The following is a 115,343-nucleotide window of genomic DNA, read 5'->3' as shown; positions in this document are numbered from 1 at the left end:
GCCAGTCGGGATCTGGGGGAATGTTTTGGCGATCGCCTTCAATGACTTGATTTAAACAATCAACCCCAGAGAGCAACAAGCCTTCCAGGGCTGCGTCAATTTCAATGGTTTGGCGCTGAATTTTCAAGACCTTAAACGAGTCTTCCAACCGATGCGCCAGATGACTCAAAATGTCGTAACCCATCATACCTGCGCCGCCCTTAATAGAGTGCGCTGCTCGTAATGCCGCATTGATGCGATCGACATCAACACCGCTGTTCGACAAACCCATCACCGCAGACTCCAACGTGGCTAGGTATTCCTGAGCCTCATCGAGAAACTGAAGCCTAATTTCGAGTTCCCTATCCTGTGACATGGCTCTTGTGAATAAAGGATATATTGGCTGTGTAAAGGCTGTCTAGCTTCAGACTAGCAGGCTAAAGTCTGGCGATAGAAAAGTCATCTTTCTTCTCCAACCTCAAATGTCCCTACCGAGTCTTGTAAACCCTGGGCAATTTTTACGGTTTGACGAAGGGCAGCAGAAACCTGACGGGAAGAGTCAGAAGTGCGCTCAGAAACTTGCGCCACTTCTTTCATGAGCTTAGAAACCGAGGCAGAGGTTTGAACCTGCGAGACTGTCGCCTCAGAGATGGATTGCACCAGCACATCAATTTGGCGGGACACTTCCACAATTTGCGTCAGGCTCTTTTTCGCATCCTCAACGCGGTGAGTTCCTTCGACGACTTGAGCGGTGCTTTGTTCCATCGCTTCTACCACTTGGTTGGTTTCCCGTTGGATGATATCGACGATTTTCTCAATTTCTTGAGTAGCGGCTGCCGATCGCGCGGCTAGCTCTCCAACTTCTTCTGCCACCACTGCAAAACCTTGCCCCTCTTCTCCCGCCCGAGCCGCCTCAATCCCTGCATTAATTGCCAGGAGGTTCGTTTGCATTGCAATTTGGTTGATGAGCGAAACCACTTTAGAAATTTGCTGAGACGATTCGCCCAAACGCTTCACCTTCTTCGCCGTTTCGCCGACTGTTTCTCGTAAACCCAGAATATTCTGCACAGTCAAATCCATGGCATCGCCGCCCAACTCCGCCGTTTCTGAGGCAGTACGGGCAACTTTCGCTGCTTGTTGGGCGCTGTCTGCAACCCGCTGGATCGATTGAGTCATTTGTTCAACAGTATCCAGGGTTCGGGTCGTTTCTTCGGCTTGTTGCAAAGCGTCTTCAGAAAGACGACGGACAGCATCTTCGTTTTCACCAAGCGACGCGCTTACCTGAACTGCCGACTGCTTCACCTGGGTAACAATTTGCCGCAAGCTTTCAATAATGGAGTTGAAAAAGTCGGCAACAGTTCCAATTTCGCCAGCGGTAACTTCTGCCCGAACAGTCAAGTCGCCGTGCGATGCGCCTTCTACTTCACTCAGCAGGTCAATTAGCTGAAGCTGAAGTTCTTCTTTCTGCGATCGCCGATCCTCAGACAATAACTCTGTTTCCCGACGCGCTGTTTCCCGCTGGTTAAACAAGTCTGCTTGTTCTAGGGCAAAACCAAGCTGTACCGAAACTTGACGGCAGAAGTTGATGTCTGACTCTTCCCAAACGCGGGGCGCTGAGCATTGATGAGTAACCAGTAATCCTACTAACTCCTCTCGCATCAGAATGGGGACGACCAAGTTGGCTTTGACCAAAAAGGGTTCGAGTTGGCGCAGATGGCATTCGGTTAAGCCAGCGTTGCTAATGTCTTCTGTGGCTTTAACGCGACCTTTGCGGTATTTGTCGAGGTAGCTTTCTAGGAAGCAGGGATCGGTAATTTTGGCGTTCAGAGCGATCGGGTAGCCTGGTTCCACCGATTCTGCAACCACTGTTCCAGAGCCATTGGCATCAAGAAGATAAACAATCACACGATCGGCAGCCAAGGTTTGTCGCACTTCTGGCGCAACGACTGCAAAAATTTCATCCCGATCGCTGTGCTGCCGCATTCGACCTGTCAGATCAGCCAGTAGTGTCGCTCGTTCAGCTTCTTGTTGCTGATCGGAGGCTTGGTTTTGCAGCCGCTTTTCCGAGATGCTTACGTTCTCTGCCAGATTGTTGAAGGATACAGCGAGTTCACCGACTTCATCATGGGCAAATACTTCGGCACGGGCATGGCGATCGCCGCCACTAAATCTTTGAGTCACCCGTCGCAAATTTTCGATTGGGTTAGCAATGGAGCGACCCAGCAACCCTGCCAGCAAAATGTCGCCCAATAGTGCCAAAGATGCGATGCCGAACTGCAATGCTAAGCTATTCTGCAACATATTGTTTAATGCAACTTCGGGCGTACCCCGCACTAAGATAGCGATCGGTTGTCCTTTAGCATCAGCAATGGCTTCAGCCGCTACTGTGTAGGTTTGTCCATTAATATCGACTCGCTGCACCACAGAGTCTCCAACCTCTTGCTGGGGCTTTAATGCTGCTGCTGCTTGCTGTAAAATGCGATTGTCCGAAAGCTTAACGTTGGTTCGGGCTTGCTCTATATTGCTCAAGCTACCTAAATCTAGGCTAGTGGCTAAGGCAAAGTCACCTGAAGGAGTACGTTGGTAAACAGCGCTGTACCCATCCCTCAAGGCTTCTAGAGTATCTTTCACCACGGGCTGTTTAACGACATCGCCTGCTACCAACACACCCACAACCGTCTGGGTTTCTGGGTTGCGAACAGGAGTAATGACATAGCGAATCAAGGCATCTTGATTGGCTAAACCTGCTGCTGATGGCGGAGATTCCTTTTGCAATTCTGCCAAGCTAACAATGGTGCTGACCTTAATGGGGTTAGAGTTGGTCAGGACGGCAGAAACTAAGCCATTGGGGTCAAAGCGTTCTCCGGTGCGATCGGCATTAGCGTTAGCAATAATTTTTAGATCGGTTCCGACTAGCGTTGCATATTCAATGTTGCGAGCGGTAACCTCGTTTGCCAAAGTACTTCTGACCTGTTGACGCGACTCCGGAGAAACTCCCCGACCTGCGGCGGCTTCCTTGGCAGCATTTAATATAATAGGGTTTTCTGCTTGTCCTCGGAAGCCAAAGCCCATCTGATCAATACGAGTATTGTAAGTAATTCTAGAAACATTCACCTCAGCTTTCGCTTGGTTTGCCAGTTGAGTACGTCCGCCCACAATAATCAGCCACGAGCCAACGCCGACGAGTCCCAAAACCGACAGAGCCTCGGAAGTCAGCAGCGCTAAGAGTTGCTTGCGGCGGATGGGCAATTGATAGAACCACTTCAGCCCGGAGGACTGGGTTTTAGAAGAATCTGAACCTTCTTGATATTGCAAGTTTGGCGGATTTTTGCCGTTGGATTGGACGGTATCATCGGCAGAAATGGCTAGAGACTCTTCTGAGTTCCGCTCATATTTTTTGGCTTGACGGGGTTGAATGGTCATTGAAAACGCCTCGTAGCGCAAAGGTGGATTAAGGGTAGACGGGACTTAGGGAGAGTAGAGGAGCGGATGAGTCGAAGAAGCAACCAACGAATGAGAGGATTAACTGACAGGAGTGTTCCCTTGTAGAAGCGCAGATTGAGCGATCGCCTCTGGGTCTAGAATCAGTAAAACTTCTTGCTTGTGTCCTTGCTGCTGCAAAATACACCCTCGCAAGTAGGGCACCAGACCTAAAGTGACTTGCCCCTGAGGAGACTGAATATCTTCGGGTTGAAGCCGCGTAATGCCCTCTACTTGCTGAACTGCAAAACTAATAGAGATTACGCCAACCTGCACCAGAATTAAAGTATGTTGCTGGGTATTAGAATCAAGGGCAGGTAAGCCCAAAAGCTGCGGCAAATCAACCACCCAAGAGATACGGCTACGGCGATTAGTCAGCCCTAGGATGGGGGCAGGCATATTTGGCATGGGGGTGAGTCGCCGAGTCGGCAAAATCAGCGCTTCTTGCACATGACGCATAGAAAATACCGCTGGCGTTTGGCGACCCAACTGAAACTTAAGATAAGGGTCGCCCGAAGATTTAGTTGAGCGGGTGGGCAGAGCCAGGGCGGAGGAGTTCATAGAGTTTAGCCTGTAACAGATTTGACGGCACGCACCAACTGTTCACGGGTGAAGGGTTTAGTGATGTAAGCATCTGCACCTTGTTTCATACCCCAGAGGCGATCGATTTCTAAATTTTTAGAAGAGCAAATCACAATAGGAACTTTCTCAGTCATGGGATGTTTTTTTAAGCTGCGGCATAGCTCAAATCCGCTCATTCCAGGCATGACGACATCGGTGACAACAGCATCAGGACGTTGTTCGACGGCTTTGGCAAGCGCCTCTTTGGCAGTCTGGGCTGAAATAACGCTGTAGCCACTCTCTCGGAGGTAGTGGCTAATGAGCTCCATTTCAGAAGGTGTGTCTTCAACTAGTAAAATCGTACCCATGAAATTTCGTTTGTCCTCGTTCACGGTAATCAGCCTGGAGTTGGTTTAACTGCGATTGATAATGACCGATCGCTAGCTCAAGTGTTTGAACACCATCTTGACTAAATCAGGCTGGGTAAAGGGCTTGGTCAAATAGCCCGATGCGCCGACTAGTCTTGCCTTGGCTCGATCGATAAAGCCCGAGTTGCTGGTGACCATGACCACAGGCGTATTTTTGAATGCCGGATGTTTACGCACCAGAGAACATAGCTCATAGCCATCTAAGTTAGGCATTGTGACATCTAACAAAATTAAGTCAGGTTTGCTCCGAATAATCTGCATCAAGGCTTTCACAGGATCATTGATCATGATTACGCCAATGCCCTTGTCATTCAGGAAAGAATGGATAGCATTAAGCACGGTCGGGCTGTCATCAATGCAAGCAATGGTATGAGTAACTTGCTCAGGAGAGGCGATCGGAGTCACCTCTGCGCCGAAGGGGCTAAAGGTTCGCTCACGGGCGGAAGGCTCAGTTTTGAAGCGATCGCCATTGTGCAAGTAGGCGCTCTGCCGAGGGATGCTCACTCGTTCTGAGGCTGCAAACCCTTGCCCTAACGCCTGATGACGACGGGCTTGGTTCTGACACTGCTCCACCAGGCTTACTAAGTTCAATCGACAGAAGTGCGGAAACTCACTGAGTTGATCCCGCTCGATAAATTCGTAGCTGCCTTCCTGCACTTGCAAAAATGCCTCTAGGGTTTCCTTCGAGAGTTCTTCGACTAGCACAGCGGCTTGATCAGGGCTGAGGTGATGTTGCTCAACTAACCAACAAATGGCGCGGTAGTCGTTATTTTGAGTCTTTTCGTCAGCAGGATTCTCAAAGAGAAGCCGCACTTGCACTCGCACAGCACTGACCAAGTTAGGAATGCGAATACTCAACCGTCTAAGCTGGCGATCGAGCCGCCCAAATGGCTCAAGGGAACTAGATGCGTAGATGAGATTGCCTTGGTTCAGATAAACTGTCCAAGATACCTTTTCACTTGCCACTCGAAAGCATCCAGTTAATTGCCGGGTTGCTAACTGTTCCAGCAGGCTAGACGGCTGCAACTTTTGGGAGGACTCGTAGCTGCTCGTAATATTCATGGGATTGATTTGCAATTTATGATGAGATGTGCAGAGAGTACCTAGCCTAATAAGCAGCATGATATCGCTGTCTATCAAAGGATTTGGAAAAACCCTACCCCCTGAAATGGGCACAGAGATAGCGAAACGGCAGACTTTTGCTCTCCACAATAGAAATATTCTAAAACAGAGGAGCGATCGCTTCCTAACTCACTTGGCTCTCCAAGACTCGAACGTAAATGCACCCCAATCAAATCGCAGACTTTATACCTGGCGATGAAAGTCTTTGTTATAAAACAACTGCACCTGAGACAAGTAAAATTACTGACACCCTTTTCTACTTCTGGTAGTAACCCTAGCCCCTGGTAGATTTTGCGATCGTTTCAGTTACTTTAACCGTAAAGTCAAAGTAACCAATGTAACATCAATCTTGATAGACTTCACAGTACCAGATTTCCTGTAGATGACCGTTGTGGGTTCGTGTAGATTTGCTGAAAGAGCATAAGGGAAGCTTAACTGTCCTCTCAATCTTAAGTACGGCTCCTGACAGATGTAAAGATGTCTTTCTAAACTTTTTCTAATTCTTGAGTGTATATAAGTACATATCAAGAGTTTAAGTAACGCCACTTAGTAAAGAAACACACTTTGCGCATGTGGATATTGACTACCTAGTGCTCAAGAACTAATTAACATGAATCATAGGGTAGCCATAGATAAAAAGTTTTATTCTTGTAAGAAAAACTCAGGCAAGAAACCAACCTAGGTGCTGTTTCCACAGTTCGATAATTTTCAAAGTTTTTTCTAATCTCTTTAGAACTTTTGCCTTTAGATGTTGGTTTTGTGGGCTGGCTCAACATTAACCACCACGATAATTAATCGCGATAAGATGAGAAGACTCGTGAGAGCTATTTGTGGCAGAGCATCAGTAAGGAAATGGTGGAGCTAACCTTGAAGCCCGAAATAAACTTCTAGATCTGACGTGGCTCCTTTATTCCTCGCTACGGGGGCAATCGGTCTTTTATCAACTCGTTAGGGGAAATACATTGTGAACCAGTCGAATGTTCAAGAATTAGCGAAACAACTTGCTGCCCAAACTAAAGCTGAACAACTGAACCGTTTGATTAAAGAGCCTCATAGCTGGAATGAGTGGAGAAGGTTAAATCAAAATATCGGGATCGACTTGGTGGGTGTCAAACTTGTGGGGGCCAAGCTAATAGGACTTGATTTTGTAGAGGCAGATTTGCGGCAAGCCGACCTCAGCAAAGCCAATCTCAATGGTGCCAGCCTCGTCAACAGTTATTTAGTAGGCACTCAGTTAATGGGTGCCGATTTGACCGGAACAGACTTGCGGGGTGCCGATCTCAGCCTTGCCCATTTACGGAGAGTAGATTTGCGGGGCGCAGACTTACGGGGCGCTAACCTCAGAGGCGTTGACTTGCGTGACGCAGACTTGCGAGGTGCTGATTTGAGTATGGCAGACCTCAGTATGGCAGACCTCAGTATGGCAGATTTGCGCGGTGCAGACCTGGGAGAAACTTGCCTCAGCGAAACAAACCTCAGTCGGGTCAATGCTGCCCAGACTATCTTTTGCGATAATCCAGGATTATCAAATGAAGTGAAAGTGAGCTTGGTGGAAGAAGGGGCAATTTTTACAGATTCTTTAGAAAAAAGATAGCGATCGCCAAATCAATCGATACTCTCTAACCTCTAACGTTTGAGCAAAATAATGCAAATAACAAAGCCTGTGTCTTAGATCTGGGTCTTAGTCCCAAAATCTTCATCCACAGGCTTTGCCGCCACAGAATACTGACTTAAAATCAGTCAAAAGCCAGTGAGCAAAAAGCAAACAACTAAAAACAATGACCGGAAAAATCCTAAGTCGATTCTACCGAGTCTGAGTCATGAATTCAATCACTGCATTGCTGACATACTCTGCTTCTAAGTGAGTCATTCCCGAACCTAAGGGCAACCTGACCAAGCATTCGCTGATCCGATTTGTCACGTCTAAGTTGTCTACTGCGCGACCGTACTTCAGTCCTGCTGGAGAACTATGAAGCGGCACATAGTGGAAGGTCGATTGAATGCCTTTGCTCTTGAGGTCAGACATCAGGGCAGTGCGTGTTGCAAGGTCTTTGACCAACAAGGAATAGATGTGACCGTTATGTTGGCAATGATCTGGAACCCTCGGACGGCGAACGAGTCCTAGTGCTTCTAAGTCTATAAACTTTTCGTGGTAATAGTTCCAGACTTCGATGCGACGCTGCAAGATGTAGTCAGATTGCTCCAACTGCGCCCACAGAAATGCTGCAATGATATCGCTGGGTAGGTAAGATGAACCTACATCAACCCAGGTGTACTTATCGACTTCACCCCGGAAAAATTTGCTGCGATTAGTGCCTTTTTCACGGATGACTTCGGCTCGTTCTAAAAGCCGAGGATCATTAATCAACAGCGCGCCGCCCTCGCCAGAAACAATGTTTTTCGTTTCGTGGAAACTGAGGGCAGACATGTGACCCATGCTGCCTACAGGCTTGCCTTTGTACTGGGTGGAAATGGCTTGGGCTGCGTCTTCGATAATTAGGAGATTGTGAGCATCGGCGATCGCTTTAATAGTATCCATCTCACAACTCACCCCAGCATAGTGAACTGGGGCGATCGCTTTGGTCTTTGCGGTAATCGCGGCTGCAATTTTCGACTCATCTATATTGAAAGTATCTGGACGAATATCGACGAAGACAGGAACAGCACCCCGCAACACAAAAGCATTGGCAGTCGAAACGAAAGTGTAAGAGGGCATAATCACCTCATCTCCGGGCTGAATATCTGCCAGGATCGCTGCCATCTCTAGAGCAGCAGTGCAAGAGTGAGTAATCAGTGCGCTTTCACAGCTAGTTTTCTGCTCTAACCAAGTTTTGCACAACTTAGTGAATTGACCATCCCCAGAAGTTCGCCCACTGGTAATTGCTTCACGGATATATTCCAACTCTAAATTGCTGGTTAGAACCTTATTGAAGGGAATAGTCAATTGGCTTTCACCAGAAACCTGAGGTAATGGCATCGTTGCTAAGTTGGAACCCAACACTCTGCCGTTACTGTGAGATACGTTTTTAGGAGGAATGAATACCATGATTTTGTGCGTCCTTCTTAAGGGGTAAACTCCGAGCGGTGCTGAACTGTCGAACTCGGTAAAACTTTAAAAGATAAAGAGTATTCATAAATGCAGGCTCGCAATCCCTGCCAAAAAAGTCAAAGTCGCCGCCTGTAGCCTCTCGTCACTTAATTTCGTTGAAAACACGTTAAGTATCAGATTACACAATCCGAAATTGCTGCGCTAGAACCTTCACTAAGTCTTTGTCAAACCTGATTTCAATCGTGAGCTTTGCGTAAAGATACTGAGAACGCTCTTATCAAGGTGGACCGTATACGCTTAAGATTCCCTAGCCAATATTTTCTAATATAGAGCTCTAATGTAGAGGATCAGCGCGTGTTCCGCGCAACAGGTTAAGAACTATCTGCCTTAAGGAGTACGACAGATAGGAATTATGTTGAAAATCGTTCTTAAGTAAGTTGCTCAATGCGTTCACTGCCTAACTCGATTCGCTCAATACTCAATTAACGAAATACGTTAGTAGTATTGTTCTCTTAAGTGTCTTACAGTCGTAGCTTTAGTCGTAATTCTTTGAGCCTTTTTAGCTAAAAATTGCTAACACAAGGGCTATCTTGAATTTTTACAGTTCATTCATATGCAAGAACCTTCAGAACCTTCTATCCTGACAGAGAGGTTGTTGGAGTAGATTAAACCTATGGCTGACCTGATATTACATTGGCATCGTCGGGATCTGCGTATTGCAGATAACATCGCCCTAAACTCTGCTCGTAGCAGAAGTTCTAAGGTAGCTGGAGTCTTTTGTCTTGATCCCGGCATTTTGCAACGAGATGTTGCGCCTGCTAGAGCAACTTATCTGATTGGCAGCCTACGTGAACTGCAAGAGAACTATTTGCAAGCAGGCACTCAGCTTTTGATCTTTCAAGGGTTGCCAACTGAAGTTTTGCCTGCAATAGCAACAGCGCTAGGTGCAAAGGCAGTGGTGTGGAATAAAGATGTAGAGCCTTACTCACGCGATCGCGATCGCACGGTTGCGGCTGCCCTGCGCGAGGCGGGCATTGAAGTTGAGACGTATTGGGATCAGCTACTGCACGCGCCCAAAGAGGTCATGACGGGGACAGGACAGGCTTACACGGTCTATACGCCCTTTTGGCGGAACTGGATAGCTCGACCCAAAGCGCAACCCGTTGAATCGTTGCAAAATGCTGAAGGGTTAAGTGATGCCGAACAACAGGTCGCTAAAACAGTAGGCGCGATCGCCCTTCCTTCTGCCCATGATTTAGGGCTTGGATGGGACAATGAACTCCCCTTACATCCGGGTGCACAAGCTGCACAAGAATGCTTGGATAGATTTTGCGATCGCGCAATTTACGAGTACCGCGAACAGCGTGACTTTCCTGCCATTGCTGGCACATCACGGCTCAGTGCTGCCCTCAAGTTTGGCACCATCGGCATCCGCACCGTCTGGGCAACTTCCAGGGCAATCTATGAAGAGGCTCGGAGTGACGAAACTCGCGCCAATGTTCAAATCTGGCATCAAGAATTGGCTTGGCGCGAGTTCTATCAGCACGTCATGTACTTTTTCCCAGAACTGGCAGAGGGCGCTTATCGGTTGCCTCTCAAAACGTTTCCCTGGGAAGGAAATCCTGACCATTTTCAAGCATGGTGCGATGGTATGACGGGCTACCCAATTGTGGATGCAGCTATGCGCCAAATGAATGAAATTGGCTGGATGCACAATCGTTGTCGGATGATTGTGGCTAGCTTTATGACCAAAGATTTAATCTTAGATTTTCGTCTAGGTGAGAAATACTTTATGCAAAAGCTAGTGGATTGGGACTTATCTGCTAATAACGGCGGCTGGCAATGGAGTGCTTCTAGCGGTATGGATCCAAAGCCTTTGCGAATTTTTAATCCGGCTAGCCAAGCTCAAAAGTTTGATGCTGAGGCTGAATATATTCGGCAGTGGTTGCCAGAATTACGAAGTCTGGACACGGAGATGCTGGTAACAGGCATGATTCCACAGAGCGATCGCGATCGGTGCAACTACCCTGCCCCCATTGTCGATCATAAAATTCAACAAGCCCGCTTCAAAGTTCTTTACCAAAATCAAAAGGTTCCATCTTAAAAACAACTCATTCTCGTTTTTTGTCTTTAGGATAGGTAACAGGAATGAGCCGAGCCGTTGATCAAATCACTGAAATGTCCATTGCGCCGACGACTTCCTGCAATACTCCAAAGTCTGCTAAAAAGCCTCGGTCTTCGCTGATGTGCGGAAACTTAAGCTGCGAATCAAACATGCCGCGATCGACCTGTCGCTGTCGCACTCGGGCAAAACTACCGGGAGCCAAAATCCTGAGGGAGGCGGGAGGCACCTGCCCTTGCCGCGCCATCGTGTAAAGATGATTGAACTCGCCCATCCAATATTCAAACCGCTCCAAAAATTTAGCAGGATGATCTAAGGTTTGTCCGAATGCCAGTTCCACGTTGACTATGTACCGCGCTGGACATTCAGCCTCAGACAACGTAATGCAAAAATCTTCCAACCTCACGTTAAATTCTTGCTGGAGTGCTTGCATGGCTTGCGTCGCATGAAACTCTGTGGTCTTTTCGGTGGTTGAAGACAATAATCCTCCCTGACGATGGCGAAAAACAATCAAGGGAGCTTGCTCAAAGAACCCCACAACCTCAACCACATCACCAATGTTATACCGATAAAAGCCGCTGTAGCTGGTGAGTAAAATTCGGTAGCGCTGTCCAATCTTAACTTCGCAGGGCAGCAGCGTTTGGGGATGCTCGACTTGCCATTGATCGGGCGGTACAAATTCGTAAAAGCCACTCTCGATCGCCAAAATAGAGCCATCTTGGTCAAAATCTGGATAGATGCCAAACGTGGCTTCGGCTGACCCATAAACGCCGCCAAAGCTAGGAGTGTCGCCCAAATATTCTGGAAACCGATCGAAGTAGAAGTTAGACGTGCCGCCTCTAGCCGTGACAGTGTAAGACAGTTCAGCCCATGCCAATTGGGGCGTTAGTTTGCCTTCGGTTTGTAAGACAGCGCGAAGTTCTGCTGCCCGCTGGGGCGCAGGTGTCCAATGTCGCTCTAACTGAGCCCGAAGTTGAGGTTCTAGGAGAAGCCAGGGAGCGATCGTTCCGCGCCGCAAGTCTTCAAGCAATGCTTCTGCATACTGTTCTAGATAGCAACAGGTTCGCAGGAGCAACATTGGAAAATTTGCAGTAATGCCCCGCATTTGAGGATCGCGTAGAGCAAATAGCAAACACACATAGTGCCGCGCTAGGGTGTCAGCAATTTTCAGGGCAGCATAGGGCGGTGCCAAAAACTTTTCAAACAGTAACCTGCCCTGGCGAAGGCTACCTACGCTGACTGGACCGTACTCAATGCCGCCACTCGTGTGCCCTTGCGAAATAATGGAGTTTGTTAAAAGAGATTTGCCCAACTTCAGTTGGCGACGCTGCAATCCTTCAAACATAAATCCCATGGCTGCTATATCTGCCCGCCGCAGGGTGCGCTGAAACTGCTGAGTTACGGGAACTTGCTTTTTCTTGCCTGTAGAGCCGCTAGTGAGATTAATATAGTTCACTCGATCGGCGGTGAGAACATTGGCTTCGCCTTGGGCAATGCGGTCGGTATACGGTTCATAGCTGCTGTAGGGCAAAACGGGGATGCGATCGCGGAACTGCTCGACCGTTCTAATTTCTTTTAATTGCCACTGATTCCCTAATGCCGTCGCCTGATGCGCTTGTAAAAGCCCTTGCAGAAAATGTTCTTGAACAGCTTCTACGTGCAGAGTTTTTTTGACAAACCGCGCCTTAGCTTGTGCCGCATAGGCAGCAATCAGAGAAATCAATAAATTCGCCATTGATATTCTTTTCTTTTCAGCACCCAGGATTATGGGTGATTCAGTTCCCTTCTCATCCTGGCGCTCAGACACTTTGTAAAGTGGTCAACCTTGCTAACGTTCCATGACCATCTCTTCTTCCATTCTAATTTCTTGCTCAACCCTGAGTCCTGCCAAAAGCTGCCGATCCTCGCTAATATGCGGAAACTTAAGCTGAGACTCGGGAATACCACGTTGAATCATTTGCTGCCGAATCATGGCAAAACTGCCTGGAGCAAAAATTCGTAGACGCGGTGGGGGTACCTGGTCACGACGTTTAACTTCGTAGGAAGTATGAATGGCTTTTAACTGGCGATCGAACTGGGTTAAGAATGCTGTGGGGTCTTGCAAGTGATGCCCTGGGATGAGTTCGATATTGACCCAATAATGGGCAGGAACTTCTCGTTCAGAGAGAGTCACACAAAAATTTTCTAGCGGTAAATTAAAGTCTTGTTGTAATTGCTGCATCACCTGAGTGACATGAAATTCGGTCGTTTTTTCGGTCGTTGAAGAGAGTAAGCCCCCAACCCGATGACGAAACACAATCAGCGGTGTCTGCTCATAAAAACCGACGACCTCTACCACATCGCCAATATCGTAACGATACAGCCCGTTGTAGTTAGTCACTAAGGCACGATAGTGTTTGCCAGGTATTAGTTGGTGAGGCAGTAGCGTTTGAGGCTGATCTACTGTCCATTGGTCTTCGGCAATGAACTCAAAGAAGCCACTTTCGATCGCCAATATCGCTCCATCCTGGTTCAAATCATGGTAAACGCCAAATGTGGCTTCGGCTGAAGCATAGATTCCGCCAAAAATAGGGGTATCACCAAAATATTCTGGAAAGCGCTCAAAGTAAAAGTCGGAGGTACCTCCTCTTGCCGTAATCACAAGGGAGAGATTTTTCCAAACCGTTTTGGGCATTAAGCGTCCCTCGGTTTTGAGGATTTGCCGCAGTTCTGCTGCTCGACGGGGAGCCGCCGACCACAGCCGTTCTAGCCTGATGCGAAGCTGAGGCTCAAGTTTTAGCCAAGGGGCGATCGTCCCGGTTTCTAAGTCGTGGATCAGATCTTCGGCATTACTCTCTAAGTAGTCACATAGGCGCAATGCCAAAATAGGAAAATTTGCACCAATCACCCCCATCTGACGATTTCGCAGAGAAAATAAAAGACAGACATAGTGCCGAGTTAAACTGTCTGCCGGCAAGAACGCTTCATAGGGGTGGGCAAACACCTGGCGCTGAAACCCGCTACTCATGCGCAAACTACCCACACTGACTGGGCCGTACTCAATGCCTGATTTGGTTCGTCCTAGTAACTGCACAGAACTAGTTAACAGCATCTTGCCGATCGGTAAATTTCTGTGTCGTAACGCTTCCATGACAAAGCCAATACTGGCTTGATTGGCTAGCCCTAGTGAACGGCGCGATCGCTTCGTGACCGGAATCAGCTTTTGCTTACCCGTCGAGCCACTGGTTAGGTTCAAGTAAATAACTGGGTCAGGAGTCAGAACATTCGCTTCCCCCTGCACAATCCGCTCAATGTAAGGCTCATAGCTGCTATAAGGCACAATTGGGACACGTTGACGAAATTGCTCCACCGTTTTAATTTCTGCCAATCCATATTCTTGCCCCAGCGCCGTATGTTGATGCGCCTTCAAAAGCGTCAACAAAAACTTCTCCTGAACTGCCTCTACCTGGCGCGTCTTGCGAACAAAACTCATTCTGACTTGTCCGGTAAGGCCTGCCAAAAGAGACATAATTAAATTTGTCATTCCGTACCCCACACCAATCCCTAAATCATCCTTTAGACCCTCGCTAAAAAAGGTTACTAAAGGACAGAACCCTACTCGATTTTGAGTAGACACTTCTCGAACTGTTTATAAGGTTGGCAACTGTGCTTCCTCTGTTTTCACTTCAACGATTAAGATAAATAAAGATACCGCTGGTCGAACCATAACCATAGATAAATAATGACTTTAACCCTGCTCGAATCTACTTCTCCTTCCCTTAACGCTCCTACGATCCATCGCTTGCCCAACGGTCTTACCATTGTGGCTGAACAAGTGCCCGTCGATGCTGTGAATCTCAATATCTGGCTAGGAGTGGGTTCGGCGGTTGAGTCTGATGATATTAATGGGATGGCTCACTTTTTAGAGCACATGATTTTTAAGGGCACCGATCGCTTGCAGAGTGGTGAGTTTGAGCGGATCATCGAGCAGCGCGGAGCAGTCACAAACGCCGCTACCAGCCAGGATTATACGCACTACTACATCACTACAGCGCCGCAAGATTTTGCAGCCTTAGCGCCCTATCAAATCGAAGTTCTGCTTAATGCTGCCATTCCAGATGAAGCCTTCGAGCGGGAACGCTTGGTTGTATTAGAAGAAATTCGGCGGTCTGAAGATAATCCTCGGCGGCGTACCTTTTACCGTTCTATGGAAGCTGGGTTTGAACGCTTGCCTTACCGTCGCCCCGTTTTAGGTCCAGCAGCAGTCGTAGAAAATCTTAAGCCTCAGCAAATGAGAGATTTTCACGCAACTTGGTATCGTCCTCAATCTATGACTGCGGTTGCTGTGGGCAACTTGCCAGTGAATCAGCTCATTGATATTGTGGCTGAAAGCTTTTCTGCCTCTCAAGCCCCCCAGCCTAAGAAGATAGCAGCTTACATTCCTGAAGTTCCTGACTCTAGCCCCGAAGCGCCTTTCACAACTATTACTCGCGACGAATATACTGACCCAACTTTGCAGCAAGCGCGCTTGGTCATGATGTGGCGCGTTCCTGGGATGACCGATCTGCCTCAAACCTACGCGCTGGACGTTCTGTCTTCTGTTTTGGCAAGGGGAAGAACCGCACGCTTGATTAAGGATTTACGGGAAGAGCGGCGCTTAGTAACTAGCGTTTCGGTCAGCAATATGACTTACATTAGCCAAGGCTTATTTTATATTTCTGCCCAGTTGCCTACAGAAAACCTGGCGGCGGTAGAAGCTGCGATCGCCCAACAGATGCGGACTTTGCAGACCGAGCTAGTAACCGCCAACGAAATTCATCGGGTAGGGACTTTAGTTGCCAACCGCTTTGTGTTTGGTAACGAAACGCCGAGCGATCGGGCGGGGCTGTATGGCTACTACCAAGCCATTATGGGCGACTTGGTGCCTGCTTTTAACTATCCGGCATTAATCCAGTCGGTTACTGCCGAAGATGTTCAAGCAGCCGTTCAGCAGTATCTTTCGTCAGAAGCTTATCGGGTTGTCATCATGAAGCCTTAGTGCCCAAGTCTTGACCTAGTTCTAAAACTTTGAGTTGAGAAGGTTTGAAGCTGAAATGTGGGATCAAATTACAGCCAATATTCGGCAGGTCACTGGGCAAAACTTTCAAGGCAACCATCGTCGCCCCGTGGGTGGCGGCAGCATCAACCAGGCTTATGCACTGTCTGACTCTGCTCCGAACCGCGATCGCTCAGATGCTTCTACTTTGGCTTATTTCGTCAAGATTAATCAGGCAAGCCGCGTTGCTATGTTTGAAGCCGAGGCATTAGCCCTGAGCCAAATAGCAGCTGCGAAATCGATTCGCGTGCCACATCCCATTTGCTGGGGCACTGTTGATGGGACTGCTTACATTGTGTTGGAATGGCTTGACCTGGGTTATGGCGATCATCAAGCCTGGGAGGAAATGGGGCAAAATTTGGCAGCCTTACATCGGGTGACTCATTCTCAAGGCTTTGGCTGGGAGCAGTCCAACACTATTGGTTCCACGCCACAGATTAATTCGTGGAAGACAAGCTGGCTAGAGTTTTTTACTGAGCATCGTTTGGGCTATCAGTTCCACCTGTCTCGCCGCAAAGGGGGACGGTTTCCGCAGGCGGAAAAGTTGCTAGCGGCACTGCCCGAAATTTTGGCTGGGCATGAACCCCAGCCTTCATTAGTGCATGGTGATTTATGGTCGGGTAATGCTGCTGTGACTCGGCAGGGAGAAGCCGTAATTTTTGACCCGGCGGCTTATTTTGGCGATCGCGAGGTTGATATTGCTATGACCCAGCTTTTTGGCAGTTTTCCTGCCAACTTCTACAGCGCCTACAATGAAGCCTTTCCTCTCCTGGCGGGCTATCCGCAGCGGCGAATTCTCTACAATCTTTACCATGTCCTCAATCACTTCAACCTTTTTGGTGGCAGCTATGAATCTCAAGCCAACCAGATGATTGAGTCGTTGTTGTGATCTAGCCCGATAATTTGGCTACAGAAATTTGGCTACGGATGCAACTCTGCCCAGCGGATTTGCAAATCTTTAATTGAGAAAACGGTTTGAAAAGCTAGTCCTTCCTGGTGATAAAGCTCTGCGCCTCCTTGGTGGCGATCGACCAGTGCAAGAATCTGAGTGACTTCATAGCCTGCTTGCCGGAGCCTTTCCACCGCCTTTAGAGCAGATTGCCCTGTGGTCACTACGTCTTCTAAAACTGCAACATTCGTTTTGGGGGGCAGCGTTGGACCCTCAATATATGCTTGCGTGCCGTGCCCTTTTGCTTCTTTACGAACAATCAGCGGCGTGAGCGATCGCCCCTCATAGGCTGCAACAACGCTAGCTGCTGTCACCATGGGATCGGCTCCTAACGTTAGCCCTGCGACGGCGGTTGTATCGACTGGCAATAAAGATAATAAAATCCGTCCTACGCCCGCCCCACCCCAGGAATGCAGAGTCACTTGCTTGCTGTTGATGTAGTATGTGCTGGGTTGCCCCGAAGACAAAACAAAATCGCCTTCTTGATAAGCGACTTCGCAAAACAAATCCAGCAAATGCTGGCGCAGTGTGGGCAAGTCAGCAGTGATAGCCAGGGGAACAGAGGTTGAATGATGCATAAACAGAAAGATTATTAAGTCACTAATTGGCAGGCGTTAGGCTTGAGAGCAGAAAAGTCAATGCTTGAGCAAATTTTTATAGCTTTTGTGCCACTCCCAATCATAGACTTTATGATGGATTGAAGCTGATTCATCAGAACTCTAAAAACAAAGGCTTGGGAAAGAAGTCGAAGATTTTGGGCACTCTGGAATGAAGCTTAGAACCGATATTAAGCCTAAAACGGTTGAAACAATTGCGTGAGGAGAAGTATTTATGGGCGTTAGGTTTATGGGCGTATTGAGCTTAATGGCGATCGCCACCCCCATTGTTTTGATTGGCAGTGCCACTATTGCCAATGCTCAGCCAGCCGTGCAACCTTCTGCTGAAGCAGTCCGAACTCTTCCTCAGGCAGTTGAAGATGCCTATTTCCGCAATAGCGAAAACTTTTACCGTAATCGTCAAGTGCCAAACAACTTGACCTGGTTTCTCGGCCCTTTCCCCGAAAATGAAATTGCTGCTGATGGTAGAGCCGTAAATCGTCTTTATGAAGATGCTTTGGCTCAGCAAGTGAGTAACGATCCGCTCATTCGTACTCCTGATCTAGAAAATCCTTATCAAAGTTCGGTGCTAACGGCTCCCATTGTGCCTACTGAAGAACCTATTCCTCCCGCATTCTCTTCACCTTTCAGCCGATCGCCTGTCAACAGTGATAGCGGCAGTCGCAACAATGGCAACAGCAATGGCGGCGGCAGAAGTGCTCCTGTTCCTGCGCTCTGGTAGGTCACGAGCAGCAGCCTGACCTCCATCAGCCTGACTCATAATTGGCTCATAATATAGATTGGCAAAGGCGACCTGAACAGGTCGCCTTTGCTTTTGCTTGCACCTAGAAAACCCTATAGACAGCTAGGGAACTGGCGGCGAAGCAGTAGAGAATTGGTGACTACACTGACCGAACTAAACGCCATTAGTGCGCCAGCAGTAGCAGGGCTGAGGGAGATGCCGAAAGCAGGCAACAGAACGCCTGCCGCGATCGGAATGCCACAAGCGTTATAGGCAAATGCCCAAAAGAGATTTTGGCGGACTTTGTTAAAGGTTGCGCGGCTCAGCCGAATCGACTCTACTACATCGCTGAGGCGATCGCGCATCAATACAATTCCTGCCGTTTCTGTCGCTACATCTGTTCCAGAGTGCATGGCAATCCCCACTTCTGCTTGTGCCAATGCCGGAGCATCATTAATACCATCGCCAATCATGGCTACCTGTCGCCCCTTTGCCTGAAGCTGAGCGATCGCAGCGGCTTTGCCAGCAGGTTGAACGTTTGCCAAAACATCGGCAGCGGTAAAACCTAAAGGCAAGGCGATCGCCTCAGCCGCAGCCTGCTGATCACCCGTCAGCAGCATAACCCGCAATCCCATTTTTCGCAGTTCTGTAACAGTCTGCTGAGCATCGGTTCGCAGCGTATCTTGCACAGCAATTAATCCAGCTAACTGTCCATTTACACCCACATAAATGACTGTTTTCCCGATCGCTCCTGCTGCCTCTACTTGAGTTTTTAACAAATCAACCTGAATGTCGTGTTGTCGCAACCAGTCCTGAGTGCCCAAAACCACCAAACGCCCCTCGATCATTGCCGAAACGCCTAATCCGGGTTCGGTCAGAAAGTTTTGAGCAGACAGTAGCGCCAAACCTTCTGCCTGTTTTTGAATAGCTCTGGCTAGAGGATGCTGGGTGCCGCTCTCAACTGTAGCTGCTAGTTGAAGCAGGTCTGTTGGCGAAAGTTCGGGGTTAAAGGACAGACAATCTGTAACCTTTGGGTTTCCCATTGTCAACGTCCCCGTCTTGTCAAAAACCAATGTATCAATCTGATGAACTTTCTCAAGAATATCTCCACCCCGAATTAGTAATCCTCGCTCTGCACCAATGCTAGAGCCGACTAGAATGGCGGTCGGAGTTGCCAATCCGAGGGCGCAAGGGCAAGCAATGACGAGGGTGGCGATCGCTAATTTAAGACTAAGAAGAAGGGGCGACGGCACTAGATTGACCGGAATAAGCGGGTTGGAATGCATTACCATGTGCCCATTCATATGCCCACTCATCAGCCCACTTTGCCCTGCAAAAATTTGGTCTGCCCAAAGGGGTGCGCCAACAAAGTACCAGAACAGAAATGTGAGCACAGCGATCGCCATGACACCATAGGTAAAGTATCCGGCGATCGTATCTGCCAACTTTTGAATGGGCGCTTTGCGGGTCTGAGCCGCCTCAACTAAAGCAATAATTTTTGCCAACGTTGTATTTCGTCCAATTCGCGTGGCTTTTAATACGACTGCCCCAGATAAATTCAAACTACCAGCCGTCACAGCCTCTCCTGCTTGCTTCAGCACAGGCAATGCCTCACCCGTCAGCATAGACTCATCCACGGTAGTCTGTCCGGTCACGACTTCCCCATCTACCGGAATCTTTTCTCCTGGCAACACTTGCAACCATTCTCCCAGCTTGACCCGTGCTGCTGGAATTTCTACAGAGGTGGTGGCTCCCTTCGTATCTTTCACCAATCGAGCAACCGTAGGCTGCAATGCCATGAGGGACTGAAACGCTGCTGCTGCCCTACCGCGCGCTTGTTGCTCTAAGGTGCGTCCTAGTAAAATAAAGCCGACCAGCATGACAGGTTCGTCAAAAAAACACTCCCAGCCCAGAGCCGGAACGAACAAGGCGATCGTGCTAGCGCTGTAGGCAGTGAGAGTGCCCAATCCGACTAAGGTATTCATATTGGGAATATTGTGGCGCAGACCGTTCCAACCATCTATCAGGAGCGATCGCCCTGGAAATAAGAGCGCTACAGTCGCTAGCCCAAAGTGAAACCAAATATTGCTGAGTCCCGGAATCAGAATGCCAAAATGCTCTAAGTGACCCAGGGCAGAAAGAACGAGGAGCAAGATGGCGATCGCGGCTTGGCTCACTTGCCGCCGAGTTTCTAGCCGTTGTCGTTCAGCAGGACTAATGCCCGTGTTAGTCTCTATTTCCTGATGCCGTGATTGAGTCGGGAAGCCGACTTCCGTCAGCTTTTGCGCCAATATTTCAGGGTCAACGGCTCCTGGCAGACATTCCACCATTGCAACTTCTGTAACCAAATTTACAGTGGCAGTCATCACTCCCGGCTGCTGGGTAAGTTGGTTTTCTACAGCTCGCACACATCCACCACACTTCATGCCGCCCACCTCTAACGTGTAGGTTTCGAGCAGAGTTGGCAAAGATAAATCAGCAGGGGTAGGCTTTTGAGGGATGACTGGCATACAAAATTCTTGAAAACGGTTCCACTTTCCTAAAGCGTAGGTGAAGTAAGACTCGGTTGACCAGAATTTGCAGATTGTTTTAGCGATATCTCAGCTTCCTTAGACCGCGAATCAATGGAGGAAACAAAATGTTCGTGATTTTTCTGGCTTTAACCTGTAAATTATCCCAGATCTTTCGGCTAGAGAGAACATCGAGGACTTCTCTAAATGTCTCCCTCAGCGTTTTAGCCCAGTTCTGCTTCGGAAAATCAATTTCTGAGCAAAAGTTATTATTTAATCGAGCGATCGGTTGCCAGGCAGCGCTCACATCAAACTGAGTTCTGAGATTCTCACCATGAACCGTCATCAACCACATCGGGCAGGTAATGACCTGGCGAGTTTTGTTGCTGGCAACTTCGTGGTGAGGATAGGTTAATGCCGTTTGAAAATTCTGCCGCTGTTCAATGAGAGTATGGCAAGGAGAGGTCAGCCATTCTCGCAAATAAAGCCTTTGTTCCTGAAAGCGGTAGAGGTATCCAAAGGGGAAATTGATAAATTCAAAGTCTTGCTCTCTAAATTGCTGCTGTGTTGCTGCAACAAAATTGTTAGACAGGATATCATCGCTGTCAATGTTGGTGGTAATTAAATGATTGGTGCTAGGTAAAAGATGAGCAGTAATTGCACTTCTGAGCATCATTAAGAACGTCTCTTTGCTGTCAATGTAGACCGGAGTAATTTTAAGAGTAGGCTCATACTTCGCTACGCGCTCTCTAAATTCTTCTGGCAAACCGACATCAAACAGAATGAGCCAAATAAAGTTTGGGTTCGTTTGAGCCTTAATAGCGGGATAGCAAGTTTTTTCAAAAATATTGAATCGATGGTTCAAGAACTCGAGACTGTTGCGCTCTTGGGGCGATCGCAGTTTCAACACATCCCAATCAACATTCATCCGAGTAATGAGGAAATGCTGAAAATAACTCATGACAAATCAAACCTAAGATTAAGGACGGCTGATTTTCCGGCTGATCTTGTTGGTCAAGGTGCGAGACGCTCGGTAGACTTGAGTCCAAAAGCTAGGAGAGCTAAGAATAGGAGTTTGATGAGGATTTTTTAGAAAACGGTAAAGCAGAAACATCTCCTGATATCGCATTCCGACATTTTCTCCCTGTGCCAAACGCGCAAATTTCTCTGCTCCATAATTCATATAGTGAATACGGTGAATCGGCTTTAAGCCATCGGCATTATAGAGAATTTGATCTTTTTCAACAAAGCGGTCAGCGTCGGCACAGTTGCCTGTTCGGTCTTGGCTGTCGGGGCTGAGGGTAAAGTTAAACAGAGAGTATTCTCCTCGCAGGGTCAGGTAGCTAAATAGAAATGCCTCAGCAATCCCATTGATCCAATTGACTTCCTGTTGCTCGACCAGCTTTTGCTTAAGTTCTGATAATTTGTGTGAATCAAACAAGCCGCGCTTGGAGCCAAAAAAGCTAGAGCAATGAATTTGAGTCTGAATCTCTGCGGCTGTTAGCTGCATTGCTTGTTCAATTGGCGGAAACATAAGTGCCGCTGCTGATTCGGGCTTTGCATGTTCCCAATCGTCAAAGACAAAATCGTGATGATCCAGTTTTGCAAAAACCTTGTCTAAAGGCTTCATTGCCAGACAGTCTGCATCGTAGACAACAAACTTTTCAAATTCACCGTCGAACGCAGCATATCGGCGCTGGGCATGTTTTCTCACTTTTACAAGTGAGGCTGAGCTTTTTCGGCTGCCCTGGGGATGGGCTGCCCAGACTTCTTGGGCAAAGGTTTCCCAGCGATGAATGGCAGCGGAATTATTAAACAAGCTAACGTGAGGACGCTCGGCAATTTCTTGTCTAACTTGGGTGAGGCGATCGTCGTAAGGAATGATGCAAACTGGAATCTGGGCGCCAACATTTACTTCAATGCTGTTGAGAAGTGCAATGAGCTGATCGAGGACAGGATCGTTCGCCAGAGTATAAATGCCAAAGGATTGCATCCTTACCTCTTAGGATATGAAGCTAATTTTGTAATTTGAGTGTAGAGAATGAGTATTTTGCGGTCAGCTTGTTAAGTGGCAACAGGGTGGACAGAACCTTCTAGAGCCTCTGCTTCAGTTTCAAAGATTTTAAATACTGAGTCCATCATGGTAACTTCAAAAACAAGTTTGGCTTCTGGATGCACATCACAAAGGCTAAAGCTACCGTTTACTTTGTCTGCATCTCGCATTCCGGCAACAAGTGACGTTAAACCAGAACTGTCAATAAAATTGACTTGCCCCAGATTCACAACAATGTGAGAGCTCACTTTGTTAATGCATTCTTGTAATTTGAGGCGGAACTGCCAAGCGGTGGTGATGTCAAGCCGTCCGCTGGGAGTGAGGACGATGACGGTTTTGCCGCCTGGCGCTGCGTGAATTGTTTGCTCCATTTGGAATATTACCTCTCTTTACGACCGAATAAATAGGCGCACTTCATTCTCAGCGCTGCCGCAAAAATAAAGCCAATTGAACATACTTAGATTGCCCAAGGTAGGGTTTGTTCTCTCTACAGGTAGAGTTTTAACTTTTAACATTAAAAAGAGTTAAGAGAGTAAATTTTAGTTCACCCTCCCAACTCTTTTGTAGATTTTTCGGATTTGATTAAGTAATCGCTGGCTCGCCTAGCCAATTTTGCGGCTTCAGAAAGGTTTCATAAAGCTGTGCTTCGGGCGTATTGGGCTGGGGCTGGTAGCAATATTCCCACCGAACTAAGGGTGGCAGAGACATCAGAATAGACTCAGTGCGCCCGTTAGTCTGGAGTCCAAAAATGGTGCCCCGGTCATAGATGAGGTTGAACTCGACGTAGCGCCCCCGACGGTAGAGTTGGAAGTCGCGCTGACGATCGCCCCATTCTTGACCTTGCCGACGTTCTGCAATTGGCACGTAGGCTGGCAAGAACGATCGCCCGCAGTCTTTAACAAAGGCAAATATTTCCTCCCAGGTGCGCGGCGGTTGCTCACCGATCGCATCACTATAGGCGGCAGAACCTGTAGCATCGGGACCCCGATAAAGCTTGGAGGGAGCACCATCTTGATAGTCGAAGAAAATACCGCCAACGCCACGGGTTTCTTGGCGATGCTTGAGGTAGAAATATTCATCGCACCAGGGCTTGAAGGTGTTGTAGTAATTGGGATTGTGGCGATCGCAAGCATCCTTCAAGGTTTGGTGAAAATGTACTACATCTTCTGTAAAGGGATAGTAGGGCGTGAGGTCAATGCCGCCACCAAACCACCAAACAGGCCCAGCCTCAAAGTAGCGATAATTAAGGTGAACTGTGGGAATGTAGGGATTTTGAGGATGAAGCACCATTGATGTGCCAGTAGCGTAGAACCCATGACCCGCAGCCTCGGGGCGTTGTACCAAAATGGAGGGAGGTAAATCTTTGCCCCAAACTTCGGAAAAGTTTACTCCACCTTGTTCAAAAACTTTGCCTGCTTTAAGAACGCGCGATCGCCCACCGCCCCCATCTTCTCGAGTCCAGCTTTCTTCTTGAAAAGTTTTTTGCCCGTCAAGGCGCTCTAACCCCTGACAAATCTCATCTTGTAAACCCTTCAAAAATTCACTAACACGCTCACGCGAATCGGTCGGAGGAACAGCATTGAAGGGCTTGGTTTCGCGAATGGGTGACTTCACCATAATCTAAATAAATTAATCAAGAAGGGATTAAAAAATGACTGCAAAGTGAGGTCGTATTAGGTAGACTGCCTCAACCTGAATCTAGCCTATAACGGATTGGAACCGATTCAGCAAAATGTAACAAAAGCGAAGGCAAAGTGTTAGCAAAAACTTCTCTAACGGTTAAGAGTTTTTTACTAGCTACTTTGCCCCTGTGGGTGCCTGACGCTCTGACTACTTTTCAAGCTACTTTAATTCAGTCATTGATGCGTTTTTCTAAATATTGCCCAATCATCTGTTGTTCTCCAGCGCGGGAAATGATGGTTTGGCGGGTGCGATAGTTCTGCCCCACTAGCCTGACTTCTTCTTCAAACACTGAGCCTTTGTATTCAGTACGGAGAGCAAGCGTTTCAGGATTTGCCATGGTGTACTTTGCTGTGATGGGCTTGGTGGTGGCAAAGCCGCGATCGCGATATAGCAAGTCACTTGAGACACCAAATAGCGTTGATCCCTGAGATTGCTTTTGCCCCGAAACCGAATCTTTGCTGTCCCAGGTAACTTCTGTGCCACAAGTCATGATGCTTTCGTCGGCTAACTCGTGGAGTTGCGCCAAGTGGCGGAGTGAGTCACAGCCTTGATGCAGAAAACGAATAGTAATGAAGCTGACCATTTCCTTGGTGTCTCCATCTGGCAAGGTGTAGTAGCGGCGATCGGAGTGCCACTGACCGACAGAACGTTCAAAGAATTGGGCAATGACTTGTTCCAGAGTTGAAGCTTGCAGGGATGGGGTCACAGAAATTTCCTCACTCGAAAGGATCGAAGCCCACTCTATAAAGGAAGGCTTGTTGAACAGTTGTAATATAACTTAATCTACACAACCTAGTTGCTTGACGGAAGTATCTTTAGATGCATTTCTTGTTGGACTGAAGCACTTGCATCACCGAGCTTCTGAGAATAGTTTCAAAACGAATGATTTTTACAGAAGCTCGATCGCCAGTCTCAGGATGAAATATAAAGTTTTGATGAGGATTAACCAGAGCTATAAGGGATGAGCCTGCAAATAGTCTTGAACACGTTGCAAGATGCGCCTAGCTTGATCGAAAGTAATGGTTGTTAGCGCAGTATCAAAGTTAACCCAGGTGTAATCTTGGATTTCTTGTTCTTGGCAAGTGACGGCTTTAGATTGAACGATGCCCAAAAAGTAGGTCACTGTTTTCTTTATCAGTTGATCATCTTTTTTAAACCTGTACTGCTCAATAAAAGAAGTATCATTTAGCACTTCACATGACTGAATGCCTGTTTCTTCTGCCAACTCACGGCAAGCAGTGGCGATCGCCGTTTCTCCCGGTTCGGCGTGCCCCTTCGGAAAGCCCCAATGCCCTGCCCAATGGCGAATCAGCAAAAATTGTATCTCAGTTGATTCACTCGTTTTTTCTACAAAAATTGGCACAATGCCAAACGCTTCGTCTTTCATCACAGAATCTTTATCCCAATGTTGCATAAATCGATAGATTCCCTCTAGCCTAGGGCAACATGATCAGATAAGCGATAGATAAATTTTGGGGTTTCGGTCATAATCGCCTTATCGCTACGAGTTTTTACGGGTTTCTAGTTCTTGCGGATTTCTCTATGGCTTCATCTCAATTTGGTTACACCTTGCCGATTCAATACTCTCCTAAAACGATTAAACGGGCAGAGCGGGCAGTGCGGTGTGCTCCTTTTCAATTGGCATTGTTTAATACGATGCGGTGGAAGAGTGTGGAGTTGAGGGCGATCGCTGGAAAAGTAGGCTGGGGGAATGGCTATACTCGCCGTGCTGTTGCAGAACTTGTGGTAGAAACCGAGTTGCTTTGGTTGATTCAGGTGGGTTTATTGCGGCGGGAAGTTGATGGGCAAGGGCTGACCGATAGTTTTAGGTTGACTCCTTTAGGACATCAAATAGTCGAAAAATGGCAAAATCTGGGAAAATCCTTGCCTGCCCCATCTTTGGGCGATCGCTTATATAATGCCTTGAGTCGTTGGCTCCGCGTCCCTAGCTGGATTTAGCTGAGTTGGATTAAGTAATGTTCCTGGAGGTCTTGAATGAAAGCCATCATGGTTGTCGGAACTACATCCCATGCTGGGAAGTCGCTTCTGACTGCGGCATTATGCCGAATCTTAAGTCGGCAGGGATGGCGAGTCACCCCTTTTAAGGGACAAAACATGGCGCTTAATTCCTACGTCACCTCTACTGGAGGCGAAATTGGTCATGCTCAAGCGGTGCAAGCATGGGCGGCTGGAGTGACACCCCGTGTAGAAATGAATCCAATTTTGCTAAAGCCTCAAGGCGACATGACCTCTCAGGTGATTTTAAAGGGTCGGGTTGCTGGGCGAGTTGGGGCAGCAGAATACTATGAACAGTTTTTTGATGTGGGTTGGCAGGCGATCGAAGAATCTCTCCAGCGGTTAAGTGAAGAGTTCGATCTGGTGATTTGTGAAGGTGCAGGCAGCCCTGCTGAAATTAATCTGAAGCACCGTGACCTGACCAATATGCGCATTGCCCGGTATCTTAATGCACCCACGATACTGGTGGTAGATATTGAGCGGGGCGGGGCGTTTGCCCACGTGGTCGGTACCCTAGAACTGCTAGATCCGGAGGAGCGATCGCTTGTGAAGGGGATCATTATTAATAAGTTTCGGGGGCAACAGTCGATTTTGCAATCGGGCATTGATTGGCTCCAAGAGCGGACGGGCATTCCGGTTGTGGGTGTTATTCCTTGGATGGATCAGGCTTTTCCGGCTGAAGATTCGCTGTCATTGGTCGATCGCAATGCTTCTCATTCCAACAGCGAAATCTCGATCTCGGTGGTGCGGTTTCCTCGCATCTCTAACTTCACCGATTTTGACCCCCTAGAGTCTGAACCCAGTGTCACCGTGAAGTACATCAGCCTCAAAGATTCGCTGGGCTATCCCGATGCTGTAATTTTGCCTGGCTCAAAAACCACGATCGCCGACCTGATTGCCATGCAGCGCACTGGAATGGCAGAAGCTATCCAAAATTATGCGGCGGCGGGTGGCACTGTTCTGGGGATTTGCGGCGGCTTCCAAATGATGGGCAGAATGTTGGCTGACCCAGAAGGCGTGGAGGGACAGGAAGGACGCTACAAAGGTCTGGGCTTAGTCCCTCTTAAAACAATTATTACTGGGCAAAAAGTCGCGCGGCAGCGAGTGGTGACTTCTAATTACCCGCAGGCAGGTTTACCCGTCACAGGCTACGAGATTCACCAGGGTCGGAGTCATCTGATAGATACCGAATCTGAGGTAGGAGGAGTCGCTTACAAGCCGTTATTTGATGACCCTAACTTAGGCGTAGTTGATATCACTCAATCGGTTTGGGGCACCTATTTACACGGCATTTTTGATAATGGCCCTTGGCGGCGGGCGTGGCTTAACCGTCTGCGTCAGCAACGGGGCTTAAAGTCATTACCCACGGGTATTTCTAACTATCGTGAGCAGCGGGAGGCAATGCTGGATTCTTTGGCAGATGAAGTCAAGCAACACCTTGATTTAACTCCAATTTTGACGCACCTCGATCGCCAATAGAGGACTTTACTTTATTAAACTGTGGAATATGAACCCCTTCAAAGCCTCTTTCCTTTAGGAGAGGGGTATGGGGAGAGGTTTCTCTGGCTGCGCAGTTAACTAAGCCTAATCCCTAGCCCTTTCCCTAAGAAAGTAGAAGAGCTAAATTCGGTGTCGCTGAGTTCAAGTATGATTTGCTCTCATTTCTTGTTTAGCAACGCCTAATGCTTACAAGGAACTGCCCCGCGATCGCATTGTATCCAGTCACATTCGCGTTGTATCGAGTCACATTCGCATTGTATCCAGTCACATTCGCGTTGTATCGAGTCACATTTGCATTGCATCGGTTGACAATTGTAATCGTCAGCAGGACAAAGGCAATGCCTGGAGTCGCAATCCGATTGTCTTAGGTTCCAATGGCAGTGTAGGACGCGCAATTAGCAGGTTAAGCACTCACAATGGCAGGGTAGAGTGCGTAATCGCTTTTGCAAGAGCGACGACATAGAATGCGATCGCTCCTGAAACGCTGTCCTATCGTACTAAAACACTCATGTACTTGCCGCTGGCAAACGGTGCATGATGGACATGAAGTGGAGGCGCGCTGCTTCGCAGACACCGCAAGGGTCGCTGGCGATCTTTTTGACGTAAAACTCGTTCGTTAAATGCATCACCTGCTCCCGTGTCCCGACGATTCATACCTGCGCTTTGTCGCCATGCGAAACGGGCAGCAGTGCGTTGAACTCCGTAGTTATGCTATTTCCCTATTCAGCAAAGTTCTAATTTCTATCGTAATTTAACTGCTAAGGCGTTAATCAAGACTGCTCGATCAGCAATCGAGCTAGTTCACAAAAACCTTCTGCTTCGGCTGCTTGAGTCACAAATCTAGGCTTGTATTTAATTTGATCAATGTAGTGCCGAATGTTCGCCACTCCCACTGAAACAGGAAAGCGATCGCCATTGAATAAGCTCTCATCATTGGGACTATCGCCAATTGTGACGACTTCCTCCTTTGTCAATTCAGGAAAATATCGCTGCAAAACCTGCTCTAACCCATTTGCTTTGTCTTGTTGCATTAACCGAATATGACACTGTACAGTGCTGTAGGTAAAACCCCAACCTTGGTCATGAGCGCGATCGCTTAATTCCTTCAACTCTGCAACGCTTAACCCTTTGACATCAAATGTCCAGTCGGTCATCCGAAAACGATTGTCTGAGGACTCGTGAATTTGAGGAAAGGCGGCTTGCAAACTTGCAAAGGTTTTAGCGAGGGCTTGTCGATGGGCAACAAGATCCGTGATAGGCACCAGAAGCTCACTATGTTGACCCTTGTAGAATATGGCTCCGTTTTCGGCGATCGCTCCCACAACAGGCAAATACTCTGCTAATCCATTCACCCAACCTGCCGATCGCCCGGTTGTCAGCAACACAGGTATTCCTGCGGCTGCCAAATCATTGAGTGCGATAAGGAGCGCCGACGTAAACTTACTGTTCTGGGTCAATGTGCCGTCTACGTCAGTAGCAACAAGGCGGACTTGTGGAAATGTTAAGGGCAGAGGAAGGAGCATGGGGAATTCGTTGATAATTTTCACAAACTTGACCGCCAAACTGATAAATTCACTTACCATTTATCAGCATCTTAGAAATTTAGCAAGATTCAGCCATGACGGGATTGAATGCAGACCAACGCAATTACTTCTACCTCGGTGAATCAGAGCGGGCAGGTATCCATAAGTCCGTTCTAGCAGCACTTTATGCAGTTCATCGCCATCCTTTACTCAGCGATGGTGAGGTGGGTTTAGGAATTGCGCCTGCCAATCGTATTACGCCTGACCAAGTGAACACTTTCCCTGGACAGGTGCAATTTGCCGCTAATACCGTTCGCAGTATGACTGATAAACTGACGGCGCAGGGCTGGAAGGGTGAAGATCTCTGGAGTCCTGAGCAAGGACGCTATACCGATCGCTTTATTCAAACAATAGCTAAGGGGTTTAACCCAGCTGCCAGCGACCCGGCGGCGGCGCAGTTAGAATCGGTGGATGGGCAGATGCTTGTGCAGGCGTATATCAGTGATATCAATGCCGATTTTAAGGCAGACCAATTGCCTCAAAATTTAGCGTTTCTCGATAAGGCATTAATCACATTTGCAGAGCGAATTCCTCAATATTTTATTAACCTTGCCTATCAACGGGATGCTCTTTTAGAGGCAGTGCGGCTTTGGCGCAAGTTAGAGACTCGGACGGCAGCGATCGCTTCTATCCTCCAGCTAAGCGAAACCGACTCAAGCCTTGCCAATCTAGATGAATCAGGGCTCGATCGCTCTTTGGTACAATTCATCATTCAAATTTCACCGTTCTACGCAGGCTATCCGCACCAGCGAGAAGCATTGTTACGGCTGACCCAGCTTTGGCGACGACTCGATTCGCGGGCAGAGGCGATCGCCTCCCTAGGCGATAACACTTCTGCTGAAACCAATATCAAAATCATCGACTCAGCCCTGATTGCATTTATTCAGCGCATTCCCCAGTACTTTCAAGGCAAAGGCGACCAGCGCAACGCCATCACTGAGGGGTTCCGGCTCTGGCGCGGTTTCGACTCCCGCAGCACTGCTCTAAAAGAACTAGGAATTGATCCTCAAGTCCTGTCTTCTAGCAACCCTAATCCTGGCTCACTTGCCAATGCTGCTGCCCAGCTTGATCGAGAATTGCTCAACTTTCTGAAGCGGTTGCCGACCCAGTACCGTGAAACCGAACCGCAGCGCGAAGCCCTGATCCGATTAGTTCAGCTTTGGCGTGGTTTAGAGACTCGCGACAAATGCATTCAGTCTCTCCTCGACGATTTGCGCCGCATGGAAGGCGCTCGCCGCGACTCTCCCGATGCCTCGCCTCGCCCCGAACCTTTGTCCTTGCCGCCTCGCCCTAGCCGCTGGACACCCGACAATTTGCAAATGCACGCCTCAATCGTTGTCAATGGCAGTTTTACTTGGGCAGAAGCAACCCATGGCGGTACCCGTATGCCGCCCAATTTAGAAACGGTGGATGCGATCGTCCGGATTGCAAAATTGGCGCAGCAAGGGCGCGATCGCATTAATCGTCCGTTCCGCGTCACCAGTTGGTATCGTCCACCCGACATTAACCGCGAAGTAGGAGGCGTATCTCTCAGTCGCCATATTGCCGGCGATGCGATCGACTTTTACTGTGATGGGCTTTCAGGTGACCAACTTTATCGGGCTTTAGATCCTTGGTGGACAGGGGGATTAGGTCGCTATGTTGAATATCCCGAACTTTGCCACATTGATGCCAGAGGATATCGGGCAAGGTGGACTAGGTAAATTGCAGAAGCATGGAATTGTAAAAGCATGGTGTGATTGAAGAGTTGCTGGGCATCTTAAAACTAATTGAATAATCAGACTGATTAACATAGTCAAATTCTTGGCATGAGATGCGTATGTCAGCCCCACTCCTTCTAGCCCAAACCAAGTTAGCTCAAACCGCAGCGTCCCCTCAATCTGCCCATCCTCCAGTTTGGATGTTTACTTCAGGTGCCTTGGCTGTAGGGCTTGTTGGATTAGCCCTATTTACTAAGGTTAAAATTAGCCAACTGAAAAAGCAAAAAAGGTTTGAAGAATTTAAAAATCAAGAGTTTCAGAAAAAGCTAAAGCTGGCGCTTGATACCATTAGCAAGATGGAGAAAAACCCCGATCTCATTCACTCGCGGGATTTTAACTTAGACTACTTGCGAATGCGAATGGAAGAAGAACAGTTTCACTTTGCCATGGTGAACCAGATCAAGATTCGTATTAAAGAGAAAATCTCGGTGGCGCTGCGACCCTCCCAAGCTGAACAGGGCTTAGTAGGAGTGAGTAGCGCTCCTCGTCCTGTGGATGAAATTTTTGATGTTGTGTATGAGCCGCCAAATTCACCTAAAGGCTCTAAAAGAGTATTGTTCAGAATCCAAATTAAGCTGACCAAAATCCCAACACAGCCAACTTCTGCAACCATCAGCCAAATTTTAGAATGTATGCAAAAGTACATGAGCCAGAACGCCGATGCGAACTGGCAGCCTACGATTCAAGGACGAATTGCTTCTATGCACTGGGATCAGAAGGCAAAGCCAACGCCACTATTGGTTCTAGAACAATCTAACGAAGGAACGAACGTCACTTTCCGTACTAGCCACATCTAAAGAACCAACCTTTGTCTGATTTCAACCGTTGCGCATTTCATCATCTTTAAGTAAAACCAAAGGCTCAATATAATTCAATAGCTGGGTTAGATTTGCATTGACGATCCACACTTCATCAAGATCAACTTCCAAGCTCAACTTCGTTGTATTCATGGGTGATGACATTACGCATTCCAGAAGTTTTTCTCTACAGAATATTAGGGTGCTAATTTCTAAAATCCTGTGAGAGGCTTTTGGTCGCTTCGCCAATGTTTAGTCGCTTCGCCAATAATAGTGACACGGCGCAAAATGGCATATTGCTACCGGAATGAGGGGGTTTCTCGGTATGCAGCCTCTGCATTGGGGATACGAGTCTCTGTTGGCTGGGTTTGAGCAAGCGGTAGATTTCCCTCAGTTCTTTCTGTAGGCTGCTGAGCGGTGGCATGTTGAGGGGTTGTCCAAACAATTTGGTGTTGCCCTGGCTCAATCCGGGTGCTTTCTTGCTGCATTACCGATCGCGCTTGCTTGGGGTCAAAGTGATGATTAAAATTTGCCTGGAGGCGATCGACTCGGCTCTCTGTCTCAGCTATCTTTGCCTGAAGCTCTTTGAAGCTGTTTTGTTGCGACAGGTTATAGGGCAGAAGCTTAACTAACGCAGTCACGGCAATCAATGATAGTAAGAGATTAACTCCGAGCTTTGTCGTTACCTCCGTGGCGATCGCGCGATGGGGGAGGTGAGATTTTTGACGACGGATGCGCTTAGAGACTCGACGGCGAGGCAGTTGTGCGGGGGGAGAGGGATGTCTATGGGGTTGGAGTGCATTCATGATGGTGAAGATTTTGGCTGACAAAGCCTGCTGCGAAATCCGTGAAAATACTTAACTGACCCGACACCCTGACCTTACTGAGTCCTTGAGGATATCAACCAAATGATGCCCTTTTTTGAAAGAGCCTAGCTAGATTTAACCTTACCTCTAGTCTTATGAAGTAGAGGTAAGGTTAAAAAATCATCCTACTTATAAAGTTCGGTTGATAACCGGAACGCTAAAACAGCAGGAATAAGGGCAACCACCAACGCAACGTAGATTTGAGTGTCTGATAAAGTCATTGTTGAAAGCTCCTGATCTCGTAGACAATAATATGCTCAATTGCCCTGTAAGAGGAAAAATTGGCAATAGTTTTCATTAATGTCGACTAAATTGGTACAGCCTGGACTTGTTTGTCACATGATGTAACAGAGAAAGTCAGAGATTCGTTACATTCCATACTTTCAAACATTGTTTCTGTCGATAAGGTATTAGCTGGCATTTCAGGCTTTAACGTTACCTTTACCCCTCCTATGTATAGTGAAATGTATAAAAATGATGAATATATTACAAAATTCTATCGGAAGGACGTTTCTGAAAGTTTTTAGATAATGAGACTATTTAGGCAAATTAGTCAAACTATTAACTAAATTCGTCTGACTTATTGATTTTTCTAAGGGCTACTACCCCTTCTTCTTGATTATGTGGGAGCTTGAACCATTGGACAGTGCTAGACCCACTCGTGTTCAGTTTGAACGTCAGCTAAGACGAGTACAAAAAGATGTACTGCGGATGGGCGCGTTAGTAGAAAATTCTTGCTGGTTGTCTCGCAAGGCATTATTTGAACGTGATCTGGCGGCAGCTCAGCAGATTTATCTGCAAGACAAACAAATCGATCGCATGTATCGTCAAATCGAACTGGACTGTATTAATTTATTAGCGCTCCAGTCTCCGGTTACCCAAGACTTACGGCTCTTAAGTGCGCTCATGCAACTGGTTCGAGATTTGGAGCGCATTGGCGACTATGCGGAAGACTTAGGAGAAATAGCCATTAAGCTTTTCCCCTATCCAGTTCCAGCCTGTATGGAGCAGGTGCAGACGATGCTCGATCGCTGTCGGGCAATGCTGGCGATGGGTCTAGTGTCTCTTTCTAACCTGGATGCTGAGTCCGGTCTTGATCTTAAAATTAAGGATGATGCGGTTGATTCGGACTATGAAACGCTTTATAACCATTTGGCAGGACAAACTGATGTTAAAGGCACCATCGAACCCATCGTGTTGCTGGTGCTAGTGATCCGTCATTTAGAGCGAATGGCAGACCATGCCACCAATATTGGTAAGCGTGTTGCCTACATTGTGACTGGACATCGGTAGAGTAACTGGGCATCGGTAGAGAAGTACTCTAGCCAGGTTTAAAACACGCCCTAGGCTGCGGCTTCTTTAGCTAGTTTTCTTGCCTTCAACAGTCCTAGAGATTGCTTCACTTGCTCGTACCCGGCTGCATTGCCTTGTTCTAAATAGCGCTCTCCTGCCAGCAGCAAATGTTGGGCGGCATGGTTGTCTTGGCGAAGGTTGGCAGTCACTAAACCCAGATTGTGAAATGCTTCGGCAAAGGTTTTGTCAAGTTGGGCAGCTTGGCTAAAGCGATCGCTTGCCTGTTGATACTTTCCTTGCCTATAAGCTTCGCAGCCTTGCTGAAACTGGGCAGCAGCATCAGTATTAAGGGTAGGCAAAGGATTGGGCACGATCGGTTCAGTAAATAAAACGGCAAGGCTACCAGAGCCAGAGTAGGCTTGGATCATGCTGCCTAAACCAATGACCGTCACGATTCCAATGACAATGAACCAAATCAAAAAGCTGCTGGTTTCCATGGGTTATGTATTTCTAGGGCGATCGGCTTTGCCGCCACCGCGAGAGTCGCGCGGTTCTTGAGGAATATCGTCGTCATCAAAGCCCCAATCTTCATCCTCTGGTGAAATCGCTGGAGCAGGCTCGGATGAAAGAGGGGGTACGATGACTCGGTAGTCAGCATCATAAACCTCATTTGGACGCTGAGGATCAGTCTCCGCCCTTTCATAACTCACAGAGTAGAGAGAACCTGACTGCTTTTGGGCAACAGGCGCTTGCCTCACTTCAAAGTCTGTGCGGACAGGGGGACGAGGAGTACCGCTAACGCGATCGGCTTCGGTGTAACCCTCCCAGTTATCCCAGTCTTCGTCTGAGCGATCGTGGACATCAGGGGGCACACCTGCTGAACTAAACGATGCGCTAGAGGCTGGTGCAGGTGAGTCTTCCTCCCAGTCGTCCCATTCTTCGCGGGTTTGTCGATTCTCCCAGTCGTCTTGAATACGAGTTTTTGCAGTGCTAGGCGGATTGGCTCGGGCTTCATTCCGTTTTGTCCAAGCGGCAACCCAAGGGCGGCTTTCTGTCTCGGGGCGGCTGGGTGACGCGGACGGACGCTGCTTGTTGGAACGACGAACAGCAGTAAACCGGGACAAGCTAAATAGGCTAGAAACAGCAATAGTGGTAGTGGCTCCAGCCGCGATCGCGGTCAGCATCCAGAGGGCTAGAGGTAAAGCCTGAGTATTCAGCCCTGCGACTACGATTGGCAAGACGGGCGACCAATTTTGTAAGGCAAAGAGCGCCAACCCAGCTAAGATCAAGAGCGGTAAAAATAACCGTGCGATCGCCATTAGCAAACCTCCCTTGGAATACAACGCGATACGACCCTATTTTACAAATGTCCTTCCCAGCGCTTCAACGGCACACAATCAAGGTCTACCTGGTCAAGCGCTCGCGCCACCACAAAATCAACCAAGTCTTCGATCGTCTGAGGATTATGATACCAGGCTGGGATCGCCGGAACGATCCTCGCGCCAGCTTCTGCCAAAGTTGTAAGATTTCGCAGATGAATCAAGCTGAATGGCGTTTCGCGGGGGACAATAACTAACTTTCGTCCTTCTTTAAGCTGAACATCGGCTGCCCGTTCTAGCAGGTCAGAACTTAAGCCCGCTGCTAGTTTCCCCACCGTACTCATGCTGCAAGGCATGATAACCATGCCCTGTGTCCGGAAAGAGCCACTGGCAATATTTGCACCCACGTCTCCCCAAGGATGGCAACGCAGCTTACCCCCTGTTTCTACTCCGGCTTGCTGCCGCCAAAATTGTTCTTGCTGTGCCGCCTCCAAAGGCATTCGGATATCTTTTTCGGCTTGCCAAACCATGTAGGTAGATTTGGAAGCGACAAGTTCGATCGTCTGATCAGCGGCTAGCAGAAACTTAAGGGCACGAACAGCATAGATTAAGCCAGAGGCTCCAGTGATGCCGAGAATGAGAGGACGAGACGCAGTTGAAGACACGAAGAGATTAAGAAAGAATACTTCTTAATCATAAGGTTCTCCATCTCGACCGTTCGTGTCTGCTAAGGCTTCTTCAGGGGTGCTAGGTTCGTAAGGTTCTTCATCCTCCAGCGCTTCACTGCCGCCGCCAACTGCCACTAAGTCAATTTGCTGACGGTAGTAATCAACGCTCTTAACTTGAACTTCAACCCGATCGCCCAGTTTGTACTGCTTGCGGTTCTTCCGCCCAACTAGCTTTTGCTGCCGCGATCGATATTCATACCAGTCGTCTTTCAACGAGCTAACATGCACTAGTCCTTCTACCAGCAGTTCCTCAATTTCGACGAAAAAACCGTAGGACTGAACGCCCGTAATCAATCCATGAAAAGTATTGCCTGTGTGCTGCTGCATGAAATCGGCTTTTTTTAGACCTTCTAGGTCAGATTCGGCTTCTTGCGCTAGTTTCTCGCGTTCGGTCAGGTGAACGACAATGGGCAAAATTTGTTCCTCCAACTCGTTGTAAATTTCGGTGGGAAGAACGTTCCAGCCAATTTGCCCATGACAACTACTGCTGCGCAAATCGACGGCTTCCTTAGAGCGAGTGGTGCGGCGATCGCGTCCAAACTCAAAGATGGCATGAAGCGATCGGTGAATCAGGAGATCGGGATAGCGGCGGAGGGGAGAAGTGAAATGAGTATAGCCATCGTTCAGCGCCAAGCCAAAGTGGGCACCGGGTGTAGTGCTGTAAACGGCGGGCTTGAAGGTGGAGAGGAGCAGATAGGTCAACACTTTCTCGGTTTTTGACTCGGCAAAATGCCCCACCAGCCTTTGATAGTCGCGGGGATGAACTTCGTCTTCTTGCTCCAAGTGCGAATCGATTTCCATATTGCTGATCAGCTTCAGCAGTTCTTGCACATCGCTAGGATCGGGGCTGCGGTGAACTCGGTAGATGGCAGGAACTTGTAGATCGACCAAGTGAGAAGCGATCGCCTGGTTTGCCAGCAACAATAGCTCGGTCACAATGGAGCGGGCAGGGAGGAAGACTGATACCACCATTGCGCCCAGCGCGCCCTCATCGTCATATTGAAACTTGGTAGAAAGGAACTTGCTGAGTTCAGGGTTTGCCTCATCAGGAAACACTTTTTCAGGCAGGTTCAAGTCAAAAGCTCCCCGCTCTAGACGCTGTGCCCGAACTGACTGGCTGAGAGTAAACAGTTGATCTAACGTTTCAAAAATAGGTTCAAACTCTTGAAGCTGATCAAGGGTAGGCAAGGGATATGCTGGAGCAATCATCGATTCGGCTTCGGAGGACGCATGGCGCTGCAAGATGGCTTGCGCCTGCTGATAATCCAACCGATGATCGACCTGAATCACCGTGGGTTCAATCCGAAACTCAGTGACGTTGCCATCCGTATCTAAGTCAAACAGGACTGATACCGCTAGTCGATCTTGTCCTACCGCTAAAGAACAGGAACGATGCACGGCATCGGGCAGCATGGGCAAGACGGTTTCGCCCAGGTAAATGGAATTACCTCGCTTGCGGGCTTCGAGATCCAGAGCTGAGTTAGTCGGAATGAAGGAGGAAACATCAGCGATATGCACGCCGAGTCGCCATCCGGTTGGGGTTTTTTCTAAGGTAAGGGCATCGTCGATCGCGGGACCTGTGGGCGTAGCGGGACCATCAATGGTGATGGTCGGAATCTTGCGCAAGTCCAGGCGATTCTTTAAATCACCTCGACGCATTTTGACAGGTAGGGCTTCGGCTTCGGCTAGAACTTCTTCGGAAAAATGTCGGGGCAAGTCGTGTTTGCAACAGACAATATCAAACTCGGAGGCGGCTCTGGCATCGCTGCCTAAAAGCTGCGCGACTCGACCAATGGGCAGATAAGACCCTAGCGGGTAGCGGAGAATTTCGACATGGGCAAGCTGGTCTACAGCTTCTTGCAAATCGACCCCGTTGGCTTGCAGTTCGACTTCAAAAAGCAGGCGATCGTCTAAGGGTGTGGCGCGGTAGCTGTCTTCGATTTGTTTGACTCTGGCAAGGACGGAGGCATTGGAGCGATCTAAAATTAGCCGCACTTCTCCTTCGGGGCTGCGGCGACGGGTGCCTTCTTTGGTGACTTTAACGAGGACGCGATCGCTATTCCATGCCGTATTCAAATGACTTTCGCGGATGTAGATATCTTCTGAACCTTCCACATCTTGAATGGCAAAGCAAAAGCCTTTACTCGAACAGCGAAGTTTTCCTTCGACCACATCTTCTTCGGCAATGCGGCGATATTTGCCTCGTTCTTTCACTAAAATGCCAATTCGTTCCAGTGCATCTAGGGCAATTTGCAACTTGCGAAGGGCTTCATCATCTTTGCAATTCAGCTTTTTTTCAAGGGCTTTAGGCGCAACTAACTTGTCATCTGTGAAGTTAGTTAGTAAGGCTGCGATCGTAAATTCCATGTAGCGACTGATCCTTAATAATTGGGTATGACTCCTTGTCAATGTCGCCTATCCTCAAGCTACCATTCAGCTTATGCAAGGACATTCTCTGAGATTGATTCTGCTCTAACTTAACGGAGCGAAACGATCCGCGAAACCTAGCCCGTTGCTTATTTGAGCCGCCTTTACCCTTGGTATTCAAGGTGTACAGACAGGACAAATTTTAAATCGTTCATGCCTCAGAATGCTCAGTCTAAAAGTTCTCTTGTGAAACTTAAGAAAATCGCTTCCGGGGTATTAACAACAGGTTTAGTTGTAACCAGAGATCATCCTCAACGAGTCGGTGCTTCGCTTTACATTCAAGGAGAGTGACTTCAGGATTGTATAGAAATCCATCACATCTCTGACAAAGCACCGGCGCAGACAAGGAATTGTATCGACAAACATTGAGCTAACTCGATCTGAGTTGACTGGCAACGCTTAAAATGGGCATAAGAATCTCGTCTATTCCCATACTCATTTCTTATTCTATTGACAATTGCTGCATCCAACATAGATTAGTACAGGAATTTTTGAGAATTTCTCAAAACTCGGTGTCTATCGCTACAGGCAAAGTCCAGAAATAAAAGATATTAACGCCTATGACTTCTTACGACTTGCTGCTCCGTAATGGTCGCTTGCTGGGTAGTGATGGCACGATCGCCCCTGTTGATATTGCAATTCAGGGCGGGGCGATCGCCGAAATATCGCCTCACATTCCTGTTCTGGCTCAACAAGAGATAGACCTGCAAGAGCAACTCGTCAGTCCTCCCTTTGTGGAGTCCCATATTCATCTTGACTCTGCTCTAACTGCTGGACAGCCCCGATGGAATCAAAGTGGCACACTGTTTGAGGGCATTGAAATTTGGCGAGAACGCAAGCAAAATCTTTCCCTCGAAGATGTTAAGAGTCGCGCGATCGAAACTCTGAAGCAACAAGCTATTCAAGGCGTTTTATTTGTCCGTAGCCATGTTGATGTTAGTGAAGCCAATTTAGTTGCGCTTGAGGCATTGCTGGAAGTTCGGGAAGCGGTTAAGGATTGGATGACGCTGCAAATTGTCGCCTTTCCGCAAGATGGAATTTATGGCGGAGATAAAAATGGTGGTGGCAAGAACGAAAGCTTAATGGAAGAGGCGATCGCCCGTGGTGTGGATGTAATTGGCGGTATTCCTCACTATGAGCTAACTCGTGAAGATGGTGTTAAATCTGTTCATCGCATCTTTGATTGGGCAGAAAGATACGATCGCCTGATCGACATTCACTGCGACGAAATTGACGATGACAACTCTCGCTTTCTAGAAGTCATGACTGCCTGTGCCATTCGTACCGATATGGGTTCACGAGTGACTGCCAGCCACACTACCGCTTTTGGCTCTTACAACAATGCGTACGCCTACAAGCTTCTGGGCTTTTTGCAACGCACGCAAATCAACTTCGTCTGCAATCCTCTCATCAACATCACGCTGCAAGGACGCACCGACACCTATCCTAAGCGGCGAGGCTTAACCCGTGTTAAAGAACTTTGTCAGCAAGGCATGAACGTTAGCCTGGGGAATGATTGCATCCTCGACCCCTGGTACTCACTGGGCACTGGAAATATGCTGGATGTTGCCTCAATGCTGGTACATGTCGGACAAATGACGGGCAGCGCCGAGATTGATGCTTGCTACAACATGGTGACCTGGCAGGGTGCAAAAACTCTGCATTTAGAAGACCAGTATGGCATTGCTGTGGGGAAACCCGCGAATTTAATTGTGCTAGAGGCGAGCGATCGCTTTGATGCTATTCGTCGTCGCGCCCCCGTTCGTTACGTAATTTCTCGTGGTAAGCTGCTTGCCTCCACAGAAGTTCCTCAAACCCGTTGGTATGGTGAACAAACATAATAAATTCATGAACCTATCCGCAAAATTCCAGTAGGTTCAAAAAGACTTGACACAAAAAAACGACTGTTAAGGTTAACATTTGAAAAGTTTGTGCCCGAATATAAAGATTTTCTGCCTTTAGAGGATTGCCTCCTAAACAGAATGGATGGAATCAAGGGTAACTTAAAGCTTCTGATAAGCTGAACGAATGGGCTTCGCAATAAAACTTTCATAGGATATTTCATGACAACAGCAACTCAGGTTAAACACGACGTAAAAGACTTATCCCTAGCTCCGTTAGGAAAACAGCGGATTGAGTGGGCAGGCAGAGAAATGCCCGTTTTAGATCAAATTCGCGATCGCTTTGCCACTGAGAAACCTTTGGCAGGTATTCGCTTAGTCGCTTGTTGCCACGTCACCACCGAAACGGCTCATTTGGCGATCGCTCTCAAAGCTGCTGGTGCCGATGCAGTCCTGATTGCCAGCAACCCCCTCTCTACTCAAGATGATGTGGCTGCAAGCTTAGTGGTTGATTATGGCATCTCTGTCTACGCCCAAAAAGGTGAAGATAATGAGATGTATCAGCGCCACGTTCGCATTGCCCTCGATCATAGACCCAACATCATCGTTGACGACGGTAGCGACGTAGTGGCAACTCTAATTCAAGAACGCCCTGAACAAGTGGCTGACCTGATTGGCTCTACCGAAGAAACCACCACAGGCATCGTCCGTCTCAACGCTATGTTGCGCGACGGTGTGCTGACTTTCCCTGCTATGAATGTCAATGACGCAGACACTAAGCACTTCTTCGACAATCGCTACGGCACAGGTCAATCGACTCTAGATGGCATCATCCGCGCTACCAACATTTTGTTGGCGGGTAAAACCATCGTAGTTGCAGGCTACGGTTGGTGCGGTAAAGGCACGGCGCTACGCTCACGCGGCATGGGCGCAAACGTTATCGTCACTGAAATTAACCCTGTCAGTGCGATCGAAGCAGCAATGGATGGTTTCCGAGTGTTGCCTATGGATTTGGCAGCGGCTCAAGGCGATATCTTCATCACCGTAACGGGCAATAAGCACGTCATCCGGTCTGAGCATTTTGATGTGATGAAAGATGGGGCGATCGTTTGTAACTCTGGTCACTTCGATATTGAGATTGATCTTCAATCCCTCAAAGACAAAGCCAAAGAAGTCAGAATTGTTCGCAACTTCACCGAAGAATATCGCCTTAACAGCGGTAAATCGATCATTGTGATTGGCGAAGGTCGCTTAGTGAACTTGGCTGCGGCTGAAGGTCACCCTAGCGCTGTTATGGACATGAGCTTTGCTAACCAAGCCATGGCTTGTGAATATTTGGTGAAGAACAAGGGACAACTCAAGCCCGGTTTGTACTCCATCCCTACCGATATCGATCAGGAAATTGCTCGTCTCAAGCTGCAAGCAATGGGTCTGGCGATCGACACGCTGACCGCCGAGCAAAACGAGTACATTAACTCTTGGACTTCTGGAACTTAGAGCAATTTTTGGGTTCTAGATTGATTAAGGATTAATTGAAAGTTCAAAATCTAAAATCAGCAGCGGGCAATGGAAAATCTGTTGCCCGTTCGCCTGATAGATTCAGTTTCTCCTAACACTTGCTTTTGCACAACGAGGAACAAATCGATGTCTGAATGGATGGCAAAATGGGTCATTGAGACCATGAACTCTCTGGGCTACGTGGGAATTGCCTTTTTGATGTTTATGGAAAATCTGTTTCCGCCGATTCCTTCGGAGTTAATTATGCCTTTAGCCGGGTATACCGCAGCGCAGCCTGATGGCGTGTTGGCGATCGCCCCTGCCATCATCGCTGGAGTTCTCGGCACCGTCTTGGGTGCGTTCCCCTGGTACTACTTGGGCAAGGTAATGGGTGAAACTCGCCTGAAATGCTGGATTGCTAAGCATGGCAGATGGATCGGCATTTCCATTGAAGAACTTGACAAAACTCAGCGCTGGTTTCACAGGCACGGCAAAAAAGCTGTCCTCTTCGGTCGCCTTGTGCCAGTAATTCGTACCTTAGTGTCGTTGCCTGCGGGTTTTAGCAATATGCCGATGGCGCAGTTTTTGATTTATTCCACCATTGGCACGTTGGGCTGGGTGAGCTTGTTGACGGGCATTGGCTATTGGTTAGGGATTCAAAAGCTGGACTATCATCTGGTCGATCAATACCTAAGTCCTGTTTCTAAGGCGATCGCGGTTTTCTTAGTACTTGCCTTTGGGGTTTGGGTTGTGCGGCATTGGAACAAGCGTAAAAAGTCTTTGTAAATTAGGCGGCGTTGCTGAATTCAAGTTGACAGAGCAGCCTTGCGGAAGACTTGATCCACAGGTCTTGTATCTTCAGAGTTAAGGGAAGTAGACCGATGTGCGAACTGTAGTATTTGGCGGGAATCAGGGCAAGGCTACAGTTTTAAATGATTCAAATGTTGCCTGCATTTCAACCAAAGGTAGGCGATCGCTTACCGCTTCAGCTTGACCTGAATCATCTTTATATTTTTGACCCAGCCACGGGCAAAAACTTATCAGTCGTATAGGGGCAGTAATAGAGCAGATGGGGGAGTAACCCTGTTACCATTGCCTCGTATCTTTGCTAAGAGCGGGTTGAGGCATGAAGTATCTTTGGGTTGGGTTTTTAGGGACTAGCTTAGTTTGTGGCATGGCGATCGCAGCTTCTGCACAGTCTAACTCTCCTGCACAGTCTAACTCTCCTGCACAGCCTCATCTGACTAACTCGTTTCGCCCTACTGCTGACCAACTTGAATTAGATCCCCAAATTCTCGAAAATAGCCCTCTCCTTCAACGTTGGACTGAAGAAATTCCCAATGTTCTCTCCGAAATTCGTAACGATCCCAGTTTCCGAACTAGGATACGAGTTGGCTATTCTTCTTTTCCCTCTAGCAATGAAGCAGGCATCTACTTAGGCATTGAAGATATATTTGTACCTAAATCTCATCTCACGCTAAGCGCCGATTACCAAGCTGCATTTAATGAACCAAGAGAATCTTACGGCTCTGAACTACGGTATTATGCCTTGCCTTTAGGAAGCTCGGTGAACGTGGCTCCTGTTATAGGATATCGATCGTTAGAGAGCGAACACTATAGTGTTGATGGCGTTAACTTAGGCTTGCGTATCCAACTACAACTCTCTCGGACTGGCGCAGCCGACATTGCCTTGACCCAAAGCTGGCTCAACCCTGCTTCTAAGACTGAAGAAGTTGGATTAACGACTCTAACCTTCGGTTATGCCCTGACTCATAATTTGCGCCTCTCTACTGATCTTCAGCGACAAAACGCTCTTCAGCATAAAGGTAGCCGAGTCAGCATTGGTTTAGACTGGATGCTTTAGCCTTTTGACTGGGCTTTATAAAAAGTTTCTGCAAAAGTTATATCTTCTAATTTATGTTGCAATTTCAACCCCCAGGATTTGGGCAGAAAGTGATTAAGACTTCACTGGGCGCGATGGCTTACTATACGCCGATCGCCTCTCCATGGCGCACTCTCAATTCATCAAGCCCATTTAATCATGACGAATTCCCTCCTCTCGTTTTCCTCCATAGTCTAGGCGGCGGTTCCTCTGCTTACGAATGGTCAAAGGTTTATCCGGCGTTTGCTCCGCGCTATTGTGTTATTGCTCCTGATCTAATTGGTTGGGGACAATCTGCCCATCCTGTTAGAACGTATCGGGTTGAAGATTACTTCACCATTCTGACCGAAATGCTTGAAGCAATTGGCAGCCCTGTGCCTGTTGTTGCCTCGTCCCTTACGGCAGGGATTACAATCCGTTTAGCGATCCAACGTCCTGATTTGTTCAAAATGCTCTTCCTGGTTTCTCCGGCTGGATATGCTGACTTTGGAGCGGATTATGGGCGTAACGTGGCGGCACAGATTGCCGGGATTCCGGGAGTTGACCAAGTGATTTATGCTTTGGGTGCAGCGAATGAGATCGCGGTACGGAATTTTTTGGAGCAGTTTTTGTTTGCTGATCGATCGCGCCTGACGCAGGAAACGGTTGAGGCTTACTTGGCTTCTGCCCAACAGCCAAACGCTGCATATGCGGCATTAGCTTCGCTCCGGGGCGATCTTTGCTTCGATTTATCGCTTTATATGTCTCAGTTAACAGTGCCAACCGCAATAGTTTGGAGTGAGGCATCGCGCTTTGGAACGGTAGAAACTGGGGAACGATTGGCGAAACTTTCGGAGGCAGTGAAGTGGGTTTGGACGATCGCCAATGCTGGAGTTTTGCCTCAACTGGAAACCCCGGCGACTGTGACTGGTTTACTCCTTAAAGCCCTGAAGATGCAGTCGGTCTGAGGGTAGCGATCGGTAGGCTGCTGCTAGTTTTACTTTGCCGTATCATCTTCGTCATACTGACTATGAGAGGACATGCACGGAGAAGGAGTATTTTCTTCAAAATTGGGTTCAGTTGCTGCTTTATCCCATTCTTCTGGGAAGCTGTCTTCAAAATCTTCTGTTAATGGATAAACTGCTGACCACGATCGCTTGATATCGTCCTGGCGATTAAGTTTTTTGATACGGACTTTTTTCTCCATAAAGAAGATTTCCTTTTACTGGATATCAGTTAGTCTTAATACCTTTAACTACCCCAAACTAATTACCCAAACCACGTGTCTAAAAAAGTAAAGGATTGCTGATTGCACTCTGAATAATAATTTTGAATTCTATCAAAAGATTTATTGTTCATCCCTCGCATTTTTTCTCTCCAGACGAGTTAGTTTAAGTCTGTATAAATTTGTAAACAAGTGTTACAAAAAATGAGCAATCCTTGGAAAAAAAGATGAACCTAATAGTATGAAAATAGTCAAGTTTGACTTCAAGTTTAACTTGATTAATACATCTGCTTCGAGTCATTCTCTTCGTAATAAAGAGCAATTATTATGACAACTACTTTCCAAAAGCAGCAAGACTCTGGGTTATGGGATCGTTTTTGCAACTGGGTTACCTCCACTGATAACCGCATTTATGTTGGTTGGTTCGGTGTGTTGATGATTCCCTGCCTTCTTAGCGCTACCATCTGTTTCATCATCGCTTTTATTGGAGCTCCACCTGTAGATATTGATGGAATTCGGGAGCCTGTGGCTGGCTCGTTGCTGTATGGCAACAATATCATAACGGGGGCGGTGATTCCTTCTTCTAATGCGATCGGGTTGCACTTTTATCCCATCTGGGAAGCCGCTTCCTTAGATGAGTGGTTGTATAACGGTGGTACTTATCAATTGGTCGTTTTTCACTTCCTCATTGGGATTTTTGCTTACATGGGTCGGCAGTGGGAATTGTCCTACCGTCTAGGGATGCGTCCTTGGATTTGCGTTGCCTATTCTGCCCCGGTGGCGGCAGCAACCTCCGTGTTGTTGATCTATCCCATTGGTCAAGGTTCATTCTCTGATGGGATGCCTTTGGGGATCTCTGGAACCTTTAACTTCATGTTTGTGTTCCAAGCCGAGCACAATATTTTGATGCACCCCTTTCATATGTTGGGCGTGGCTGGTGTATTTGGTGGCGCTTTATTCTCCGCCATGCATGGCTCGTTGGTAACTTCGAGCTTGGTTCGCGAGACGACTGAAACCGAATCTTTGAACTATGGTTACAAGTTTGGGCAAGAAGAGGAGACCTACAACATCGTTGCGGCTCATGGCTACTTCGGTCGGTTGATTTTTCAATATGCCTCCTTCAACAACTCGCGGAGCTTGCACTTCTTGTTAGGTGCCTGGCCCGTCGTGGGGATTTGGTTTACAGCATTGGGCATTAGCACGATGGCATTTAACTTGAACGGATTCAATTTCAACCAGTCTATTCTGGACTCACAAGGTCGTGTCGTGAATACTTGGGCAGATGTGCTGAACCGGGCAAACTTGGGAATGGAAGTGATGCACGAGCGGAATGCTCATAACTTCCCGCTTGATTTAGCAGCAGGTGCTGCTACTCCTGTGGCTTTGACTGCTCCAGTTATTGGGGGTTAGTTTCTTAAGAACTTAAGGTTTTAGAAAAACGCTCTCCAAATGGAGAGCGTTTTTTTGCTTTGGAATAAACGAGGAAATGTAAAAAAAGTAATGCAGTCTGCACTGAGAAGAATGAGGTGACACTTTAGCTGAAAGACTTCATTGAGCGACGATCGCGCTATTCCTGTCTCCGTACTCATAACTTTAGAGTCTTCAAAGACACGAAAAAGCCTTCAAACCTCTCCATGGCGATCGGTGCATACAATGTGCCACATTAAACTGAAAACTTACATCACTCAGCAGGACAACAAGATGTTTGGGCGAAAGAAAACCAGTTCATCGTTGACGTACCTCAATGCGACGAGTGAAATTCAGGGAAACTTGAACGTAGAAGGAGATCTGCGGGTAGATGGCGTTGTGCATGGCACAGTTCATGTCAAAGGAGATATGGAACTCTCGCAAACTGGATTAATTGAAGGCGCAGAACTGAAAGCCCATAACTTAATTATTCATGGAGTCGTAAAAGCAAGAGTAGTCGCAGAGGGACGACTGACCCTCAGCAAAACCGCTCGCTTAGAAGGTGATGTAACGGCTCAATCTCTAGATATTCAAATAGGTGCTTGCTACTCAGGACATATTGACACTGCCTTAGACGAAATGCGAGCCTTGCCTACAGCAAGCACACGTTTTCCTGAACTGATGGGACAGGAAGATAGCGTTCGCAACTAGGATATGTTTGTCGTTTTAGAAGAGTCTTGGGAACTGCTGCCACCTGCTAAAATCAAAATCTTGCAAGATATGTAGCAGGCAGCACTATGGGCAATACTTTTGGTCATCTTTTTCGCATTACCACCTTTGGTGAATCCCATGGTGGCGGGGTTGGGGTTGTCATTGATGGTTGCCCACCACTACTAGAAATCTCATCTGAAGAAATTCAGTTTGAACTCGATCGCCGTCGTCCAGGTCAGAGCAAAATCACGACACCTCGCAACGAAAGTGATACCTGCGAGATACTTTCGGGTGTGTTTGCTGGAAAAACAACTGGAACACCGATCGCCATCTTAGTGCGTAACAAAGACGCACGATCCCAGGACTACGATGAAATGGCGCAGAAGTATCGTCCTTCCCATGCTGATGCAACCTATGATGCCAAGTATGGTATTCGTAACTGGCAAGGCGGCGGCAGGTCGTCGGCAAGGGAAACGATTGGACGGGTCGCAGCAGGGGCGATCGCCAAGAAAATTCTTCGCCAAGTTGCTGCGATCGAAATTGTTGGCTACGTTAAACGCATTAAAGATCTAGAAGGCGTGATTGATCCCAATACGGTAACTCTAGAGCAAGTTGAGCGCAACATTGTGCGTTGTCCTGACTTGGAATGTGGCGATCGCATGATTGAATTAATTGAACAAACTGGACGACAGGGCGACTCCATTGGAGGCGTTGTAGAATGCGTTGCTCGGGGTTTGCCTAAAGGGTTAGGGATGCCTGTTTTTGACAAACTAGAGGCAGACTTAGCTAAAGGCGTGATGTCGCTGCCTGCCTCCAAAGGCTTTGAGATTGGCTCCGGTTTTGCTGGCACTCTGATGACGGGCAGCGAACATAATGACGAGTTTTACACCGACGCAGCAGGAGCGATCCGGACTGTCACCAATCGATCGGGCGGTACGCAAGGCGGCATTACCAATGGCGAGAATATAATCATCCGCGTAGCGTTTAAGCCGACTGCTACGATTCGCAAAGAGCAACGCACAGTTACCCAATCTGGGGAAGAGACGATGCTTGCTGCTAAAGGTAGACATGATCCCTGCGTGTTACCCCGCGCCGTGCCGATGGTCGAAGCCATGGTGGCGCTTGTGCTGTGCGATCACCTGATGCGGCAGCAAGGACAATGCGGGGTGTTGTAAAGATCAATCTTCTAATGCTGCCAACACTGATTTTGGTAATAACTTGTCTTTGAACCAGATGATTTTTGCAGGAGTATCTGCCACTTTCACTCCGGCTTTCTCCAGGTTCAACCGTTCCGAAATTGCCAAAATCAAATTGTCACAGCCCGACTGTCGCACCTGCGAAAACTTTTTACGCAGATATTCGGGTCGCCAATAGCCCACAATTTCTAGTAACACCGATCGCCCGTCCGGATGCACCAACCGAAAGTCAGGAATCATAACGCTGCCTGGAATCGGAATCAGATCGACTTCTCGCTCTAGTACCCAGTCTGTTTTAAGGGCTGCCCACCGATCGGCAAAGGCACTTTCTAGCATACTGTCGTAGGGCTTTCCGGGTGGATAATGGCTGACTAATCCACAGCCCGAGTCGAGGCTAAATCGTCGTGTTTTTTGCTCTTTGGTATAGGGATCTTTAATCTGCAAATCAGCACTGAGGCTCCATTTGGTCACATGCAATAATGCTGGAATCATTTTGGCAATGTCCAACCCATAGCGAGTACTAGGTTTGAACAAACTGCTGGGTCCATCAATGGCGATCGCAAAGCCATGCTCGGCATCGCCCTCAATATATGCCATTAGCCCAAATAGCTTCAGATAGCGAAATAGCAGCTTGTATTCCCCCGGATCATTACGATGGGCATTAATCCGGATTTGACTCGCTTTATAAAAAATGCCCTGCACTTGAGAAAGATTGTAGCGATGCAGGAGTGCTTCTGGAGTGGGCAGATTGAACTGGGTCAGGATGCGGTTCTCAGCAAGATCGGCATAGAGTCCGGTGCGAATTTGATCGGGTGAAACTTCATGGTCAAGTTCTTCACTGAGTTGAAGCGCTAGGCTGGTCAGTGTGGCTGAAGCAGCCTGAGGGATGGGTGGCGAGTGGGCAGACAGGGCAAAAACCCGTTGTCGTAAAATCTGGGGATCAAGGGGGCTAATGATTTCAAAGGTGCTGAAGGTTTCGCTTTTAAGTAGATGTGCTAGCCCGCGTTTAATGCGGTAGTCGGTGCTTTCGCCTTCTAGTTCTTGCAAGAGGCGATCGAGTTCTTTTTGAGGGTTGCCTTGAGATTGCTGAAATAGGTTAATGAGATGAGTGGCGATCGCCAAATTCTTACTATCTAAGCTCAACCGCTTCGGCACCAGTTCCTCGCCATTCGGGCGTGACATTAATAGCTCAGTTGGCAGCACTGGATTTCCCTTGCTCGTGCAGTACCCGACCGTAAATTGCCTCAGTTTGTTGCGCTAGCTTATTCCAACTAAAGCGTGCCTCCAAATCTTTGTAAGCATCTTCAGACCATTGTTTGGCTCGCTCTGGATTTTTCAACATTTCTAAAATGCCCCAGGCGATCGAGTCTGGATTGCCTGTTTGAGTCACGATTCCCGTCTTGCCGTGGCGCACCACTTCAGGCAAACCGCCTGTATCTGAAACCACAACGGGGACACCTACCGCAAAACTTTCCAGTGCCACAATGCCAAAAGGTTCATACAGGCTAGGGAAAACAGAACAGTCGGCGATCGTGCGGAAACGCATCAGGTCATGTTCAGACATAAAGCCTGTGAAATAGCACTTGTGCCAAATGCCTAAATCCCAGGCTTGGCGCTTGAGATGATCGGTGTTGCCTCCCCCAATAATGACAAATTTAACGCGACCCTGCATTTCCCGAAGTACCTGAGGGGCAGCACTCAACAGTAAATCAACGCCTTTCTCATAGGTCATGCGCCCAACGTAGTAAACAATTTTTTCTTGGTCAGCGGCAAAACGACGACGGAATGAAGTGGCATCAAAGTTGAGCAGCGGCGGCTGATCTCGCCGCACGCCGTTGTAAACCACATCAATTTTGTCCCAGGGGCACTGGAAGACTCGCTCTATTTCTAGGCGCATGTAGTTGGTACAAACAATTACCCGCCAGGCTTCATGGGCAAGTGTGGCTTCTTTTTGACTAATGTAGCGGTGAGTGTCAGTGTATAAGCCGTTATAACGACCATATTCTGTCGCGTGAATTGTGGCGACTAGAGGCACGTTAAAGAGATTTTTAAGAGCGATCGCGGCATCAGCTACCAGCCAGTCATGAGCATGAATAATGTCAAAAGGAGCTTCTTCTTGCATAAGCTTGCCCCCATGTTGCCCCATACTGGCATTCATGTTAACGACCCAATGGAAAAAGTCTTGGCTCTCTGCCACAGGCACCCGATGCACATGAATTCCTTCAACTACCTCGTAGTGCGGAGCTAATCCAAACTCCACCGTTAGCAAGTGCACCTCGTTTCCAGTCTGCACTATTTCCGGATATAGCTCTGCCACATGACGAGAAATTCCCCCGACAATTCGGGGTGGAAACTCCCACGCCAGCACCAGAATCTTCATTGCTTTTCCCCTGCCACCTTAATAAATAAGTTTCAACAATATTACATAGCTTGTTGAGCACATCACATCGGCAATGCTTGCTATGGCTCAGAAATGAACTCTTTCTTGCCATTACAAAGTGGGCTTAGTGAGTTTGTCGCATCAGTCTCAGCAAAATCTGTCAAAATAATTAAGAAATTGAGTTTTCTTAAGGGTCTTCCAAACTCTACATAACTCCTTGCCGCTTACAGTAGGTTCAAATGGAGGCACAGTTCCCTCAATTCAAGCGCTCTGAAGCTCCTCTCCAGCTCTTGCTCTTTATTGACAAGCGCCCAAGTTCCAGTGAGAAAATCCGACAGATTCGACAGTTTTTAAAGGAGGCGGCAGCCGATGATACTTATTATGATCTGCAAATCGTTGATGTTGGTGAACAGCCTCACCTAGCAGAGTACTTTAAGTTAATGGCAACGCCCTCTTTAATTCGGATTTATCCAGAGCCTCGCCAAGTTTTGGCAGGCAGCGATTTGGTGGCTCAGCTGGGCAGTTGGTGGGGACGCTGGCAGCGAGTGGTCGATGAGCACTGGTTGGCGCAGGGCGCTCCTAATGCCTACGAAAATACATCTAGCTCTAATATATCTAGCTCTAACAGAGTCCCTTCGATCGCCCATTCTGCTGAACTTCTTCAACTCTCTGACGAAATTTTTCGACTCCATCGAGAAAAAGAAGAGCTTCAGGCACAAGTCCGCTTTAAGGATCAGCTTATTTCCATGCTAGCTCATGATTTGCGCAATCCTCTCACAGCAGTGTCGATCGCCATTGAGACTTTAGAAATAGGCAACAACTCCCGCGACGAAGCAGGCGGCACTCGTCTCAACCCAGCTTTGATGGCCCAAATCATGAAACATGCCCGCACCCAAACCAAAGCCATCGATCGGATGATTACCGATGTTTTGCAAGCGGCAAGGGAAAAAGGTGCAGGCATTAAAATTCAGCCTGAAGAGGTCAACCTGACGGTGCTTTGCTTGGAGGTACTGAATCAATTGAGCGAACAATTCAAAATTAAAGCTCATCACGTGGCGATCGATATTCCTTCAGACTTGCCTAGTGTTTATGCAGACCCTGAGCGCATCAAACAGGTCATGATTAATCTTCTAGACAATGCTGTTAAATACACGCCCGAAAACGGCACCATTCAGATCAGCATTCTGCACCGCACGAGCCAAAAAGTTCAGGTTAGTATTGGCGACGATGGGCCCGGCATTCCTGAAGAAAACCAGCAAAGTATTTTTGAAGACTGCTTTCGCTTGAAGCGAGACGAAGCTAAGGAGGGCTACGGAATTGGGTTAGGACTCTGTAAGCGAGTGGTGCAAGCTCACTATGGTCAAATTTGGGTAGACTCTAGTCCTAATCACGGTAGTTGCTTCCACTTTACTCTCCCTGTTTACTGCGGCGTTCCAATCCCTTAAAGCTGCTGCTTGCGGCTCTTTTGCATAACCCACCTGCAAGGAACTAAACTAAAATAGTCTGAATTTTACAAAGAACTACGCCCAAGCTTTTCAAGACTTCTGACCGTGAAACGTAAACTGCCGAAACCTCCTTCTAGATCTCGCTACTCAGACGATCGCTATTCGGACGATGACTCAGACCACTCCGATCCCTACTCAGACGATCGCGAAGAGCAGCCCAAACCCTGTCCACGTTTCCCAACCTAGAACGCAGCCCGGATGCGTGATTCGGAGTAGCAACTGGAGCATTCTTCAAAGTCGCAATCTGGTGACTTCTGAAGATGTCAATCAATGCAATAACCGCGTGAATACGTTTGGCTTTACGGGCGATATTGAAAAGCGCGATGCAGCCAGCCATCAAATTGATTGCCTTTATCAAAACGACGCTGCTAGTAACTTGTTCTTGCCCCAAACTGGCAATGACAGCATGGCTCCTGAGGTGAATCGGTTTTAGGTTTTGAGTTGGGAGATCTTAAAAGTCGCAAATCTAAAATTCCCCCATCCCCCTAAGATAGAAACGTTAGGCATGGGGGCTTTTCTTGAGTAGCGTCTCTTTTGGTAAATACTGGAACGAAACTTTGGCAGTGGCAGGACGAATTTTAACGGAACTGCTGCGAAGACGGCGATCGTTGATTTCTTGGGCAATTTTCCCTGTCTCAGTCCTTGTTTTGAATGGGCTGATTGTGGCAGAGAAGACGAAGCTGGCGATCGGTGACGCTTTTGAAACAGCAGCTCCAGCAACCTTAATCGGGGCAGCTTTGTTTTTTAGCTGCTTGGGTGGAAGCGTTGCCACCGTCGTTTCTGAACGAGAACAACGAACGCTCAAACGTCTGTTTCTCTCGCCCCTCAGCGGCACGTCTTACTTCTTGGGCATCTTTGTGGCGCATACTTGGATTGGCATTGGTCAAACCTTGATTGTGTATCTAGTTGCTGCGTTAGTTGGGGCGCAATTTAATGGAAGCTTTTGGCTAGGCGCACTAATTATTTTGTTGAGCATTGCCTCCTATGTGGGAGTCGGTTTCATTTTAGGAACTCAGTTTGCTCGCCGCACCGAGGATGTCAATGCTTTAGTCGCTGCGTTTGGTGTACCTCTCCTGATTTTAGGTGGCGTATTTTTACCCGCTTCATTATTTCCAGAAAGCCTGTTGCGTTGGGCAGAATATAACCCGATTTATCATATGAACGAAGCCCTTACAGGCGTATGGGCATCCGGTGAGAGTTTATCTGGAATTGCTCGACATTTTTGGTTTTTGGTGGGCTTTGCGACATTGACGGTTTTGGGTGGATGGCTGTCGTATCGTCGGATGTTGGTTTCAGAAAGGAGGCTATAGCGCTTGCTGCGAATTGAAAAGCTAAACAAGAGGTATGGCGATCGCCTGGTTCTACAAGACCTAGATTTCTCTATTGCAGAAGGTGAAGTGTACGGGTTGTTAGGGCCAAATGGAGCAGGCAAAACAACAACGATTAACATTATTTGCGATTTGCTCAGAGCCGATAGCGGAGCTATTTATATTGAAGGTAAATCTGTTTGCCAAGCCACCAAGAAGCTAATTGGCATTGCTCCTCAAGAGAATCTGCTCTATCAATCTTTGACCTGCCGAGAAAACTTAGACTTTTTTGCCCGGCTCTACGGTCTATCTAAATCTGAAAGAGTCGAGCAAGTTAACAATTGTCTAGAGGCTGTGAATTTAGTTGATCGGGCAAATAGCCCCGTTGAAACCCTTAGCGGTGGAATGCAGCGACGACTGAGTGTGGCGATCGCGCTGGTTCATCAACCCAAGCTTGTGATTCTGGATGAACCCACCACCGGACTCGATATCGAAGCCCGCTATGAACTTTGGGAACTGATTCGCCAACTCAAAAACCAGGGGATCACAACACTGTTAACGACTCATTTGCTAGAAGAAGCCGAGCGATTATGTCAGCGGATAGGCATCCTTAAAGAAGGAAAGCTTTTGGCAGAAGGAACTTTGACCGAGTTGCAGCAACTGATTCCGGCTCAAGAAATCGTCATGGTGCAAACTGAAGATGAAGCAGAGGCGATCGCCCGTGCTCAGCAGCAAGGCTTTACCCCTCGCTACTATGGTCGTGACCTTGCCTTCTGGATACCCAAACACTTAGAGCTAAAAGACATCATTGAGCGATTCGATGGCATTACCCTTAGCTCTATTTCCCGCCAGCCCATTCGCTTAGAACACATCTATGTCGAGGTGACGGGGAGCCAGAGTGATTTTCTAAGGTGCTAGAAAACAATAGGTCGTCAGTACTTTGAGACAGTAAAAAACGCAACTCTACGTTAGAGGATGTCTGAGAAGTCTAGGTTGCTATCCAATCCGCCCCCCAAATCCCCCATTTTGGGGGACTTTGAAGAAGGAGTGGCTCGGAAGTCCCCCAAAATGGGGGGTTGGGGGGCGAGTGTAAGAATCTTTGATACTTCTCAGACATCCTCTTATGGAGAATTGCGTCCTACAGAATAATAGAAATTATCGAACCAGGGCTAAGTCAGCTGCTAGAATGCTGTTTAAAATTGATGCCGGATGCTGTTGATGTTTCCAGGCGAAAGCGTGCCGGAAAGCAGCGTCCTGACAAGCTTGCAACTGCTCAAAGCTAATGATGTCATAAGTGAGCAGGTTCTCATACTCAAAGGGCAGCCGCACATTGTGAAGTCCAGCGTTGTCAGTGCAAATGGCGATATCAACTCCGGCTTCAAAGCAGCGATCGAACACTACTTTAAGCTGCTGGATATCCTTGAGCGTTCCGGTTTTGAGGTAGGTCGTGGGGCAAACTTCCAAACACTGTCCCCGAGATGCCAAGTCGCTCAGCAGTTCGGGGTGCAAGATTGGAATTTGAATGCCATGCCCAATTCTCATTAGGTACGGCAACAGTTCGGGGTAGCAGCCAGCGGTGGTTTCGTAGACGTGTCCTGTGGTATTGACGTTCAGCGATCGCGCGTAAGCATATAGCTCAACAAATTCATCAAGGCGATCGCGGTAATGTCCGTCACCTCCGGCTAGATCGATCGCACAGACGTAATGCTTCATCTGCGCTGCCAAGTCTACAATGGCGCGGTTCACCTCGTAGGGTAAGCGCGAGTGCATACAAAGAATTTGGCTGGTCACAATGGGGTATTCGCCCACTTGACTGGCCTTACCGACCACATCGACAATATCTGCCATGCGATCGATGCGCTCGGTTTGGGTGAGATCGCTGGAAGTTCGTAAATAAGGCGTGTACCGAAGTTCGAGATATGCCAGGTTCTCAAAGACGTATGCGCCTCGCATTAAGCGATAGATAAAGTAGGGAAGAGAGGCTTCGGTTTGCACTTTTTCTACAAGGGTATGTAGCTCTAAATATTCGTCTAAGGTGTTACGAGGGCGGGTGAAAAAGGTTTCAAACTGGTCGTAGGTTGCAAAAGGTTCAGCTAAATCGCTGCGGTTGCGCTCAAAGTAGCGCCACAGGACGCGCGGCACAACCGAACCTCCAAGATGGCGATGAAGTTCTGCGTATAAAGCCACAGGAAAATCTCCTATAAATTAGTAAAGTATGAGTCGTTGAGGGGCTGACTACAGTAGACGCTTTTGGGTTAGAGGTTGTCTGAAAAGTGAGAAGCGTGACTCGAGCCGCCCCCTAAATTCCCCAAAATTGGGGGACTTTGAACAGAAAGTGGCTCAAAAGTCTCCCAAAATTGGGGATTTGAGGGGCGAATGCAGAACATTTGATACTTTTCAACCATCCTCTTAAAGGATTCGTAGCAATATTCAATGATTAGCAATCGTACTAATGCTCAGAATTTAGTTTATTTAATATAACTTAACTAACCGAGAGATGTGTGTTAGCAAAAAGGAGCGATCGCCCTCCAGAGCGATCACTCCTCTTTAAATCATTGGTTAACTAAATCAATTTCATTACTTAATGAACAACATTTCCTGATACTTAGGCAAGGGCCATAGATCATCTGCCACATCGTCTTCCAGAGTGTCTGCGTGCTCCCGAACTTGATCCATTAAAGGACGAAGCGTCTTTGCACAGTGCTGCATGTGGTCTTCAACGGTAGCAAAGTCGTGCTTGCTCATTGCATCACTCAGCTTGCTCACACTATCCATCATGAGCTTGGTTGTCGAAGCGACATGTTCGACGACTTCCGCCTCAAATGAAACGCCAATCTCCTTTAAGTTGGCGATCGTGCTGGCGAGTTCAGAGAGATAGCGAGCAGCAACGGGGTAGATAGAAGTTTTTGCCATGGTGACCACTAGCTTGGCTTCCATCTCAATTACCTGAATGTACTGCTCCGCATAGACCTCAAAGCGGCTTTCCAGTTCAGTTGCAGACAGCACACCTGTTTTTTCAAACAGTTCCTCAATGTACTTCTCTTTCAAAATTGGCAAAGCATCGGCTGTCGTTGGCAAGTTTAACAAGCCCCGTTCCTCAACCGCCATTTTGTGCCACGCATCAGAGTAGCCATTGCCGCCAAAAACGACTGCGCTATGGTCATTCATGACCTCTTTCAGCACGATGTAGGTCGCAGCTTCTAGGGAAGTCCCCTTCGCCAACTCAGCTTCTAATGCGTCTGCAATCCAGGTGAGAGAGTCGGTGAGAATGGTGTTCATTGCCACAAGCGGCCCAGAGACAGACTGGTTGGAACCGACTGCCCGGAACTCAAAGCGGTTGCCTGTGAACGCAAAAGGTGAGGTGCGGTTGCGATCGCCCGGATCTTTAGGAAACTCAGGTAGGGTCAGCACACCCAAATCCATGACTCCCGCATGGGCAGAGCTTTGCACATCTCCTTTTTTAATCTGCTCAAACACATCCTCCAACTGTGTGCCCAGATAAACCGAAATGATTGCTGGGGGCGCTTCGTTGGCACCCAATCGGTGATCATTGCTAGCAGTTGCAACGACTGCTCGAAGGAGAGGCCCATACTTGTGAACACCCCGGATAACAGCACCGCAGAAGAGCAAAAATTGTAGGTTGCTGTGAGGCGTATCACCCGGATCAAGGAGATTACCTTGGGTCGCATTGCCTACCGACCAGTTAACGTGCTTACCTGAACCGTTGATGCCAGCGAAAGGTTTTTCATGCAGTAAACACACAAATCCATGCTTCTTCGCCATGCTTCTGAGAATGGTCATGGTCATTTGTTGGTGATCACTGGCAACGTTTGCGGCTTCAAAGAAGGGAGCAAGTTCAAACTGACCGGGAGCCACTTCGTTATGGCGAGTTTTCGCTGGAATGCCCAGCCGATACATTTTTTCCTCTACATCTTGCATGAAGACCTGAACACGCTCTGGAATGGCTCCAAAGTAGTGATCGTCAAACTGTTGACCTTTTGCCGCAGGTCGTCCAAACAATGTTCTGCCTGTCAGCATTAAGTCGGGGCGGCTGTGAGCAAAGTGAGCATCGACTAAGAAATATTCTTGCTCTGCGCCACAGCTAGAGTTAACTGGTGCCACGTCAGAATGTCCCAATAGCTTGAGTAAGCGCGTCGCGGCTTTGCTCATTGCTGCGTTGGAACGGAGTAACGGCGTTTTTTTGTCCAGCGCTTCCCCTGTCCAGGAAATGAATACGGTAGGAATGCAAAGGGTCACGCCGTTATCTGTTTCCATCACGTAAGCAGGACTAGTGACATCCCAAGCCGTGTAGCCTCGTGCTTCAAAAGTGGAACGAATGCCGCCGTTGGGGAAGGATGAGCCATCGGGTTCACCTTGCACCAAAACCTTGCCTGTAAACTCGGTTAAGACTGAGCCATCGCTTTGCACCGAGATAAAGCCGTCGTGCTTTTCTGCGGTGATGTTGGTCATGGGATAAAAAACGTGGGCGTAATATAGTGCGCCTTTGGAAATTGCCCAATCTTTCATTGCTGCGGCAACAGTACCCGCTACAGACACGTCGAGTTTACCGCCTATCTGAATGGTTTTTCTAACAGATTTGAACACATCTTTAGGCAGACAAGTCTGCATTTTGTTCAACGTAAAAACGTCGGCTGCCCAAAGTTCTTCCAGGCGGCTGGGGGTTTTGGGCGGTAGCTTTTCGCGATCGGTGATTTGACAAATAGCTTGGAAGCGGAGTTCATTACCACTCATGGTTGTTTTTCCTTTGAAAGTTTGTTTTGAGTCGGGGTGGAAGGTGAAACTGCTGGAGCAATTCCTGTGATTAGTAGACCTGGGGAACAAAGAACTGTTCATTGCGCGGTGGGCGCACGTAGTCGTGGGCGTGCTTGCGGGGTGGTAATTCTAGCGGGTCTGGGGTCATGTCGATGTAGGGAACCTTGCTAATAAAGTGACTGATGCAGTTGAGACGGGCGCGTTTTTTGTCGTCTGCCTCGACTGTAAACCAGGGCGCTTCGGGGATGTTGGTGTGTGAGAACATAACATCTTTTGCTTGAGAATATTCCACCCAGCGATCGCGCGATTCTAAATCCATGGGACTTAGCTTCCAGCGTCGTGCCGGATCGGTGGTGCGAGACTGGAAGCGCCGCTCTTGCTCTTCGTCGCTAACCGAGAACCAATACTTGAGAAGAATGATGCCTGACCTGACGAGCATTCGCTCAAATTCTGGACAGGTTTGCATGAATTCTTGGTATTGTTCGTCGGTGCAAAAGCCCATCACGCGCTCTACTCCAGCACGGTTATACCAACTGCGATCGAAGCAAACGATCTCGCCCGCTGCGGGGAGATGAGGGACATAGCGCTGAAAATACCATTCAGTCTTTTCCCGATCGCTTGGTGTACCTAGTGCCACGACTCGACAGCCGCGCGGATTTAGGGGTTCAGTAATGCGCTTAATTGTGCCGCCTTTGCCTGCGGCATCACGCCCTTCAAATAAAATGACAATTCGAGTGCCCGTATGCTTTGCCCAATACTGCATTTTCACCAGTTCTACTTGCAGGCGAGCAAGTTCTTTTTCGTACTCTTTACTAGAGAGCTTAGACTTGCTTTCCCGCTCAGAGGCAAGTAGATAGGTCTTCTGCTGCGAGGCAGCAACAGGCTTAACCTTTTTCAGCTTCTTGTCTTTTTTTGCCTTCTTCTTGCTCTTCTTGGTGGGGGTAACTAGTTCCAAATCAGGATGCTCTGTGACGACCGTTGCCGAGCGCCCGTTGAAAGTTTCCTGGTTGACAATTTCTTCGGTTTCCATCGTGTTTCTCCCATGAATGAGAAAGTTAGAGGCAAAATAGCGGCAGATAATACAAACAAATACTGAGCAAAAAATAATAAAAATAATAATTTTAAGGAGTCATTATTTTAAAGAGTCATTAAGTGGAGAACTTATGCTGACATGAACGACAGCAATTAAGGATCGCCCTAACCATTGGCAATATTCTCAGAACATTGGGCTTAAGGACATTGAGCTTAAGAGATAAATGCAACGCTGAAACTATCTAGAACGCTTGTTACAAGCAATTTTTACTTTTTTAAAGGTCTTTTGCGATCGCTTTAATAGTATGGATTGAAAACCCAAGCGTTTGTATTCAAAAATACTAAATCCAACAAGAGCAGGATATATCTTCTACCCTTCAGTACTTCAGACAACAATCTAGAGATAGATTTGCGTGTGTAGTACAGGCTAAAAAACACAGGCTGAAAATAATTTACCTTGAAAGATGTGTGGTTATAGTGTAGAAAAATGCAATGAAAAAGTCGAGTAATTCTTAAAAGAAATAATGATTCAATCTCTTTTGCTTTTTGTATTGTCTGGACTGTGCGAAATTGGTGGCGGCTACTTGTTTTGGTTATGGCTACGCGAGGGAAAAAGCGTTTGGCTTGCCGTTATTGGAGTCATCATTTTAGCGATTTACGGCGTTGTGCCAACGCTACAACCTGTTAGTTTTGGGCGAGCTTATGCAGCTTATGGCGGCGTTTTTGTCGTTCTGTCGATTTTTTGGGGTTGGCTAGTCGATCGCGTTGCTCCAGATAAATACGACTGGCTGGGAGGATGGATTGCGCTATTAGGCGTTTTGGTGATTATGTACGCGCCTCGAACTTAAAGTTTGAAAGATAAAATAACCTCTAAACTGGTAGAAGAGTCTTAATCAATTGAGGGAGCGGCGAGTGGTAACATCTATTTCTTTACAAGATCGGCTACTCGATGCGATCGCTCCTTACCGCGATCGCGTTGACTATTTAGAAATTCGCTTAGAGCAAAGTGAATCCACTACCATTGCTTACCGAGGCGCACAGCTTGATGCAGTCGATCGCAGCTTGTCTTTAGTGGGCGGTGTGCGGGCTTGTCACAGAGGGGGCTGGAGCTTTGTCACGTTTAATGGCTTGGCAGATTTGAAAGGGCGAATTGAAGAGGCGATCGCCCAAGCCCAATTAATTGGCAAAGAAATAACCCAGTTGGCAGACGTGGCAGCTATTCAAGATTACGTGTCGGTAAACTTGGGCAAAGATCCGAGAGGCGTTTCGTTAGACGCTAAACGCAAGCTCATGGAAGAGTACAATCAACTGCTGTTAGAGTTTGATCCTCGTATTCAAACCACCATTGCCAGCTACCGCGATCGCTTTGGCACCACCTATTTTGTTAATTCATTAGGAGCCTGCATCGCCCAAGAACGACTAGATATCAATGGCGGCTTTAGTGTAGTAGCAAGGGGCGAAGGTAACGTTGTGCGTCAGGGCTTTGAGTCCATCCATTCTCGCTCAGATTATGATGTACTAGAAGGCATTGAAGACCGAGTCAAAAGTGCCGCCCAGCGAGCAGTCGGGCAACTCGAAGCTATTCCGGTCAAAGGCGGACAGCACACAGTTGTTCTGGATCCTTACCTCGCAGGCGTGTTCATTCATGAGGCATTTGGGCATCTTTCTGAAGCCGATTTTGTCTACGAAAACCCACGAATGCAAGAGCTACTAGTATTGGGCAAGCAAATTGCGATTCCTCAGCTTAATGTGGTGGATGATGGCACGTTGCCGGGTCTGCCGGGTTCTTTAACCTATGACGATGAAGGCGTTCCGGCGCAGCGCAAGTATTTAATTAAAGACGGTATTCTAAACCAACGCCTTCACAACCGCGAAACGGCAGGTAAGCTGGGTGAGGCTCCGACAGGCAACGCTCGTGCCCTGAGCGCCATGTATCCGCCGATTGTACGCATGACGAATACGGGAATTGAGAGCGGCGATCGCACCTTTGAAGAAATGATTAGCGATATCGAAGAAGGCGTTTACGCAGTGCGAATGCTGGGCGGACAAACCAATGGTGAAATGTTTACTTTTGCTGCTGCCGAAGGCTACATGATTCGCAATGGAAAAATTGCTGAACCTGTTAGCGATGTAACCTTGAGTGGCAATGTTTTTCAGACCTTGAAGGATGTTGAGGCGATCGGCAATGACTCTGTTTACAAAAATGGCGGTTGTGGCAAGGGCGGACAGTCTCCCCTACCTGTTAGCGTTGGTGGTCCTCACGTCCGCATCAAAAACGTTGTAGTCGGTGGGCGTTAGGCTTTAAGAGGATGTCTGAGAAGTATCAAGGATTCTTACACTCGCCCCCCAACCCTCCATTCTGGGGGACTTCCGCACGAGTCTTCCTTCAAAGTCCCCCAGAATGGGGGATTTAGGGGGCGGATCGGATAACAATCTAGACTTCTCAGAAATCCTCTAAGAAGCGCGATGCGGAAAGAGAGTCTATTCAGGAGGTCGATGTTGATGGTCAATACATTACCAGCCCCACGAAATCTGGTGACTGATGACTGACAGAACAAAAGGCGGCACCCAGATTCGAACTGGGGGATGGAGGTTTTGCAGACCTCTGCCTTACCACTTGGCTATGCCGCCACTCCCCAGAATTTTATCACAAATAGCGATCGCCACACATTACATCACGGGCTGAGCCTCGCCATGCTGCGGATGAATTGGAGTTTTTCCCTGCTGAATCGTTGCATAGAGGCGATTGAGCGCATTGATATAAGCTTGAGCCGAGGCAACAATAATATCGGTATTAGCGCCGTGTCCTGAAAAGAATCGGTCTTCATGGCGAATCCGAATGGTGACTTCGCCTAGGGCATCAATGCCTTCGGTAACCGACTGGACTGAAAATTCAATCAATTGATTCGGGATGTCAATGACACGATTGATGGCGCGGTAGATGGCATCGACAGGGCCCGTCCCGATCGCTGCATCCGTTAATTCTTCGCCATTGGGGGTGCGAATGGTAACGGTTGCAGTGGGGCGGGCATGGTCGCCGCAGGAAACCTGAATATGTTCTAGGCGGAAGATTTCGGGGGCTTGCTGGGTTTCGTCGTTGACGATCGCTTCTAGATCCCAATCGGTCAGATCCTTCTTCTTATCTGCCATGTCTTTGAACCGCAGAAACGCCCGATTTAGCTCTTGATCTGCCAAGTCGAAGCCTAGCTCTTTCAGGCGAGTTCGGAAGGCGTTGCGTCCGGAGTGCTTGCCTAACACGATTTGGTTGTCGGTCAACCCAATGGACTGGGCATCCATGATTTCGTAGGTGAGCTTGTGTTTGAGCACGCCGTCTTGGTGAATGCCAGATTCGTGAGCAAAGGCGTTTGCCCCGACGATCGCCTTATTGGGCTGTACAAGCATTCCGGTGAGGTTTGACACGAGCCGTGAGGTTTTGTAAAGCTGACGGGTATCAATGCGTGTTAAAGGCTCTTCGGACTCTGTAGAGCGACCGAGGAAAGGGTTGAAATACTGCCGCCGCACGTGGAGCGCCATGACTAACTCTTCTAATGCGGCATTGCCAGCGCGTTCGCCAATACCGTTAATGGTGCATTCTAGCTGGCGAGCACCATGCTTGACGGCTTCTAGGAAGTTGGCGACTGCTAAGCCCAAATCGTTGTGACCATGAACAGAGAGAATGGCTTGGTTGATATTGGGGACGTTCTCTTTGATGCCTTTAATAATGGCTCCAAACTCGGCAGGAGTGGTATAGCCGACGGTATCAGGAATATTGATGGTGGTGGCTCCAGCAGCGATCGCCCGTTCTAGCACTTGGTACAAAAACTCAGGCTCAGAGCGTCCGGCATCTTCGGGGGAAAACTCGACATCCTCTACAAAAGTTTTGGCATACGCCACCATTTCAGGGGCAATTTCTAGAACTTCTGCTCGCGTTTTTCTGAGCTTGTATTCTAAGTGAATATCGGAGGTAGCGAGGAAAGTGTGGATGCGAGGATGCGTAGCGGGTTTGAGGGCTTCGGCAGCGGTTTTGATGTCTTGCTGGGTGGCTCTAGCCAAGCCGCAGATGATCGGGCTCTCGTCGTTGCCGCCGACGGTTTGGGCAATTTTACTAACGGCTTCAAAGTCGCCGGGGCTGGCGAAGGGGAAGCCTGCTTCGATTACGTCTACACCCAGCCGAGTCAGTTGACGGGCGATCGTTAGTTTTTCTTCCACATTTAGGGTTGCCCCGGGAGACTGTTCGCCATCGCGGAGAGTGGTGTCAAAAATAATGACGCGATCGGGCTGAGATTGAATATCCATAGGGTGTAGGGTGCAGTTGAGTAAAAGGCGATTGCCAGTCGGAATCTTGTCTATTTGCCATTGTAAAGCTTGAGACGGGTGTTTGTTCGACCGTTAAAGATTTTGGCGATCGTTCAGATGGAGATAGTGGCGCGATCGATCGTGCTGCTTAAGTTCTTGCAATTAACGAATGAGCATAAATTGCTAACTGCGATCGGTTTCGTAGATTCAAGCGGTTTAGCAAATGGGTCACATGGGTTTTCACGGTTCCCTCTGAAATGAAAAGCTGCTGGGCAATTTCTCGGTTTGTCGCCCCGGCACTAATTAATTGCAAGACCTGCTGTTCACGAGGCGTAAGTTGGGTCAATACGGCTGATTCTGTTTTTGGGGCGATCGGGGCAGATGAGAATCCTGAAATTAGCTTTTCCATTAAACCAGGAGCCAGTTGAGTGTAGCCTAAATGCACAAATCGAATTGCCTGGGCTAGCTCCTCCGATGGCATGTCTTTGAGCAGGTATCCCTTCGCGCCTGCTCGCATTGCGTCTGCAATATACTGATCATCATCAAACGTGCTTAACACTAAAACTTTTACCTGATGATATTGCTGTGTAATCGTGCGCGTTGCCTCTCGTCCATCCATGATTGGCATTCGCACATCCATCAACACTACATCCGGCTGCAATGCTGCCACTTGCTCGATCGCCACTGCCCCATTGTTGGCAATGCCAACCACTTCCAGGTCAGGTTCTAGCGATAACATTGCCTTTAATCCTTGACAGATTAAGTTTTGATCATCTACCAGCAGCAGACGAATCATCGTAATGCCTCTTGCAGGGGTAATTCCACCACAATACAACAACCTGTCTGCGGTTCTGTCTCTACTCGGAAGCTGCCATGCAGGGCAACGATTCGTTCTTGCATACTGTGTAGCCCAAACCCACCTAATTTTGCCTGTGGCTGGAAACCACATCCATTATCACGGATGCTCAAGTAGATGCGATCGGTCGCTTGCCGCAAATTAAGCTGTACAGAAGTTGCTTCAGCATGTTTACAAATATTTGTAAGCGCCTCTTGCACGACTCGATAAATTGTCTTTGCCATGGGAGCAGGAAGAACCGTTTGCAGATCTATTTTGGTTAAAACCTCAATTCCTGTACTTTGACTAAATTCTCTGACTAGAGCCGCGATCGCCTGTTCTAATGGTTCCTCTGCTACAGCATCTGCCCTCAACGCATGTACCGACTGCCGCACCTCCTGCATAGCAACTTTACCCAGTCGTTGCGCTTGTTCCAAAAACGGTTTCGCTTTGATTGGGTCATGCTGCCAAAGCTTCAGAGCCGTTTGCACCTGCACATTCAAAGTTGTCAGAGCGTGACCTAGCGAATCATGAATTTCTCGCGCAATGCGGTTACGTTCTTGAACAGCCGCCAAATCTTCAATTTGCAAAGCATATTCCCGCAACTGTTCATGTGCCAATGACAATTGTTCCTGTGCTTTCCGCTCTGCTAACAGCGTACTGACTAACTGCGACACGAAAAACAGACCTAGCCCAAACATCAACACTTCCGCGACCTGATGCATCCAAATTTGCTGCTGTTGAGCATTGGATAATAAAAGCGGCATAATTGTCTGAAGATACTGAGCCTGATGCACCAGAAACAGCGTGAGTGACAGACCTGCCACAACCCACCGACCTGGTGGTTCAAATAAGAAACAGCTACGAATTAGCACAATCAGATACAGCGTGGGCAAGATATGCAGATAACCCAAGGTTGTGCCGTAGAAAATCAGACCCATTTCGATCGCGGTATACAGATAGCGAAATGGTGTTTTACCGTTGGGCAACATCCATCCCATCAGTCCTAGAGACACCAAAATGAGAATGTGCTGCACAGGAATGCTCCGAAGCTCCCAGCCTTCAAATGCCGCCATAGCGCCGCAGCTAGCGAGCATTAGCCATTCAGTGTAAAGCAGAAAGCGAAAGGGTTGAGGTTGCGTTTTTAGGGAAAGCATCATAGTACAAAAGTTAGCAAGCTCTATTCTTAATAAGTACAGCGAATTGAGCCAGAATTCTCACAATCGACGCAATTTTATAACTTTCGTTGAGGCTCACCCGTTAGAGGTACGACTAAAGTTAGAGGCAAAAGGCTGAGTCAGTGTACGATCGCTGAGTTCAGGTCAAGACGTTCTTCAGATGGTTTTAGCAGGGCAATTGCGTACGATGCGAGTATAGAAACCAGCAAGAGCAGGCGGAAACAGCAAATGAGAGCGGCAAATAGGAAGGAGTCTAGCAATCAAAAGCAGTTAATGGGACGGCATCGCGGTAGCTCAAGGTGAGAACTGAACCACAGTAGCAAAGTCGTAAGTTATCTCAAAAACAAAATAAATGCTGTTCTTAGGTAAAAAAACCGACTGAGCAGAGGTAAATACTGTGTGTAAAAATATTTTAGGTTAACTGAAACTAATGTCATAAAGACTAAGAGATTTGCACAAAGTATTTGATTTCCTCTTGATTTTATGGCGATCGCTAACAGATAAAATTTTTATAAATGATTGATTTTAATTAACTTGCTTTACTTAAATTTTAACATCCAGTTCAAACAAATTAAGGATCATCTTTCTGCATAAATTTTACTACGAATAACTCTCGCTATCTTCTCTATAAAAGAATTACAGACTCTATTCTCTTAATTTTTTAATCTGAGAATAGAGTTTTTTGCTTAAATAATTAACTAATTAATAGAATCAACTTTCATATAAAATATGACGTTTATTTCGATTCTAATCATACTTTATTCAAGACTTTTTCTGACTTTTTAAGACCGACACATTTACTCAAGAATTCTAAATTGAATACAAGGTTGAATCAATCGATCGCTCAGCAAAAAGATAATAATTCTTCTTCTAAAAAGCGATTTTTTGGTAACTCAATCCCTGGCAAAATTTAAATCAATATTTGCCATTTCACTCAAACACTTTACTTCTTAAAAAAGGACAAACGACCATGGCACTAATTAACGGAACTAACGGCAACGATCAACTGTTTGGTGGTGTTACAGATGACCAGATCAACGGTTTAGCAGGTAATGATCTGCTGTTTGGCGATGCGGGTAACGATATCCTTTCGGGTGGAACTGGCATTGATATTATGCGAGGTGGCAGCGGCAACGATTTTTATGTGGTCGATGTCGAGCAAGATCAGGTGATTGAAGAGGTTAATGCTGGAATCGACACTGTTCAATCAAGTTCTCGTATCACTACTCTTTCAGCTAATGTGGAAAATCTGGAAATCATTGGTAATGCAGAGGTGGTAGGTCGAGGTAACGAACTTAACAACATCATTAACGGTAGCGTTACCGCCCGAAATAGCCTGTTTGGTGGCGGAGGTGATGATGTTTTGAACGGTGCTGACCTGGCTGATCGATTATTTGGCGAATCTGGGAGGAATATTCTCAATGGCAACGGTGGAAACGACGAACTCACGGGTAGCACTGGCGATGTGATGAACGGCGGCAACGGCGACGATCTTTATATCGTGAATGGGAATCCAACCATTAACGAAGCAATCAATGCCGGAGTTGATACGGTTCGATCGAATAGTGATTTTACTTTGGGAGCAAATCTTGAGAATCTTATCCTGGCTGGTGGGATTAACGGTACCGGAAATGAATTAAATAACGTCATTTCTGGAAATTTTCAAAACAATATTCTCAAAGGAAACGCCGGAGATGATGTGCTTGGATTGCGAGGCAACGTTATTAATAACTTTGAGCTAGGTCTGGTTGATCTGGGCGACCCTGGGGATGATACGCTAGATGGCGGGACTGGCAATGACAACATGGCTGGCGGAATTGGCAATGATACCTACATTGTCGATAGCATTGGAGATGTGGTGATTGAAACCGTAAGTTCGGTTGCTGATCCTGAAAATGGATTTATCTTTCAGGGTGGTATTGATACGGTGCAATCTTCGGTAAACTTTACCTTGGGCAATCTGGTTGAAAACCTTACTTTGACCGGAGCAGCAGCGATCGATGGCACTGGCAACAGTCTCAATAACACTCTCATCGGTAATGATAAAGCTAATGTATTAGATGGTCAGGCAGGGAATGATATTCTCTTGGGTCAAGGAGGGGCAGATGTGCTTCGGGGTGGTTTGGGTAACGATACGCTAGTTGGCGGCAAAGGCAAAGATGTCTTGACTGGCGGGGCTGGCGCAGATGCTTTTGTCTTTGATATCGGTTCCCCTTACAAGCAGGCGGCGATCGGTAAAGATGTAATCAAAGATTTTGCGATCGACCTGGACAAAATCGTGCTCGATCGAACCACTTTTGGCAACATTAGTAAATCTGACTTTGCGATCGTGGCTGACAATATTGATGCGGCTACCAGTTCTAAACTAATTGTTTACAGCGAAGCAACAGGCAAGTTGTTCTTTAATCAGAATGGTAGCAGTGGCGGCTTCGGGCAGGGTGGATATTTCGCGACTCTGCAAGGTGCCCCCAGCATCACTGTCAATGATATTGCCATTCAGGCGTGAACTTAATCTGCACCTAGTTTAGATACTATTAGTGACAAACTGTTGGTATGAATAGCTTGCTAGCGATGTGATTGGAAGGAGCCTAAATAGTTCTAGTCCCCTGTTCCAACTCCTGATCATTTTGAATCCTAGCAGCAAAAAATACCCTCTCTCACGTTCTAATTAGAGCGTGAGTTTTTTCCTTTTTTATAAATGAAACGATGAAACGTCTTCTGCCAAAGAAGTGTGGGTTTACTAAGGAGTTGCGTGAAAAAAACACCCCAATGGGATGCATTGACTTATCAGCCCCCTAAATCCCCCATTCTGGGGGACTTTGACAGGTTCGGAAGTCCTGCCCCAGAATGGGGGATTTAGGGGGCGGTTCGGGGCGTTATTTAATTGCAACTCCCTAACTGTCGTAGAAATTGCTAGCTTGAGCAGAATCAATCTTAATCCTGAAATTATTCAAGCCTGCAAAGCTTTAATGATATGCTTACAGACTAAGCTAGGGGTGCCTGAGCAATCAGGCTGAGATTACACCCTTGGAACCTGAGCCTGGATCATACCAGCGGAGGGAAGCGTTGATTAGGACTGTTATCCAAAATCCAAAATTCTCTAAAGTTCCGCCTCTAGCGCCACTGTTTTATCGCGTGAGGTTTATATGTCTGTTGGAGCGATCGCACTATTAGTCATGCTAGTGACTGCTGGATTATTTGCCCTTTTAGGAATTCTCCATGCCAGTAAAACGGCTTTGAATTTAGAAGATTACATGGTGAGCCGCAACCGCTTTGGCACCTGGATGGCGCTGGCAACCATTGTGACTTCGGCAATGGGAGTCTGGATTCTGTTTAGTCCGCCTCAAGTGGGTGCGACTAGCGGCATTGCAGGGATTATTGGCTATTGTATTGGATCGGCTGCACCGATTATTGCGTTTGCTAAAGTTGGGACTCGTATTCGTCAGTTAATGCCAAACGGACATTCGCTCAATGAGTTTGTTTTGTATCGTTTTGGGAATGCAATGTACCTGCTGACACTGGTCATTATTGTGTTCTATATGTTTATCTATTTGGCGGCAGAGTTAACGGCGATCGCTAAAGCGACAGAGCTTATTGCAGGCGTTCCTCTCTACGTCACAGCACTTGTTGTGATTACTGCAACTTTCATTTACACAACCTATGGTGGGTTAGGAGCAGCAGTATTTACCGATGCGATTCAATTTGTCGTAATTATCCCTTTGTTGATTGTTAGCTTAATCGTCGCTATTGTTGCATTAGGCGGCTGGGAAGCTGCACTACAGCCCGTGCAGGCCAAAGCGCCTGAACTTTTCAACTTGGCAAACATAGATGCTATTAAATTTGGTGCATCTTTGGTGATTGCAATTTTAGCAGCTGAATTTTTTAACCAGAGCAACTGGCAACGAGTTTATGCCTGTCGGGATGACCGAACAGTGCAACAAGCATTTTTAGGGTCGGCGATCGCCATTATTCCCATGATTTTTCTGGGTGGAATCTTGGGGATTTTGGCAATGCATTTTGGGTTTAACGACGATCGCGCCTTTTTCTCACTGCTGCAAAAGCTGGAATTACCGCTATGGTTCACTATGAGCGTTTTGGTGCTGGCGTTGGCGCTGGTGATGAGTACGCTCTCGGCATTGCTCAATGGAATTGCTAGCGTTTTTACCATTGATTTGATTCGTTTGTTTCCGCAAATGCAGTCTAGCGGATTGCTGCGAACCTCACGGGCACTGACGATCGCAGCAGGCGTTCCAGCGATCGCCATTGCGGCGCAAGGGTATGACGTGCTTTATCTATTCTTGTTAGCAGATTTAATTTGTGCGGGGGCGGTTGTTCCGGTCGTTTATGGCATGTATTCTCGTAAATTAACAGGGGCGATCGCAGTCATGAGTTCGGTTGCTGGAATTGCTGCTGGGGCATTATTTTTTCCTAAATCCGACTTTACAGCCTGGTTAAATATTCCCTATGGCGGCGATTTGTTAGTCAGCTTTGCGGCGGCGGTATTCGTGTCAGCAAGTATTGTCTTAGTATGGACGGCAATGATGGGGAGCGATCGGCTCTTTGACTTTGCCCAACTCAGCGATCGAGCAAAGACTTATACAGAGCCAACAGAAGGCGCGGCATTTACGGAAAACATCCCCTAAAGAAGTGAAGCGATCGTATCTAGATCTCCAAAACCTTTAAGATCTGGGAATCTGAATGGAAGGCGACAATATAATCTTGGCGGCTCAATCCATTGACTTCAGGCAACTTTAGGGAGCTTTAGAAGACACCCATGTTCATGCTTCAACTCAAACATGGATGTTCCTCCAGGGCACCGTGTGCTTTTGCACAATGTGAGTTGGCAAGAATTTGAACTGATTCTTGAAGACTTCGGAGAACGTCGGACGACTCGTCTAGCCTATCATCAAGGAACGCTAGAAATCGTGGCTCCACTTCCCAAGCATGAACACACAAAAGTTGTCGTTTCCAACCTTTTAGTTGTTTTGCTCGACGAACTTGACATGGACTGGGAACCCCTAGGATCAACCACCCTCCGGCGCAAAGAAATGGCAGCAGGCATTGAACCTGATGATTGCTTCTATATCAAAAATCATGCCTTGATGATTGGGAAGGAACGAATTGATCTAAACGTTGATCCGCCGCCTGATTGAGCCATTGAAATTGATGTAACTTCTAAAACCCAACTGAGTGCCTATGAAGCGTTGGGTGTTCCAGAAACTTGGCGTTACGAGAGCCATAAACTACAAATTAGTCTCTTGCAAAACGGTGTGAATACGTCGAATCTGAGAGCAGTCTGGCGTTCCCTAACTTTCCAGTTGTTGAAGGCATTTCTCGGTTTTTGGACTTCAGCCGCACAGCCGGAACCCGTCCGGCACTAAAGGCTTTTCGTCAGTGGGTGAAAGAGCATCTCGGTAACTTCGCCTAACTAAGCCTCCTTTCTCGGCACTAAAGGCTTTTCGTCAGTGGGTGAAAGAGCATCTCGGTAACTTCGCCTAACTAAGCCTCCTTTCTGAAATCTGATTGCTCTGTGACCTCTGGGGTGATAGGATTTGCTCAAGCTAGGGGTGTCTGAATCTTCAGGCTGAGAACATACCCTGAGAACCTGATATCGGGTCATACCGACGGAGGGAAGCTGTCACTTAGGAGAAAATTAAATGCGTACAGAGTGGATCGCGAAACGGCGTGGACAGAGTAATGTGTCTCAAATGCACTATGCTCGACAGGGAATGGTGACTGAGGAAATGGAGTTTGTGGCGCGGCGGGAAAGTTTGTCTGTGGCGCTCATTCAGGCAGAAGTGGCGCGGGGTAGGATGATTATTCCCGCAAATATTAACCACACAAATTTAGAACCGATGGCGATCGGGATTGCTTCTAAATGCAAAGTGAATGCCAACATTGGCGCATCACCTAATTCTTCTGGGTTGACTGAAGAAATTGACAAGCTAAATTTAGCGGTTAAATATGGGGCAGATACCGTCATGGATCTGTCTACGGGCGGCGGCAATTTAGACGAAATTCGGACGGCGATTATTCAGGCTTCACCCGTGCCGATCGGGACAGTTCCGGTGTATCAAACCCTAGAAAGCGTCCATGGCAATATTGAAAATCTGACTGCCGATGACTTTTTGCAGGTGATTGAAAAGCACGCGCAGCAAGGGGTTGATTATCAAACCATTCATGCTGGAATTTTGATTGAGCATTTGCCCTTGGTGAGAGAGCGCTTAACAGGAATTGTGTCGCGTGGGGGCGGCATTTTAGCGCGGTGGATGTTACATCATCATAAACAGAATCCGCTTTACACACACTTCGATGACATCATTGAGATCTTCAAAAAATACGATGTGTCGTTCAGCCTAGGCGATTCCCTACGACCCGGATGCACGCACGATGCGTCGGATGCGGCACAACTAGCAGAGCTAAAGACTTTGGGACAACTAACGCGACGCGCCTGGGAACACGATGTGCAAGTCATGGTGGAAGGTCCTGGGCACGTGCCAATGGATCAAATTGAATTTAATGTGCGCAAGCAAATGGAAGAATGTTCGGAAGCGCCCTTCTATGTGCTGGGCCCTTTGGTGACTGATATTGCCCCAGGTTATGACCACATTACTTCGGCGATCGGGGCGGCAATGGCAGGTTGGTATGGTACGGCAATGCTATGCTACGTTACGCCCAAAGAACATTTGGGTTTACCGAATGCGGAAGATGTTCGCAATGGCTTAATTGCCTACAAAATTGCGGCTCATGCAGCAGATATCGCTCGGCACAGACCTGGAGCACGCGATCGCGATGATGAACTTTCCCGCGCTCGCTATAACTTCGACTGGAATCGCCAGTTTGAGCTATCTCTAGATCCTGAACGCGCTAAGGAATACCACGACGAAACTTTGCCTGCTGACATTTATAAAACGGCTGAGTTTTGCTCAATGTGTGGCCCTAAGTTTTGCCCAATGCAAACCAAGGTCGATGCAGATGCCTTGACCGAGTTAGAAAAGTTCCTCGCAAAAGAGCCCGTAGGTCGCGCTTAGCTATTTAATCTCCTGATTCAGATTCTCAAATTTGTAAATAAGCTGAGAATCTGAATCAGAAATTACGCGATGATACCGAAGTAATAGATTTGGGATTAATGAAGGGGAAAATCTCGCATTCATTAATTTTATGCTGCAATATCCACTCAACTTAACCTTCAAAATTTGGACTTGGTCACCTAATAAAGTTTCGGTCACAGACAACCAAGGCAAATTGTTATTTATGGTTCGTCAAAAAGCGTTTCGCCTCAAGGAGGCTATTACGGTTTATGGCGATGAGCAAGAAACAACATCGCTCTATCATTTGAAAGCCGATCGCATCATCGATTTTTCTGCTCGCTACAATTTTACCGACAATACGGGTACTGTCATTGGCGGGGTTAAGCGCAAAGGAATGCAGTCGCTTTGGAGCGCCCGTTACAACATTTTTGATGGCGGCACCAATGAAAACGCTGTTCTCACCATTCAAGAAGATAACCCTTGGGTCAAGGTGGGTGATGCATTATTGTCAGAACTGCCCTTCGTTGGACTCTTTAGCGGCTACTTTCTCAACCCTACCTACTCCGTCAAGCGCCCTGATGGCAGCGTAGTCATGCGATTGGCAAAAACTCCAGGATTCCTTTCTCGACTCTTTACCATCAAGAAAGTGGATCAGTTGAGCGATCGCGAAGAAACTCAAGCAATTCTAAGTTTGCTCATGATGATTTTGCTAGAGCGTCGTCGAGGCTAAGCTGAACCTCCAAAAAATACGATCGCCCCCGGAGCGAAAGTCATAGCCTATGTCAAAATGTATGGGTTAATCGAGCCGAGAATCGGAAACCTGCTATGACTAAATTTGTATTCGTGACGGGTGGCGTTGTTTCGAGCATCGGCAAGGGCATCGTGGCATCTAGCCTGGGGCGATTGCTCAAGTCGCGCAACTACTCGGTGTCCATCCTCAAGCTCGATCCCTACATCAACGTTGACCCCGGCACCATGAGTCCATTTCAGCATGGCGAGGTGTTTGTCACTTGCGACGGCGCAGAGACAGATCTAGATTTGGGGCACTACGAGCGCTTCACTGACACTTCCATGTCTCGGTTAAACAACGTTACCACAGGCTCTATCTATCAGTCGGTGCTTAATAAAGAGCGACGAGGTGACTATAACGGGGGCACTGTGCAGGTAATTCCTCACATTACCAACGAAATCAAAGAGCGAATTCTGCGCGTTGCTAAAGATACCAATCCAGATGTCGTCATCACCGAGATTGGCGGCACAGTCGGCGATATTGAGTCATTGCCGTTTTTGGAGGCTATTCGTCAGTTTCGCAAAGATGTGGGGCGTAGGAACGTTTTGTATCTTCATGTAACGTTGGTACCCTGGATTCCTGCGGCGGGTGAGATGAAGACGAAGCCGACGCAGCACTCGGTCAAAGAATTGCGATCGATTGGGATTCAGCCCGATATCTTGGTGTGCCGCTGCGATCGCCCCATCCCAACGACACTCAAGGAAAAAATGGCTGAGTTTTGCGATGTTGATGCTGAGTGCGTCATCACTGCCCCCGATGTCAGTAGCATCTACGAAGTCCCTCTGGTAATGGAGCGGGAAGGCTTGGCGAACCAGGTGCTCTCTCTATTGCAGCTTGAGCAACGTCAGCCCGACTTGCGCGACTGGCAAACCCTAGTTAATCGTCTCCATAATCCGCAGCACCCCCTTGAAATCGCGATCGTCGGCAAATACGTTAGTCTGGGAGATGCCTATCTGTCTGTTGTAGAAGCTCTGCGCCATGCTGCCCTGGAAATTAGCGGCGACTTACGGCTGCGTTGGGTTAGTTCTGAAGATATTACGTCTGAAAATGTCGATGAAATGCTGGCAGGAGCACACGGAATTTTGGTTCCGGGTGGTTTTGGGGCACGCGGCATTGATGGCAAAATTAGTGCAATTCATTATGCCCGCGATCGCCAGATTCCTTTCCTAGGGTTATGTCTGGGAATGCAATGCTCGGTGATTGAGTGGGCGCGCAACGTGGCAAAGTTGGAAGATGCTAACAGTTCAGAGTTTGACACAGACTGCCAAAATCCAGTCATTGACCTCCTACCCGAACAGCAAGACGTAGTGGACTTGGGCGGCACAATGCGCGTAGGGCTTTATCCTTGCCGTACGTTGCCTAACAGCCTTGCCAACCGTCTTTACGGTCAAGAAGTGATCTACGAGCGGCATCGCCATCGCTGGGAATTTAATAACGCTTACCGCAATCTCTTTTTGGAGCTAGGCTACCAGGTCAGCGGCACCTCACCCGATGGGCGATTAGTCGAAATGATTGAGCTTCCCAGCCATCCCTTCTTTCTAGCCACTCAGTTCCATCCAGAGTTCCAATCTCGCCCTAGTAAGCCTCATCCCTTATTTCAAGGGTTTGTGCAAGCCGCGATCGCTCTCACAAATCCTTCGCTTCAATCTGCCGCCGCATCTTCAGACCAACCTCCTGAGCAACCTCCTGCACCAGAGCTAAGTGCTAATTTGGGGAGCAGTTAAGGCGATCGATGCATCTTATTCCCAGCAAGCAATCAAAGTTTTAGTTAAACAAGTTTGCCGCTGGGATAGATGTTGTGCTATTGTCATAGACGGTTCATTATGGACGCATAGCTCAGTTGGTTAGAGCACCACGTTGACATCGTGGGGGTCACTGGTTCGAGTCCAGTTGTGTCCATTGGGTTTGTACAATATCTAATTTAGATGTCATTAGTGACAGATTAGTGTCGTTGGGGATACTTTAATGTCGTCAGGAAATGTCGTCAGGACAAATTAGTGTCATCAAACTGCTAGTGACAAATTGGTGTCATCTAAAATGTCAAAGTAGTGCTCTCTTTCAACTTCATAACGTAATCCTACAATTAATTTTCAGACTACAATTAATTTTCAGAATGCAATCCTAAAAACATAGGACAGAGCCTCAATGAAACTCTGTCCTAATAGATTAGAGATAGCGATCGCTGCTTACTTTACATATCGCTAGGGTTCAACCCTACACAGCCACCAATTGAGGCACAGCCCCGGCGAAATAAGCGGTTTGCTCAGCCCGCAGCTTGTCGCATAGCCGACCTTCTGGCACTTCCACATCATCGTAAGTTAGCACTTGATCTTTCGGAATATCGCGCTTCAGGCGGCAGCCCTCGGCTAAGCCCATGGGCAACAGGTTTTCAGCTTGAGTCACGTCAGAGTTTTCGCATTGCCCGTAGGTCATGTAATAGCCAATCGGGTCGATCGTCTCACCTGCTTTCAGGTCAATTTTTGCGGTAGCAACTACATCGACTAAAGGTGCACCCAGCGGCGACAGAACGCGATCGTGGAACAACACTGCCCGCGCTACCGACAACGGCACTTCAAAGTGGCAAAGGTGATAAGGAGTATAGAAGCTGTAGAGCGGCCCTTCACCCAGTTTGTACAGGTTCAGATAATGCTTTTGCTTCGGATCATCATGCGTCCCCAGAACAAAAACGCCAGGGCCGGGTTGGGAACCCACGACATAATCGACAATGCCGCCCCACTCTTTGAGCATATCGATGTCGTACTTCTTGGTCAGGTCGTCAACGTGTCCTCTGTAGTCGTAGCCCAACATCCCGCGCTTGCAAACTCTCATGCCAGTGCCATTAGCCACGATCGCCTGTTCAAAAGAAATCTTGGTGCCATCGGCGAAGCTGGTGACCATGTGAGCTTTTTGTCCCCACTGTTTCGCAAAGCTTTCTTGCGTGGTGGGATTGCGGTAAGGATCTTGCAAACCCTTGATGTTGCCGCACAGCAGCGGCGTTAAGCCAATGCTTTTGACAAACCGATAGAGGTTCATCTCTACCCCAGGCTGATCGCCATCGCAAGCGCTTAAAATCACGCCAGCTTTGTCAGCGTAGACTTTCAAGATTGGCCCAATCGTTCCGTCTAGCTCGGCATCCATCATGATGACGTGTTTGCGGTGGGCGATCGCCTCCATAATCACCATTGCGCCAAATTCGATCGCTCCAGTCACTTCAATCAGCGCATCAATGCCTTCAGCCTGGCACAGCAGCATCGGATCATCGGTGATAGCGTATTGGTTTTGGGCGATCGCCGCTTCCAGTTGAGCCACAGTCGAGACGGTTTTTATATCAGTTACGCCTGCTTCGGTGTAAGCCCGCTGCGCCGCTTCCGCATTCCGGTTAGAGATAGCAACCAACTCCATTCCCGGCACAGAATTCATAATTTGGTTGGCAATGCCTCTCCCCATGAAGCCAGCCCCAACCATCCCAACTTTAATGGGGTTACCCGCTTCAGCACGGGCTTTAAGTGCAGTATCAACGATAAACATCATGGCGTTACGAAACTCCTACAGAAACGGTTTCAAACAATGCCCAGGCAGCATCTTTTTCGGAAATCACGGTGACAGGTACAGGCCACTCAATCCCAAAAGTGGGGTCATCGTAGCGCAAGCCGCGCTCGTAGCCAGGCGTGTAAAATTCTCCTACCTGATAAACAACCTCAGCCCCATCAGTAAGCGCCTGATATCCATGGGCAAACAGTTCTGGAATATAGAGCGATCGATGATTATCTGCTGTTAACTCAACCCCAATATGCTCCATGTAGGTCGGGGAATCGGGGCGCATGTCGATAATGACATCGTAAATTGCTCCTTTTGTGCATCTCACTAGCTTTGTTTCGCAGGCGGGCGCAATTTGATAATGCATTCCCCTCAGGGTTCCAGCGAGGTAGTTGTATGACAAATTGCACTGCGCCACGGTGGGCTTCAGTCCATGCTCTGCAAATTCTTGGGCACAGAACGTTCGAGCAAACGCGCCCCGATTATCTGCCCGTAGATCTAGATCGAGGATAAATGCGCCTTTGAGCTTGGTTTCTGTAAAAATCATTATTTATGGCTCCAGAAGAAGTCTTTGTCAATTTGTTGGGTACGAATCAAATACTCAAGCTGTTTCAAGCGCGTAAACCCACGGGACTGAAAGACTTCTTGAGTCATATCAATTTGAGAGAAGATATCAAATAACTGCTGTGCGCCGCGTTCTGCATTCCACTCGCACTTAAAACCAGGAAGTTGAGTGTTGATTTTTTCAAAAGAAACGCGGTAGCTGCGGTTATCAGAGCCGCTGTCGCCAAAGCTGAGTTCGCAACCCTTGAAAACGCCTGCTACAATTTCGGCAATTTGCTTGACCTGATAGTTGTTAGCCGTGTCACCCACGTTAAACACCTGGTTGTGGATAATATCGCGGGGTGCTTCCAGTACACAAACTAGCGCTTTAGCAATGTCCAGCGCATGAACTAAGGGTCGCCAGGGAGTGCCGTCGCTGGTCATTTTAATTTTTTTCTCAGTCCAAGCGAGTCCTGATAGATTATTCAACACAATGTCAAACCGCATTCGAGGCGAAGCGCCAAAGGCAGTGGCATTACGCATAAAGGTCGGCGAGAAATTGTCGTCTGCCATGGGCTTCAGGTCGCGCTCGACGAATGCTTTGCATTCAGCGTAAGCCGTTTGAGGATTAACTCCTGTTTCTTCAGTAACATCGCTGTCAGAGGCAACGCCATAGACGCTGCAAGAGGACATATAGACAAAGCGCCGAACGCCTGCTTGCTTTGCTAGTTCGGCTAAACGAACTGAACCTTTGTGGTTAATGTCGTAGGTAATGGTGGGTGAAAGTTGTCCAGTAGGATCGTTGGAAAGCTCCGCCATGTGGACGATCGCCTCAATTCCTGCCAGATCCTCAACGGTAATGTGGCGAATATCTTTGTTAAGGGTTTTTGCCGTTAACTCGGTGCCGTTATACAGCCAACCGACCTTGTAATATCCAGTATCTACTGCTGTGACTTCATGTCCCCGCTCCATTAAAATCGGCGCGAACAATGATCCTAAATAACCTTCTGTACCTGTAACGAGAACTTTCATAGGAAATCCTGCTGAATTGAATTGTTGATATTGCCTTGAACTAGGCATTAATGGCAGCACGTAAATGCTGCTGTTCAGGAATGCGATCGACGATCGCTTTGCCAATTTCTAAAGAAGAGGTTGCCGCCGGAGAAGGCGCATTACAGACGTGCATTGAGTTTTCACCGTCAATGATTAAAAAGTCATCAACTAGCTTGCCGTCATTCATCAGCGCTTGTGCCCTGACTCCCGCATGGGTAGGAACTACGTCTTCCATCTGCACTTCTGGAATCAGTCGTTGCAGACTGCGCACAAATGCCGCCTTACTGAAAGAACGAATAATTTCTTGGATGCCTTCGTCGGCATGTTTTGCCGCCAGCTTCCAGAAACCAGGGAAGGTCATAACTTCAGCAAAATCTCGCAGGTCAAAATCAGTCTTTTTGTACCCTTCTCGCTTCAAGCTCAAGACGGCGTTAGGGCCTGCATGGACGCTGCCATCAATCATGCGGGTAAAGTGAACGCCTAGAAAGGGGAAGTCAGGGTTGGGCACTGGATAAATTAGCCCTTTGACTAAATGCCGTTTGGCAGGAGTCAGTTCGTAGTATTCGCCCCGGAACGGCACAATTTTGGCTTGCGGATCAACATTGCCCATTTTGGCAACGCGATCGCTTTGTAACCCCGCGCAGTTGATTACATACCGCGCTTCAAAACTGCCCTGATTAGTTTCTAACACCCGTCCTGAACCAGTTTCTACCATCCGGTTAACCCGCGTGTTGAGTCGCAATTCAGCCCCTTGTGCTCCAGCCAACTCCGCGTATTTTTGACAAACTTGCTTGTAGTCAGCAATACCCGTTGAAACAACTCTCACCCCAGCAATGCAGTCTACGTGGGGTTCGTATTCTAAAACTTCTTCCTTTGTTAACCGGAAAACTTCTAAGCCGTTTTCTAAACCTCGTTGGTAAAGGGTTTCTAACTGAGGTAGCTCTTTTTCCTGAGTGGCAATAATTACCTTGCCGCAAACTTCGTGAGGGATATTGTGCGATCGGCAAAAGTCCACCATCGACTGAGCGCCATTCCGACAAAACTTAGCCTTGTAGCTACCCGGCTTGTAATAGATTCCAGAATGAATGACACCACTATTGTTTCCTGTTTGATGAAATGCCCAACGGCTCTCTTTCTCCAGCACTAGGATCTTGGCGCTGGGATATTGCCGCCCCAACGTCATTGCTGTGGAAAGACCCACGATACCTCCACCAATTACCGCAAAATCATACATAGACTCCATTTGCCCTTGTTATTTGAATAACAACTAACTGAACTTGTAAAGATATAGACACAACTTATTAATGGCGACTTAACAAACTGACTAAGCTTTTCTAATTACCAAACTTTCCAGGGAGCCTTGTCATCTTTCCAAAGCTTTTCGAGATAATTTTTATCCTTGAGTGTGTCCATCGGTTGCCAGAAACCGCTGTGCTTGTAAGCAGAGAGTTGCCCGTCATGAGCTAGCTTTTTCAGCGGGTCATGTTCCCACATCACTGCATCATCGGCAATATAGTCAATCACGTGTGGCTCCAGCACAAAGTAGCCGCCGTTGATCCACGCGCCATCTCCTTCTGGCTTTTCATGGAACTGAGAGATTCTGGTTTGTTCTTGTCCTAAAGAAATTGCTCCGAATCGTCCTTCGGGCTGCACAGCAGTTAAGGTTGCCAAGCTCTCTTGATCTTTGTGAAACTCAATCAGTTCGGTAATGTTAACGTTGCTTACCCCGTCTCCGTAAGTGAAGCAAAAAGTTTCGTTCCCAACGTGCTCTCGCACGCGCTTTAAGCGTCCACCCGTCATAGTGTTTTCGCCAGTATCTACCAAGGTGACTCGCCAAGGCTCGGCGTATCCAGAATGGACATTCATTTGGTTAGAGCACATGTCAAATGTGACATCTGACATCCGTAGAAAGTAATTGGCAAAATACTCTTTAATGACATAGCCTTTGTAGCCGCAACAAATCACGAAATCGTTGATTCCATGATGGGAGTAGCTTTTCATAATGTGCCAAAGGATAGGCTGCCCGCCTATTTCAACCATGGGCTTGGGCTTGATGGCGGTTTCTTCGCTCAGTCTTGTACCCAGTCCACCCGCCAATATCACTGCTTTCATGCCATTACCTCTTAGCTCGCAATTCAGTGTTTACCGTTGAATTAGCTCTGTCATCAACTCAACCAGGAACTTATTTTATTTGTCTTGGAAGGTGCAGTTGCACGTCACCGTTAGGCAAGCAGTCGCTATGAAATCCTATGACAAAAACTTAGAAAGTAGCTGAACGCTTCGGTGATCAAAATTTACACCCTTATTCTTGTCTGTTTCTGTTTTTTGGATACACCTGAATTTGATGCCCTATAGCGAGAGTAACAAGAAGTATGAAGAGAGGCTGTAAAGGCAGAGTAAATAAACGATCGCCTCTGTAAAAACCCCATGAAAGCTCCGTAAGTTTATTTGCGTACTGAGTTAAGAACATGAGTTTGAAGCTAAGCCGACCTAGTAGCAGCGAAGACCACTGAAGGCTTTTGAACTGGGTGATAGTGGGCAATCAAGTTCGCCATTAGTTTAATAACGGCATTCTCTATCAACAGAATCGAACAGATGATGGGAGTGCTTACAGGCTTGGCTAGATACCAGACGGTGATGTGCTTTATATTTCCGGGAACTCTAACAGAAACCTAATTCTAGGAGTTTTTGATGGCAAGTAACGGGTTGAACAAGTGGATTGTCAGTGGTAACCTGGCGGCGGATGCTGAGATTAAGACGATCGCGTTAAAAAGCGGAGAACCAGCGACCGTGGCGGAGGCGACGTTGTACGTGCAGAAACCACGCAACCGGGAGGAGTCGTTTACGGTTGCATTGACGATTTGGGAAAAGTCGGCAGCTTGGCGGACGCTGCCTTATTTGAAGAAGGGGTCTTTGATTATTTGTACGGGGAAGGTGGAGCCAGATCCTTATATTTCAGCAAATGGGAATGTGCCAAGAGCGGGATTGAAGATGACAGTTTTGGATGTAGATTTGGATATTGTGAAGGATGGAGCAGAGGATGAGGGGATGGAAGTCGCAGAGAAGGAACAGGTTGTGGCGATCGCCTAAAATCAGCATTGACTAAAATTATTCATTAAAATTATTCATTAAAAAAAGAGGGGAAGTTTTTAGGCTTCTCCTCTTTTTTTATTACTAGATTACTGAATCAATGAATTAGCGTCGCCGTCTGGGTGCAGAGCGACGAACTCCGCTACTTCCAAAGCTTGGCTTTCTTTGTTGATACTGGGGATTAGAGTTTCTTTGACGCAATGTGTTAGAGCCAAAGCCTGAACCACTAGAGCGGGGTTGAGTGGTGGGAGTGCGAGGACGAGTCGTTGTTTGGGGCGATCGTACTCTTCCAGTTGAACGAAAGACCTGGCGATTTTTAACTTCAGCCGGAGGAGCTTGGTAGCGCGTTCTGTAGTTAGAGGCAGCCTGATCGTAAGTTCTGCCATAGCCACCATGACCCCTCAAGATCCCACCGGGTTGGTAAACAGGTGGGAAATAATATTGAGGTCTAAACAAAAGACTGCCTACAGCCTGCCCCGCCACAGCGCCAGCAAAAGGAGCCCAGAAGTTTGATTCTTGACGAACGACGACAGTTTGAGGTTGCCCAGTTTGAGGATCTGCAACGGTTTCGGTGACGTTGTGGACATATTCAATTTTGAAGTCTTCGGCGATATGAAGGGAAGGTTGACCGTTCTCTACTTTGAGATAGTTGCCTGTCTTTTGCATTACTTCTTCATCCGTTAGGCGCGCCATCTGAAGATTATCGGTTTTGAAAATAGCAGGTTGACCAGGGACAGTGTTCAGCAGGGCTAGTTGATACTCACCTGTACCATCGTCATAATTTGCTTGCTGAATCGGATATTTCCCATCGGTGATGCGGGTGTTTTGAGAAGCAGTCTGTTGTTGAGTTGCAGGTGTATTATTGGCTGAAGCATCCACTGATGGAGAACCACAGGAAGTAGTTACTACTCCTAAGAGAATGACCATTGAGAAGGCAATTGCCCGGCGTAAAGTAGCCATGATGTGGCACAGAGATGAGGGGATGACATTTTCCATTATTTGATATCGGGAAGGGTTAAACAAGGGGAAAGAACCGATGGATAAGGGTAGGAAACCGATGCGAGTTAGGTGAAAGCTATAGGGGAATCAGTTCAGGGAAATTGAGGATAAGCTGTTCGGAGGTGAGTTCGTCGCCAAATTGGGCAGGCGAGAAGTGAACTTGAATCGCGCGAAGACGATTTTGATAGTGCAAGTTAATTAAGGCTTTGAGAGCAGATTTGAGGGCGCTGAGGTCGGCAAGGTCGGTTTCAAGTTCGGGAGCTTCGCCTTCGCAGGCGATCGCCACCATAACGACGATATTCTCAGTCGCGGGTAAAGTTAATGGCTCTTCGGATAGATTTGTTGCGCCTAGGGTGCCGCTGTTGTATCGCTGGGCAGAGTCGGTGAAGAGTTCGTTGACGTAATCTCCAGCTTCTCCTTCATCAAAAAAAACATCGCCTTCGTTGGCTGCCGATCGCCAGTAGACATCATTTTGTAATAACGTTTGACAGATCTCGATGAGCCCTTCTCCTAAAATTTCTAAATCACCGTCACTATCAACAGCTTGTTGGGCAACGAGGTTAAATGCGCCCAGTAGAGGGGCAACTTCTTGTCCAGAGAGATGGAGCATGATGCGGCAAACGACAAACCGAGTTTTGCCAAGCATAGGATTGAAGCGATCGCGCCATGAAGTCATGTGTTTCCCTCAATTTCTTTCTTCACTTTAGAAGGGTGTGGCGGATTGGGGAAGGGGTTTGTAGAGGCGACAGATGAAACTGCCGATGCTATTAGGCTCAAATTGGATGCGGGTTCCGTCTTGCTGAAGAATATTGCGATCGCGACAGTTGTAAAATTCTGGGGGTTTTGTGATGCCATCAATACTAATAGAGGCGCGATATTGCCAGTAGTTTTTGGCGCTGCGTTGAATGTCTAAGATACAGACGGTGTGCTGGTTGACAGTGTGCTGATTAAAAGTCCGACAAGAAGCGGCAGCCGTGGGTAGGGAAAGCAGGATGGAGAGGACAAGGGGTAGGAAGAGGGCAGCAGTTCTCAACATAATTCTCTCTGAATTAGCAGCGGTTTCTTAAAGCAAGGAAACTGCATGACATCGGCAGCGGTTTGTTCTGAAGGGTTGAGGGTTTCGTCGATCGCTCCTGCCATTTGGAGGGCGCGGGTAACGAGTTCTGAGCAAAATAGAGCAGAAAAGTCGGGATTATTGTTTAATTTTATCAATTCGACCTGAGCCAGACCTGCGCCGATCGCTTGAATAAAGTCGTAGGGAGTTTCTTGGCTTTCAATGGTTTGGAGCCAAACTTGCAGCCTAGCGATGCCTCCGAGGGTCAGGGGAGTTTTGAGGGGTACCCACCAAGCCTGCCCCGGGTATTGGGCAAGACGGTTAAATAACCATTGAAATTGCACACTCAAGGCTTGCTTTCCTGTACCGACGCTCGGTAAGCTGCGATCGATATGAGATTCGGCAATGAGAATGGTATTTTCAGATGGGGCTTGGGTATCTACTGAATGAACGATCGCCACATGGACATAAATGGACTGAGTGGCAATTTTAACGATTTCTGAAGGGAAATCAGTGCCTGAGAAGGTAATGACATCCCCAATTTTTGCATGATTGCACACTGTTTGATAAGGAACCCATAGCAGCGGATCTGAAGCGTGGGACGGTTTGGGCACGGTCAATGAATCAATTTCTTCCAGGGGATTTAAATGGGATTTTACCCTCTCTGCGCAACTTTCTGTCTTAGTCAGTCTTAGTCAGTTCTTGTAAAACAAATTGGTTGCCAGGAGAGTGATATTAATAGGGCTAAGAATTAGAGGAAGAAGCATGGAAAATTTGAAGGCGATCGTCATCGGGGCTGGAATTGGCGGATTGACGGCTGGGGTGGCGCTTCACCGGGCAGGGTATCAGGTAGAAATTTACGATCGCGTCAGTGAGCTACGTCCGGCAGGGGCGGGGATTTCACTGTGGTCGAATGGGGTGAAAGTCTTGAACAGCCTGGGATTAGGGAAAGCGATCGCTAAAATTGGCGGACAAATGAATCGGATGCAATATCGATCGTTGAGTGGAGAACTGCTTAATAATATTCCTATTCAGCCGTTAATTGATGAAGTCGGACAGCGACCTTATCCAGTAGCGCGCACGGATTTGCAGCAGATGTTGCTGAATGCATTTCCAGGTAAAGTGCGGCTGAATGCTCGGTGCGTGGGGGTAGAAGAATCTGAAGAGAGCGTGACGGCAATTTTTGAGGATGGACATCGGACGACGGGAGATGTTTTGATTGCGGCGGATGGATTGCGATCGCGGTTGCGGCAATATGTGGTGGGGCAAGAGGTGCAGCCCCGATATGCAGGATATGTCAACTGGAATGGACTGGTGACTGCTAGCGAGGATTTAGCACCACCAAATTATGAATCTCTAGACAGTAGGTCTTCAGATACCTGGACGATCTACGTCGGGGAGGGAAAAAGAGTTTCGATGATGCCTGTATCGGAGGGTCGCTTTTATTTCTTTCTAGATGTTCCCTTACCGCTAGGAGAGCCTGTTACGGCGGATCAATTTGTGGCAGAATTAACGCAGTTTTTTCTGGGCTGGTGCGACCCCGTTCAAGCATTGATTCAGCAATTAAATCCTTGGCAAACGAACCGCATTCCAATTCACGACATTGAGCCGCTTCAGGGCTTAGTACGAGGAAAGGTGGCACTATTAGGAGACTCTGGACATGGGACAACGCCTGACTTGGGACAAGGAGGCTGTCAGGCAATGGAAGATGTGAATGTGCTGGTTCGGTACTTAATAACCACAAATTTGAGCGTGGAAGATGCATTGAAGCGGTATGAACTAGAACGTAAGCAAAGAACGAAGGATTTAGTTCTGAAGGCACGGAAAAGAGCCGATCAAATTCATGGAAAAGATTGGCAGATTACTCAACAGTGGTACGAACAATTGAAGACTGAACGACCTGAAGAAGTAACGGGGGCGATCGCTAAAACTATTTTAGGCAGCGCATTGCGGTAACCACTATGAACCTTAGTCAACTAAACAGTATGGAACTGAGTAAATTTGTGGCTGTGTTGGGTGGAGTTTTTGAAAATACTCCAGCGATCGCTCAGCAGGCTTGGGAGCAACGACCGTTTGTTAACGTAGAAGCCTTACATCGGTGTATGGTTGAGGTAATGAATCGGATGAATGCAGATGAGCAGGACACATTAATGCGATCGCATCCTGACTTGGGCAGTAAGGTCAGCATGGCAGAGGCTTCGGTCAAGGAACAGTCCAGAGTTGGGTTAGATCAATTAACCTCGGAGGAATATCAGCAGTTTCAACAACTGAATTGCTTATACCAGGAGCGATTTGGGTTTCCATTTATTGTTGCGGTTAAAAATCATACCAAAGCCAGTATCTTGGAGGCTTTTCAAACTCGCTTAGAGAATTCTCTAGAGGCAGAACGATCGCAGGCACTTGCTGAAATCGTGCAGATCGCTCGATTTCGTTTAGATGAAATGCTGGGTTAGCTCATGCTGCTTTTTCCATATTTCTCATTGCCTCACTTGTGCTTTTAATGGTTGCAGCGATCGGTAATGCCAACACAACTCCAGTAAACCCTGCTACTCTGCCGCCTAGAAGCAACGCAATCACAATCCAAATCGGATTGAGCCCTGTAAATTCACCTCGAATTCGCGGCGCAATAATGTTATCCGTAATTTGCTGAAACACCATGCTAGAAACGACGACTTGGACGGCTGCGAAAGGGCCCTGTAAACCCAGGGCAAGGAGTGTTACTAGCCCAATTCCTATCGTTGCCCCAAAAAGCGGAATCACCTCAAATAAGCCAATCAAAATGGCAAAGAGTAGGCTGAATTTAATGTTAAGGATGAGGAAAGTAGGTAGTACAAGGAAAAACATTGCCAGTGCCAGAAGCAGTTGCGTTAAGAAAAATTGGTGAAATTGTTGTTGTAATGAGGTACTTAAAGCAACTCCTAAACGCGGGGGAAGCAGTTGGATCAGCCCGTGCCAAAATCGATCGCCATACAGCAACATGTAAAACGCCAGAACGACAAGAAACGTCGAACTAAAAAGCTGCCCTAAGGTATTGATAGCAATTCCTGGTAAAAGCCCCACAATGCCCTGAATTTGTAAGGTAAGCTGGTTAGTAATTTCTACCAAATCTAGGCGGAGATTGCGTTCTAGAAGAAAATCTTGAAGCCATTTAAAGTTGCGATCGCCCGCCTCCACCACGCTGGGCAAGCCTTGAATCAGTTGCGTCGCCTGATCCACGACGATCGGAATCAGCGTTATCCCTAACGTGATTAATAAGAGTAAAAATAAGAATAAAACGACCAGTACTGCTTGTGTCCGATTGAGGTTGAGGCTTTCTAGAAAGCGAACCAGATAGTCTAAAATCAGCGCTAAAACTGCGCTCAAAATAGTAAAGGTGAGTAGTCCTTCAAGGTAAATGAACAGTTGCCCCAATACCCAAAGATTTAAGAAAATAACTGGTCCACTTAATCCGTAAAGTAAGTAACGTCGGTATAGTTCGTTAAGACGCATGAGTTAAAGGGATCTAGATACGACATTGCCCAAGACTTTGCGGATCACCGGGTCATCGGCTTGATCGGTGACAATAGCTGCACCAATTTTAGTGGGTAAGACAAAACGAACCTTTCCTGATTTAACCTTTTTATCAGTTTGTAAACTTTCTAAAATTGCTCCAATTTCCAACCCTGCGGGTAGCTTTGTAGGAAGTCCAGTTTTTTCGAGTAAGACCTGCTGACGATCGGCTGAGGACTGCTCCCATAGCCCTAGCTCAACTGCAATTTGCCCAGCGGCAACCATTCCGATCGCCACACCTTCACCATGGTTAACAACTCGATACCCGGTTAAGCTTTCGACTGCATGACCAATCGTGTGCCCATAGTTCAAGATTGCCCGCAGCCCTGCTTCTTTTTCATCTTGGCTAACCACATGGGCTTTTGCCTGACAGGAACGGGTCAGAATAGTTTGCAGAAGTTCTTCACTAACGTAGCGCTGTTGGTCTAGGCGGTTTGCAGCTTCTAGCTGCTCAAATAAATTGGTGTCCCAAATCACGCCGTATTTGATTACTTCTGCCATGCCTGCCCGAAATTCTCTGGGGGGTAAGGTACCTAAGACTTGAGGATCAATTAAGACCAATCGCGGTTGATGGAATGCACCAATGAGATTTTTGCCCTGGGGATGATTAACGCCCGTTTTGCCGCCAATGGAGGCATCCACCATCGCCAAGAGAGAGGTTGGCACTTGCACAAAGTTAATGCCTCTGAGCCATGTGGCAGCGGCAAAGCCTGCCATATCCCCTACCACGCCACCCCCCAAGGAGATAATGGTAGAAGAGCGTTCTAAACGCTGGGCAAGGGCTGCATCGTAGATTTTTTGAATAGAAGCAAGCGTTTTATAGCGTTCTCCAGCAGGTAGAATGCATGAGGCAACCTGAAATCCGGCTGTAGTGAGGGATGACAGGAGGGTATCACCATATCGCCGAAAAATCATTGGATTGGAAACCAGCAGCACTTTTTTGCCAAGATTGAGCGGCTGCATCCAGGTGCCTAGATACTCTAGCCCATAGGAGGCGATCGCCACCTCATAGGACTGCTGCGGTAATTCGACTGTAATGACAGATTTCATTGCCTACTCTCTGAAAACCCTTGTGGGCTGATTTTACTGCACAACTGTCTTGTAGTTTGCCGCCCATGATAGCTTTACGTCAATTCAGCAGCTTGCGATATCCCATATAGCCAATGCCTAACAAAACTGCCAAAATCAACAAAAACGAGCTAAACGGCATGTAGGAAAAGAACACAATGTAAATCCTAGATGCCATCCAAGAGAACACCAGGTAAATGCACCCCATCATGGCAATTCCTTGCAAAGTCCGAAAGGCTGGAATTTGTTGCAAGGGCATTCGCAACTGCGAGAGCCAGAGAGAGGTACTGAGATGGTACAGCGGTAAGACTAAGAGAAATACGTCTGCTTGCTGAACAAGTTGTTGCCAGCCGCCGGTATTGGTGACATAGGCTAGATAGCCAATTAAAAAAAGGAGACTAAGCACCGACAGCGACAGGTTAGCACTGAGTAAAAAAGGTTCTTCGTCTTGACCCGGAATGAGACGACACGCTAAGAAGGTTACCCAGGGAGTGGCAAACATCAACAGGATAAGGGGAGTACGGTATTCAGTGAATAAAACTTCTAAGGTCATCGATTCTATGGGTGTTTAGACAGACTGAAAGGAGGAACTTGAGTGTGTCTATTCTATGTCCTACCCTAAGCGGTCGAACAAGTGCTTGAATATAGATATGGAAAAACTTAATGGAGAAATATAAATGGCTGTACTCACTTATTTCGCTTTATTGGGTGGGGCTTTCGGTTTAGCAATGGGGCTGATGTTTGGGCTACGGGCAGCCAAGCTAATCTAGGGCATAATTTTCTAAAAGGGCTAATTTTTGGGTTTCATACCGAAAAATTAGCCCTTTTTAATATTTGAAAAAATGACCCTGCAAGAGTTGAATTAATGGAAGGGAATAGAGTGAACTATTTTGACTATTTTGGATGAGCAGAGTCACATCTACTCATCCAAAATGATTAATTAACTGGCGATCGCCCTGATTTCTTCCGTCGGGGTTTCTTTGACCACTTTTGCCTCTTCTGCTAAGTATTGAGCCAACTGGCTTTCTAGCTGATCACGCACAATCACTCGGTATTCCAAGAAATGTTCGCTAATGGCGCAGATCGAGAGGTAGTGATCCCAGACGCGGGGATTGTGGCGAAGAATACCGATGAAGTTAAGCCAGAACTGAAACCGAGTTTTGCGCACTACGCCTTGCCGCCAAGCAACTAGCAACAGCGCCCGAATGCTAACCCAACTGACTTTACGGAGGGAGGATTTGTGTTTGGGGGTGCCTAACTTGAGGAAGTGACGATAGGTGCGGTTAAGATAGACCATTGGATCGTACAGAGTCCAGAAGGCATCAATGAACTCGCGGGTGATTTCTTCAATCGGGCGGGTTGGCTCGAAGTTCATCAGCGTCGTATTGTTAATGTTGCCATTGCCGCGCATTCGTCCTTCTTTGATCAAGCGATGCCAAAGCGCAGTATCGGGTAGAGCTTGCAACATGCTAAAGAAAGCGGTAGGGATGGCGGTTTTTTCGACGAAATGAACGATGCGATCGCCTGCTCCCTTCTTCTCGCCATCAAACCCAATAATGAAACCTGCCATGACGCGCAACCCTGAAGCAATAATGCTGTCTACCGCTTCCGAGAGAGAATCTCGCGTATTTTGAAACTTCTTGGTGACCGCAAGGCTGTCTTCGTCAGGAGTTTCGACTCCTAGAAAAACAGCGTTGAAGTTACAATCTACCATCAAGTCCATCATTTCTTGGTCTTGCGCCAAGTCAACTGAGGCTTCAGTGTTGAAGTGAAAAGGATAGTTGTGGGCTGCCATCCAGGGCTTCAGTTCCTTTAGCAGGAGCTTGACATTGCGCTTGTTGCCAATGAAGTTATCATCGACCAAAAAGATAGTGCGTCGCCAGCCTAGTTCGTACAAACGCTCTAGTTCTGCCAAGAGTTGTTCAGGATTTTTGGTGCGAGGCTTGCGCCCATATAGCACAATGATGTCGCAGAACTCGCACTGAAAGGGGCAGCCGCGCGAAAACTGCACCGACATATTATCGTAGGCATTAAAGTCGAGAAGCTCGAAGCGAGGCACTGGGGTACCTGTAACATCTGGCTTTTCACCACCTGACCGGAAAATGCCCTGAGTTTCGCCTCTGGCGATCGCTTCAATAAACATGGGCAATGTAATTTCGCCCTCATCCAAAATCAGAAAGTCGGCTCCGGCTGCTTCTGCTTCTTTGGGTAGGGCTGTCGCATAAGGTCCTCCCACAGCAACGCTCTTGCCTCGGCGCTTGGCTTCTTGAATTTGAGCCAGGAAATCTTCCTTCTGAACAATCATGGCGGAGATAATGACTAACTCTGCCCACTCCCACTCTGCTTCGCTGATGGAGCACACGTTGCGATCGGCTAATTTGAATTCCCAGGTTTGGGGCAGAATTGCGGCAACAGTGGCTAAGCCGAGGGGTGGCATCAGCGCCTTGCGATCGACGAGTTCAAGCGCCTTTTCAAATGACCAAAAACTTTTCGGAAACAGGGGGTAGAGTAGCAGAACTCGCATCAGTTTCAAGCCTCACACGTAGCTGTTTAGGTCAGAATTTCATTAAAACTCAAGAACGCAAGTGAAAGCTTGCGAGAGCCCTTAAGTGCATAGATGAGTCTATCATGACCCTTCTTAAAGGGCAGACTTGATTATTCCGCCCTGAGAAGTGTCACATTAGATTTTCTGTAGTTGTGCAACTGTTAAGTTACTTTCAGCATTGCCTGTGTTTAGGGTTGTAGCAGGTTCAAACAAAAGGACATGAACTTCTTCTTCAGCAACTGGGCGATGCTCAACTCCATGGGGCACAATGATGAATTCTCCGGCTTCGAGCCAAACCTGGCGATCGCGGAATTCCATCCGAAAGCGTCCTTGCACCACCAAAAACAATTCATCTTCTGTATCGTGATGGTGCCAAACAAACTCACCTTGAAACTTAACGAGTTTGACCTGCTGCCCGTTGAGTTCGCCCACAATTTTAGGGTTCCAGTGATCAGCAAATACTGCTAACTTCTCGGCAAGATTAACTTTTTCCATTTTGCCAGCACCTTAGATTTAAGCGTCATCGGGTAACGTCAAAATTTCGTTCTCAACTAGCTCTGGAAGATCTTCTGTATGAACGTGGATATGGCAAATAGATCCTGTAAGTTCAGCGAGAAGATCGCCTTTTTGATCGGCTGTTAGGTTAGAAAGCTTAAGTTGACTGAGCAGAGAAAGCACATTTTCACATTCTTCCCCCAGATCATCCAGCAAAGTGGATAAAGTTGGATTTACCTGTAGTGACTGAGCAGTTTTAGAGATCATTTGCCGCTCTCAAAATTAAACTAGCACCTCTACATCTTGACTAGCTATTTGAACCTGCTCTTCATGGGCTAAAAACTCTTGAAGCTGTTGTTCAATTTCGTCGTTAACAATTTGACGATACTCCATGAAGTGCTCGTTATGGGCACAGACCGAGAGGTAGTGATCAAACACGCCTGGGTTGTGGCGAATGATGCTAAACAGGTGATGCCAAAACATCCAGCGGGTGTTGCGCTTAAGACCTTGCCGCCAGCAGACAGTCGCTAACGCCTTTAAGTCTATGAGACTGGGGAACTTGAACGGGGCTTTATGGCGGGGTGCGCCTAGCGTCAGGAAATGGCGATAGACGCGATCGAGGTAGGTTTTGGGTTCGTAAATGCGGCTGAAGGCATCAACATATTCGCGGGCGATGTCTTCGAGGGGACGGGTGGGGATGAAGTTCATTAACGTGGTTTGGTTAATGTTGGCGTACTTGCCTGCCCGTAGCCTGCCTTCTTTTTCCAGGCGATGCCAGAGGGCGGTGTTGGGTAGCGCCTGCAACATGGCGAAGGTGGTGGTGGGAATGTTGGTTTGCTCGACAAAACGAACGATGCGATCGCCAGCCCCTTGCTTTTCGCCATCAAAGCCAATAATGAAGCCCGCCATAACTCGTAAGCCCGTTTTGGCGATCGCTTCTGCCGATTCTGCCAAAGAGCCACGGGTATTTTGAAACTTCTTAGTCATAGCGAGGCTATCCTCGTCAGGGGTTTCAATGCCCAGAAAAACTGCGTTGAAGGCACAATCTACCATCATCTCCATTAGCTCTGGGTCTTGAGCCAGGTCAATCGAGGCTTCGGTATTAAAGCTAAAGGGATACTGATGTTCCTCTTGCCAGACCTTCAAATCTTTGAGCAGCAGCTTAACATTTCGTTTATTGCCAATGAAATTGTCGTCCACCATGAAAACGCTGCGCCGCCAGCCTAGCTCGTAAAGGCAATCGAGTTCTTTAAGAAGCTGAGCCGGATCTTTCGTGCGTGGTTTGCGACCATACAGCACAATAATGTCGCAGAATTCGCACTGGAAAGGGCAGCCGCGCGAAAACTGGACAGACATAGAATCGTAGGCTTCTAGCTCCAAGAGGTCAAACCGAGGAACCGGGGTACCTGTCACATCGGGCTTTTCCCCATCTGAGCGGAACATCCCCGATTTTTCGCCACGTTGAACGGCTTCGACAAACATCGGCAGAGTAATTTCGCCCTCATCCAAAATCATATAATCTGCTCCGGCAGCCATCGCTTCATCAGGAACAGAGGTTGGATAGGGGCCACCCACAGCCACTAACTTTCCGTGACGTTTTGCCTCTTTAATCTGATTCACTAAATCATCTTTTTGGACAATCATTGCCGACAAGATGACAATATCTGCCCATGCCCATTCAGCCTCAGTAACGGCTCGAACGTTGCGATCGACCAGTTCAAATTCCCATTCTTGGGGCAAAATTGCCGCTACGGTGACTAAGCCTAGGGGCGGCAGCAATACCTTACGATTAACCAGTTCCAGAATCTTCTCGTATGACCAGAAGGTTTTGGGAAACAAGGGATAGACTAGCAGAACTCGCATGATTGTTAAACCTCTCACCGTTGTTAAGATTCTAGAGGAAAGATGACGGTTTAGACAGAAATTAGGTTGCGTTAAGACCGAGCCAGCGTTTGAAGCCTTCTGCTCAAGAGGTTATTAAAAGTTCTTGCCTCTGGTTCATAACCCTGAAACTAGCTCTAGTACAAATTATCAGGAAAAGGCTGAAAAACGCTTCAGGGTGTGGTACGCTTGTTCTTAAGAGAGAGTACCACAACTCTATGTAAGCTTTATAAAGTAATTATCAAGCAACTATGGACACCCTAACCGAAGTTCAACAGCAGCTTTATGACTGGCTGATTGACTATATCAAGCAGAATCAACATTCTCCTTCTATTCGACAAATGATGCGGGCAATGGGGTTGAAGTCTCCTGCGCCTGTGCAGAGTCGCTTGGAGCACTTGCGCACGAAGGGATACATTGATTGGACGGACGGAAAAGCCCGCACCATTCGGATCTTGAAGTCTCAAGGGATTCCTATTTTAGGGGCGATCGCCGCAGGTTCGGTCGTCGAAACCTTTCCAGAAGTGAATGAGGAACTCGATTTTTCTAGTTCTATGCTGCGCCCTGGCGACTATGCTTTACGGGTGCGGGGAGACAGCATGATTGACGCTTTAATTGACAGTGGCGATGTGGTGATTATGCGTCCGGTTCCTGATCCAAAGTCCTTGAAAAATGGCACGATCGTTGCTGCTCGAGTTGGAGATGATGGCTCGACCTTGAAGTATTACCATCGGCAGGGAGGGCAGGTGAGTCTGAAGCCTGCGAACCGCAACTATAAGCCTATTGATGCCCTTGCTACAGAAGTCGTCGTTCAAGGAATGTTGGTGGGTGTATGGCGGGGTTATAGTTCACTCTAGAGACTGGCTAGGCAGTGAGCTTTTGGAAGCTTCCTGAGGGGCAACCGTTAGGAGGGCGATCGTGTGCAAAATCGGCGGCTTGACTAGATTCACGACTCAGGCACAAACTGTACTGAATGCTTTTAGCGTTTTGCATCTGCGTTTTGCATCTTCCTCAAGCTCCAGGGTACTTCTTAGATTATGTCAACCCTTGTCCTTGTCTTACTTCAAGTCCCTTTTGGTGATTGGGCTATCCCGATTGGTAGAATTAGGGTTCCGTTGGCTGTGTCAGCCCCTGGTCATTGGTGAAATTGTTGCTGGGATCATGTTGGGGTCATCATTGTTTGGATTGGTTGCACCCGGTTTATCGGCGGCATTGTTTCCACCCGAAACAGTGCCGTCTTTAAATGTGCTGTCACAGATTGGGCTAATCTTTTTCGTGTTTTTGATTGGGCTGGATCTGAACCCCAAGTATTTGCAAGGGCAGATACAGACAGCGATTTTGACTTCCCATGTCAGCATTGTGGTGCCGTTTTCGTTGGGAACTATTTTGGCGGTGTTGCTGTACCCGCAAGTCTCCAATGCAGATGTTTCGTTTACGGCATTTGCTCTGTTTTTGGGAGCAGCTATGTCTATCACGGCATTCCCTGTTTTGGCACGAATTATCACAGAGAACAATTTGCAGGGAACTCGGCTGGAGGCGCTGGCGCTAACTTGTGCGGTGGTGGATGATGTGACGGCTTGGTGCTTGTTAGCAATGGCGATCGCTGTAACCCGCACCAATAGCATCGTAGCCGCTCTGTCAACGTTGCTAGCTTCGGTGTTTTACATTGGGTTTGTGCTAACGCTAGGGCGATCGTTTCTACAACGCTTGTCGAAGTATTATGACCGCACAGAGAAAGCTAACACAGTTTGTCCTGGCTGGGATTTACATGGGTGTGGTAGCTTCGGCGGCAAATTAAGGTATTGCGTTTAGTTGAGTCGAAGCAAGAGGAAGGACATTGAGCATGGAAAGTACAGGCTGGTTGGATGTTTTGGCGGGAGGAGTGGCGATCGCCATTCTAATTGGCGGCTTAGTGATGCTATTAAGTGGCGTTTCTGCGATGGATCGAAAGTGAGGAAATTGTGCTGACTGATTTGTTGTTTGACCCGCAGCTTGCGCCACAGTGGTATTTAGTTCCGTTGATTCTACATTGTTTCATGGGCGGACTTGCGGCGATCGCGGCTCATAAAAAAGGCTTAAACCTCCAGCGCTGGATTATCTTCGGCATGATTGGTGGAACGCCTGCTCTAATCGCCGCAATTCTGGCAAAACCTAAAGCTTAGCGCGTTCAATCATTTGAATCTCTAAGTCTGTTAGCTCGTAGAGTTGATATACAAGTTGATCGATCTGATGATCAAGTGTTTGCAATCGGATGGGAATGGTTTCTGTAAGCCGCTGCCTAATAAGTTTAATCATGAGTGCAGGGTTCTTCGGTAAGCAAATAGGAATTTGTCGAAGCTGGGGCGAACCAATCCGAAGATAATTACCTTTCAATCTATTTCCACTAAAGTAACTCTTCAAGTAGAAGCTGATGAGACTGCTATTGAGAACCCCTAAGAGAGGGTATAGATCACAGGTTTGAGATGAAAAAATGATAGAGGTTGACTTTCCTGCCAGGAAGGAGCCATCCTGATCGATCGCGCATTCTAAGCGTTGAGTCATGCCAGAAACAATGATTTTCGGTTGTTTGGCTTGCTGTAGCCGCTTGGGTGGCAGGCGATCGCATTTTACAATCACAGGATACAAGTAAGACTGTCCCAAATATCGCATTGGTTTTTTGCCCCACAAGAAACAGTAGGGATCGATTGTGCCACTGTTCACCATTCGCAAATGATGATTGCTCTGTCCTTCTGCTTGAGGCTGTCCTTCTTCAATCAATTCCTGCATGGCGTAAGCTTCCGCAACCGTTGCCGCTCCATTCACTTGGGCGATCGCCTCCAGCTTAGGAAAATGATCTCGAAGGCGATCGAGGAGTTGGGACTGCTGAACCGTAGCGGCGATTACCCACACTGCGCCGGGTTCCTTTTTTTCTAGCGGCATAGCTCTCTTTTTAGCGACAAACACTAATGGATAAACTGCCGCTTCAAATGCTGCACTTCGGGAGTAGTCGTGAACAGTAATGATTTGGCTAGCTGTTGCTAAGAGCGATCGCGCTCCAGAGGCATAGTCTGCAGAGGCTAATTTATTAGGCACGACCAGGCTGATTAACCCATTCGGTTGACATAATGTTAAAGCTTTTTCAATAAAAATACAAAACAAATCCCAGTTTCCAGTAGCGCTCTTGTAATGGTGGGTGCAATACTGTCGCCAACCGGGAAGATACTTCGTCATCCACTCGGAATCTACGTAAGGCGGATTACCGATGATAATATTAAAACCATTGGATCGTAAAATATTTGGGAATGCTTTTTGCCAAACTAGAGTTTGGTTTTGAGAAGAATTATGCCCCTCAAAATCCTCACTAATCACTGCGTTTCCACAATGAATATTACGCCTGAGATCGGGCAGGGGTTGCGGCGATGGAGGCTGATTTTCTAGGAGTTTGAGGAGGAGGGAAAGCTGCGTCACTGTGACAGCCTGAGGGTTAATATCAACGCCGTGAATGCAATCTAGCAAAATTTGTTCGCGTTCTATGCGGCTAAGCGATCGCCCCATGTTTTGCGATCGCCGATCCAACAATTCTTGATAAGCTGCCAGCAGAAAGACACCCCCTCCACAAGCCGGATCAAGAACAGTAGGCAACCCTCCTTGCCAAACCCTCACAGTATTTTTAATTACAAAATCTACAAGCTGTGTTGGAGTGTAATAGGCACCGTCTGTCTTTTTTTCGGTCGGATTATGGCTTAAAATCTGCTCATAGATTTCCCCTAATCCCTTAGCATTGATATCTGGAATGGGTGGAGCTTTAATTCCGTGAGTAGGTTGTTGAGGAACTTCAAATCCTGGCAAAGATACTGGGTGCCTTTTGCAAACTTCGTAATAAAGCGTATCTAAAATGTGGCTCTGAACGCGCACGTAGAGTTCAGTCGGGGTTAACCCCGACTCTTGTGTCATTAAATCAGCTGCGATCGCCTTAAACCAAGTATTGACCCACTTCAACGAGGTCGGCTTCACCATGTTAAATACTTAAAACCAACTGTAAACCCTGCTGTGGCTTTGTGTCTTCGGGCATGGGCTCAGGATCAGGGCGCATGGCGGGGCAATATCGCGCGTACGAACAGCGATCGCACTGATTGCTGGGAAACGGAGTCCAGCGCTGATCTTGGCGCAACTCAACCGCTAGTTCGCAAATCACTTCCTCTACCCGTTGGCGATGTTCGGGAGTAGCTTCAAAGCTAATTTTCTCGCCAGTGCGCAAAAATAGCAGACTCATGCGCTTGAGTTGGCGTTGGTAGCGCTGTTCGAGTGCTAAGTAGTACAAGCCAATTTGTAGATCAATCTCGTCGGGTTCGGCGTAATCAACCTCCTTCGCAGATTTGTAGTCGATTAACTCTAAACCGTCGTCTAAAAAATCAAGGCGATCGTAACGCCCCGACAGTGAAAATTCCAGGTTCTCAGCTTGCAGCGTGCCCTGAATTCTACCCTCTATGGCAAGGGGCTTGCGCATGGCAGACTGATTGGCAATAAAATCTTGGTAGTAACGACTGAGGATCGATCGCCCTTCGTTAATTTGGTTAGAGGTTAAACTATGAGCTTGCTGACTCCAGCAATACTCAATCCAATCCAAACGAGGAATCGCATCCTGGTAGTGCCAGTCTTGGTAAATTTGCGCCAAAGCCTGATGGAGAGAGGTTCCCAAGACTGCCGAACCGAAAAACGCAGCGCTTTCGATGCGGCGTTCGTAGCGAAAATAGTAGGCACGGGGGCAACGGTAATAGGTTTGGAGCTTGGCGGCAGAGAGAGCGTAAGTCATAGTTTCTGAGATGATTTGGGCAATCTTTGCTGCTGGGCGATCTCTTTGAAACCCCCCAAGCGGGTCGCCTATCTGCAAAGTCTATCGAAGGGATGGTTCTATAATGGCACCAGATATAGGTTTATAACAGGTTCTTTTGTATTAGTTTTTTCCATATCTAGCGCTTTGTCGATATTTCTTCAGCATATTTCTTTAGAAAACTTTCCGCATTATGCAAAAATCTGCCTCCCACTACTGGTATGTTTTGATACTAGTAGGTACCACGCTAGTTTGGGGTACTACCTTTGCTTTGCTTAAAGGTGCCCTGACTACCCTGTCTCCTGCGGTCTTGATATGCAGTCGCTTCTCAGTGGGAGCCCTGACGCTTTTGCCCTGGTGTCGTCATTTCAACGCACGGTTACTCCGAGATGGCGCAATTTTGGGAGTTATGATTTATCTTTCCGTTGTTACCCAAGTGATAGGGTTACAGACAATTTCCTCTAATCGATCGGCATTTATTACCAGTTTAAATGTGATTATGGTGCCGCTGTTAGGCTTCTTGCTAGGTCGGAGCTTGTCGCAGCGAGTTTGGATATCGGCAGGGCTAGCGTTAGCAGGAATTGGGATTTTGTCTTGGGAAGGAGGAGCGCTAGGCATTGGCGATCTTTGGGTATTTGGCTGTGCGCTGAGTTTTGCCGTCTACGTTTTGTTGATGGAAGCGATCGCCCCCCATCATCCGCCTCTAGCTTTAACGATTTATCAACTCATGACCACGAGCCTACTAGGATTCATTTGGGCATTACCCGAACTGATGGAGCAGGCTCAGGCAATTCAGCAAAACTGGGGAGCGATCGTTTATCTAGGAATCATGGCAACTGCAATGACGACTTGGACTCAGGCGATCGCCCAACGTCATGTTAGTGCTACGGAAACGGCGATTGTCTACGCGCTGGAGCCAGTATTTGCTACCATTTTTTCGTTTTGGTGGTTGGGTGAAAGTTTGGGCACAAGAGGCTTATTAGGCGGAGCAATGGTGTTAGTCGCAACGGTATTGAGCCAGATCAAAACCCAACGATAAAAAACGATGCTTGAGGATTTCATTAGCTAGAAGCTGAGTCTTAATGAAAAAAGTTTTGATAGTTTGCTTGTAACGCTCTTTTGATAAACGCTCTTTTTATAGGGGAGCGACTAAGATTTGACGAGCGATCGCCGCTCCTAATCCAATGTTTTTATCGCCTAACGTAACGACAATAGAACCATTATGAGTCACACTCGCAACCTCAACCTTTACCCCAGAAGCTAACCCTTGACGAGCCAGATCTGATACACACTCTGAACAGCAAATCTTAGTAATTTGAAGGCAATCGCCCACCTTTGCCTGAGAAAGAGAGGGCGAAGAATTCGATTCATTAGCGTGAGTAGATGACTGGACAGTAGCGCAAAAAAACATAAATCCTCGCCAGGAATTTTTTTGAAAGTTCTTTGCTAAACGCTTCATGGCTCACTGCTCCCAATAACGGTGGCTACTGCACAACTCTTGGTTCAAAATCACGCAGCATTTTCTTTAGCTCCAAGCCATGCATTTCTTCTTGCCCAATCATGCCACGAGCAAATTCTTCAAGATAAACGCTGGCATCTTTAACCACACTAAGTAAACTCTTGTATAAATTCAGCGCTGCTGTCTCGTGGTTGAGGCTTTCTCTCAAAATGTCGTAAATAGTATGCTGATCGGTTTCTTCAATAGGGGTCGTCCTCAATGTAGGGTGACCTTCTAACCCAGTTAGTATTTCTCCAGCTTGCTGAGCGTGCAGCAATGATTCACTGGCTTGACCCTTTAAAAAACCTACGATCGGAATGCGATTCGGACCACTAATCATCAATGAGTAGTGGGTATATCGAATAACACCAGATAACTCTGCCTCCATAATGGCATTCAGAAGATAGATTGTTTTTTCGGTATCAAGTTCTTTCATTGAATTTTGAATGAGATGAATGATTGATAGAAAGCTCCTACTTTTAGTTGAGAAACTTTCTAGAATTTACCTGAGATCTAAGAGCAATAAGCTTTGACAAAGCAGTTACAATTACACCAATGATAAAGACTGACAAGTATACAATAACCCCAGCGATCGCTTAGCCTAAACTTTACTACAGTATACGACTACAGTTAAGAAAAGAGTCAATTAGTTAGAAAAATAACTTCTGTTAATGCCTGAATTCTCACTAGTGATTGACTAAGGATATGCTTTAACTTGCAGCTATCCTGTGTCTTCTTTCGTGTATCTTCTCTAGTCTTGCTGCAATCTTGAGTCATCGCATAAGATTTGCTCTCGCCGCGACCATTGAATTACGCCCTCTTGCTGAAGTTGCCCCAATAATCGCGTTACAGTCACTCGCGTAGTCCCCAAAGCTTCAGCAATATCCAGGTGTGTTAAGCGTAAGTCTAGCCGCCAGCCAGACTCCATTTGATACCCAAATCGTTTGGACATCCAGAGCAAAAAATGCAGGAGGCGTTTTTCCATTGAGCCAGTGTGAACGATCTTCAACAGCATCTGGGTTTGCGAGATGTGAGACAGCATCATTTCACGGGAACAGACATAAGAATCTGACAACTTTTGTACTCTCACTTGAGTTAAACACTCGACTTGGTAGGGACTAAACTCTGAGAGGAGATAGCCAACAACATCACCCTTTCCCCAAAAGCCGAGTGGAATAACGGTGCCATTAGCGTCCCAAGTCAAGGTGCGGACAACTCCGCTTTCGATTTGCCAAATGTTCTGTTGATAGTAGGATGGCAAAATTTCTCGTCGGTTAAACGTCTGAAAGGTGATAGGCGATCGTTCAGCATCGACCTCAAAACAGCCGTCCCGGAGCAAAGATGGGTTGACCTGAGCCAGAGTAGTAAACATACATTCGTCTCCAAGCAGATTAGGTGAGGCTCTAAAAACTTTATTTGGCAAACTTTATTTGGCAAGTGTCACGCCAGAGAAGCTTGCTAACAGAGTGCGGTCATACATGACATTCATCACATTCGCATATCATGCCATAAAATTGAGAATCTATCTCAATAAGATAATTCATCTTCTTGAGATTCATCGGAGTAGACAGATAAAAATCCTATGTTACATAGGGCTTCTAGAGGTTCTAGTAAAACTTAACACAAAAATTTTTGAGAAGTGTTGCATAGAAACCTGTAATTATGCTTTTATTTATTGAGTATTAGTCTCATTAGTAATATCGGAGTTAAAGCAGATAATTCAGGTGCAGGGTCGGTATTACAAATTGGGCTAGGTTCCCCTGCACCTTTTTTGTATTAATCCTATATCGAGAGAATTCAGCATGGCAACGATCGGTTTATTTTATGGAACCCAAACAGGCAACACTCAAATGGTGGCGGAAATGATTCAAAAAGAATTTGGCGGAGAAAACGTCGTTGAGCTTTTTGATATTTCTCAGGCAGATGCCGATGATTTTGAACCATTTAGCTTTGTAATTCTGGGTTGTCCAACTTGGAATATTGGAGAATTGCAGAGCGATTGGTTGGGCTTTTATGACGATGAGCTAGAGAAGATTGATTTTTCAGATAAGAAGGTTGCTTACTTTGGTGTAGGCGATCAAATTGGCTATGCCGACAACTTTCAGGATGCGATGGGAATTTTAGAAGAAAAGATCTTAGAACTAGGTGGCACAACAGTAGGATACTGGTCTAGTGAAGGCTATGAGCACAGTGCTTCTAAAGCGATAAAGAACGGTAAATTTGTGGGTTTAGCATTGGATGAAGACAATCAGTCTGAACTAACCGATGAACGGATTAAGGCTTGGGTTATGCAGTTAAAGTTAGAAGGGGTCTGAATTTGTGTAGATGCTAAGGGTTTATAAAATGGGTGCAGATGCGGTTTGCCAAACCTGGTAGCCCTGTACGTTCAGGTGTACACCATCGGTGGTGAGAGCGCGGCGGAGGTTGCCGTCTGCATCAGTGAAGGCGGGCTGGAGGTTGAGATAGTTGACAGCTTCTTGTTTAGTGAGGGCGGAAATATTGTAGTTCAACCAACGTACGCGATTGCTGGGAATGGCTGTGAGGCGGGTGGGCAAAATGGAGTGAACAAAAATTTGGGCAGCAGGGTGTTGTTGCCGGAGCCGCTGCATAATTTGTTGAAGGTTGATGAGAATTTCTTTGTCGGTCTTGCCCTTGCGTAAATCGTTAATGCCGACCATGACATGAATAGTATCGGGTCGGGTTTCGGCAAAGGTCGAGACACGTTTCAAAACGCCTGAGGTTGTGTCGCCAGAAAGCCCTTGATTCAACCAAAATCGATCTTTAGAGAGGCGATCGATAGGAAACCATAGCGCATGAGAGTCACCCAAAATGACCGTGAGGCGACTTCTACCCTGACCGACTGCCATCATTTTGGCTTCTCGGCTTAAGAGCTTTTTCCACTGGGAATAGGTGGGTTGGACAATGCTAGTGAGCCACTCACTGCGAAAGCTATTGCTGGCAAGCCGAGTATAGGTTACCCCTTGTCTAAGAGCGGTTAAGCGCTGCTGATAAAGCTGCCCGCCAGACGTGGGACGATGAGGGAATAAAGCTGAAGTGGCGCTGTTTCTTCCCCTCTGGCTAAACTCTGGACGAAAGACAGCGGCTTCATAGACTGCTGCTCGGGAGATGGGGGAATGCGGGTTGATATCACAAAGCTGTGAAGTAGACTTGTCTGCGCCAATGGGAAGAAAACTAAAGGTTTTTTTAGGAACTGCGAGCTGCCATCCAGGTGCTTGCCCGTGGGTTATAAGGCTTGCTGCAACAAGACATAGACTGCTCATGGACTTTAACTCCTTTAAGATTGACCCGGTTTACCCTTTGTGCGATCGCTAATTGTCTCAAGCCAAGGAACGAGACACGATTTTTCAGGATTCATTTTCTGTTTTATAAGCAATTTACCCGTAAATTTACGGGTGCTTCCGGCAAACTCGCCATAGCTTCACTGTAACTTCACCCAGATTGGGAACCTGAAACTTTCAGGAGCGATCGCCTTTTAAGCCCTTTAATCCGGTCAGCCCGTCATCAAGCTAATTCTTGAGTCATAAGTCGTCGCAGAATTTCTGTTACCTCTGCTGCCATCCGCGCATCTAGCTCAATGGCTTCTTGGTTCGCGTCGTTCAAGTCTTTGGCGCTAATTAAGGTCATGGCAACGGTTCGGAGGATAGCAGGTTTATTCTCAGTGCGAGGACGCTGATCGACGAATTGCAAGAGAGCGGTGTAGACCAGTTCAGTGCGATCGCGGATTGAACTTCTGCCAAATCCTAACTTGGAAAGAATGACTGTCGATCGCACCACACTTGCCAACCCCAGGCGCTCGATCGCCACATCCAAATATCGAGCCGTATCATGACCCATTGCCCGTACTACGCATTCCAGGCTATTCCACTGCCCGCCCGGCAAGCGCGCCTCTAAAGGAATATAGCAATGCCATCCCAGCATAGAAATAAGGCGGGTTAGATCATAGGTAGAAAGGGTATTGCTCTCCAAAGCGGGGATATTGGGGGAGGTCAGCACTTGTTTTTGGGTTTTGGTATCCCATAACTCTGGGGTTTGTAGAAAGGGAGGTTCGCCGTAACGCCCACGGAAGCTCAGAGCGGTGTTGCCCGTAATTCTCTGCACCCAGTTTTCTAAGTTGCTGGGCGTGTCAAACTGTTTGAACATGGCGGAAAGCGCGTTGGAAGAGGCGATCGCCTGTTTGTAGTTGACGACATCAACCGCCAGATCATAGAACTGGTAGCTATTGGCGCTGCCGCTCGATCGCACCACCCATTGATCAGCATCGATCGCTGGAAACTGATTGTTGACTCGTGCTACTACATTCAGCAATGGAATAATTTTTGTGGCGCTCCAAAGCTCGATATTTTGCAAGGCGTTTTTTCCTAACCAATGGCTGCGCAATTTGCCGCCCACAATGCTGCCTACACAAACACAAGCAGCCTTAATGTCTGAATGCAGAAAATCTAGACCTTTAGCATCAATTTGCGGCAGCTTACCCCGAACCGGATAAGGGGTGAAACTTACCGTTTGATGCGTGCCTGTGAGCTTAATTGTTTCGCCCAAAGACATAACCTCAGTTCCGTCTGGAACCTCGCGCAAGCGATCGGGGTAGTAGGGCAGGTCAGCTTTGTAGGGCGAATTTTGAATGCCCCGGTCTAAAAACGCGAGTTTGTCGGCGCTGGCTCCGATTTCTTGTTGCAGGTACTCGTTCAATATCTTTTGACGATTCTGAGTCTGTTTTAAAATAAACGTGACGGGGACAACGTTCAGTAAGGCTTGAGCAAATTTTTCGTCAAGCTGCTTAGTTTGAGCATTCGGCAGGTTTGAAACCGTGCAAAACTCGGCGATCGCTGTTTCCAATTGAGAGCCATATTTTCCATTTAACCCTTGTTCACTTGGATGGATCTTCAGGGTACTGAACCGGGTTTGCAGTTCTTTAACTAATTTGGCATTTGCCTTCAAAACTGCAAATGAAACGCTCATGTTGCCTTTGATATCCTGTAAAAGCATCGCCCAAGTGACATATTGCGGCGGCACTACATTCGGAATCGCCAATGCTTGACACCATAATGCTGCCACTTCACCGCGAGTGGTTGCTTTATTGGGCTGAAGATGACGAACGTTAGGATAGTTAACGACCAAGCTTTTAAGAGTTGAGATGGCGATCGCTCCTTTAGCATAATTAGGAATCGCGATCGCATCATCAAAGTATTGCTGTAGAGTTTCTTCGGAAGCTGGAGGAAAGACGTACTGTAGCGCAGCCGCAAGAACTGCGATCGTTTGCACCCTGGGCATGGGAATGTCGGGACGAAAGGTGTGGTCAGGATAGCCCGATAAAAAGCCCCGCTCGTACGCCCATGTTACGGTCGTTTTTGCCCAGTAAGTTGCCGGAACATCGGCAAAGGTGAAGGCAGGTCGCACAGGTAACGAATTGGGGAAGACACTGTAGAGCAATGCCGTAAACTCGGCTCGACTAACTGTACCATCGGGGCGAAAAGTGCGATCGGGATAGCCTTTGAAGATATTGCGTTCTGCCAATTTTTCGATACAGGCTTTTGCCCAATGACTGTTGATATCGGTAAAAGTGACAGTTAGCATCGCAAATCCTTCAGAAGAAACGTTTAATCATGAAGGCGCGGGCTTAAAAAAAACAGTAGCTATAAGGAGCATTTAGGACAAAATCATCGGAGAAATCATGGAGAATATGAATTCTAAGCTAAATCGGAGGAGGGTTGAATTTGAGGCTTAAGCGATCGCTGCACCGGATTCATGCGTTTCTCTAGATAGCTAAACGCCTGGGAGGAAAGCAGTGTTAACACCAAATAAATTACCGCAACAATTGCATAAAGTTCAAAGGGACGATAGTTCTCTGCAACAATTAATTGTCCTTCTCGAAACAGTTCTTCAAAGCCAATAATAGCGACTAAACTGGTGTCTTTTAACAGCGAAATAAACTGATTACCTAGCGGCGGCAACATGCGCCGAAAAGCTTGAGGAAAAACGACAAACTGCATGGTTTGGACTGCACTCATTCCCATAGATTGCGCCGCTTCGGTTTGTCCTGTCTCAATAGATTGGATGCCGCCGCGCACAATTTCGGCAACGTAAGCAGCACAGTTGAGCGTCAGTGCTATGACCGCTGCTAAAAAGCGATCGAAGGCAAACTCAAAGCCTAGTGCCTGCACCAAAGCTGGAATTCCAAAGTAGACCATAAAGATTTGCACTAACAACGGTGTGCCCCGGAAAAAGTCAATATAGGCTCTAGCAAGCCATCGCAATGGCTTCATAGCAGATAAACGCGCAATACCCAGCAACGAACCCCCTATTAGTCCTAGAATGCCAGAGAGAATGGTCAGTTGTAAGGTCACTAACGCCCCTTTGATCAAAGCAGGTAACGCATTCAAAATAACGTTTCTTGAACTCAAAGCAGTCTGCTGAGATGATTGAGCAATGCCAGGTGCAACGCTAGGAAGCTGAGGAGGTTGAGCATTAAACCATTTGCGATAGAGGCTTTCGTAAGTGCCGTTCTCTAGAATAATAGTTAGACCTTTGTCGATGAGGGGCAAGTTGGGTGAATTCAGAGGCGTGGGAATGCCGTAAAGCTCTTCACTGAGCAATTCGCTGTTGATCTCAACGTCTTTCAAATTTCCGGTTTTAATGGCATACAACATTACAGGTGCATCGCTTAAAACTGCGTCCACATTTCCGTTACTGAGTTCTTGTAGAGCTAATACTGCCGCATTAAAAGTACGAACATTGACATTTGCAACTTGTTTAACAGCTTCAGCGCCCGTAGTACCAATCTGAACTGCAACTGTTTTGCCTTCTAGCTCTTCTACTGTGGCGATGGGAGGATCGCCTTTTGGAGTTGCGATCGCCAAGCCTGCTTTAAAGTATGGACGAGAAAAAGAAATTGCCTCTGCTCGTTTAGGCGTAATCGTCATAGCTGCAACAGCGGCATCAACATTGCCTACTTGCAGCGCCGGAATCATGCCATCAAAAGCAATACTTTGAAACTTGACCTGAAAGCCCGCCGCTTCCCCGATCGCACGCATGATATCTACGTCAAATCCTTGCAAGCTGCCATCTGCCGCTTTAAACTCAAACGGAGCATAAACGGGTTCAATCGCAACTGTTAATGTTTTACTATCGGCTGCTCTACTAGTGCCACATAAGACTATTAGTAAACCACTCAAGCTGAGCAACAGGAGCCTTACGGCTCTCCTCTTAAAAAATTGCATCATACTTTTACCGATTTTTAGATTTCTTGGAAAGTATTTTGAATAGTGACGGATCTTTTTAGAAAGTATATCTATCTGTAGATGAATATGCTGATCTGTATAAAAGAGGAAACCTTTGGGCTCAGCGTTCCATATAACTAAAGGAATGGACTTTTGAAGATCTGAATATTCTTCCTCCCAGGCGACCTATGAACTCTTATGCTATTCAAATTGAGCAAGTAGAAAAAAGCTATGGTTCTTTCCCAGTTCTTAAAGGAGTTACAAGCTACGTTAATACAGGTGAAGTGTTTGCTGTTATTGGAACATCGGGCTGTGGTAAGAGTACGCTGCTCCGTTGCTTGAACCGATTAGAAACAATTAACTCAGGGAAAATTATTATTAATGGGATGAGTCTAGCTCCTTCAAGCATGGACTACCACCAACTTCGTCAGCTTCGCTCTGATGTGGGCATGGTGTTCCAACAGTTCAATTTGTTTCCCCACTTAACTGTCTTAGATAATCTTACGCTTGCCCCTCAACAGGTCTTGGGGCAATCGAAGGCTGAGAGCCGAGAGCGAGCTCACTTTTATTTGCAGCAAGTAGGATTAGGAGAAAAAGCTAAGGCTTACCCAGAGCAACTTTCAGGCGGACAAAAGCAGCGAGTGGCGATCGCCCGTAGCCTTTGCATGGAACCTAAAATCATGTTGTTTGACGAACCTACGAGTGCGCTTGACCCAGAACTAGTTGGCGAAGTATTACAGGTAATGCGTCAACTTGCTGACCAAGGAATGACGATGGTTGTTGTCACTCACGAAATTCAATTTGCTCGTGAAGTTGCGCATCGAGTTATGTTTTTAGACCAAGGCTATGTTGTTGAACAAGGGGAATCCCGTGAGGTTTTAACAAATCCTCAAAGCGATCGACTCCGAGCATTTTTAAGCCGCATGAATCAAGCCGCTGAGGTTAGAAGTTAACTCACCTTAACTACGACTAAAGTTACGTTTGGAATAATCCTCAAGCTAGATAGAAATTTGGAAGCTGTCAAGCAAACTATCAATTAGTTACTCGATTGCATTGACCTAGCCCGCTAGTTGCAATCAATCCAGCAATCGAGCCAGTAATTCAAACTCTCCGTTGTAAATCCCAATATCGTAGAAGAGGAACCATGAAATTATCTCAATTTTCCAAGCCCCTTTGGGCAACAGCGATCGCTCTTAGCGTTGGTACGTTACAGGTCTTGCCTGCTGCTGCTCAAACTGGCACAACCGATACGGCACCTGGCACGACGGCTCCAGGCTCTATCCCTGATGCAACAGCCCCAGGCACCACTACTGATCCTACAATTATAGATACAACAGTAGATAATGATGACGGTTTTGACTGGGGTTGGTTAGGCTTGTTAGGATTAATTGGACTAGCAGGTCTTCGTAAGCCCGAAGAGCGCGAAGTCTACCGCGATCCAGGTATTGATCCAGCCCGAACCACAACTCGTACTAGTGATTACAACCGCTAATTGATTTACTCGCTAATTGGATTAATTAATTGCATTGAAAAGTATCAGAACCCGGAAAGCCAACCAGAGGAAGATCGCTACACTGTAGTATCTTTCTCTGGATTTTCTGTTTTACTGTGAAAAAGTGATTAAAAAAAAGCGTTGCGAAATGAAAGTCTGAAACCCTATTCTTCTGTGAGGTTAGGGCTAGGGATAGTTTGAGTTGGCAACGCAGCCAGACCTCCCCCAACTCCTCTCCTTTAGGAAAGGGCTTTGAATCGATTCACCCTTCTATTCAGCAACGCTTAAAAAACACGATTAGGAAAAGGAGGACTTTTCCAGATGATTGAATTGCAGCTACATGATCAACCTTTGTCTGAATTGGTCGATCGCCCCTCCCCAGTCAATACCACGTTAGGTGACTACGCCTACACCATCATTAACAAGCAGTTTTACGCTTTAAAGAAGCAAAAGCAGAACGTTTTAGCTGATCAAAACCCAGAGCATTTACACAAAATGCGGGTTGCGGCTCGACGATTACAGTCGGCTCTGCAAGTGTTTGATACTGTTATAGAGTTACCCAAAGCTGCCCAGCTTAAACAAGTTCGCTTCCTCGGAAAAGCTCTAGGCAAACTTCGTGATTTGGATGTTCAAACTGCCGCAGTTAAAGATCATTATTCTCCACTGCTCAATTCTTCGGAACAAGAAACTGTCCAAACGCTGCTTAAGCATCTTCAGAAAGATCGGCATCAAGCTTTTTCGGCAGTAGAGACAATATTGACCCGATCGCCCTACAAGAAAATTAAAGCAGCCTACGAAGACTGGTTAAGCTGCCCACAGTATCGGGCGATCGCTCAACTGCCCCTGGCGATCGCCATCCCCGAGTTAGTTAATCCACTTTTGTCTGCCCTATTGCTCCATCCTGGTTGGTTAATATCGGCTCAGTTACCAGAGCCGTCACAAGATACGGAAGCTCACATAACGCTCCACGATTTACGTAAAGCTTTTAAGGCAGTGCGCTATCAATCAGAATTCTTTGAAACTTTCTATGATTCTGCTTTTCAAAATTGGATTGAAGAGTTGAAAACACTACAAGAGAATTTAGGAAAAGTTCAAGATGGCTACATCTTATTAGAAATATTGCGATCTCAAAAAGTTGAAGTACCAGGATTGCAAGACGCTATTAGCAAAGATCAACGACAAGCAATGGCTAACTGGGAACCCATTCGACAACAATACTTATCGTCTGATTTTCGGCAACAGCTACATCAAATGATCTTGGGTAATGCTTGATTTTTCCTTTCTACACAAGCCCCTATCATCTCAGCTTCTCCTGGTTCTTCAGCATCTCTGCGTACGCTTGTCTCACTGCCTTGTAAACTAGATTGAGGGGAAGAGGAAGACTGGCGGTTGCAGGCTTTTGCCTGAGGAAAGTCCGGGCTTCCAAAAGACCAAACTTGCTGGGTAACGCCCAGTGCGGGTGACCGTGAGGATAGTGCCACAGAAAGATACCGCCTGGTCAGTTTTAAATTTTAGATTTAGTTCAAATTTAACAATAGCCAGGTAAGGGTGCAAAGGTGCGGTAAGAGCGCACCAGCAACGTCGAGAGGCGTTGGCTCGGTAAACCCCGGTTGGAAGCAAGGTTGAACGGAGCAAGGGTTGGTCTTTTACCCGCTTCGGGTAAAGGTAGGGCAACCTGCCTTTGCGCAATCCGCTAGAGGTGTCTGGTAACAGGCATCCCAGATAGATAACCGTCCTTCGACAGAACCCGGCTTATGTCTGCCTCTCCCCTCTCATTTTCCTCTGCTCGAAGAGAACGACCTTCTGGATCGTTTACATGCTATGCCGCTTGATTCGCGCCGTCAAATCCAACTGCATCGACTGGTTGAAAAACTGGGTATTGCCAACCCTGCGGCTGTGCGTTGGCAGCTTTTAGATTTGGCATTGACCCATCCCACTCTCTCTGCTGAAGCCAACTATGAGCGGCTAGAGTTTGTGGGCGATGCTGTGATTCGGTTAACTGCGGCAGAGTTTTTATTTGAAATGTATCCTGATGCAACTGAGGGTGAACTGTCGGCCATTCGAGGAATGGTGGTGAGCGATCGCGTTTTATCACAAATTGCCAGCCGCTATGGACTCGATCGCTACCTGCTCATGTCTGACAGCGCATTGGGCGATAAAGCTGGACAAGAAGGTCGCCTGGCTGCTGCCCTTGAGGCAATTTTGGCAGCACTTTACCTCAGCACCCATGACCTTAAACTAATCCGTCCCTGGCTCGACTCCCATCTACAAGAATGGGCAGAAACGATTCGGCTTGACCCAGCCTTTCAAAACTATAAGGGTGCGCTTCAGGCATGGACGCAAATTCATCACCAAACCTTGCCTGAGTACCGGGTCACTGAAGTTGGGCAAGGACACGGAGACGCAGAGCGGTTTGCCGCAGAAGTTTGGTTTCAAGGCAAGTCCTGGGGACAGGGCAAAGGGCAATCTAAAAAAGCGGCAGAGCAGGCAGCGGCACAGGTGGCGTACTTCCGGCTGCAAGAGGCTGGCTCGCAACCCTCTACCCCGCCGCAACCTGAGTCTCAATAAATTTGGTCGGGCGTTACGTCTAAAAATGGGTCGGGAACACTGGGCTGACATCCTCTAGATTTATTCAGAATCTAGAGAAAACCGACGGAGAACCCAACTTTGACCCTCAGCCCTCAAGTTTTCTCAACTCAAACTAAATCTGTCGTATCGACTTCTCAAAGCTTTTCGTTTCCCCCTTCTCGTACAATTGGGATGGCGTTGCTTGGGTGTGGGCGTTGGGGAACGCATTTGTTGCGAAACTTTTTGGAGCTACCTCCAGCCAATGTGGTGGCGATCGTTGACCCATTTGCAGAACGGCTGGAGCAATTGGCGCAGAAGTTTAGTTTAGATAGCCAGGTGTTACTGACCACAGATTGGCTGAAGGCAATTCAGCTACAAGGTCTTGAGGCTGTGGCGATCGCCACTCCTGCCGCAACTCATTACCCTCTCATCAAAGCTGCCCTTCAACAGGGACTCCACGTTCTTGTCGAAAAGCCCCTTACTCTCAATTCTGCTGAATCGCTTGAACTTTGCCAACTTGCGGTGACACAGCAACGGCAGCTTGTGATTGACCATACCTATCTCTTCCATCCAGCCGTCCAGCGCGGACAAGAAGTGATGAGACAGCAATTGCTCGGCGGTTTGCGGTATGGATATGCCGATCGCACCCATTTAGGGCCCATCCGTCAAGATGTAGATGCGCTCTGGGATTTGGCAATTCACGATATTGCTATTTTTAATTGCTGGCTCAACGAAACTCCAATCCAAGTGCAGGCACAGGGTACAGTCTGGCTTCAGCCCCAAACAGAGCCTCTTTTTCCTAAGGGCTTATCTGATTTGGTTTGGGTGAAGTTAACTTACCCAAGCGGGTTTCAGGCGTTTATTCATCTGTGCTGGTCTAACCCCGATAAGCAGCGGCGGCTGTGTTTGGTGGGCGATCGCGGCACCTTGGTTTTTGACGAGCTTTTGCCCGCTGCGCCGCTCACTTTCCAGCGCGGTCACTTGGAGGCGATGGGGCAGCAGTTTTCCCCAGTGAATCAGCAACAGCAAATTTTGGAGTTTGCTCAAACTGAGCCGCTTCGAGAAGTCTGTCGGCATTTTTTAGACTGCGTTCAGCAAAATAAACCCTCGCATATTTCGTCGGGTGGGTTGGGTGCAGCGTTAGTAGAAGTATTGTCGGCTTTAACGCGATCGCTCAACCAGAATGGGCAAGTCATAGAAGTTAAATCGACAATTTCCTTGCCCTAAGTGGCTTTATCCTGGCTGGCTCATGACCGAGGGCTCGATCGCTGTCTTCATTTCGTCCCCTTCTATAAGCGGTACCACAATAGGTTGAGCCGTCTCAAAAACGGGTAAAGAAATCCTTACCGTTGTCCCTAGCCCCATGCCATCACTGTAAAGACTAATCCGTCCCCCCATTAGCTCAATCAGGTTCCGAGAAATTGCTAGCCCTAACCCTGTCCCTTCAAACTTACGAGTAGTGGTGCCATCCACCATCACAAACGGGCGGAATAACTTGTGCTGCTGGGCTGGATCGATGCCAATGCCCGTATCTTTCACTGAGAGAATGACCCAATTTTTTCCTGATGCATGGGCAGAATGCCCGTTTTGCTCACCCTGAATTTTCTCACCTTGGTCTGAGCCATGAATCGAGGGTGCCGAGTCTATACGAGTCTCAACCGTAATGCTGCCTTCGTCGGTAAACTTAGCAGCGTTATAGAGCACATTGAGCAACACTTGCCGCAACCGCGCGGGGTCTGCTCGCACCATCAAGGGCTGGGGCCAAGCTTTAACAATTAGCTGCAAACCTTTCTGATTAGTCTGTACGGTTTCGAGCGCTACTGCATCTTTAAGAATTTGCCGGATATCAATTGTTTCAATGGCTAAGGGCAGCTTGTCTTCTTCAATTCTTTGAATATCAAGGAGGTCATTGATGATTTTCAGTAGATGAATTGCTGCCTTATCTGCCTGCTCTAGAAACTCTACTTCTTCTTCATGGCTATCGCAGCAGCCGTCTTTAACGAGCCGAATGCAGCCGATAATAGCGTTGAGTGGAGTCCGAAGTTCATGGGAGGTATTGGCGAGGAATTCGCTTTTAATTTGGTTAGCGGCTTCTGCCTCTTGCCACGCCGACTCTAACTCTTTGGCACGTTCTTCTAAGCGCCCCACCATGTTGTCTAGCACTTCTGCCAAGTGGTTAAGTTCACGAATTCTAAAGTTACGAGGCGCTCGTTCAGAGGAATTGCGCCGATGAATTCGCAGGGCGTATTTGCCTAGCTGTTCAATGGGTAGTGCCAAATCACGTGCCATGTAAACCATGGCTAACAAATGAGCCGCTAGTAGCCCTGCCGTTAGAATTAGCAAGCTCTGCCTGATATTTTCTAGCCCTTGGAGGGCGCTTTCGGTGGTAGTAACGGCTAGCACTGCCCAATTACGGTTTTCATTGGTTGGGCTAGACAAGGTAAGGGGACTAAATCCTGCTACCCATTCGGTTTCAGCATCTGAAATGCCAAAAACTTGCCGTACGCCCGGTTCGTTTATTTTGACGTTATTTAAAATGTCTTGGAAGCGAGTGTTGACCTGTTGTTTGCCCACGCGATCGGGGTAGGGGTGAGCCAGGAAAGTACCATTTTCGTCCATTACGGCGGTGTAGCCTTCTAGCAACGAGTCACCACCGCTTTCCAATTGCTTTAAGATCGTTTCTGCTGAGAGGCTGTAGCGAAGCTGCCCACTGGGGGTATAGATGGGAGTGCTGATAATCAGGTTAAGCTGGCTGGTTCTGTCAGTTTGGGTGACCCGCTGGGTGCGATCGAACTCAACGGCTCGGACTTTGAGGCGATCGGGGTCAGTTGCGTCTTCTTGCTTAGCCCAGCTTTTTGCCGTAGCAAGGTTGAAAACTTGGTTACCGCAGGTACTGGCAACTGTCCGACCTTCCCAAAGATCTTTCATTTGCAAGCAGCGAACATCGGGAGACAGGGTGGGCAGGAGTTGGGTTAAAAATGTTTTAGAGGAAATGGGGGATCCGTTCTTGAGGGCTGCCGTCTGACTGGCGATCGCCAAATTGTTTCCCACAGCATCAATATGGCTTTGAATGCTTGCCGCTTTTCGCACCGCGCTCTGCTCCAAATTAGCCTTGGCGGTTCTGAGTAGACTTTCGCGCGCTTTGCGAAAGGTTACTCCTGTGCCTAGGAATAAGATAGGAATACTGAGCAGCAGAATCCGCAGCAGCAGAATTCGACGAAAAGAGGACTGACCTAGCATAGCCATAGTGATATTTCGACTTGAGGTGTCAGACTTAGCACAGAGACCCGCAAGCTGCATCTAAGTATTACTATTCAGCTTACTCCCCTAGTCAATGGGACAACTGAGGCATCCGTATGTAAAAATACGATTCTTCAATGTTTCTTCATGCACATAAAGATGTAATCACAAAGATACAGAGAAATGCAAACTAGCGATCGAGAATTTTGTAAAGAATTAGAGCGCATCTTTATAATATGGCTGCCAATCTAGCTGCTTTCCCAGAGCCTGACGGTTCTAAGACGCACCGCCCCCACGTTACTGTTGTCCTGGCGATGAGTGCAGATGGCAAAATTGCGGATGCTGGGCGATCGCCTGCTCGGTTTGGGTCTGCCCAAGACAAAAGCCACCTAGAAACCCAAATTGCCCAAGCCGATGGCGTACTGTTTGGAGCAGGCACTCTTCGTGCCTATGGCAGTACGCTACGGATCACTCACCCCAATCTGCTCCAGCACCGCCAACACCAAGGGAAATTCCCCCAACCTGTCCATATTGTCTGTTCTCAATCTGCCCAATTTGACACTCATTCCCTCTTTTTTCGGCAAGCTGTTCCCCGCTGGCTCCTAACGACAGTCTCCCAAGCAAATCGGCTACAGATAGAAAAGTTTGAGCGAGTGATCAAAGGAAAACAGGGGGCAACAGGGTTAGATTGGGTAGACGCATTACAGCAGTTGCGGCAGTTGGGCTTGGAACGGCTGGTAGTAACTGGTGGTGGTGAAGTGGTGGCTTCTCTCTTAGAGGTAGGGGGAGTTGATGAACTATGGTTGACGGTTTGTCCGTTGTTACTGGGAGGGAAGGACGCGCCCACTCCTGTAGAAGGTCTGGGAGTGTTAGAGGGAATTGCACCACGATTAGAATTGCTGGAGGTAAAGGCGATCGCCCAAGAGGTATTTCTCCACTACCAAGTCTTATAACTCAAAGGGGTAGGCATTTTCTTTTTCTAAACTGAATCAGACTAGATGCCTACCCTTCTAGAAATCAAGCATTAGGTTAGGGAGTTGCGTGAAAATAAAACCCCAATGGGATGCATTGACTTATCAGATCCCTAGATCCCCTATTCTGGGGGACTTTGACAGGTTCGGAAGTCCCCCAGAATGGCAGGGCTGATCTATTGAAAGAAGGAAAATACCTCTGCTCCTTAT

Annotated in this window: 101 protein-coding genes, 2 tRNA genes, 1 other RNA gene, 2 pseudogenes and 2 riboswitches (1 of these 108 only partly in view); of the genes and pseudogenes, 47 read left to right on the top strand and 59 right to left on the bottom strand. The window is 47.5% G+C overall.

Features of this window, described 5'->3' with window-relative positions; genetic code table 11:
* From KME11_04235 to KME11_04215, 5 genes are all read right to left on the bottom strand, one after another.
* Positions 1-355: the start of a response regulator gene (locus KME11_04235; GenBank protein ID MBW4514412.1), read on the bottom strand. The gene continues 2,732 nt to the left of window position 1, outside the view; the window shows 355 of its 3,087 coding nt (coding positions 1-355); it begins with the start codon at positions 353-355; its stop codon lies off the left edge, out of view.
* 83 nt (positions 356-438) lie between these two features.
* A complete protein-coding gene (locus tag KME11_04230) occupies positions 439-3,402 on the bottom strand; it encodes a GAF domain-containing protein (GenBank protein ID MBW4514411.1) in 2,964 nt (987 codons plus the stop codon).
* Between the two features lie 99 nt (positions 3,403-3,501).
* Entirely contained in the window at positions 3,502-4,020 is a 519-nt protein-coding gene (locus KME11_04225; protein ID MBW4514410.1) for a chemotaxis protein CheW, read from the bottom strand.
* A 5-nt stretch (positions 4,021-4,025) separates the two neighbouring features.
* On the bottom strand, positions 4,026-4,388 hold the full coding sequence (locus KME11_04220; GenBank protein MBW4514409.1) for a response regulator: 363 nt from the start codon (positions 4,386-4,388) through the stop codon (positions 4,026-4,028).
* A gap of 72 nt (positions 4,389-4,460) precedes the next feature.
* A complete protein-coding gene (locus KME11_04215; protein ID MBW4514408.1) occupies positions 4,461-5,510 on the bottom strand; it encodes a response regulator in 1,050 nt (349 codons plus the stop codon).
* Between the two features lie 1,024 nt (positions 5,511-6,534).
* On the opposite strand from KME11_04215, the gene KME11_04210 reads away from it, so the two are divergent.
* Positions 6,535-7,164, top strand: coding sequence for a pentapeptide repeat-containing protein (locus KME11_04210; protein ID MBW4514407.1), 630 nt, complete (start codon positions 6,535-6,537; stop codon positions 7,162-7,164).
* A gap of 210 nt (positions 7,165-7,374) precedes the next feature.
* On the opposite strand, the gene rffA is transcribed toward KME11_04210, so the two are convergent.
* Positions 7,375-8,547 carry a dTDP-4-amino-4,6-dideoxygalactose transaminase gene (gene rffA / locus KME11_04205; GenBank protein ID MBW4514406.1) on the bottom strand — a complete coding sequence of 391 codons (1,173 nt, stop codon included), beginning with the start codon at positions 8,545-8,547 and terminating at the stop codon, positions 7,375-7,377.
* Between the two features lie 745 nt (positions 8,548-9,292).
* Here rffA and KME11_04200 point away from each other — a divergent pair.
* Positions 9,293-10,723, top strand: a complete 1,431-nt coding sequence (locus tag KME11_04200) for a deoxyribodipyrimidine photo-lyase (GenBank protein ID MBW4514405.1) — start codon at positions 9,293-9,295, stop codon at positions 10,721-10,723.
* Positions 10,724-10,784: 61 nt separating this feature from the next.
* Here KME11_04200 and KME11_04195 read toward each other — a convergent pair whose 3' ends face one another.
* Together KME11_04195 and KME11_04190 are read right to left on the bottom strand one after the other, a co-directional pair.
* Entirely contained in the window at positions 10,785-12,476 is a 1,692-nt protein-coding gene (locus tag KME11_04195; GenBank protein ID MBW4514404.1) for a GH3 auxin-responsive promoter family protein, read from the bottom strand.
* A gap of 93 nt (positions 12,477-12,569) precedes the next feature.
* Positions 12,570-14,264, bottom strand: a complete 1,695-nt coding sequence (locus KME11_04190; protein MBW4514403.1) for a GH3 auxin-responsive promoter family protein — start codon at positions 14,262-14,264, stop codon at positions 12,570-12,572.
* Between the two features lie 198 nt (positions 14,265-14,462).
* Here KME11_04190 and KME11_04185 point away from each other — a divergent pair, with 198 nt between their 5' ends.
* Together KME11_04185 and KME11_04180 are read left to right on the top strand one after the other, a co-directional pair.
* Entirely contained in the window at positions 14,463-15,758 is a 1,296-nt protein-coding gene (locus tag KME11_04185) for an insulinase family protein (protein MBW4514402.1), read from the top strand.
* Between the two features lie 55 nt (positions 15,759-15,813).
* Positions 15,814-16,704, top strand: a complete 891-nt coding sequence (locus tag KME11_04180; GenBank protein ID MBW4514401.1) for a fructosamine kinase family protein — start codon at positions 15,814-15,816, stop codon at positions 16,702-16,704.
* Between the two features lie 32 nt (positions 16,705-16,736).
* On the opposite strand, the gene KME11_04175 is transcribed toward KME11_04180, so the two are convergent.
* Positions 16,737-17,342 (bottom strand): orotate phosphoribosyltransferase, encoded by a 606-nt coding sequence (locus tag KME11_04175; protein MBW4514400.1) that lies wholly within the window; start codon positions 17,340-17,342, stop codon positions 16,737-16,739.
* Positions 17,343-17,595: 253 nt separating this feature from the next.
* On the opposite strand from KME11_04175, the gene KME11_04170 reads away from it, so the two are divergent.
* On the top strand, positions 17,596-18,102 hold the full coding sequence (locus KME11_04170; GenBank protein ID MBW4514399.1) for a hypothetical protein: 507 nt from the start codon (positions 17,596-17,598) through the stop codon (positions 18,100-18,102).
* Positions 18,103-18,215: 113 nt separating this feature from the next.
* On the opposite strand, the gene KME11_04165 is transcribed toward KME11_04170, so the two are convergent.
* The 7 genes from KME11_04165 to KME11_04135 form a co-directional block, all read right to left on the bottom strand.
* The gene (locus tag KME11_04165) at positions 18,216-20,612 is read right to left on the bottom strand and encodes a heavy metal translocating P-type ATPase (protein MBW4514398.1); all 2,397 of its coding nucleotides are present in this window, start codon (positions 20,610-20,612) and stop codon (positions 18,216-18,218) included.
* A 79-nt stretch (positions 20,613-20,691) separates the two neighbouring features.
* The gene (locus tag KME11_04160) at positions 20,692-21,573 is read right to left on the bottom strand and encodes a putative rhamnosyl transferase (protein ID MBW4514397.1); all 882 of its coding nucleotides are present in this window, start codon (positions 21,571-21,573) and stop codon (positions 20,692-20,694) included.
* An 18-nt stretch (positions 21,574-21,591) separates the two neighbouring features.
* Positions 21,592-22,605 (bottom strand): hypothetical protein, encoded by a 1,014-nt coding sequence (locus tag KME11_04155; protein ID MBW4514396.1) that lies wholly within the window; start codon positions 22,603-22,605, stop codon positions 21,592-21,594.
* Between the two features lie 71 nt (positions 22,606-22,676).
* Complete coding sequence (locus KME11_04150) at positions 22,677-23,036, bottom strand: STAS domain-containing protein (protein MBW4514395.1); 360 nt, start codon at positions 23,034-23,036, stop codon at positions 22,677-22,679.
* Between the two features lie 211 nt (positions 23,037-23,247).
* Positions 23,248-24,282 (bottom strand): oxygen-dependent coproporphyrinogen oxidase, encoded by a 1,035-nt coding sequence (gene hemF / locus KME11_04145; protein MBW4514394.1) that lies wholly within the window; start codon positions 24,280-24,282, stop codon positions 23,248-23,250.
* 235 nt (positions 24,283-24,517) lie between these two features.
* Complete coding sequence (locus tag KME11_04140; protein MBW4514393.1) at positions 24,518-25,054, bottom strand: phycobiliprotein lyase; 537 nt, start codon at positions 25,052-25,054, stop codon at positions 24,518-24,520.
* Between the two features lie 246 nt (positions 25,055-25,300).
* Entirely contained in the window at positions 25,301-25,735 is a 435-nt protein-coding gene (locus KME11_04135; GenBank protein MBW4514392.1) for an NUDIX domain-containing protein, read from the bottom strand.
* A gap of 155 nt (positions 25,736-25,890) precedes the next feature.
* Here KME11_04135 and KME11_04130 point away from each other — a divergent pair, with 155 nt between their 5' ends.
* Both KME11_04130 and cobQ read left to right on the top strand, forming a co-directional pair.
* The gene (locus tag KME11_04130) at positions 25,891-26,307 is read left to right on the top strand and encodes a hypothetical protein (protein MBW4514391.1); all 417 of its coding nucleotides are present in this window, start codon (positions 25,891-25,893) and stop codon (positions 26,305-26,307) included.
* A 36-nt stretch (positions 26,308-26,343) separates the two neighbouring features.
* On the top strand, positions 26,344-27,843 hold the full coding sequence (gene cobQ / locus KME11_04125; GenBank protein ID MBW4514390.1) for a cobyric acid synthase CobQ: 1,500 nt from the start codon (positions 26,344-26,346) through the stop codon (positions 27,841-27,843).
* A gap of 510 nt (positions 27,844-28,353) precedes the next feature.
* Here cobQ and KME11_04120 read toward each other — a convergent pair.
* Together KME11_04120 and KME11_04115 are read right to left on the bottom strand one after the other, a co-directional pair.
* On the bottom strand, positions 28,354-28,518 hold the full coding sequence (locus tag KME11_04120) for a hypothetical protein (protein MBW4514389.1): 165 nt from the start codon (positions 28,516-28,518) through the stop codon (positions 28,354-28,356).
* Positions 28,519-28,634: 116 nt separating this feature from the next.
* The gene (locus tag KME11_04115; protein MBW4514388.1) at positions 28,635-29,387 is read right to left on the bottom strand and encodes a Cof-type HAD-IIB family hydrolase; all 753 of its coding nucleotides are present in this window, start codon (positions 29,385-29,387) and stop codon (positions 28,635-28,637) included.
* Positions 29,388-29,482: 95 nt separating this feature from the next.
* Between KME11_04115 and KME11_04110 the strand changes: the two genes are divergently transcribed.
* Together KME11_04110 and KME11_04105 are read left to right on the top strand one after the other, a co-directional pair.
* On the top strand, positions 29,483-31,150 hold the full coding sequence (locus KME11_04110; protein ID MBW4514387.1) for a peptidase M15A: 1,668 nt from the start codon (positions 29,483-29,485) through the stop codon (positions 31,148-31,150).
* A 110-nt stretch (positions 31,151-31,260) separates the two neighbouring features.
* Positions 31,261-32,004, top strand: a complete 744-nt coding sequence (locus tag KME11_04105; GenBank protein MBW4514386.1) for a hypothetical protein — start codon at positions 31,261-31,263, stop codon at positions 32,002-32,004.
* 299 nt (positions 32,005-32,303) lie between these two features.
* Here KME11_04105 and KME11_04100 read toward each other — a convergent pair whose 3' ends face one another.
* Together KME11_04100 and KME11_04095 are read right to left on the bottom strand one after the other, a co-directional pair.
* A complete protein-coding gene (locus tag KME11_04100) occupies positions 32,304-32,810 on the bottom strand; it encodes a hypothetical protein (protein ID MBW4514385.1) in 507 nt (168 codons plus the stop codon).
* A 185-nt stretch (positions 32,811-32,995) separates the two neighbouring features.
* Positions 32,996-33,091 carry a photosystem I reaction center subunit XII gene (locus tag KME11_04095; GenBank protein ID MBW4514384.1) on the bottom strand — a complete coding sequence of 32 codons (96 nt, stop codon included), beginning with the start codon at positions 33,089-33,091 and terminating at the stop codon, positions 32,996-32,998.
* A 400-nt stretch (positions 33,092-33,491) separates the two neighbouring features.
* On the opposite strand from KME11_04095, the gene phoU reads away from it, so the two are divergent.
* Entirely contained in the window at positions 33,492-34,163 is a 672-nt protein-coding gene (gene phoU / locus KME11_04090) for a phosphate signaling complex protein PhoU (GenBank protein ID MBW4514383.1), read from the top strand.
* Positions 34,164-34,213: 50 nt separating this feature from the next.
* Here phoU and KME11_04085 read toward each other — a convergent pair whose 3' ends face one another.
* From KME11_04085 to KME11_04070, 4 genes are read right to left on the bottom strand one after another with little or no spacing between them, the layout of a single operon-like run.
* The gene (locus tag KME11_04085) at positions 34,214-34,660 is read right to left on the bottom strand and encodes a tetratricopeptide repeat protein (GenBank protein ID MBW4514382.1); all 447 of its coding nucleotides are present in this window, start codon (positions 34,658-34,660) and stop codon (positions 34,214-34,216) included.
* 3 nt (positions 34,661-34,663) lie between these two features.
* On the bottom strand, positions 34,664-35,482 hold the full coding sequence (locus tag KME11_04080; GenBank protein ID MBW4514381.1) for a hypothetical protein: 819 nt from the start codon (positions 35,480-35,482) through the stop codon (positions 34,664-34,666).
* Between the two features lie 41 nt (positions 35,483-35,523).
* Entirely contained in the window at positions 35,524-36,147 is a 624-nt protein-coding gene (locus tag KME11_04075; GenBank protein MBW4514380.1) for a UbiX family flavin prenyltransferase, read from the bottom strand.
* A gap of 24 nt (positions 36,148-36,171) precedes the next feature.
* Positions 36,172-38,577: a ribonuclease R gene (locus tag KME11_04070; GenBank protein ID MBW4514379.1), complete on the bottom strand. Its 2,406-nt coding sequence runs from the start codon at positions 38,575-38,577 to the stop codon at positions 36,172-36,174.
* Positions 38,578-39,197: 620 nt separating this feature from the next.
* On the opposite strand from KME11_04070, the gene codA reads away from it, so the two are divergent.
* The 5 genes from codA to KME11_04045 all read left to right on the top strand — a co-directional run bounded on the left by codA (position 39,198) and on the right by KME11_04045 (position 44,804).
* The gene (gene codA / locus KME11_04065) at positions 39,198-40,478 is read left to right on the top strand and encodes a cytosine deaminase (GenBank protein MBW4514378.1); all 1,281 of its coding nucleotides are present in this window, start codon (positions 39,198-39,200) and stop codon (positions 40,476-40,478) included.
* A gap of 222 nt (positions 40,479-40,700) precedes the next feature.
* Positions 40,701-41,975 (top strand): adenosylhomocysteinase, encoded by a 1,275-nt coding sequence (gene ahcY / locus KME11_04060; protein MBW4514377.1) that lies wholly within the window; start codon positions 40,701-40,703, stop codon positions 41,973-41,975.
* Positions 41,976-42,122: 147 nt separating this feature from the next.
* On the top strand, positions 42,123-42,761 hold the full coding sequence (locus KME11_04055) for a DedA family protein (protein ID MBW4514376.1): 639 nt from the start codon (positions 42,123-42,125) through the stop codon (positions 42,759-42,761).
* Between the two features lie 454 nt (positions 42,762-43,215).
* A complete protein-coding gene (locus KME11_04050; protein ID MBW4514375.1) occupies positions 43,216-43,839 on the top strand; it encodes a hypothetical protein in 624 nt (207 codons plus the stop codon).
* Positions 43,840-43,892: 53 nt separating this feature from the next.
* Positions 43,893-44,804 carry an alpha/beta hydrolase gene (locus tag KME11_04045; protein MBW4514374.1) on the top strand — a complete coding sequence of 304 codons (912 nt, stop codon included), beginning with the start codon at positions 43,893-43,895 and terminating at the stop codon, positions 44,802-44,804.
* A gap of 29 nt (positions 44,805-44,833) precedes the next feature.
* Here KME11_04045 and KME11_04040 read toward each other — a convergent pair whose 3' ends face one another.
* The gene (locus KME11_04040; GenBank protein ID MBW4514373.1) at positions 44,834-45,043 is read right to left on the bottom strand and encodes a hypothetical protein; all 210 of its coding nucleotides are present in this window, start codon (positions 45,041-45,043) and stop codon (positions 44,834-44,836) included.
* Positions 45,044-45,388: 345 nt separating this feature from the next.
* On the opposite strand from KME11_04040, the gene psbA reads away from it, so the two are divergent.
* The 3 genes from psbA (at position 45,389) to aroC (ending at position 48,354) form a co-directional block, all read left to right on the top strand.
* Positions 45,389-46,471 carry a photosystem II q(b) protein gene (gene psbA / locus KME11_04035; GenBank protein MBW4514372.1) on the top strand — a complete coding sequence of 361 codons (1,083 nt, stop codon included), beginning with the start codon at positions 45,389-45,391 and terminating at the stop codon, positions 46,469-46,471.
* A gap of 291 nt (positions 46,472-46,762) precedes the next feature.
* Positions 46,763-47,179, top strand: a complete 417-nt coding sequence (locus KME11_04030; protein ID MBW4514371.1) for a polymer-forming cytoskeletal protein — start codon at positions 46,763-46,765, stop codon at positions 47,177-47,179.
* A gap of 86 nt (positions 47,180-47,265) precedes the next feature.
* Positions 47,266-48,354: a chorismate synthase gene (gene aroC / locus KME11_04025; GenBank protein ID MBW4514370.1), complete on the top strand. Its 1,089-nt coding sequence runs from the start codon at positions 47,266-47,268 to the stop codon at positions 48,352-48,354.
* A 3-nt stretch (positions 48,355-48,357) separates the two neighbouring features.
* On the opposite strand, the gene KME11_04020 is transcribed toward aroC, so the two are convergent.
* Positions 48,358-49,578 (bottom strand): DUF790 family protein, encoded by a 1,221-nt coding sequence (locus tag KME11_04020; protein ID MBW4514369.1) that lies wholly within the window; start codon positions 49,576-49,578, stop codon positions 48,358-48,360.
* Positions 49,565-50,755: a glycosyltransferase family 4 protein gene (locus KME11_04015; GenBank protein MBW4514368.1), complete on the bottom strand. Its 1,191-nt coding sequence runs from the start codon at positions 50,753-50,755 to the stop codon at positions 49,565-49,567. Before KME11_04015 ends, KME11_04020 begins: the two co-directional genes overlap by 14 nt.
* Positions 50,756-50,994: 239 nt before the next feature.
* On the opposite strand from KME11_04015, the gene KME11_04010 reads away from it, so the two are divergent.
* The 4 genes from KME11_04010 to KME11_03995 all read left to right on the top strand — a co-directional run bounded on the left by KME11_04010 (position 50,995) and on the right by KME11_03995 (position 54,485).
* Positions 50,995-52,200: a histidine kinase gene (locus KME11_04010; GenBank protein MBW4514367.1), complete on the top strand. Its 1,206-nt coding sequence runs from the start codon at positions 50,995-50,997 to the stop codon at positions 52,198-52,200.
* Between the two features lie 169 nt (positions 52,201-52,369).
* Positions 52,370-52,693, top strand: coding sequence for a DUF3172 domain-containing protein (locus KME11_04005; protein MBW4514366.1), 324 nt, complete (start codon positions 52,370-52,372; stop codon positions 52,691-52,693).
* A gap of 85 nt (positions 52,694-52,778) precedes the next feature.
* Complete coding sequence (locus tag KME11_04000; protein ID MBW4514365.1) at positions 52,779-53,570, top strand: ABC transporter permease; 792 nt, start codon at positions 52,779-52,781, stop codon at positions 53,568-53,570.
* A gap of 3 nt (positions 53,571-53,573) precedes the next feature.
* Positions 53,574-54,485, top strand: a complete 912-nt coding sequence (locus KME11_03995) for an ABC transporter ATP-binding protein (GenBank protein ID MBW4514364.1) — start codon at positions 53,574-53,576, stop codon at positions 54,483-54,485.
* A gap of 237 nt (positions 54,486-54,722) precedes the next feature.
* Here KME11_03995 and KME11_03990 read toward each other — a convergent pair whose 3' ends face one another.
* The 3 genes from KME11_03990 to ppk2 form a co-directional block, all read right to left on the bottom strand.
* A complete protein-coding gene (locus KME11_03990) occupies positions 54,723-55,754 on the bottom strand; it encodes an adenosine deaminase (protein MBW4514363.1) in 1,032 nt (343 codons plus the stop codon).
* Between the two features lie 390 nt (positions 55,755-56,144).
* Positions 56,145-58,319 (bottom strand): glutamine synthetase III, encoded by a 2,175-nt coding sequence (locus KME11_03985; GenBank protein ID MBW4514362.1) that lies wholly within the window; start codon positions 58,317-58,319, stop codon positions 56,145-56,147.
* Between the two features lie 70 nt (positions 58,320-58,389).
* Positions 58,390-59,295, bottom strand: coding sequence for a polyphosphate kinase 2 (gene ppk2, locus KME11_03980; GenBank protein ID MBW4514361.1), 906 nt, complete (start codon positions 59,293-59,295; stop codon positions 58,390-58,392).
* Between the two features lie 601 nt (positions 59,296-59,896).
* Here ppk2 and KME11_03975 point away from each other — a divergent pair.
* Positions 59,897-60,220: a YnfA family protein gene (locus KME11_03975; GenBank protein ID MBW4514360.1), complete on the top strand. Its 324-nt coding sequence runs from the start codon at positions 59,897-59,899 to the stop codon at positions 60,218-60,220.
* A 64-nt stretch (positions 60,221-60,284) separates the two neighbouring features.
* Complete coding sequence (locus KME11_03970; protein ID MBW4514359.1) at positions 60,285-61,670, top strand: TldD/PmbA family protein; 1,386 nt, start codon at positions 60,285-60,287, stop codon at positions 61,668-61,670.
* 261 nt (positions 61,671-61,931) lie between these two features.
* Here the strand turns inward: KME11_03970 and KME11_03965 are convergent.
* The 4 genes from KME11_03965 to KME11_03950 form a co-directional block, all read right to left on the bottom strand.
* Positions 61,932-62,003 (bottom strand) — tRNA-Cys (locus tag KME11_03965).
* A gap of 39 nt (positions 62,004-62,042) precedes the next feature.
* Entirely contained in the window at positions 62,043-63,668 is a 1,626-nt protein-coding gene (locus KME11_03960; protein ID MBW4514358.1) for a 2-isopropylmalate synthase, read from the bottom strand.
* Between the two features lie 148 nt (positions 63,669-63,816).
* Positions 63,817-64,464, bottom strand: coding sequence for a response regulator transcription factor (locus KME11_03955; GenBank protein MBW4514357.1), 648 nt, complete (start codon positions 64,462-64,464; stop codon positions 63,817-63,819).
* Positions 64,461-65,663 carry a sensor histidine kinase gene (locus KME11_03950; GenBank protein MBW4514356.1) on the bottom strand — a complete coding sequence of 401 codons (1,203 nt, stop codon included), beginning with the start codon at positions 65,661-65,663 and terminating at the stop codon, positions 64,461-64,463. Before KME11_03950 ends, KME11_03955 begins: the two co-directional genes overlap by 4 nt.
* A 988-nt stretch (positions 65,664-66,651) precedes the next feature.
* Between KME11_03950 and KME11_03945 the strand changes: the two genes are divergently transcribed.
* From KME11_03945 to KME11_03915, 7 genes and pseudogenes are all read left to right on the top strand, one after another.
* Positions 66,652-68,187, top strand: coding sequence for a calcium-binding protein (locus KME11_03945; protein MBW4514355.1), 1,536 nt, complete (start codon positions 66,652-66,654; stop codon positions 68,185-68,187).
* 476 nt (positions 68,188-68,663) lie between these two features.
* A riboswitch (TPP riboswitch) is annotated at positions 68,664-68,760 on the top strand.
* Between the two features lie 67 nt (positions 68,761-68,827).
* Complete coding sequence (locus tag KME11_03940; GenBank protein MBW4514354.1) at positions 68,828-70,324, top strand: Na+/proline symporter; 1,497 nt, start codon at positions 68,828-68,830, stop codon at positions 70,322-70,324.
* 153 nt (positions 70,325-70,477) lie between these two features.
* Positions 70,478-71,109, top strand: a pseudogene (locus tag KME11_03935) (Uma2 family endonuclease).
* A gap of 125 nt (positions 71,110-71,234) precedes the next feature.
* A riboswitch (TPP riboswitch) is annotated at positions 71,235-71,331 on the top strand.
* Positions 71,332-71,338: 7 nt separating this feature from the next.
* Entirely contained in the window at positions 71,339-72,712 is a 1,374-nt protein-coding gene (gene thiC / locus KME11_03930) for a phosphomethylpyrimidine synthase (protein ID MBW4514353.1), read from the top strand.
* A gap of 133 nt (positions 72,713-72,845) precedes the next feature.
* Complete coding sequence (locus KME11_03925) at positions 72,846-73,442, top strand: hypothetical protein (protein ID MBW4514352.1); 597 nt, start codon at positions 72,846-72,848, stop codon at positions 73,440-73,442.
* Positions 73,443-73,537: 95 nt separating this feature from the next.
* Positions 73,538-75,226 (top strand): CTP synthase, encoded by a 1,689-nt coding sequence (locus KME11_03920; GenBank protein ID MBW4514351.1) that lies wholly within the window; start codon positions 73,538-73,540, stop codon positions 75,224-75,226.
* A gap of 101 nt (positions 75,227-75,327) precedes the next feature.
* A tRNA-Val gene (locus KME11_03915) sits at positions 75,328-75,401 on the top strand.
* 315 nt (positions 75,402-75,716) lie between these two features.
* Here the strand turns inward: KME11_03915 and KME11_03910 are convergent.
* The 5 genes from KME11_03910 to rfbF form a co-directional block, all read right to left on the bottom strand.
* Positions 75,717-77,030 (bottom strand): Gfo/Idh/MocA family oxidoreductase, encoded by a 1,314-nt coding sequence (locus KME11_03910; protein MBW4514350.1) that lies wholly within the window; start codon positions 77,028-77,030, stop codon positions 75,717-75,719.
* Between the two features lie 7 nt (positions 77,031-77,037).
* Entirely contained in the window at positions 77,038-77,586 is a 549-nt protein-coding gene (gene rfbC / locus KME11_03905; protein MBW4514349.1) for a dTDP-4-dehydrorhamnose 3,5-epimerase, read from the bottom strand.
* Positions 77,586-78,614, bottom strand: a complete 1,029-nt coding sequence (locus KME11_03900) for an SDR family oxidoreductase (protein ID MBW4514348.1) — start codon at positions 78,612-78,614, stop codon at positions 77,586-77,588. The genes rfbC and KME11_03900 overlap by 1 nt, the downstream gene beginning before the upstream one ends.
* 40 nt (positions 78,615-78,654) lie before the next feature.
* The gene (lhgO, locus tag KME11_03895) at positions 78,655-79,878 is read right to left on the bottom strand and encodes an L-2-hydroxyglutarate oxidase (protein MBW4514347.1); all 1,224 of its coding nucleotides are present in this window, start codon (positions 79,876-79,878) and stop codon (positions 78,655-78,657) included.
* Positions 79,879-79,973: 95 nt separating this feature from the next.
* A complete protein-coding gene (gene rfbF, locus KME11_03890) occupies positions 79,974-80,747 on the bottom strand; it encodes a glucose-1-phosphate cytidylyltransferase (GenBank protein ID MBW4514346.1) in 774 nt (257 codons plus the stop codon).
* 579 nt (positions 80,748-81,326) lie between these two features.
* On the opposite strand from rfbF, the gene KME11_03885 reads away from it, so the two are divergent.
* Entirely contained in the window at positions 81,327-81,725 is a 399-nt protein-coding gene (locus tag KME11_03885; protein ID MBW4514345.1) for a single-stranded DNA-binding protein, read from the top strand.
* Positions 81,726-81,830: 105 nt separating this feature from the next.
* Here the strand turns inward: KME11_03885 and KME11_03880 are convergent, their stop codons facing one another.
* The 4 genes from KME11_03880 to KME11_03865 form a co-directional block, all read right to left on the bottom strand.
* The gene (locus KME11_03880) at positions 81,831-82,685 is read right to left on the bottom strand and encodes a hypothetical protein (protein MBW4514344.1); all 855 of its coding nucleotides are present in this window, start codon (positions 82,683-82,685) and stop codon (positions 81,831-81,833) included.
* 115 nt (positions 82,686-82,800) lie between these two features.
* On the bottom strand, positions 82,801-83,400 hold the full coding sequence (locus KME11_03875) for a DUF1517 domain-containing protein (GenBank protein ID MBW4514343.1): 600 nt from the start codon (positions 83,398-83,400) through the stop codon (positions 82,801-82,803).
* Positions 83,401-83,427: 27 nt separating this feature from the next.
* A complete protein-coding gene (locus KME11_03870) occupies positions 83,428-83,760 on the bottom strand; it encodes a hypothetical protein (protein MBW4514342.1) in 333 nt (110 codons plus the stop codon).
* Positions 83,754-84,392 carry a hypothetical protein gene (locus KME11_03865; GenBank protein MBW4514341.1) on the bottom strand — a complete coding sequence of 213 codons (639 nt, stop codon included), beginning with the start codon at positions 84,390-84,392 and terminating at the stop codon, positions 83,754-83,756. The genes KME11_03870 and KME11_03865 overlap by 7 nt, the downstream gene beginning before the upstream one ends.
* A 151-nt stretch (positions 84,393-84,543) precedes the next feature.
* Between KME11_03865 and hpxO the strand changes: the two genes are divergently transcribed.
* Together hpxO and uraD are read left to right on the top strand one after the other, a co-directional pair.
* Positions 84,544-85,734, top strand: coding sequence for an FAD-dependent urate hydroxylase HpxO (hpxO, locus tag KME11_03860; GenBank protein MBW4514340.1), 1,191 nt, complete (start codon positions 84,544-84,546; stop codon positions 85,732-85,734).
* Between the two features lie 5 nt (positions 85,735-85,739).
* Positions 85,740-86,231 carry a 2-oxo-4-hydroxy-4-carboxy-5-ureidoimidazoline decarboxylase gene (gene uraD, locus KME11_03855; GenBank protein ID MBW4514339.1) on the top strand — a complete coding sequence of 164 codons (492 nt, stop codon included), beginning with the start codon at positions 85,740-85,742 and terminating at the stop codon, positions 86,229-86,231.
* A 1-nt stretch (position 86,232) separates the two neighbouring features.
* On the opposite strand, the gene KME11_03850 is transcribed toward uraD, so the two are convergent.
* The 3 genes from KME11_03850 to KME11_03840 form a co-directional block, all read right to left on the bottom strand.
* Positions 86,233-87,267, bottom strand: a complete 1,035-nt coding sequence (locus KME11_03850) for an AI-2E family transporter (protein MBW4514338.1) — start codon at positions 87,265-87,267, stop codon at positions 86,233-86,235.
* 3 nt (positions 87,268-87,270) lie between these two features.
* Positions 87,271-88,377: a 3-dehydroquinate synthase gene (aroB, locus tag KME11_03845; protein ID MBW4514337.1), complete on the bottom strand. Its 1,107-nt coding sequence runs from the start codon at positions 88,375-88,377 to the stop codon at positions 87,271-87,273.
* A gap of 79 nt (positions 88,378-88,456) precedes the next feature.
* Positions 88,457-88,948: a hypothetical protein gene (locus KME11_03840; protein ID MBW4514336.1), complete on the bottom strand. Its 492-nt coding sequence runs from the start codon at positions 88,946-88,948 to the stop codon at positions 88,457-88,459.
* A 124-nt stretch (positions 88,949-89,072) separates the two neighbouring features.
* On the opposite strand from KME11_03840, the gene KME11_03835 reads away from it, so the two are divergent.
* Positions 89,073-89,165, top strand: coding sequence for a cytochrome B6-F complex subunit VI (PetL) (locus KME11_03835; GenBank protein MBW4514335.1), 93 nt, complete (start codon positions 89,073-89,075; stop codon positions 89,163-89,165).
* Positions 89,166-89,335: 170 nt separating this feature from the next.
* On the opposite strand, the gene KME11_03830 is transcribed toward KME11_03835, so the two are convergent.
* The 4 genes from KME11_03830 to KME11_03815 form a co-directional block, all read right to left on the bottom strand.
* Entirely contained in the window at positions 89,336-90,919 is a 1,584-nt protein-coding gene (locus tag KME11_03830; protein MBW4514334.1) for a B12-binding domain-containing radical SAM protein, read from the bottom strand.
* Between the two features lie 156 nt (positions 90,920-91,075).
* On the bottom strand, positions 91,076-91,435 hold the full coding sequence (locus KME11_03825) for a cupin domain-containing protein (protein MBW4514333.1): 360 nt from the start codon (positions 91,433-91,435) through the stop codon (positions 91,076-91,078).
* 18 nt (positions 91,436-91,453) lie between these two features.
* On the bottom strand, positions 91,454-91,702 hold the full coding sequence (locus KME11_03820; protein ID MBW4514332.1) for a hypothetical protein: 249 nt from the start codon (positions 91,700-91,702) through the stop codon (positions 91,454-91,456).
* Between the two features lie 15 nt (positions 91,703-91,717).
* A complete protein-coding gene (locus KME11_03815) occupies positions 91,718-93,298 on the bottom strand; it encodes a B12-binding domain-containing radical SAM protein (protein MBW4514331.1) in 1,581 nt (526 codons plus the stop codon).
* A gap of 269 nt (positions 93,299-93,567) precedes the next feature.
* On the opposite strand from KME11_03815, the gene lexA reads away from it, so the two are divergent.
* The 3 genes and pseudogenes from lexA to KME11_03800 all read left to right on the top strand — a co-directional run bounded on the left by lexA (position 93,568) and on the right by KME11_03800 (position 95,478).
* Positions 93,568-94,173 (top strand): transcriptional repressor LexA, encoded by a 606-nt coding sequence (gene lexA / locus KME11_03810; protein ID MBW4514330.1) that lies wholly within the window; start codon positions 93,568-93,570, stop codon positions 94,171-94,173.
* 190 nt (positions 94,174-94,363) lie between these two features.
* A pseudogene (locus KME11_03805) lies at positions 94,364-95,114 on the top strand (cation:proton antiporter).
* 163 nt (positions 95,115-95,277) lie between these two features.
* Positions 95,278-95,478 (top strand): hypothetical protein, encoded by a 201-nt coding sequence (locus tag KME11_03800; protein MBW4514329.1) that lies wholly within the window; start codon positions 95,278-95,280, stop codon positions 95,476-95,478.
* Here KME11_03800 and KME11_03795 read toward each other — a convergent pair.
* Positions 95,468-97,312, bottom strand: coding sequence for an N-6 DNA methylase (locus tag KME11_03795; GenBank protein MBW4514328.1), 1,845 nt, complete (start codon positions 97,310-97,312; stop codon positions 95,468-95,470). The two genes, KME11_03800 and KME11_03795, sit on opposite strands and share 11 nt — an antisense overlap.
* Position 97,313: 1 nt before the next feature.
* Positions 97,314-98,108 (bottom strand): PD-(D/E)XK nuclease family protein, encoded by a 795-nt coding sequence (locus KME11_03790; GenBank protein ID MBW4514327.1) that lies wholly within the window; start codon positions 98,106-98,108, stop codon positions 97,314-97,316.
* Between the two features lie 211 nt (positions 98,109-98,319).
* Between KME11_03790 and KME11_03785 the strand changes: the two genes are divergently transcribed.
* Positions 98,320-99,165 carry a DMT family transporter gene (locus tag KME11_03785; protein MBW4514326.1) on the top strand — a complete coding sequence of 282 codons (846 nt, stop codon included), beginning with the start codon at positions 98,320-98,322 and terminating at the stop codon, positions 99,163-99,165.
* A 96-nt stretch (positions 99,166-99,261) separates the two neighbouring features.
* Here KME11_03785 and KME11_03780 read toward each other — a convergent pair whose 3' ends face one another.
* From KME11_03780 to KME11_03770, 3 genes are all read right to left on the bottom strand, one after another.
* Entirely contained in the window at positions 99,262-99,585 is a 324-nt protein-coding gene (locus KME11_03780; protein MBW4514325.1) for a ferrous iron transport protein A, read from the bottom strand.
* Between the two features lie 25 nt (positions 99,586-99,610).
* Positions 99,611-100,060: a bacterioferritin gene (locus KME11_03775; protein ID MBW4514324.1), complete on the bottom strand. Its 450-nt coding sequence runs from the start codon at positions 100,058-100,060 to the stop codon at positions 99,611-99,613.
* A gap of 315 nt (positions 100,061-100,375) precedes the next feature.
* Positions 100,376-100,996, bottom strand: a complete 621-nt coding sequence (locus KME11_03770; protein ID MBW4514323.1) for a Crp/Fnr family transcriptional regulator — start codon at positions 100,994-100,996, stop codon at positions 100,376-100,378.
* A gap of 430 nt (positions 100,997-101,426) precedes the next feature.
* Here KME11_03770 and fldA point away from each other — a divergent pair, with 430 nt between their 5' ends.
* Positions 101,427-101,939 (top strand): flavodoxin FldA, encoded by a 513-nt coding sequence (gene fldA, locus KME11_03765; GenBank protein ID MBW4514322.1) that lies wholly within the window; start codon positions 101,427-101,429, stop codon positions 101,937-101,939.
* 21 nt (positions 101,940-101,960) lie between these two features.
* Here fldA and KME11_03760 read toward each other — a convergent pair whose 3' ends face one another.
* The 3 genes from KME11_03760 to KME11_03750 all read right to left on the bottom strand — a co-directional run bounded on the left by KME11_03760 (position 101,961) and on the right by KME11_03750 (position 106,862).
* Positions 101,961-102,905, bottom strand: a complete 945-nt coding sequence (locus KME11_03760; protein ID MBW4514321.1) for a lysophospholipase — start codon at positions 102,903-102,905, stop codon at positions 101,961-101,963.
* 241 nt (positions 102,906-103,146) lie between these two features.
* Positions 103,147-105,219 carry an S-layer homology domain-containing protein gene (locus KME11_03755; protein ID MBW4514320.1) on the bottom strand — a complete coding sequence of 691 codons (2,073 nt, stop codon included), beginning with the start codon at positions 105,217-105,219 and terminating at the stop codon, positions 103,147-103,149.
* A gap of 113 nt (positions 105,220-105,332) precedes the next feature.
* On the bottom strand, positions 105,333-106,862 hold the full coding sequence (locus KME11_03750) for an ABC transporter permease subunit (GenBank protein ID MBW4514319.1): 1,530 nt from the start codon (positions 106,860-106,862) through the stop codon (positions 105,333-105,335).
* Positions 106,863-107,050: 188 nt separating this feature from the next.
* On the opposite strand from KME11_03750, the gene KME11_03745 reads away from it, so the two are divergent.
* From KME11_03745 to KME11_03720, 6 genes are all read left to right on the top strand, one after another.
* A complete protein-coding gene (locus KME11_03745) occupies positions 107,051-107,815 on the top strand; it encodes an amino acid ABC transporter ATP-binding protein (protein MBW4514318.1) in 765 nt (254 codons plus the stop codon).
* Positions 107,816-108,006: 191 nt separating this feature from the next.
* On the top strand, positions 108,007-108,354 hold the full coding sequence (locus KME11_03740; protein ID MBW4514317.1) for a WGxxGxxG-CTERM domain-containing protein: 348 nt from the start codon (positions 108,007-108,009) through the stop codon (positions 108,352-108,354).
* Between the two features lie 321 nt (positions 108,355-108,675).
* Entirely contained in the window at positions 108,676-109,626 is a 951-nt protein-coding gene (locus tag KME11_03735; GenBank protein ID MBW4514316.1) for a CHAD domain-containing protein, read from the top strand.
* 101 nt (positions 109,627-109,727) lie between these two features.
* Positions 109,728-110,124: RNase P RNA component class A (gene rnpB, locus KME11_03730), an RNA gene on the top strand.
* A 51-nt stretch (positions 110,125-110,175) separates the two neighbouring features.
* Entirely contained in the window at positions 110,176-110,922 is a 747-nt protein-coding gene (rnc, locus tag KME11_03725; GenBank protein ID MBW4514315.1) for a ribonuclease III, read from the top strand.
* A gap of 192 nt (positions 110,923-111,114) precedes the next feature.
* A complete protein-coding gene (locus KME11_03720) occupies positions 111,115-112,149 on the top strand; it encodes a Gfo/Idh/MocA family oxidoreductase (GenBank protein MBW4514314.1) in 1,035 nt (344 codons plus the stop codon).
* Positions 112,150-112,155: 6 nt separating this feature from the next.
* On the opposite strand, the gene KME11_03715 is transcribed toward KME11_03720, so the two are convergent.
* Positions 112,156-114,168: a two-component sensor histidine kinase gene (locus tag KME11_03715; protein ID MBW4514313.1), complete on the bottom strand. Its 2,013-nt coding sequence runs from the start codon at positions 114,166-114,168 to the stop codon at positions 112,156-112,158.
* A 230-nt stretch (positions 114,169-114,398) separates the two neighbouring features.
* Between KME11_03715 and KME11_03710 the strand changes: the two genes are divergently transcribed.
* Positions 114,399-115,115 (top strand): RibD family protein, encoded by a 717-nt coding sequence (locus KME11_03710; protein ID MBW4514312.1) that lies wholly within the window; start codon positions 114,399-114,401, stop codon positions 115,113-115,115.
* The last annotated feature ends 228 nt before the right edge of the window (positions 115,116-115,343 follow it).

This window comes from Timaviella obliquedivisa GSE-PSE-MK23-08B, from assembly GCA_019358855.1.
Taxonomy (GTDB): Bacteria; Cyanobacteriota; Cyanobacteriia; order Elainellales; family Elainellaceae; genus Timaviella; species Timaviella obliquedivisa.
Note: the sequence above shows the minus strand (reverse complement) of the source record. Positions and strands in the feature narration are given on the sequence as shown.

Coding starts and splice junctions, on each gene's coding strand:
- KME11_04230 (MBW4514411.1), bottom strand. CDS start 3,402: ATGACCATTCAACCCCGTCAAGCCAAAAAATATGAGCGGAACTCAGAA.
- KME11_04225 (MBW4514410.1), bottom strand. CDS start 4,020: ATGAACTCCTCCGCCCTGGCTCTGCCCACCCGCTCAACTAAATCTTCG.
- KME11_04220 (MBW4514409.1), bottom strand. CDS start 4,388: ATGGGTACGATTTTACTAGTTGAAGACACACCTTCTGAAATGGAGCTC.
- KME11_04215 (MBW4514408.1), bottom strand. CDS start 5,510: ATGAATATTACGAGCAGCTACGAGTCCTCCCAAAAGTTGCAGCCGTCT.
- rffA (MBW4514406.1), bottom strand. CDS start 8,547: ATGCCATTACCTCAGGTTTCTGGTGAAAGCCAATTGACTATTCCCTTC.
- KME11_04200 (MBW4514405.1), top strand. CDS start 9,293: ATGGCTGACCTGATATTACATTGGCATCGTCGGGATCTGCGTATTGCA.
- KME11_04195 (MBW4514404.1), bottom strand. CDS start 12,476: ATGGCGAATTTATTGATTTCTCTGATTGCTGCCTATGCGGCACAAGCT.
- KME11_04190 (MBW4514403.1), bottom strand. CDS start 14,264: ATGACAAATTTAATTATGTCTCTTTTGGCAGGCCTTACCGGACAAGTC.
- KME11_04185 (MBW4514402.1), top strand. CDS start 14,463: ATGACTTTAACCCTGCTCGAATCTACTTCTCCTTCCCTTAACGCTCCT.
- KME11_04180 (MBW4514401.1), top strand. CDS start 15,814: ATGTGGGATCAAATTACAGCCAATATTCGGCAGGTCACTGGGCAAAAC.
- KME11_04175 (MBW4514400.1), bottom strand. CDS start 17,342: ATGCATCATTCAACCTCTGTTCCCCTGGCTATCACTGCTGACTTGCCC.
- KME11_04170 (MBW4514399.1), top strand. CDS start 17,596: ATGGGCGTTAGGTTTATGGGCGTATTGAGCTTAATGGCGATCGCCACC.
- KME11_04165 (MBW4514398.1), bottom strand. CDS start 20,612: ATGCCAGTCATCCCTCAAAAGCCTACCCCTGCTGATTTATCTTTGCCA.
- KME11_04160 (MBW4514397.1), bottom strand. CDS start 21,573: ATGAGTTATTTTCAGCATTTCCTCATTACTCGGATGAATGTTGATTGG.
- KME11_04155 (MBW4514396.1), bottom strand. CDS start 22,605: ATGCAATCCTTTGGCATTTATACTCTGGCGAACGATCCTGTCCTCGAT.
- KME11_04150 (MBW4514395.1), bottom strand. CDS start 23,036: ATGGAGCAAACAATTCACGCAGCGCCAGGCGGCAAAACCGTCATCGTC.
- hemF (MBW4514394.1), bottom strand. CDS start 24,282: ATGGTGAAGTCACCCATTCGCGAAACCAAGCCCTTCAATGCTGTTCCT.
- KME11_04135 (MBW4514392.1), bottom strand. CDS start 25,735: ATGAAAGACGAAGCGTTTGGCATTGTGCCAATTTTTGTAGAAAAAACG.
- KME11_04130 (MBW4514391.1), top strand. CDS start 25,891: ATGGCTTCATCTCAATTTGGTTACACCTTGCCGATTCAATACTCTCCT.
- cobQ (MBW4514390.1), top strand. CDS start 26,344: ATGAAAGCCATCATGGTTGTCGGAACTACATCCCATGCTGGGAAGTCG.
- KME11_04120 (MBW4514389.1), bottom strand. CDS start 28,518: ATGAATCGTCGGGACACGGGAGCAGGTGATGCATTTAACGAACGAGTT.
- KME11_04115 (MBW4514388.1), bottom strand. CDS start 29,387: ATGCTCCTTCCTCTGCCCTTAACATTTCCACAAGTCCGCCTTGTTGCT.
- KME11_04110 (MBW4514387.1), top strand. CDS start 29,483: ATGACGGGATTGAATGCAGACCAACGCAATTACTTCTACCTCGGTGAA.
- KME11_04105 (MBW4514386.1), top strand. CDS start 31,261: ATGCGTATGTCAGCCCCACTCCTTCTAGCCCAAACCAAGTTAGCTCAA.
- KME11_04100 (MBW4514385.1), bottom strand. CDS start 32,810: ATGAATGCACTCCAACCCCATAGACATCCCTCTCCCCCCGCACAACTG.
- KME11_04095 (MBW4514384.1), bottom strand. CDS start 33,091: ATGACTTTATCAGACACTCAAATCTACGTTGCGTTGGTGGTTGCCCTT.
- phoU (MBW4514383.1), top strand. CDS start 33,492: ATGTGGGAGCTTGAACCATTGGACAGTGCTAGACCCACTCGTGTTCAG.
- KME11_04085 (MBW4514382.1), bottom strand. CDS start 34,660: ATGGAAACCAGCAGCTTTTTGATTTGGTTCATTGTCATTGGAATCGTG.
- KME11_04080 (MBW4514381.1), bottom strand. CDS start 35,482: ATGGCGATCGCACGGTTATTTTTACCGCTCTTGATCTTAGCTGGGTTG.
- KME11_04070 (MBW4514379.1), bottom strand. CDS start 38,577: ATGGAATTTACGATCGCAGCCTTACTAACTAACTTCACAGATGACAAG.
- codA (MBW4514378.1), top strand. CDS start 39,198: ATGACTTCTTACGACTTGCTGCTCCGTAATGGTCGCTTGCTGGGTAGT.
- ahcY (MBW4514377.1), top strand. CDS start 40,701: ATGACAACAGCAACTCAGGTTAAACACGACGTAAAAGACTTATCCCTA.
- KME11_04055 (MBW4514376.1), top strand. CDS start 42,123: ATGTCTGAATGGATGGCAAAATGGGTCATTGAGACCATGAACTCTCTG.
- KME11_04045 (MBW4514374.1), top strand. CDS start 43,893: ATGTTGCAATTTCAACCCCCAGGATTTGGGCAGAAAGTGATTAAGACT.
- KME11_04040 (MBW4514373.1), bottom strand. CDS start 45,043: ATGGAGAAAAAAGTCCGTATCAAAAAACTTAATCGCCAGGACGATATC.
- psbA (MBW4514372.1), top strand. CDS start 45,389: ATGACAACTACTTTCCAAAAGCAGCAAGACTCTGGGTTATGGGATCGT.
- KME11_04030 (MBW4514371.1), top strand. CDS start 46,763: ATGTTTGGGCGAAAGAAAACCAGTTCATCGTTGACGTACCTCAATGCG.
- aroC (MBW4514370.1), top strand. CDS start 47,266: ATGGGCAATACTTTTGGTCATCTTTTTCGCATTACCACCTTTGGTGAA.
- KME11_04015 (MBW4514368.1), bottom strand. CDS start 50,755: ATGAAGATTCTGGTGCTGGCGTGGGAGTTTCCACCCCGAATTGTCGGG.
- KME11_04010 (MBW4514367.1), top strand. CDS start 50,995: ATGGAGGCACAGTTCCCTCAATTCAAGCGCTCTGAAGCTCCTCTCCAG.
- KME11_04005 (MBW4514366.1), top strand. CDS start 52,370: ATGACTCAGACCACTCCGATCCCTACTCAGACGATCGCGAAGAGCAGC.
- KME11_03985 (MBW4514362.1), bottom strand. CDS start 58,319: ATGAGTGGTAATGAACTCCGCTTCCAAGCTATTTGTCAAATCACCGAT.
- KME11_03975 (MBW4514360.1), top strand. CDS start 59,897: ATGATTCAATCTCTTTTGCTTTTTGTATTGTCTGGACTGTGCGAAATT.
- KME11_03960 (MBW4514358.1), bottom strand. CDS start 63,668: ATGGATATTCAATCTCAGCCCGATCGCGTCATTATTTTTGACACCACT.
- KME11_03955 (MBW4514357.1), bottom strand. CDS start 64,464: ATGATTCGTCTGCTGCTGGTAGATGATCAAAACTTAATCTGTCAAGGA.
- KME11_03950 (MBW4514356.1), bottom strand. CDS start 65,663: ATGATGCTTTCCCTAAAAACGCAACCTCAACCCTTTCGCTTTCTGCTT.
- KME11_03945 (MBW4514355.1), top strand. CDS start 66,652: ATGGCACTAATTAACGGAACTAACGGCAACGATCAACTGTTTGGTGGT.
- KME11_03940 (MBW4514354.1), top strand. CDS start 68,828: ATGTCTGTTGGAGCGATCGCACTATTAGTCATGCTAGTGACTGCTGGA.
- thiC (MBW4514353.1), top strand. CDS start 71,339: ATGCGTACAGAGTGGATCGCGAAACGGCGTGGACAGAGTAATGTGTCT.
- KME11_03920 (MBW4514351.1), top strand. CDS start 73,538: ATGACTAAATTTGTATTCGTGACGGGTGGCGTTGTTTCGAGCATCGGC.
- KME11_03910 (MBW4514350.1), bottom strand. CDS start 77,030: ATGTTTATCGTTGATACTGCACTTAAAGCCCGTGCTGAAGCGGGTAAC.
- rfbC (MBW4514349.1), bottom strand. CDS start 77,586: ATGATTTTTACAGAAACCAAGCTCAAAGGCGCATTTATCCTCGATCTA.
- KME11_03900 (MBW4514348.1), bottom strand. CDS start 78,614: ATGAAAGTTCTCGTTACAGGTACAGAAGGTTATTTAGGATCATTGTTC.
- lhgO (MBW4514347.1), bottom strand. CDS start 79,878: ATGGAGTCTATGTATGATTTTGCGGTAATTGGTGGAGGTATCGTGGGT.
- rfbF (MBW4514346.1), bottom strand. CDS start 80,747: ATGAAAGCAGTGATATTGGCGGGTGGACTGGGTACAAGACTGAGCGAA.
- KME11_03885 (MBW4514345.1), top strand. CDS start 81,327: ATGGCAAGTAACGGGTTGAACAAGTGGATTGTCAGTGGTAACCTGGCG.
- KME11_03880 (MBW4514344.1), bottom strand. CDS start 82,685: ATGGCTACTTTACGCCGGGCAATTGCCTTCTCAATGGTCATTCTCTTA.
- KME11_03875 (MBW4514343.1), bottom strand. CDS start 83,400: ATGACTTCATGGCGCGATCGCTTCAATCCTATGCTTGGCAAAACTCGG.
- KME11_03870 (MBW4514342.1), bottom strand. CDS start 83,760: ATGTTGAGAACTGCTGCCCTCTTCCTACCCCTTGTCCTCTCCATCCTG.
- hpxO (MBW4514340.1), top strand. CDS start 84,544: ATGGAAAATTTGAAGGCGATCGTCATCGGGGCTGGAATTGGCGGATTG.
- uraD (MBW4514339.1), top strand. CDS start 85,740: ATGAACCTTAGTCAACTAAACAGTATGGAACTGAGTAAATTTGTGGCT.
- KME11_03850 (MBW4514338.1), bottom strand. CDS start 87,267: ATGCGTCTTAACGAACTATACCGACGTTACTTACTTTACGGATTAAGT.
- aroB (MBW4514337.1), bottom strand. CDS start 88,377: ATGAAATCTGTCATTACAGTCGAATTACCGCAGCAGTCCTATGAGGTG.
- KME11_03840 (MBW4514336.1), bottom strand. CDS start 88,948: ATGACCTTAGAAGTTTTATTCACTGAATACCGTACTCCCCTTATCCTG.
- KME11_03835 (MBW4514335.1), top strand. CDS start 89,073: ATGGCTGTACTCACTTATTTCGCTTTATTGGGTGGGGCTTTCGGTTTA.
- KME11_03830 (MBW4514334.1), bottom strand. CDS start 90,919: ATGCGAGTTCTGCTACTCTACCCCCTGTTTCCGAAAAGTTTTTGGTCA.
- KME11_03825 (MBW4514333.1), bottom strand. CDS start 91,435: ATGGAAAAAGTTAATCTTGCCGAGAAGTTAGCAGTATTTGCTGATCAC.
- KME11_03820 (MBW4514332.1), bottom strand. CDS start 91,702: ATGATCTCTAAAACTGCTCAGTCACTACAGGTAAATCCAACTTTATCC.
- KME11_03815 (MBW4514331.1), bottom strand. CDS start 93,298: ATGCGAGTTCTGCTAGTCTATCCCTTGTTTCCCAAAACCTTCTGGTCA.
- lexA (MBW4514330.1), top strand. CDS start 93,568: ATGGACACCCTAACCGAAGTTCAACAGCAGCTTTATGACTGGCTGATT.
- KME11_03795 (MBW4514328.1), bottom strand. CDS start 97,312: ATGGTGAAGCCGACCTCGTTGAAGTGGGTCAATACTTGGTTTAAGGCG.
- KME11_03790 (MBW4514327.1), bottom strand. CDS start 98,108: ATGACTTACGCTCTCTCTGCCGCCAAGCTCCAAACCTATTACCGTTGC.
- KME11_03785 (MBW4514326.1), top strand. CDS start 98,320: ATGCAAAAATCTGCCTCCCACTACTGGTATGTTTTGATACTAGTAGGT.
- KME11_03780 (MBW4514325.1), bottom strand. CDS start 99,585: ATGAAGCGTTTAGCAAAGAACTTTCAAAAAAATTCCTGGCGAGGATTT.
- KME11_03775 (MBW4514324.1), bottom strand. CDS start 100,060: ATGAAAGAACTTGATACCGAAAAAACAATCTATCTTCTGAATGCCATT.
- KME11_03770 (MBW4514323.1), bottom strand. CDS start 100,996: ATGTTTACTACTCTGGCTCAGGTCAACCCATCTTTGCTCCGGGACGGC.
- fldA (MBW4514322.1), top strand. CDS start 101,427: ATGGCAACGATCGGTTTATTTTATGGAACCCAAACAGGCAACACTCAA.
- KME11_03760 (MBW4514321.1), bottom strand. CDS start 102,905: ATGAGCAGTCTATGTCTTGTTGCAGCAAGCCTTATAACCCACGGGCAA.
- KME11_03755 (MBW4514320.1), bottom strand. CDS start 105,219: ATGCTAACTGTCACTTTTACCGATATCAACAGTCATTGGGCAAAAGCC.
- KME11_03750 (MBW4514319.1), bottom strand. CDS start 106,862: ATGCAATTTTTTAAGAGGAGAGCCGTAAGGCTCCTGTTGCTCAGCTTG.
- KME11_03745 (MBW4514318.1), top strand. CDS start 107,051: ATGAACTCTTATGCTATTCAAATTGAGCAAGTAGAAAAAAGCTATGGT.
- KME11_03740 (MBW4514317.1), top strand. CDS start 108,007: ATGAAATTATCTCAATTTTCCAAGCCCCTTTGGGCAACAGCGATCGCT.
- KME11_03735 (MBW4514316.1), top strand. CDS start 108,676: ATGATTGAATTGCAGCTACATGATCAACCTTTGTCTGAATTGGTCGAT.
- rnc (MBW4514315.1), top strand. CDS start 110,176: ATGCCGCTTGATTCGCGCCGTCAAATCCAACTGCATCGACTGGTTGAA.
- KME11_03720 (MBW4514314.1), top strand. CDS start 111,115: ATGGCGTTGCTTGGGTGTGGGCGTTGGGGAACGCATTTGTTGCGAAAC.
- KME11_03715 (MBW4514313.1), bottom strand. CDS start 114,168: ATGGCTATGCTAGGTCAGTCCTCTTTTCGTCGAATTCTGCTGCTGCGG.
- KME11_03710 (MBW4514312.1), top strand. CDS start 114,399: ATGGCTGCCAATCTAGCTGCTTTCCCAGAGCCTGACGGTTCTAAGACG.